The sequence below is a fragment of the Pseudomonas palmensis genome, assembly GCF_049942755.1.
Classification (GTDB): domain Bacteria; phylum Pseudomonadota; class Gammaproteobacteria; order Pseudomonadales; family Pseudomonadaceae; genus Aquipseudomonas; species Aquipseudomonas palmensis.
The window spans coordinates 3,722,005-3,833,274 of the sequence record NZ_CP187958.1; the positions used below are offsets into that span (position 1 = coordinate 3,722,005).

The following is a 111,270-nucleotide window of genomic DNA, read 5'->3' on the forward strand; positions in this document are numbered from 1 at the left end:
CGCCCGATTTGACCCAGGCCCTTGCCTGGCGGGCACGCCGAGCCTGAAAATGGCCTCTGTTCACAAGGTTATCCACAAATACTGTGGATAACCTTCCCGGCCCTGCCGTTGGAGGTGGTATGAAAGCACCCTGGAATTTTGCCCGTTTCCTGCCGCTGGCCGAGCGCCTGTTGAGCCGGGGGCGCCTGCCAGCGCTGATCTTCGCCGTGGCGCGCAAGGGCCCGAGCCTGGGCAAGCTCAAGGATGACGTACGCCTGCTGCAGGCGCTGTGCGTGGCGTGGTGGCGTGGCGAGTACCGTGCCATCAGCTCAATGGCACTACTGACCATCGTCGCCGGCCTGTTGTACTTTGTCAGCCCGCTGGACGCGATCCCGGACTGGCTGCCCGGCATCGGCCTGCTCGACGATCTCGCCGTACTGGCCTGGGTGCTGAAGACGTTCGACAGCGAGCTGGCGGCTTTTCGCGCCTGGCGCAATCGTCAGTCTCCCGAGAAACTGCGCGTGGTCGAGCGCCTGCCCGACACCCCAGAAGCGTTGCGCCTGGAGCAGGGAAAGCGCTAAATCCGGTTACACCCTGCAATACTGCGCCGGCTGGTACTATATTTGGCATAAGCGCTATACCGAGCGATTACATGCGCAGGTTCTTACAAGGGGGTTGTAATGGGTATTCAGGTTATCAGCCGAGACGGTCAACCCGAGTACGCGGTCGTGCCCTGGGAGCACTATCAAGCGTTGTTGAAGGCAGCAGGTCAACCGGCTGCCACGGCGCAGCCGGCAGGCGTCAACGCCAGCGCCGCTGCACCCACGCCGGCCAGCCTGCCCGCGTTGGGCGAGCTGGCCGCCTTGCGTGAGGCCAAGGGCCTGGCTGCCGAGCAGCTGGCGCGCAAGGTGGGCATCAGTCCGGTGTACCTGGCGCTGATTGAAAGCGGTGAGCGCGAGCCGGATGCCGCGATCCGCCGCAGCCTGGCCTGGGAGCTGGGCGTGGCAGGCTGGAGCGAGCCGTCGTGAGCGGCGTGCGGATCAGCCGTCAGCAATGGGAGGGGCTGCTGGGCGAGCTGGACGTGGCACGCCGGCAACGCCACCTGCTGACCTACCGCGCCTTGCTCGAACGCCTGGAGCTGCCAAGCCCGGCGATGCAGACCCTGACCGCCGCGCTTGAGTACCTGGCGGTGATCGATGCACGCGCCGAGCAGCCACTGCGCAGCTCGCTGGTGATCAGCCAGGGGGCCAGCCGATTGCCACGTACCGGCTTTTTCGAATGCGTCGAGCGCCTGGGGCGGTTTTCCGGGCCATCGGACGGCATGGCCGCAGCATCCTGGCATGCCTCGGAAGTGGTACGGGTGTTCGAGTACACCTATCCCGAACAGGCCTGAGGCGCCAGCGCCGTATCGATCAGGTACAGGCTGTGCCCGGGCACATCCTTGGCATGGTGCTTGGCCTGGGAGGCGAGGTCGGCCAGTTGGCCGGCATCCAGTTGCGCGCAGGTATGCGCATGCAGTTGCACCACACCTATCGAGAGTGACAGCAACGGGAATTCCTGGCGCTGGCCCAGGCGGTTGTGCGCGATGAAGCACCCGGCCTCCAGGTGCTCGGTGCGGTAGAAGCGCCGACAGGCATTCTGAAAGTCGTCCAGCAGCACGTTCAGGCGCTGCTCCCAATCCTTCGAACCCAGTACCAGCATGAAGTCGTCGCCACCGATATGGCCGACGAAGTCCCGGCTGGGGTCGACCCGTTCGCTCAGGCACTGGGCCAGGCTCAACAGCACTTCGTCGCCCTTGGCATAGCCATAGATGTCGTTGAAGGGCTTGAAGCTGTCGATGTCCACATAACAGATCGCCGCCTCGCGCTGTTGCTGCAGCAAGCGGGTCAGGCATTGCTGGATCGGCACGTTGCCCGGCAACAGGGTCAGCGGGTTGGCATAGCGGGCCTGCTGCAGCTTCTGTTCGGTGATCAGCTTGAGCACGTCGATCACCCGCCCCAGGCCCAGGTAGCGACCGTTCTGGGTAATGATGAAGTCTTCCTCGATGCGCTGGCGCGCGCGGCTGGTCAGCAGGCGGCTGACCTTCTGCAGCGACTGGTTGAGCTCCACCGCCAGAAAGTCCTCGTTCATCAGCCGGCTGATCGGCTTGCGCGCATACAGGTCGGTGGCGAACGGCTTGAGCAGCGCGTCGGACAGCGAATGGCGGTGCACGATGCCGCAGGGGCGCTGGGCATGGTCGAGAACAGCCAGCGAGTTGAGGTTGGCCTGGCGGCGAAACAGCGCCAGTACCTCCAGGGTCGCCGTATCGCCGCTCACGGCCGGTTGCTCGTTGAGCAGCGCACTCAGATCGCGGCCGTCCTCACCCAGCACCACCGCGCCACTGTGCGTCGCTGACGGCAGCATGGCGGTAGCGTCGCGGGGCGGTTGCTCCTGCGGCCGGCACAGCAGGTAGCCCTGTACCAGGTCGACCCCCATCTCGGTGAGCACCGCCAGCTCCTCGGCCAGCTCGATGCCCTCGGCAATCACCTTGGCCCGCGACGCCTTGGCGATCTGCAGGATCGAGCCGACGAACTCGCGCTTGACCGCATCCTGGTGAATGCCGTCGATGAAATGCCGGTCGATCTTGACGTAGTCCGGGCGCAGTTCCGACCACAGGCGCAGGCTGGAATAGCCGGCGCCCAGGTCGTCCAGGGCAATCGAAAAGCCCATGTCGCGGTAGTGGTGCAGGGCGTTGAACAGCAGCTGGAAGTCGTCGGTGGGGGTTTGTTCGGTCAACTCGATGACCACCCGGCTGGGTGGGATGCCCAGGCTCTGCAGCAGCTTGAGCGTGCGCCCGGACTGGTATTGCGGCTCGAGCAACGACTCGGGCGACACGTTGAGGAACAGCTTGCCTTCCAGTTGCTGCTGGCTGAAACGCCGGCACGCGCTTTCGCGGCAGGCCACCTCCAGTTCGGTCAGGCGGCCGGCATGGCGGGCCACGGCGAACAGGTTGATGGGGGAGTGCAGCGGGCTGTTGGACGGGCCGCGGCTGAGGGCTTCATAACCGAGGATGCGTCGCTCGGACAGGCAGACGATGGGTTGGAACAGGCTGTGCAAGCCGCTTTGAGCCAGGATGGAGCTCAACGCGCTGAGCTGTTCGGTCACGGTCATGGCAGGGCTACCTTGAAAAAAAGGGACTGGGGCCATCGGCGCCCAGTCCCTTATTTCACGACAGAATGATGACTGTTTGATGACCCGAAAAGGGCACCGTCACATTATTTTGCCATTATCGTTTCAGTGCTTGGCCACCGAGGAATTCAGCCCCAGGTAGTCCAGCAGGATGCGCCCGGTTTCGGCGAGGTACGCGTCATCTTCCGGCTTGGTGTCATCCGGCTCGACCGGCAGGGCGTCTTCGTCTTCCTTCTTCAGTTCCTTGAGCGGCTCTTCGCCCTTGGCCTTGCGCCGGATGTTTTCCAGCGCCAGCTGCTTGCCTTCGATGTCGGCATGGCGAGCGCGGCGTTCCACCTCGTTGAGGCTGACGGTCTTCTCGTTCATCAACTGCTGGGTCAGGGCCAGGCGATCGCGAATGTAGACGAACTCCGGGTCCTTGGCGCTGCGGTTTTCGTGGCGTGCCTTGAGTTGCGCAAGGAACGGCTTGAACGGGTCGACGGCCGGCTTGATGGCCGGGCGGATGGTGTCCCACGGCATGGCTTCAGGCAGGGCGCTCTCGCCGATCTCCTTGGTGTCGATGATCGACGGGTAGTCGATGTCCGGCAACACGCCCTGGTGCTGGGTGCTCTGCCCGGAAACCCGGTAGAACTTGGCCAGGGTCAGCTTGAGCTCGCCGTGGTTGAGCGGCTGGATGGTCTGCACGGTGCCTTTGCCGAAGGTCTGGCCACCGATGATCAGGGCACGGTGGTAGTCCTGCATGGCGCCGGCGAAAATCTCCGAGGCCGAGGCCGACAGGCGATTGACCAGCAGCGCCAGCGGGCCCTTGTAGAAGGCACCGGTGTTTTCGTCTTCGAGCACGTCGACACGGCCGTCGGCGTTGCGTACCAGCACGGTGGGGCCCTTGTCGATGAACAGGCTGGTCAGCTCGGTGGCTTCCTGCAGGGAGCCGCCGCCGTTGTTGCGCAGGTCGATGACCACGCCGTCGACCTTTTCCTTCTGCAGTTCGGTGAGCAGTTTCTTCACGTCACGGGTGGTGGACTTGTACTCCGGATCCCCGGCGCGGAACGCCTTGAAGTCGAGGTAGAAGGCCGGGATCTCGATGATGCCCAGCTTGTAGTCGCGTCCGTCCTGCTTGAGCTTGAGCACCGACTTCTTGGCGGCCTGTTCTTCGAGCTTGACCGCTTCGCGGGTGATCGAGACGATCTTGCTGGTCTGGTCGTTAGGCGCGTTGCTGGCCGGGATGACCTCCAGGCGCACCACGGAGCCCTTCGGGCCGCGGATCAGCTTGACCACTTCGTCCAGGCGCCAGCCGATCACGTCGACCATTTCCTTGTCGCCCTGGGCCACGCCGATGATCTTGTCGGCCGGGGCCACCTGCTTGGTCTTGGCGGCAGGGCCAGCCGGCACCAGGCGCACGATCTTGACCTGGTCGTTGTCGCTTTGCAGCACCGCGCCGATACCTTCGAGCGACAGGCTCATGTTGATGTCGAAGTTCTCGGCGTTGTCGGGCGACAGGTAGTTGGTGTGCGGGTCGTACGACTGGGCGAAGGTGTTGATGTAGGCCTGGAAGATATCTTCGGCGCGGGTCTGGTCCAGGCGCGCGAGCTGGTTCTTGTAGCGCTTGGTCAGCAGTTCCTGGATGGCCTTGGGTTCCTTGCCGGCGATCTTCAGGCGCAGCACCTCGTCCTTGACGCGTTTGCGCCACAGGTCGTCGAGCTCGGCCTGGTTCTGCAGCCACGGAGCGTCCTTGCGGTCGACCAGCAGGGTTTCCTGGGTGGTGAAGTCGATCTTGTCGACGCCCTTGTTCAGCTCGGCCAGGGCGAAGTCCAGGCGCGATTTCACGCGATCCAGATAACGTTTGTAGATGGTGAAGCCCGGGTCCAGGTTGCCGCTCTTGAGGAAGTCGTCGAACTGCGTCTTCCACTTGTCGAACTCGGCAATATCGCTGGCCATGAAGTAACTGCGCGAGGGATCGAGCAGTTTGATGTAACTGTCGTAGATGATGACCGAGCGCGCATCATTGAGTGGCGGCTTGCTGTAGTGGTGGCGCTTGAGCAACTCGACCACGTTCAGGCTGGCGACCACTTCATCGCGGTCTGGTTGCAACTTGTCCCAACTGTTGGCGGCCGAAGCGGCGCCGGCCAGCGGCAAGCTGCCAAGGCCGATCATCAGGGCGAGGGCAGTGCTGGGCAGGAGATGCTTCATGCTGATTCGACGTAGGGGCAATTGATCACGCATATTAGGCCGTCTTTGAATTCGCCGGTTCCATGGAGCCGGACGCATAATGCAAAAAGCCTGGTGCCAAGGCAGCCAGGCTCAGTCATGACTCAACTATGGAGGCACTGTGAAGGCATTGCAAGGCGTTGACGGACATGTGGAGTGGGTTGAGACGACAAGTCCAACTTGCGATGTAGGTCAAGTACGCATCCGCGTGGCAGCGGCCGGGCTCAATCGCGCCGACCTGTTGCAGCGTGCCGGATTGTACCCGCCGCCACCGGGCGCCAGCGAGTTCCTGGGCCTGGAATGTGCCGGGGTGATCAGCGAAGTGGGAGCCGGGGTGTCCTGGCAGGTGGGCGACCGGGTATGCGCACTGCTGGCCGGTGGCGGCATGGCCGAAGAGGTGGTGGTCGACGCGCGCCACGTGCTGCCGGTGCCCGAGGGCCTGAGCCTGCAGCAGGCGGCTGCGATCCCGGAGGTATACGCCACGGCCTGGCTCAACCTGTTCCAGCTGGGCGGCCTCAAGCCGGGCGAGAAGGTGTTGCTGCATGCCGGCGCCAGCGGCGTGGGGTCGGCGGCCATCCAGCTGTGCAAGGCCTTCGGCAGCCCCAGCTGGGTCAGCGTGGGCTCGGCCGAGCGGCTGGCCTATTGTCAGGCGCTGGGCGCCAGCGGTGGCGTGGTGCGCGGTGACGATATAGAGGCGCTGAACGACTTCGCCCCGTTCGATGTGATCCTGGACCCGGTGGGGGCCAACTATGCGGCGCTCAACCTCAAGCTGCTGGCCCGAGACGGGCGCTGGGTGATCATCGGCCTGATGGGCGGGCGCAAGGCCGAGCTGGACCTGGCCCAGGTACTGGCCAAGCGGGTGCAGGTGACCGGCTCGACCCTGCGCAATCGCGATGACCAGTTCAAGGCCGACCTGCTCAGTGACCTGGGCCAACAGGTGTGGCCGCTGTTCGCCGAAGGGCGCTTGAAGCCGCAACTGGTAGGCAGCTATGCGGTGAAGGACGCCGAGGCGGCGTATGCCGAACTGGCGGGCAACCAGGTATCGGGCAAGTTGGTGCTGGTGATCGACGACAGCCTGGTATAGGGCCCTGTTCGCCGGCAAGGCCGACTCCTGCAGGAGCCGACTTGGCCGGCGAACTTTTTTCAGGCCCAGGCCAGAATCGGCCAGCCATTCTTCTCGGCATGCTCGCGCAGCACCGGGTCCGGGTTTACCACATACGGGTGGTCAACCTTCAGCAGCAACGGCAGGTCATTGCGCGAATCGGAATAGAAGCTTGCGCCTTCCAGGTTCTCTTCCTGCTGGTCCAGCCACTCCAGCAAGCGGGTGATCTTGCCTTCGCGGTAGGTCAGGGTGCCCACGGTCTTGCCGGTGTAGAACCCTTTTTCCACTTCCAGCTCGATGCCCAGGTACTCGTCGATCCCCAGGCGCGCGGCAATCGGTCCCACCAGATGCACACCCGAGGCCGAGATCACCAGAATTCGATCCCCCGCCTTGCGGTGCTCGGCAATGGTGCGGGTGGCCTCACTGAAGATGATCGGCTCGATGAAGTCTTCCACCCACGGCTCGACCAGATGATCGACTTCCTCTGGTGTGCGCCCGATCAGCGGCTCCAGGCTGAACGCCATGTAGTCTTCCATCGCAAGGTGCCCCTTGCCGTAGGCCTCCATCAGCTCACGGTCCCTGCGCAGGAACGACTCACCGTCCACCCAGCCCAGGCGCACCATCTGCTCGCTCCACAGCGAGGCGCAGTCGCCGTGGATCAGGGTTTCATCCAGATCGAAAATCGCTAAAGCCATAACAACAAAACTCCTGTTCGGCCCTCAGGCAACTTCGCAGAGGGCGGTGGGATCGATGGACAAGGATACCCGCTCGCCGTCCGCATGCAGATCGGCGGCTGAACGATTGAGCACATCCACCACCAGCTCCACACCACGCGCTTCGATGCGGTAGCGGATCACGTTGCCCAGCAGGCTGTGACTGCGCACCAGGCCTTCGCGTTCGCCTTCCAGGCTCAGCGCGATGGCTTCGGGGCGGATTGCCAGGCGGCTGTTCACCGTACGTTGCAGCAGGCGGCTGGCACTCTGGGCATCGAGCAGGTTGTAGTTGCCGATGAAGCCGGCCGCGAAGGCATCCACGGGTGCGGTGTACAGCGATTCGGCATCGCCACTCTGCACGATGCGGCCCTGGTTCATCAGGAAGATGCGGTCGGACATGGTCAGCGCCTCTTCCTGGTCATGGGTGACGAAGATGGTGGTCAGGCCCAGCTCGCGCTGGATCTGGCGGATCTGTTCGCGCAGGTGCTTGCGGATGCGTGCATCCAGCGCCGACAGCGGCTCGTCCAGCAGCAACAGGCGCGGGCGGGTCACCAGCGAGCGGGCCAGGGCCACGCGCTGGCACTGGCCGCCGGAGAGCTGGTGCGGGTAGCGGCTGGCAAAGTCCTGCAACTCGACCATGCGCAGCGCCTCGAGTACCCGTGGGCGGCTGTCTTGGCCCTTGATCTTCTGCATGCGCAGGCCGAAGGCGACGTTCTGTTCCACGCTCATGTTGGGGAACAGCGCGTAGCTCTGGAACACCATGCCGATGCCGCGCTTTTGCGGGCTCTGCGGTACCAGGTCCTGCCCGTCGAGCAGGATCCTGCCGCTGTCTACAGCGGTCAGGCCGGCGATGCAGCGCAGCAGGGTGGACTTGCCGCAGCCGGAGGGGCCGAGCAGGGTGACGAACTCACCGCGGCCGATCTCGCAGTTGATGTCGTTGAACACCGCGCTGGCGCCGTAGCTTTTTTGCAGGTTCTGGATGCTGACGAAGCTCATTTCAGGTCTTGTCCTTGTTCAGGCGGTTGGCTGCCCAGGTCAGCACCAGCACGAAGAGGAAGTAGGAAATCACCAGCGCGCTGTTGAAGTGCCCGCTGCTGTTGCGCATGTTGTTCAGGTACACCTGCAGCGTCTCGTAGCGGGTGCCCACCAGCAGGTTGGCAAACACGAACTCGCCGAACAGGAACGAGAACGACAGCAGCAGCGCCACCATCAGGCCCTTGCGCAGGTTGGGCAGCACCACCAGAAACGCGGCCTGCCAGGTGTTGGCCCCCAGCAACTGGGCGGCATCCATCAGGTCGCGCAGGTTGATCGCCTGCAGGTTGTTGGTGATGGCGCGGTACATGAAGGGCAGGGCCACGGTGAAATAGCAGCCGATCAAAATCCACGGCGTGCCGACCATCGCCATCGGCCCCGAGCCATACAGCTGCAGCAGCCCCACCGACGACACCACCGGCGGCACCGCGAAGGGCAGCAGGATGAGGATGTTCATCAGTGCGTCGAGCCTGGGGAAGTGGTAGTGCACCACGAACAGCAGCGGCAGGATCAGCAGCACCGACAGTACCAGCGCGCCCACGCACACCAGCAGCGACTGGCCGAAGGCGGCCAGAAAACGCGGCTCGCTCCACAGCGCAAGGTACCACTTGAAGGTCAGCCCGCTGGGCAGCAGGCTCGCCGACCAGCTGGTGGACAACGAGTAGAGCAGGGTGCCGGCCAGCGGCAGCAGCAGGATCACGAACAGTACGTACACCACCACGCGGTGGTAGAGCCCGGCCGGGCCCGATTCAGCGCGAGACATGGTAGCTCCTCTTCAACAGCCACTGGTGCACCAGCGTGACCAGGGTCATCAGCCCCACCAGGATCATCGCCAGCGCGCTGGCCAGGTTCGGGTCCAGCGAGATGTCGCCGGACACCAGCGCGGCGATGCGGATCGGCAGCACGTTGAAGTTGCCGGTGGTCAGTGCGTACACCGTGGCGTAGGCGCCCAGTGCGTTGGCCAGCAGGATCACGAAGGTGCCCAGCAGCGCCGGGGTCAGCACCGGCAGGCCGATCAGGCGCCAGTAATCCCAGGCGCTGGCGCCCAGCAGGGCGGCCGATTCGCGCCAGTCTTCGCGCAGGGCGTCGAACGCCGGGTACAGCAGCAGTACGCCCAGCGGGATCTGGAAGTAGGTGTAGAGGATGATCAGCCCGGTCTTGGAGTAGAGGTTGAAGTCCTCGATGATCCCGGCCTGCTTGAGCAGCAGGGTCAGCGCGCCGTTGAAGCCAAGCAGGATGATGAAGGCGAAGGCCAGCGGCACGCCGGAGAAGTTGCTGGTCATGTTGGCGAAGGCGTTGACGAAGTCGCGCAGGCGCGAGTCCACCTTGCGCAGCGAATAGCTGCCCAGGATGGCGATCAGGATGCCGAACAGACTCGACCAGAAGCTGATCTCCAGGCTGTGCTGGATGGCCTGGCGGTAGAACTTCGAGCCCAGCACCTTGCTGAAATTGTCCAGGCCCCAACCACTTTCGGCCTGCAGGCTGTGCACGGCCACCCAGGTCAGCGGGGCGATCTGGAAGATGATGAAAAATACCGCGAAGGGCAGCAGGCACAACAGCGCCAGCCATTTGCCACGGGTGATCGAGTTCACGAGAGCAGCTCCCGGCATACCGGCTTGTCGTGGGGGATGCCGAGCAGTTCGCATACGGTGCCGCACAGTTCGGTCTGCAGGGGCTTGGCGGCCGGGTCGAGGCTGAATCGGTCGCCGAACACGAACAGCGGCACTTCGCGCTCCTCGGGCAACACGCCGTTGTGCGAGCGGTCGTTGTTCATGCCGTGGTCGGCGGTGATCAGCACCTGGTAGCCGTCCTGCAGCCAGGTGCTGAGGTAGTCGGCCAGCAGGATATCGGCGCTGCGTGCGCTGTTGCGGTACTGGCTGCTGTCCAGGCCGTGCTTGTGCCCGGCATCGTCGATGTTCATCGGATGCACCAGCAGGAAGTTCGGTGCGTGCTTGCGCCGCAGGTACTCGGCGTCGGCGAACAGGTGCGAGTCGGGGTAGTGGTCGGCGTAGTAGAACAGGCCATGCTGGATCGGCAGTTTCGGCGCATGGGTGTGGCGGTCACGCAGCGGTTCGAAAGGGGAGCGGTTGTACAGCTCGCTGACCCAGTGGTAGGCCGCGGCGGCGGTGCTCAGCCCGGCGTCGCGGGCGTAGTGGAAAATGCTGCGTTGGGTGGACAGGCGCGTGACGTTGTTGTGCACGATGCCGCTGTCGATCGGCGGCACACCGGTGAGGATGCATTCGTAGAGTGGTCGCGACAGTGCCGGCAGCTCGCATTCCAGGCGGTACAGGGCAGCGCGGTCTGCTTCTACATAGGCATGCAGGTGGCCCATGGCGTGGTGGGCCACCTGGTGGTTGAGGCCGTCGAGGATGACGAGGATGACGTTGTGGTTCATGGGTGGCTCCGGTGACAGCGATGACCACATCGCGGGTCAAGCCCGCTCCTTGTGGGAGCGTGCCTGACCCGCGATGGTTTCACTCCATCTCGATGATGACCTGCTCCTGCCACTTCTGCGGCAGGGCCTTGGAGGTGGCTTCCCATGCCGCTGCATCCTTGATCGGCTGCGCCGGCGCGTACTGCTCGTTGGGCAGCAGCTTGGCCTGCACGTCCGCCGGCAGCTTCAGGTGCTCGGCACGAATCGGCCGCGCATGGCCGATGGCCAGGTTGGTCTGCCCGGCATCGCTGAAGATGTATTCACGGGTCAGCTTGGCGGCGTTCGGGTGCTTGGCGTACTTGTTGATGATGGTGGTGTAGCCGGACATCACCGAGCCGTCGGACGGGATCAGCACCTCGAAGCGTTTCGAGTCGATCTGCTCGCGGTAGCTCAGGCCGTTGAAGTCCCACACCACGCCGACCTCGATCTCGCCCTTCTCAAGGGTCTGGATGGTCGGGTTGGCCAGCGACAGGCGCTTCTGCTGGGCCAGCTTGGTGAACAGTTGCAGGCCCGGCTCGATGTTGGACTCGTCGCCCTTGTAGGCAATGGCTGCAGCCAGTACGCCGTTGGCCGCCTGGGCAGCGGTGCCGACGTCACCGATGGCGACCTTGTACTTGCCCTTTTCCAGGTCGTGCCAGGTCTTGGGAATGTCTTCTTCCTTGACCAGCTGCTTGTTGATGATGAAGGCGATGGTGCCGGTATAGGCCAGTGCCCAGTGTCCGTCTTGGTCCTTGGCCCAGGTCGGTATCTGCTCCCAGGTGCTGGGCTTGTACGGCTGGGTCACGCCCTTGGCCAGCGCAATGGGGCCGAAGGCGGCGCCGACGTCGCCGATATCGGCGCTGGCGTTGTCTTTCTCGGCATCGAACTTGGCCACTTCCTGGGCCGAGCTCATGTCGGTGTCCATGTGCTTGAGGCCGTACTTGCTCGCCAGGTCCGCCCAGGTGCCCTTCCAGTTGGCCCAGGCATCGGGCATGCCGACGCTGTTGACGACGCCTTCCTTGCGGGCGGCGTCCTCGAGGGCCTTGAGGTCGGTGTCCGCGGCCATGGCCGAGGTGCACAGGGCAATACTGGTGCCTAACAGTGAGGCCAGAAAAAGCTGTTTCATCCGAAGCTCCTTGATGGGTGCCGTGCAAAACGCTGAGAGGGTTTCGATTCGGTTGGTCTAGGTCAGCAATACCCGAGCCAAGGTAGGCCGGTTGCATGACAGTTTGATGTCGAAGGCGCCGCGCCAGGTGTGTGCAGCGGCCCTGAAAATAGAGCGTAGACCAGTTTCAAGTGCTTGATCCGCAACGCCTTGACCGCACTCGACCGGGCCTGTGCGTGACCGTCCGGCGTGCTGTCATGTGCCGTTCATGTGGATTGCCTAGGCTTTGGTTACTCCGCCCGGCCATCGTCGCTGCGCCGTTCTGGCACACGCACCAGGCTGGACTAGTCCAGATAGGTAACCCTTGATGCATCGACTGCCCACGCGTGCAGTAACAGCCATATGCAATGCCCTGCAAGAGCAGATCGAGCATGGCCTGCTGGCGCCCGGCTGCAAGTTGCCGGCCGAACGCAAGCTCAGCGAGGTGTTCGATACCACGCGTATCACCCTGCGCGAGGCGCTGGTGCAACTGGAGGCCTGCGGGCTGATCTACCGCGAGGAACGCCGTGGCTGGTTCGTGGCGCCCCAGCGCCTGAGCTATGACCTGATCGAGCGCAGCCACTTCCATGCCATGGTGCGCGACCAGGGCCGACAGCCGGCCACCGAGCTGTTGTCGGCCCGCCTGCAGCCGGCGCCGGCGGCGATCTGTGCGCGCCTGCAATTGCCGGCGCTGTCCAGCGTGATCCAGATCTGCCGCCTGCGGCGTATCGATGGGCGCGCGGTGCTCTATGCCGAGCACTACCTCAACCCCGAGTACTTTGCCGGGATTCTGGATTTCGACCTGAGCCAGTCGCTGACCGAGCTGTACGCGCTGCACTACGGCATCGCCTATGGCCGGGTGCGTTTCGAGACGCTGCCCACCGCGTTGCCGGTAGCGGCGGCGATGGCGCTGAAGGTATCGGCCGGCAGTGCCGGCCTGCATATCACCCGGGTCAACAGCGACCAGCACGGGCGGCTGATCGACTGCGACCTGGAGTACTGGCGCCACGATGCGATTCGCATCGTGGCCGAGGCGGGCTAGGCGTTGCTGTCGGCGGGGGCGGTGTCCTGCGCGGGGCCACCGCCGGCGGTCACCACCTGCACCGAAAGACGCGGGGTAGCCAGGTCCAGCCCGGCTTCGTCGAGCTGGCGCTTGAGCGCCAGGTTGAATGCCCGCGACACCTCCCATTGCTTGATCGGCGCGGTCTTGAAGCGCGCGCGCAGCACCGCCGAGCCGGACTCGAAGCTCTCCACCCCCTGGAACTCCAGCGGCGACCAGATATTGCGCCGTTGCAGCGGATCGCTGCGCATCTTCTGGCCCACGTCGCGAACCAGGCCGATGGCCTTGTCGATGCTCATGTTGTAGGGGATGGCGATACGGAAGATCGCGTAGCCGAATTCGCGCGAGTAGTTCTTGATGCTCTTGATCTCGCTGAACGGGATGGTGTGCACGATGCCGTCGATGTCGCGCAGGCGCACGGTACGGATGGTCAGGCCTTCGACGGTCCCCAGGTGGCCGCCTACATCCACATAATCATCGATGGCCAGGGAGTCCTCGATGATGATGAACAGGCCGGTGATCAGGTCGGCCACCAGCGATTGCGCACCAAAGCCGATGGCCAGGCCGATCACACCGGCACCGGCCAGCAGCGGTGTGACGTTCATGCCCATGTTGGCCAGGGCCACGATCACCGCGATGATGAAGATGGCCACGAACAGCACGTTGCGGATCAGCGGCATCATGGTTTGCGCACGGGCATTGGCCAGGCCCTTGCGCGAGCGGGTCAGTGCGTGGTGCACGGCGGTGTCGCTGAGGATCCACACCAGCCAGGCGGCGATCAGCGTACCGGCCAGGCCGAACACGCGCACCGCCACCTCGTGGCCTTCGCCCTCGGTGAAACCGATCAGCGAGAAGCCCCATACACGCAGGCCCAGCTCGATGAACACCAGCCAGATGAGCAGGTGCACCAGGGTGTAGCCAAAGCTCTTGAGACGTTCGGCGTAGACCGCCTGGCGCCGGTTGGCCCGCTGCGGCTTGAGCGCATGGCGGCGCACCAGGCCGTTGACCACCATGCACATCACCACCAGCACCGTGCACATCAGCGACTGGCGCAGGGCCGTGCTGGTGTCGCCGGCGGACACGAACGTGGCGAACAGCGAAATGCCCACCAGCACCAGGGCCGGCAGGTACCAGAAGGTGCCGAGGATCTCGATGGTGTCGCTCAGGGCGCGGCGCGTCAGGCGCCGAGACAGCGGCTGGTTGCGAATGAGGTGCGCGATTGGGCGGCGAAAGCGCAGGATGAACAGCCCGGTGGACAGCGCCGCCAGAATGTTGGCCAGGGTCGCCAGGGTGTGCGCCAGGTGGTCGCCCAGGGCGGCGGCCATGCGTGGGTCGTTCATCGCCTCGCCGAAGGCGGCAAAGCTGCCGATCAGCCACAGCGGACGGAACGCGCGGTGGCGCAGGATGTACAGGGCGCGGTGGCGGTGCGGGCCATCGAGCAGCGAGAAGGCGATCACGCAGATGGCCGAGAAGCAGGTGCCGACCACCAGGGCGTAGGCCAGTACCATGGCCATCGACTTGCCCAGCGAAGAGGGCAGGGCAAAGCTCAGGTACACGGTGATGATCAGCGCCACCAGCCAAGGCCCGAGCTTGCGCAGGGCGAAGCGCACCAGGTCCCAGGTGCGCGGGTGTTGCGGCAGCTCTTCGGTGAGGCCGAAGCGCAGGCGCACCTGGTGGCTGACCCAGTTCAGCGCGTAGGCCAGCAGGCTCCAGAGCGCGATGATGGCGGCGAAACCGAACAGGATCGTCGGCCATTCATGCACCGGCACCACCCGCGCACTGAGCTCGATCTGGGCCAGTTCCAGTTCGCGGCTCCAGCGGTTGAACGGGCTGGCCTCGCCGCTGAACTGCTTTTCCAGTTCGTTGAAGGTGGTGCCGATCAGGCCCAGCACACCTTGCTCGGCACTGGGCTGGGCTTGCCTGGTGGCGTCGCGCAGCTTCTTCAGGTCGGCCAGCAGCTTGCTGCGTTGCTGGTCGTTCTCGAGGTTCTTGATGACATCGTCGAGCGATTGCGCGAGGGGTTCAGTCGCCTCGGGCTGGGGTTTGCTCGAACCGCCAAGCAGGCCCGGAAGGCCGGCCGCGTGTGCGTGGCCCAGGGGCAGGAACAGAATCAGCAGCAGGGACAGGAAACGCAGGAAGGCAGGCACCGGACGATCAACCTCGAACACTCAATCGCCCGAGTGTAGAGCATTTGTCAGGTGAGTTTCTCGAGGATCTTCCACACCATGATGCCCAGGATGCCCAGCATGCCGATCCACATCATCAGCACCCCGCTGTTGCGCTCGCGCATGCTGAAGCCGACGGTGAGCAGGATCAACCCGGCGATCACCGGGAGGAACATCGTTTGAAACTCGGACATGCGCAAGGTCCTTATGCTGTAGGAGGTGTAATGATGGGCAAGCATAGCGCCAAATGTTTGCGCGCGGGTTGATGGGGGTCAGTCGTGGCCTCTTCGCTGGCAAGCCAGCGCCCACAGGTACGGCGCCTGTTTGGCGATCACCGCAGTGCTGTGGGCGCAGGCCTGTCAGGTCAGGGCAGATCGCGGCTCAGGTAGAACGCGGTCAGCACCTTGACCAGGTGCGCCAGGTCCTGGCTGCCGCACAGCTCGCGGATCGAGTGCATGGCAAACGTCGGCAGGCCGATGTCCACCGTGCGCACACCCAGGTGGCTGGCGGTGATCGGGCCGATGGTCGAGCCGCAGCCCATGTCGCTGCGCACCACGAAGCTCTGCACAGGCACTTCCTCGGCCATGCACAGGTGGCGGAAGAAACCGGCGGTTTCGCTGTTGGTGGCGTAGCGCTGGTTGTTGTTGACCTTGATCACCGGGCCGGCGTTGAGCTTGGGCCCGTGGTTGCCGTCGTGCCGGTCGGCGTAGTTGGGGTGCACGCCGTGGGCATTGTCGGCCGACACCAGCAGCGAGCGCTGGATGGCCCGGACGAAATCGTCACCGTCGGGCAGCAGGCGGCGCAGGGTCTGTTCCAGCATCGGGCCGTCGGCGCCGCAGGCGGAGCTGGAGCCGACCTCTTCGTGGTCGTTGCACACCAGTACGCAGGTCTCGTCGCTGTCGGCGGCCAGCAGGGCCTGCAGGCCGGCGTAGCACGACAGCAGGTTGTCCAGCCGCGCGCCGGCGATGAAGTCGCCATGCAGGCCGACCACGGCGGCGTCCTGGGTGTCGTAGAAGCTCAGCTCGTAGTCCAGCACCACGTCGGCGTTCAGGCCATGTTCGCGGGCCAGTTGCTCGGTGAGCAGGGCGCGAAAGTCGACGCGCTCGTCACCGGCCACCTGGGCCAGGATCGGTGGCAGCTCGGTCTGCGGGTTGATCGCCCAGCCTTCGTTGGCGCTGCGGTTGAGGTGGATCGCCAGGTTGGGGATCACCGCGATGGGCTGCTTGAAGTCGATCAGCTGGCTTTCGACCTTGCCGTCACGGCGGAAGGTCACGCGCCCGGCCAGCGACAGGTCGCGGTCGAACCAGGGGGCCAGCAGGGCGCCACCGTAGACTTCCACGCCCAGCTGCCAGAAGCCCTGGCGCTGCAGTTCGGGCTGTGGCTTGACGCGCAGGCAGGGGCTGTCGGTGTGGGCGCCGACCAGGCGAATGCCGTCGAGCAGCGGCGAATGGCGGCCGAGCTTGATGGCGATGATCGAGGAGTCGTTGCGGGTCAGGTAGTAGCGTCCGCCGGGCGTGGTGGCCCAGCTGTCACGTTCGTCCAGGCGCTGGTAGCCGGCGGCCTCGAGGCGCTGCGACAGGCTGGCGGTGGCGTGGAACGGCGTGGGGGAGGCCTTGAGAAAGTCGATCAGGCCTTGGTTCAGTGCATCGCGCATAGGTCACTCCAGACAGCAGTGGCGCGAGTTTAACGTATTGATCACGGATTTGCGTGGGCCCTATCGCGGGGCAAGCCCGCTCCCACAGCGTTCAGGGTGATCGTTGTGGGAGCGGGCTGACCCGCGATGGCCGCGCCGCGGTGTATCAGAACGGCGCCGGGCATTCGAAGCGCAGTCGCTCGCCGCTCACCGGGTGGGTGAAGCTCAGCATGCTGGCATGCAGGCACAACCGCTCATGCGCCGCCAGGGCCTCGGGGTAGGCGTACAGTCGATCCCCCAGCAGTGGATGCCCGATCGACAGCATGTGCACGCGTAACTGGTGCGAACGCCCGGTAATCGGCGTGAGCTCCACCCGGCAATGATCGCCACAGCGCTCGACGATGCGCCAGAAGGTCAGCGCATGCTTGCCCTGCTCGTGGTCCACCACGTGCCGTGGCTTGGTGGGCGGGTCGTAGCGCAACGGCAGGTCGATGCTGCCGCTGTCCAGCGCAGGCTGGCCCCAGCACAGTGCGGTGTAGGCCTTCTCGGTTTCACGGTCATGGAACTGGCGCGACAGCTCGCGGTGGCTGTCGGCGTCGCGCGCCAGCAGGATGATCCCCGAGGTTTCCCAATCCAGACGGTGCACGATCAGGGCGTCGGGGTAGCCGTTTTCCTGCAGGCGGGTGATCAGGCAATCCTTGTTGTCGTCGGCGCGCCCCGGCACGGACAGCAGCAGGGTCGGCTTGTTGACCACCAGGATGGCGGCATCCTGGTGAAGGATGTGAACGTTGGACAGCGGCATTGCGTGTTCTCTGCAAACGCCAACGGCGGCGGCCGGGCCCGGGCTGTATGAGCCCGGGCCCGGCCGCCGCCGTGGCAGGTTACCCCTGTGCGCCGATCAACGATCGGGCAGGGTGATATTGAGTTCCAGGATGGAGCAGCTGCCCTGGTTCTCCAGAGCGACGTGCACATCATCCGAGCCGATGTTGACGTACTTGCGGATCACCTCGACCAGTTCCTTCTGCAAGGCTGGCAGGTAGTCCGGAGTACTGCGCTGGCCGCGCTCGTGCGCCACGATGATCTGTAGACGCTCTTTCGCGACCGACGCGGTGCTTACTTTTTTGTTGGCACGAAAGAAGTCAAAAAGGTTCATTGGTCAGTTGCCTCCAAACAGGCGCTCGAAGAATCCCTTCTTCTGTACATCGAGGAACCGGTGTTCCACGGTTTTGCCCAGCAGGCGGTCGACGGTGTCGCTGTAGGCCTGGCCGGCATCGCTCTGGTCGTCGAGGATCACCGGCACACCCTGGTTGGATGCCTTGAGCACCGCCTGGGATTCGGGGATCACGCCCAGCAGCGCGACGGCGAGGATTTCCTTGACGTCCTCGACACCGAGCATTTCGCCCTTGCTCACGCGCTCTGGATGGTAGCGGGTGATCAGCAGGTGTTCCTTGATCGGGTCTTCGTTGCGTTCGGAACGGCGCGACTTGCTGGCCAGCAGGCCCAGCATGCGGTCCGAGTCACGTACCGAGGAGACTTCCGGGTTGGTCACCACGATGGCTTCGTCGGCGAAGTACATGGCCAGGTGGGCGCCTTTCTCGATACCGGCCGGCGAGTCGCAGACCACGTATTCGAATTGCTCCTTGAGCTCCATCAGGACCCGCTCCACGCCTTCGAGCGTGAGGGCATCCTTGTCACGGGTCTGGCTGGCGGCCAGCACGTACAGGTTCTCGAGGCGCTTGTCCTTGATCAGGGCCTGCTGCAGGTTGGCTTCGCCGTTGACCACGTTGACGAAGTCGTACACCACGCGGCGTTCGCAGCCCATGATCAGATCGAGGTTACGCAGGCCGACGTCGAAGTCGACGATGACCGTCTTGTGGCCGCGCAGTGCGAGGCCGGTACCGATAGCGGCGCTGGTGGTGGTCTTACCCACACCACCCTTGCCGGATGTAACCACTAGAATCTTGGCCAAGGTGTATCACCCCTAAAGAAAAAGGACGTTGAGGTCCCAGAAATATCCAAACCGGCAACATATGGAAAAGTTGCGCTGAAAATGGCGGCAAGTATCCGTTAAAGACGGGTGATGTTCAACACGTCACCAGACAGGCTGACCTGCACGTTGGCCCCCCACAACGGGTCGCGACGCAGGTCTTCGGCCACCTTGTACTGCCCGGCGATCGAGACCATTTCGGCGGTCAGCTGCTGGCAGAAAATACGTGCCCTGGTGTTGCCCTTGATACCGGCGAGGGCGCGACCGCGCATCGCGCCGTAAACATGGATGTTGCCATCGGCCAGAAGTTCCGCACCGGGGCTGACCGAAGCCAGTACCACCAGGTCGCCGCCCTGAGCATAGATCTGTTGGCCGCCACGCACCGGCGAGGTGATGATTTTTGTCGGTTTTACCGCAGGCTCCGGCGGCGGGGCCGGGGCCGGCTCGGGCTTGGGCGCCGGTGGCACCTCCACCGCAGGCTCCAGCGCACGTTCGCGGGCACCGGACGGCGGCAGCACCGGCAGGTCGATGGCAATGGCGGCGGCGATGTCCTCGATACGGCTGGCGCGAATGGCCAGGGTACGCAGGCCATGGTGGCGGCATACGCGCATCAGCCCGGGCAGGTCGACCGCGCCTTCGCCGGCCGGCAGCTTGTCCAGCGCCAGCACCAGCGGGGTGTTGCTGAAGAAGTTGGGGGCCTGGGCGACTTTGGCCGCCAGTTGCCGATCGAGGCCTTCGAGGTCGTTCTGCGCAAGCTCGAGCACCGTGATGGCGAGCATGCTGCCCTTGAGCTGGAACACGGGGGCTTGGTCTGGCGTCTGGGTTTGGCTCATGGTTGGCATAAGGCAGCTTGTTACGAAAAAGTGCTCAGACTTATAACGAGAACGCCGGTTAGCCGCAACCCGCAGCGAACCGTTGTAGAATGCCCGGCCATCGTCTTTGCGGAATGTTTAATGGATCGCCCGCGTTTTCGCCTTTATTTTCTTCATCCACGCTTCTGGCCGCTGTGGCTGGGCCTGGCCCTGCTGTGGCTGATCGTGCAGCTGCCCTACCGGGCTTTGCTGGTGCTGGGCCGCCTGCTGGGCGCGCTGATGTACCGTGTTGCCGGTGACCGTCGACGCATTGCTGCGCGCAACCTGGAACTGTGTTTCCCCGAATTACCGTCTGTCGAACGAACCCGTCTGCTCAAGGAAAACTTCGCTTCCACCGGCATCGCCTTCTTCGAAATGGCCATGAGCTGGTGGTGGCCAAAGGCCCGGTTGGCGCGCCTGGCGCACATCGAGGGGCTGGAGCACCTGCAGGCGGCGCAGCGTGACGGGCAGGGGGCCATCCTGATGGCCCTGCACTTCACCACGCTGGAGATCGGTGCGGCGCTGCTGGGCCAGGAACACACCATCGACGGCATGTACCGCGAGCACAAGAACCCGTTGTTCGACTTCGTGCAGCGCCGCGGGCGCGAGCGGCACAACCTCGACTCGCTGGCCGTGGAGCGCGAGGACGTGCGCGGCATGCTCAAGTTGCTGCGCTCGGGGCGCGCCATCTGGTATGCGCCCGACCAGGACTACGGCGCCAAGCAGAGCGTGTTCGTGCCGCTGTTCGGGATCGAGGCGGCTACCGTGACCGCCACCACCAAGTTCGCCCGCCTGGGGCGGGCGCGGGTGATCCCGTTCACCCAGCAGCGCCTGGCGGACGGCAGTGGCTACCGGCTGGTGATCCATGCGCCGCTGCAGGATTTTCCGGGGGAGAGCGAAGAGGCCGACTGCCTGCGCATCAACCAGTGGATCGAGTCGGTGCTGCGCGAATGCCCCGAGCAGTACCTGTGGGCACACCGACGCTTCAAGTCGCGCCCGCCGGGGGCGCCCAAGCTGTATTAGGACGAATCGCGGTGTGGCTTTCGCCGGCAATGCCGGCTCCTACATAGGTGTGCGGTACCGGTAGGAGCCGGCCTTGCCGGCGAAGGCGGCGACACAGAATTCAGGGAGTACCCCATGCCAGCACCCCAACCGGTCACCGGCCTGATCCTCTCGGGCGGTGGCGCTCGTGCCGCCTACCAGGTCGGCGTGCTCGCCGGCATCGCCGACCTGCTGCCCGCCGGCGCCGGCAACCCGTTCCCGGTGATCGTCGGCACCTCGGCCGGGGCCATCAATGCGGTGACCCTGGCCAGCGGTGCGATGCATTTTGCCGACGCCATCCGCCGCCTCACCGGCTTCTGGCAGGGCTTTCGCAGCCACCAGGTACTGCGCAGCGACTGGCCCGGGGTGATCCGCCAGGCCAGCCGTTTCGTCGGCCACAGCCTGCTGGGCCTGGGGGCCCAGGTACCGGTGGCGCTGCTCGACAGCTCGCCGCTGCGCAAACTGCTCAACCAGCACCTGGACCTGGACGGCATCGGCCATGCCATCGACCAGCAGCACCTGCGCGCGGTGGCGGTGACCGCGTTCGGCTACGAGTCGGGCCAGGCGGTGACCTTCTACCAGGGCAAGGGCGCCATCGACCCGTGGCTGCGCCATCGACGCATCGGCATGCCGACCCGCCTGAGCGTCGAGCACCTGCTGGCCAGTTCGGCCATCCCGTTGCTGTTTGCGCCGATCAGGCTGGGCCACGAATTCTATGGTGACGGTGCGGTGCGCCAGTCGGCGCCGATCAGCCCGGCGCTGCACCTGGGCGCCAACCGCGTGCTGGTGGTGGGGGTCAGCGGCAACCCCCAGGGGCCGACGCCGGGTGATCCACGCGAGCGGGTGTTCAGCGGCAAGCAGCCGAGCCTGGCGCAGATCGGCGGGCATCTGCTCAACAGCACGTTCATCGACAGCCTGGAAGACGACCTGGAGCTGTTGCAGCGGCTCAACCACCTGAGCCACCTGCTGCCCAGCGACGTGCAGCCCCGGCGCCTGGGCCTGGCCCCGGTGGAGGTGCTGGTGGTTGCGCCCAGCCAGCCGCTGGACGAGATCGCCGCCCGCCATCGGCGTGAACTGCCCGCCGCGCTGCGCATGTTCCTGCGCGGCCCGGGGGCGACCAAGACCAGCGGCGCCGGGGTGCTCAGCTACCTGTTGTTCGAAGCCGGCTATTGCAGCGAGCTGATCGAACTGGGCCGGCGCGACGCGCTGACCAAGCAGGGCGAGCTGTGCCGCTTTCTCGGCCTGCCTCTGCCCCGGCCCTGAGCGCTACTCGGCGATCTGCAGGCGGCGTGCCTCGGTGTACACGTAGCGCACCTTTTCATACTCGAACGGCGAGTTCAGCTGGCCGTAGCGAAAGCTGGTGGTATAGCGCTTGTCGATGGCGCGCAGTACCCAGACCTCCGGGTTGTCGCTGCTGACCTCGGCCATGTTGAGGAAGTTGATCCAGTTCTCGGCGCTGTAGTCCACCACCAGCCCGCCGGTGTCGCGCAGGTTCGACGGGCCCAGGATCGGCAGCATCAGGTACGGGCCGTCCGGCACGCCATAGAAGCCCAGGGTCTGGCCGAAGTCTTCGCTCTGGTGCGGTAGCCCCATCTTGGTCGCCGGGTCCCACAGGCCGGCGACGCCCAGGGTGGTGTTGAACAGCAGGCGCGCGGTGATCTCCATCGAGCGCTTGCCCTTGAACTGCAGCAGGCTGTTGAGCAGGTTGGGCACATCGCCCAGGTTGCTGAAGAAGTTGCTGACCCCGGTGCGCACGAAGCTTGGGGTGATGTAGCGGTAGCCATTGACCACCGGCAGGAACACCCACTGGTCGAAGCGGTAGTTGAAGTGGTACAGCCGGCGGTTCACCGACTCGAACGGGTCGTAGACGTTCAGCGCGGTCAGGGTCGAACGCTCGAACTCGCGCTGGTCCAGGCCGGGGTTGAACTTGAGTTCCTTGAGCGGATCGGTGAAGCCGTCGGCTTCGATCACGCTGGCTCGCGCCGGGATCTCATCGGCCTGTACCAGGCCTGCGGCGAGCAACGCCGTCACGATCAGAAGTTTTTTAACCACGGAAAAACTCCAGCATCGCGTCGCTGTTGACGCGGTAATTGATATTGCCGCAGTGCCCGCCATGCGGGTACAGGGTCAGGCGGTCGCCAAAGGTGCTGCGCAGAAAGCCGATGTCGCCGGGGCCCAGGATCACATCGTCGGCGTTGTGCATCACGGCGATTTTCGGGCTGTTTTGCAGGTAGTCCTTGAGGGCATACAGGCTCACCTGGTCGATCAGTTGCAGCAGGCTGCCGCCATCGGTGCGCGCGCGCCACATGGGGATGACCTGCTCGGTCAGGTAGCAGTCGAAGTCGCATTGCAGCGCACGCTTGAAGAACGGCGTGAGGCTGCTGCCTTCGGTGATCGGGTACTTGGGCGGGGTGATCAGGCCGCGGCGGTTGATCAGGTCGGAGGTAAAGGCGATATCGGCGGACGAGAAGCGGAACGAGGTGCCGATCAGCATCGCCATCTGCTCGTTGCTCAGGTGCTGGCGCGACTGCTGGAAGTCGTAGAGCAGTGCGTCGTTGAGGTCGATGTAGCCTTTTTGCTGGAAGTAGCGCGTGAGCTTGGTCAGCACCAGTTCATAGAAGGTGGTGCTGTTGTTCACGCCCTTGACCTCGGTCTGCACCAGCTTGTCGAGGTTGCTGATCGAGGTGTAGAGGTTGACCGGCGGGTTGAGCAGCAGCACGCGCTTGAAGTTGAAGCTGCGCCGGGTTTCGTCCAGGTGGCTGACGAAGGCTGCGTCGAGGGCACCGAGGCTGTAGCCGGTGAGGTAGTACTCGCTGACAGGCAGGCGCGGGTGCTGGGCGCGCACGCCCTGCATCACCCGGTACAGGTCTTCGGCGTCTTCGGCGCTCACGCCCGGGGTGGCGAAGCGCGAGGCGGCGCTGATGAAGTCGAAGCTGGTGGGCGATGACAGCTGCACCACGTGGTAGCCGGCCTTGTAGTAGAGGCGCTTGAGGTACTCGTTGAGGCTGCTGGTGTAGGGCGCGCCGGTACCGGCGATCAGGAAGATCAGCGGCGCCTCGTGGTCCTGTCGGGCCAGGCGATAGCGCAGCTTCTTGACCGCCCAGAAGTTGTCCGGAAGGGTGAACTCGCGTTCGGGGCGCAGGTTGAGGCTGTAGTCGGACTGATCGATGTCATCGTCGGTCGGCAGTTCGGGGCGCAGGTCGGGCGGTGTGGAGGCGATCGTCGCCTCGAAGGGATTGGTCAGCGGGTAGCCATAGGTGGCCGCATCGACATCCACCGCAGACGCGGCCGCACTCATCAAGAGGCCACCCAGCAGGGCAGCAAGGCGCAGTGATCGAAGCATGACGGATCCCCAGGAAAGGCAAGGCAAAGTGTGTACTGCAGGCTAGGACACTCGTGCTATCGGCAAAGTTGCCTTGTGCCCCGGCATTTACCGTCCCCGATGTTGCCGTGCGGGCCAGTGCCAGGGCAACAGCGGGTTTTGTTTCTTTGCTGATAAAAGTAGCTCAGGCCGCCGCTTTTGCCTTGCACAGGCCCGGTGGGGGATTATGCTGGGCGCCGTTTTCCTGTTTCCGGAGTTGTCATGTCCCGCCGTTTGCCGCTGATTGCCTTGCTTGTGTGCCTGTCGCTGTGGGCTGCGGCCTGCTATGGGGTGCGTTACGGCTTCATGGAGGATGTCAGGTGGGTCGGTGTGTGCAGCTCGCCCCAGGTGAGCTGGGAGTGCCAGTTGCGCGCCACGCTGGGCCTGATGATCCACTTGCGGGTGCTGGGCTGGGTCGCCCTGGGGTTGGCCGTGGTGGCGACGCTGGTGCCGCGTCGGGCCGGCTGGTGGCTGGCGGTGCTGTCCCTGGTGTTCGGGCTGCCGGCACTGGCGCTGTACACCGTGAGCCTGGCGGCGTTCGCGCTGGTGCTGGCGGGGTTGCGGCTGGTGCGGCGCACGGCCTGAGGCTCACGCTGTATCGTTCGCCGGCAAGGCCGGCGCCTACCGGGTTCAACGTCTCCCTGCAGAGCCGGCCTTGCCGGCGAAGAGCCGACGCTCAGCCCTGCCTGATCCGCAGGCAGCGCCACAGCGCCGCGGTCATCAGCGCGCTCACCAGGGCCCACACCAGCGCCTGCTGGCTGCTCAAGCCCTCGATGAACAGCTGCGGCGCAATCCCGGCGCCCACGATGAAGGTCAGCAAGGCCACCTCGGCGCGTGCTACCCGCACCGGTCGCAGCAGGTACACCACCGCCGGCAGCACCAGCGCCGGGCTCGGGAAGCTGCGGTAGCGCGGGTCGAACACCAGCGCCAGCATGCTCACCGCCGCCGCGAAGCCGGCCGCCATCACCCACCAGCCGGCACGCGCCTGCAGCCAGGCGAACAGGCGCTCACGCCAGCCACTGCGCTGTGCCAGCGCCAGCGCGCCATGGGCCAGTACCACCAGGTTGAGCCCCGCCAGCAGCACGGCCCACAACCACTCGCCAACGAAGCGGCTGTTGACCCGTACCAGCTCGCCCCACAACCCCAGGCTGGCGGCCCCCAGTGCGGCCAGCAAGGGCAGCGCCAGGGCGCCACGCACGCCGCGCACCGGCCCGGCCAGGGCCAGGGTGGCGGCGAACAGCAGCACGCCGATGCCCAGCCACTGCGGCCAGAACGGCAGGTTACTCACCGGGCCTTCGAGTATGCCCTTGTCCTGCCGGTCGGCATCGTACAGCCCCCAGTAACCGCCCACCGCGCCTTCGCTGGCGCGCTTCCACGGCTGGTCGAAGGCTTCGATCAGGTTGTAATGCCAGCCATTCTGCTCGGCCATGGCGACGAACCCGCGAATGAAGCGCGCTTCGTTGACCCGGCTGGGCAGGGCGGTTTCGCGCTGGCGCCCTTCGCTGGGCCAGCCGGTTTCGCCGATCATCACGTCCTTGGGCGCGAAGCGGTTGCCGAACACCTGGCGGATCTCGCCTACGTGGGCCAGCGCATCGTCGATGCCCTTGGGATCATCTTCCCAGTAGGGCAGCAGGTGAATGGTCACGAAGTCCACCTGCGGCGCGATCTGTGGGTGCTGCAGCCAGAACTCCCACACGTCGGCGTAGGTCACCGGTACCTGCACCTGGCTTTTCACCTGGTGGATCAGATCGGCCAGGTGATCGCCCGTCACTTCCTTGCGCAGCAGCACCTCGTTGCCCACGATCACGGCGCGGGTGATGTCCGGGTTGGCATTGGCGGTGGCGATCAGGACCTTGATCTCCTTGGCCGTGACCAGCGGGTCGGCACTCACCCAGGCCCCGAACATCACCTTCAGGCCGTACTTGCGCGCCAGCTGCGGGATCGCTTCCAGGCCCGTCATCGAGTAGGTGCGGATGCATTCGAAGCGCTGTGCAAGCAGGGCGAGGTCAGCCTCCACGCGCTCCGGACGCAGGCTGAAGGGCTGGTCGAACGGCGACTGGTCCTTGTCGAAGGGCGTGTAGGAGACACATTGCAGCTTGTGCGTGGGGCTGGCGGCGTCCGGCAGCGATACCGGCTTGCCGAGCCCGTACCAGAGCCCGCCCAACGCGAACAGGCCAAGCAGGCAGGCAAACAGGTAGGGCAGCAGCGGGAAGCGGGCAGTCGAGGGCATGGCGCGGACCGGTCAGGAAACAAAGCCGCCAATACTACCTGCAAATGCCGGCCGGTAGCGGGCCTGGCTGGCGTTGTGATGTCGTTTCTCGATGTTTCGACGTCGCTGACAGAGCAGGTTGGCCGCCAGTGGCGGTTGATGATGCAGGTTCCGTGACGTGACGAGGGGATGCCTTGATGAAAATGCGACGACTCCTGGGGGCGGGCACTGCCCTGATACTGGCCATGGGCACCAGCCTGGCCATGGCCAAGGAAGTAAGCATCGGCTACGTCGATGGGTGGTCCGACAGCGTGGCGACCACCCATGTGGCGGCCGAGGTGATCAAGCAGAAGCTCGGTTATGACGTCAAGCTGATGCCGGTGGCCACCGGCATCATGTGGCAGGGGGTGGCCACCGGAAAGCTCGATGCGATGCTGTCGGCCTGGCTGCCGGTGACCCATGGCGAATACTGGGCCAAGAACAAGGACAACGTGGTCGACTACGGCCCCAACTTCAAGGACGCCAGGATTGGCCTGATCGTGCCCGAATACGTCAAGGCGCAGTCGATCGCCGACCTCGGAAGCGATGCCGGCTTCAAGAAGAAGATCGTCGGCATCGACGCCGGGTCCGGGGTGATGCTCAAGACCGACCAGGCCATCAAGGACTACGACCTTGCCGGCTACAAGCTGCAGGCCAGCTCCGGCGCTGCCATGACCTCTGAACTGGGGCGCGCCTACGCCAAGCAGCAGCCCATCGTGGTCACCGGCTGGGTGCCGCACTGGATGTTCGCCAAGTGGAAGCTGCGCTTTCTCGAAGACCCCAAAGGCGTGTACGGCGCCGCCGAGACGGTCAACAGCATCGGCAGCAAGGAACTCGATACGAAGGCGCCGGAAGTCGCAGCGTTCCTGAAGAAGTTCTCGTGGCAATCCAAGGACGAGATCGGCGAAGTCATGCTGGCCATTCAGGAAGGCGCAAAGCCGGACGCTGCGGCGAAGGAGTGGGTCGCCAAGCACCCCGAGCGGGTCGCCGAGTGGACCGCAAAATAATGGCCTAAGGCCTCTATCTGGCACCTTCCAGGGCCGCGCGGTGTTTTGCCACCGCGCGGCCCTTTGCATGGGCGGCTGTTACGTAGCCGGTAAAAGAGTTTTACATCTAAGACTAAGGTCGTCTGGAGTGCGTCCCAAGGCAGCATAAAGTGGCGTGGTACTACCCAATCTGTGCTGCGAGGACAAAAACAATGAACGACAGCATTTATCTCTCGATACAAAACAGCCCGCGGTTCAAGGAGCTGGTTTCAAAACGTGAACGCTTCGCCTGGATTCTCTCGGCGATCATGCTCGGCCTCTACGCCGCCTTTATCCTGTTGATTGCCTACGGCCCGCAGATTCTGGGTGCCAAGCTCAGCCCCGGCTCCTCGATTACCTGGGGTATCCCGCTGGGTGTGGGTCTGATCGTTTCGGCTTTCGTGCTGACCGGCATCTACGTACGTCGTGCCAATGGTGAGTTCGACGAGCTGAACAACGCGATCCTGAAGGAGGCTCAGCAATGATCCGGCGTCTACTGGCAACACTGGCCTTTGGCGCTTTCGCGCCTGCCGTCTGGGCCGCCGACGCCCTGACCGGCGAGGTGCACAAACAACCCCTGAACGTCTCGGCGATCCTGATGTTCGTCGCCTTCGTCGGTGCCACCCTGTGCATCACCTACTGGGCTTCAAAGCGTAACAAGTCGGCCTCTGACTACTACGCCGCAGGCGGGCGAATCACGGGCTTCCAGAACGGCCTGGCGATTGCCGGCGACTACATGTCGGCAGCCTCCTTCCTGGGTATTTCCGCACTGGTATACACCTCCGGTTACGACGGCCTGATCTACTCGATCGGCTTCCTGGTGGGCTGGCCGATCATTCTGTTCCTGATCGCCGAACGCCTGCGCAACCTGGGCAAGTACACCTTTGCCGACGTGGCCTCGTATCGCCTCGGGCAAAAGCAGATCCGCACCCTGTCAGCCTCCGGCTCGCTGGTGGTGGTGGCGTTCTACCTGATCGCGCAGATGGTCGGCGCCGGCAAGCTGATCCAGCTGCTGTTCGGCCTGGACTACCACGTGGCGGTCATCCTGGTGGGTATCCTGATGTGCATGTACGTGCTGTTCGGCGGCATGCTCGCAACCACCTGGGTACAGATCATCAAGGCGGTGCTGCTGCTGTCCGGTGCCAGCTTCATGGCGCTGATGGTGATGAAGCACGTCAACTTCGACTTCAATGCGCTGTTCTCCGAGGCGATCAAGGTTCACCCCAAGGGTGAGGCGATCATGAGCCCGGGCGGCCTGGTCAAAGACCCGATCTCCGCGTTCTCGCTGGGCCTGGCGCTGATGTTCGGTACCGCTGGCCTGCCGCACATCCTGATGCGCTTCTTCACCGTGAGCGACGCCAAGGAAGCGCGCAAGAGCGTGCTGTATGCAACCGGCTTCATCGGCTACTTCTACATCCTGACCTTCATCATCGGCTTCGGCGCGATCCTGCTGGTCAGCACCAACCCGGACTTCAAGGACGCAGCAGGCGCCTTGCTGGGCGGCAACAACATGGCTGCGGTGCACCTGGCCGACGCCGTGGGCGGCAGCATCTTCCTGGGCTTCATCTCGGCAGTGGCCTTCGCCACCATCCTGGCAGTGGTTGCCGGCCTGACCCTGGCCGGTGCCTCGGCGGTGTCCCATGACCTGTATGCCAGCGTATGGCGCAAGGGCAAGGTCAACGACAAGGACGAGATCCGCGTGTCGAAGATCACCACCGTCGCACTGGGTGTGCTGGCCATCGGCCTGGGTATCCTGTTCGAAAGCCAGAACATCGCGTTCATGGTCGGCCTGGCGTTCTCGATCGCGGCCAGCTGCAACTTCCCGGTACTGCTGCTTTCGATGTACTGGAAGAAGCTGACCACCCGTGGCGCCATGATCGGCGGCTGGATGGGGCTGGTAAGTGCGGTGGGCCTGATGGTGCTCGGTCCGACCATCTGGGTGCAGATCCTGGGTCACGAGAAAGCCATCTACCCGTATGAGTACCCGGCGCTGTTCTCGATGCTGATTGCCTTTGCCGGTATCTGGTTCTTCTCGGTTACCGACAAGTCCAAGGCAGCGGATGACGAGCGTGCGCTGTTCTTCCCGCAGTTTGTCCGGTCGCAAACCGGCCTGGGGGCAAGCGGTGCTGTTTCGCACTGAGTCCTGAGCAATAAAAAAACGGCCTTCGGGCCGTTTTTTTATGTGGGGGCCATTGCACCCCCGGGTTTCTATATCTTGCCGAGCAACAACAGGATCAACAGGATGATCAGCACGGTACCAATGATGCCGGACGGGCCGTAGCCCCAACTTCTGGAGTGCGGGAAAACGGGTAAGCCACCGATCAACAGCAAAATCAGGATGATGATAAGTATGGTGCCCATGGCAGAGTCCTTTTGTTGAGTACGGTAATCAGCGTGTGCAGTTGCGATCCATCTCTTCGGTCATGACGTTCATGTCCGCCTGTTAAATCGGACTCCCACAGGCAACTAAAAGTTTAGTTCGATATGTGTTTGCCCGCGCCATTCAGCATCCTGATACAGCGTGGGCGTCGCTGCACCCTTCGCTACACTGGCCTTCAACTTCAGGAACAAGGCATCCGGCTATGCAAAACCGCATGATGATCACTGGCGCCGGGTCCGGCCTTGGCCGCGAGATTGCCCTGCGCTGGGCCCGCGAGGGTTGGCAACTGGCCCTGAGCGACATCGGCGAGGCCGGCCTGCAGCAGACCCTCACGCTGGTGCGCGAGGCGGGCGGCGAGGGCTTCGTCCAGCGTTGCGACGTGCGCGACTACAGCCAGCTCACCGCCCTGGCCCAGGCCTGCGAAGAAAAGCTCGGCGGCATCGATGTGATCGTCAACAACGCCGGGGTGGCGTCGGGCGGTTTTTTTGCCGAGCTGTCGCTGGAAGACTGGGACTGGCAGATCGCGATCAACCTGATGGGCGTGGTCAAGGGCTGCAAGGCGTTCCTGCCGCTGCTCGAACGCAGCAAGGGCCGCATCATCAACATCGCGTCCATGGCGGCGCTGATGCAGGGGCCGGCCATGAGCAACTACAACGTGGCCAAGGCCGGGGTGGTGGCGCTGTCCGAAAGCCTGCTGGTGGAGCTGCGCCAGCAACAGGTGGCGGTGCATGTGGTGTGCCCGTCGTTCTTCCAGACCAACCTGCTGGATTCGTTCCGCGGCCCCACCCCGGCAATGAAGGCCCAGGTGGGCAAACTGCTGGAAAGCTCGCCGATCAGCGCCAGCGACATTGCCGGCTATATCTACGAGGGGGTGGCGCGCGGTGACTTCATGATTCTGCCCCACGAGCAGGGGCGCCTGGCCTGGCAGCTCAAGCAGCGCGACCCGCAGGCGCTGTATGACGAAATGGCCGAGATGGCCGTGCGAATGCGTGCCAAGGGGCGTCAGACGCAGGCGTAGGCTGTTCGCTACGGTATGCTAGGCGCTTTTGCGCGGGTAGCAGCGGACGTGATGAATTATGTGTGGTTCTTTCTGGCGGCGGTGTTCGAGATCGCCGGCTGTTATGCCTTCTACATGTGGCTGCGGCTGGGCAAGAGCGGCTGGTGGATTGCCCCCGCGCTGCTCAGCCTGACCCTGTTCGGCCTGCTGCTGACCCGCGTCGAGGCGGCCTACGCCGGGCGCGCCTACGCCGCCTATGGCGGCATCTATATCGTCACTTCGCTGCTGTGGCTGGCGGTGGTGGAGCGTGCCCGGCCGATGGGCAGCGACTGGCTCGGTGCGTTGCTGTGCGTGATCGGCGCCACCATCATCGTGATCGGACCACGTCTGCAAAACAGCTGAGCGGGTAGGATCTTGTAGGCAAATTCCCGCAAAGTTGTGGGAATTGTCTATTTGCCTGTCAGAGCGTTGAACCGTTTCAGCACCCGGTTCAGTCTTCACTCTCCCCTGATGTGGAGGATTGGAGAATGCTGGTCATAGGGCGCGAAGTCGGCGAGGTCATCACCATCGATGACGACATCAAGATCAAGGTGCTGTCGGTAGACGGCAACACGGTGCGTTTCGGCATCTGCGCACCACGCGATGTGGAGGTGCACCGTGCAGAAATCTATCGGCGTATCGCCGAGCAACTGGGCAAGGGCGGCCTGGGCGCCTGATCACTGATCGTCGAGCAGCTCGCGGGGCACTTCATGCCTGGCGAGCAGTTGGCACTGCTGGCTGTCCAGGTCGAACAGGATCACCGCCTGCCCCTTGGCCAGCGCCTGGCGCACGCGCAGTACACGGGTTTCCAGCGGGGTGTCGTCGCCATTGTCGGTACCGTCGCGGGTGACGAAGTCTTCGATCAGGCGGGTGAGGGTGTCGGCTTCGAGCTGGTCGTAGGGTATCAACATAAAAAAGCTACAGAATCAGGAAAGGTTTCGCACATGCTACGCGAAACCTTTCCTGCATGTGGCCTGCATGTGGCTAGCCTTTTTGGCCAACCAGGCTGTCCACCGCCGGTACGCGGGTATCACTTTCCATTTGTGCGTCGTGTTCCAGCTGGTGGCTGAAGCTTTCCAGCGAACTGCCGGTGGGCTTGGAATCGCTGGCGAACACCGGCGGGCTGAGCAGGTAGGCGCTGAGCAGGCGGCTGAGGGCAGCCAGGCTGTCGATATGGGTGCGCTCGTAGCCGTGGGTGGCGTCGCAGCCGAACGCCAGCAGCGCGGTACGGATGTCATGCCCGGCGGTGATCGCCGAATGCGCGTCGCTGAAGTAGTAGCGGAACAGGTCGCGGCGCACCGGCAGGTTGTGCTCGCGGCCCAGGCTCAGCAGGTGGCGCGACAGGTGGTAGTCGTAGGGGCCGGCAGAGTCCTGCATGGCCACGCTGACCGCGTGTTCGCTGGAGTGCTGGCCGGGGGCGACCGGGGCGATGTCGATGCCGACGAATTCGCTGACGTCCCACGGCAATGCGGCGGCGGCCCCCGAGCCGGTTTCTTCGGTGATGGTGAACAGCGGATGGCAGTCGATCTGTGGCTGGATGCCGCTTTCGACGATGGCCTTGAGCGAGGCCAGCAGCGCCGCGACGCCGGCCTTGTCGTCCAGGTGACGGGCGCTGATATGGCCGCTTTCGGTGAACTCGGGCAACGGGTCGAAGGCCACGAAGTCACCGATGCCGATGCCCAGGGTTTCACAGTCGGCGCGGGTGGTGCAGTAGGCATCCAGGCGCAGCTCGACGTGCTCCCAGCTCACCGGCATCTGGTCGACCGCGGTATTGAAGGCGTGCCCGCTTGCCATCAGCGGCAACACGCTGCCGCGAAACACGCCGGTGTCGGTGAACACGCTGACCCGGCTGCCCTCGGCGAAACGGCTCGACCAGCAGCCGACCGGGGCCAGGCCCAGGCGGCCGTTGTCCTGCAAGGTGCGCACGCTGGCGCCGATGGTGTCCAGGTGCGCCGAAACGGCGCGGTCGGGCGAGCTCTTGCGGCCCTTGAGGGTGGCGCGGATGGTGCCGCGCCGGGTCAGCTCGAAGGGGATACCCAGTTCTTCCAGGCGCTCGGCCACGTAGCGCACGATGGTGTCGGTGAAGCCGGTGGGGCTGGGGATGGCGAGCATTTCCAGCAGGACCTTCTGCAGATAGGTCAGGTCCGGTTCGGGCAATTGATCAGGCATGCGGACTCCTCGTGGGGCGTTGTCACGGCACCGGCCGGCTGTGCGGGAACAGCAGGTCGACGAAGCGTTCGGCAGTGGGTTGGGGTTCGTGGTTGGCCAGACCGACCCGTTCATTGGCTTCGATGAACACGTAGTCGGGCTGGTCGGCGGCCTTGACCATCAGGTCCAGTCCGACCACCGGAATGTCCAGGGCGCGGGCGGCCCGCACGGCGGCATCCACCAGGGTCGGGTGCAGGCGTGCGGTGACGTCTTCCAGGCAGCCGCCGGTGTGCAGGTTGGCGGTACGCCGCACGGCCAGGCGCTGGCCGGCGGGCAGAATGGTGTCGTAGTCGACCCCGGCGGCGTGCAGGGTGCGCTGGGTTTCGGCGTCGAGCGGGATCTTGCTTTCGCCACCGGTGGCGGCCTGGCGCCTGCGGCTCTGGGCTTCGATCAGCGCACCGATGGCGTGCTGGCCGTCGCCGACGATCGAGGCCGGGTGACGAATCGCTGCGGCCACCACCTCGTAGCCGATGACCACGATGCGCAGGTCCAGCCCTTCATGAAAGCTTTCCAGCAGCACGCGGCTGTCGTATTGGCGCGCGTGCTCGATGGCGGCGTCCAGGTCTTGCAGGCAGGTCAGGTTGACCGCCACGCCGTTGCCCTGTTCGCCATCCAGCGGCTTGACCACCACCGCGCCGTGGTCTTCCAGAAAGGCCAGGTTGTCGGCGGCGTTGCCCGCCAGCTGTTGCGCCGGCAGGCTCAGGCCGGCGGCTTCGAGCACCTTGTGGGTCAGGCTCTTGTCCTGGCACAGGGTCATGCTCACGGCGGTGGTCAGGTCGCTGAGCGACTCGCGGCAGCGCACCCGGCGTCCGCCGTGGTTGAGGGTGAACAGCCCGGCGGTGGCATCGTCCACCTGCACATCAATGCCGCGCTTGTAGGCTTCCTCGACGATGATCCGCGCATAGGGGTTGAGCCCGGCCTCCGGCCCCGGCCCCAGGAACAGCGGCTGGTTGATGCCGTTCTTGCGCTTGACCGCGAAGGTGGGCAGGGTGCGAAAGCCCAGCTTGGCGTACAGCCGCTTGGCCTGGCGATTGTCGTGCAGCACCGACAGGTCGAGGTGGCTCAGCCCGCGGCTCATGAAGTGTTCGATCAGGTGGCGTACCAGTACCTCGCCGACCCCGGGCCGGGTGCAGTTGGGGTCCACGGCCAGGCACCACAGGCTGCTGCCGTGCTCCGGGTCGTCGAAGGCCTTTTGATGATTCAGGCCCATCACGCTGCCGATCACCGCACCGTTGTCCTCGTCTTCGGCCAGCCAGTACACCGGGCCGCCCTGGTGGCGCGGAGTGATCAGCGCCGGGTCGACCGGCAGCATGCCACGGGCCACGTACAGCTCGTTGATGGCTGCCCAGTCGCTGTCGCTCTGTGCGCGGCGGATACGAAAGCCGCGAAACACTCGCTGCGCCTGGCGGTAGTCGCTGAACCACAGGCGCAAGGTGTCGGAGGGGTCTAGAAACAGCTGTTGCGGCGCCTGGGCCAGTACCTGCTGGGGGGCGGCCACGTACAGCGCGATATCGCGCTCGCCGGGCTGCTCCTTGGCCAGGGCCGCCGCCAGGCTGGCCGGGTCGGGGTAAGTATGGCCGATCAGCAGCCGGCCCCAACCGCAATGCAGCCAGCGCGGCTGGTCGTGCGGGTCGCTGCCGTCGCCGGCCAGTTGCGCCTGCAGGCGTTCATAGGACGGCACCTGGCCGCGCAGCAGGCGCTGGCCATAGGGTGAGGCATGGGCTTTCATCGATCAGATTCCTTGTTCGCTGAGCCACAGGTTCAGCGCGGCCAGTTGCCACAGCTTGGAGCCGCGCAGCGGCGTCAGTTGCCCATGCGGGTCGCTGAGCAGGCGGTCGAGCATGGCCGGGTTGAACAGGCCGCGGTCCTGGCTCGGGTCCAGCAGCAGCTCGCGTACCCAGTCCAGGGTGGCGCCTTGCAGGTGCTTGAGGCCCGGTACCGGGAAGTAGCCCTTCTTGCGGTCGATGACTTCACTGGGGATGACCAGTCGCGCGGCTTCCTTGAGCACCTGCTTGCCGCCATCGGGCAACTTGAACTGGGCCGGCACCCGCGCCGACAGCTCCACCAGCCGGTAGTCGAGGAACGGCGTGCGAGCCTCCAGGCCCCAGGCCATGGTCATGTTGTCGACCCGTTTGACCGGGTCGTCGACCAGCATCACCGTGCTGTCCAGGCGCAGGGCCTTGTCGACTGCCGCGCTGGCGCCGGGCTGGGCGAAGTGCTGGCGCACGAAGTCGCCGGCGGCGTCATTGCCCAGCAGCCAGGCCGGCTGCACGGTGTCGCGGTACTCGTCGTAGCTGCGGTCGAAGAAGGCCTCGCGGTAGGCCGCGTACGGGTCCTTGGCGCCGTCCACCTGCGGGTACCAGTGGTAGCCGGCGAACAGCTCGTCGGCACCCTGGCCGCTCTGCACCACCTTGCAGTGCTTGGCCACTTCCCGCGAGAGCAGGTAGAAGGCGATGCAGTCGTGGCTGACCATCGGCTCGCTCATGGCGCGGAACGCGGCCGGCAGTTGCTCGATGATTTCGCGCTCGTCGATGCGCAACTGGTGGTGGCGTGTGCCGTAGTGCTTGGCGATCAGGTCCGAATACTGGAACTCGTCGCCACGTTCGCCGCCGGCATCTTCAAAGCCTATGGAAAAGGTCGACAGGTCCTCGTCCCCGACTTCGCGCAGCAGGCCGACCAGCAGGCTGGAGTCGACGCCGCCCGAGAGCAGCACGCCGACATCCACGGCCGCGCGCTGACGGATTGCAACGGCTTCGCGGGTGCTGTCGAGCACGCGGTCGCGCCAGTCTTCCAGGGTCAGGTGCTGTTCATCGGTGCGTGGGCCGTAGTGCAGGTTCCACCACACGTGCTGCTCGGCGCGGCCCTGGGCGTCGATGCGCATCCAGGTGGCCGGTGGCAGCTTTTCGATGTTCGCCAGCAGGGTCCGCGGGGCGGGTACCACGGCGTGGAAGTTCAGGTAGTGGTTGAGTGCCACCGGGTCGAGCACCGGGTTGATGTCGCCGCCCTTGAGCAGGGCCGGCAGGCTCGATGCGAAGCGCAGGCGTTCGCCGGTGCGCGACAGGTACAGCGGCTTGACCCCCAGGCGGTCGCGGGCGAGGAACAGCTGCTGGCTGTCACGTTCCCAGATCGCCAGGGCGAACATGCCGTTCAGGCGCGGCAGCAGATCGGCGCCCCAGGCGTGGTAGCCCTTGAGCAGCACTTCGGTGTCGCCGTCCGAGTAGAAGGCATAGCCCAGGCTTTCGAGTTCGGCGCGCAGTTCGGGGAAGTTGTAGATGGCGCCGTTGAATGCCAGCGACAGGCCCAGCTGGCTGTCGATCATGGGCTGGGCCGAGCCGTCGGACAGGTCCATGATCTTCAGGCGTCGGTGGCCCAGGGCGATAGGCCCCTGGCTATGGAAGCCCCAGGCATCCGGGCCGCGGGGCGCCAGGTGATGGGTCATCCGTTCGACCGCGGCCAGGTCCGCCGGGCGTGGTGTGTTGGCTACAGGGGTGAAACGAAACTCTCCAGCTAATCCGCACATAAGTCCTTACCGGTTTTTCCGTTGGGGAAGGTGCCCTGAATTCGGGCACATAGGAACTGACCGGTGCGGATCCTGTGAGTTTTAGATCAATCTGTTATAAGCCTTCAGCCTTGCTTGCCCTTGCCGCGTATCAGTTCGCGCAACATGAAACGATTCGGGTGGCAGGCCTCGGCCACGTCGCGCGGCACCGGCAAGGGTGCGTTGTCGACCCAGGCGGCGATCAGTTCACCCGCCAGAGGCGCGGTGATCAGGCCGCGCGAACCATGGCCGCTGTTCACATACAGGCCCTCCAGCCAGGGGCACGGAGTGTCCGGCAGCTGTCGCGCGTCCTTGCCGAGCACGGCATACGCCTGGTTGAACGCCGCCTTGTCGGCCAGCGGGCCGACGATCGGCAGGTAGTCGGGGCTGGTGCAGCGAAACGCCGCGCGGCCCTGCAGGCTGGCCGGTTCCAGCTCGGCAGCGCCAAGGCGTTCTGCCAGGTCGCCGGAGATTTCCCGCAGCAGCTCCAGGTTGCTCGCATGTTCGGCAGCGGTGGGGGCGAGGTCGGTGCTGTGGAAGTCGAAGCTCGCCCCCAGGGTGTGTTCGCCCAGGCGCGGCGGCGCGACGTAACCGTCGGCGCACACCACGGTGCCCAGCGCGCGGCTGGCGTTGGTGGCCGGCAGGCGGGTGATCTGCCCGCGGATGCGCTTGAGCGGCAGCTCGGTGCACGGCTCGAAACGATGGATGTCCGCTGCGCTGGCCAGCACCACCAGCGGCGCGCTGGCCAGCAGGCGCTCGCCGTCCCATGCCTGCCACAAGCCGTCGACCTTGCGCAGCTGTACCACGTCATGGTGGGGCAGCAGGGTGATGTTCGGTTGCCCGGCCTGCCATTGGCACAGCGCGGGCGGATGCACCCAGCCGCCCTCGGGGTAGTACAGACCGCCACTGGGCAGGCCGACCCCGGCCACGGCTTCGGCCTGCGGCTGGTCGAGGCGCTGTAGCAGGGTGTCGCTGAACGCCTGGTCGAGCTTGATCTGGCGCTGGTCTTCCTTGTCGTCGAAGGCCAGTTGCAGCACCCCGCAGGCGTCCCAGTCGGTGCCGCGCTGCAACTGTTCGAGCAGGCGGCGGGTGTAGCCGAAGCCGGCGACGATCAGCCGCGACAGTGCGGTGCCGTGGGCCGACAGCTTCAGGTACAGCACGCCCTGGGGGTTGCCCGAGGCTTCACCGGCAGGGGCGGCGTGGCGCTCCAGCAGGCGTACCTGCCAGCCGCGCGCCGCCAGGCTGGCGGCGGTGGCGCAACCGGCCAGGCCGGCGCCGATCACCAGCGCCTCGCGGGGGCCGGCCAGCGGCGCGGGGCGCGCGAACCATGGGGCAACCGGCGCGAGCGGCGCTTGCTCGGCGGGCCAGCCGGTGAATGCGCCGCGCAGCACTTCCCATTTTTTGCCGATACCCGGAATGCGCTTCATCTTGAAGCCCACCGCAATCAGCCCGCGACGCACCCAGCCGGTGCTGGTGAAGGTGCCAAGGGTGGCACCCGGCGCCGACAGGCGTCCGAGCTGGGCGAACAGCTCGGGGGTCCACATGTCGGGGTTCTTGGCCGGGGCAAAGCCATCGAGAAACCAGGCGTCGATGGGGGCGTCCAACTGCGGCAGCTGTTCCCGCGCATCGCCGATCATCAGGGTCAGGGTCACCCGACCCTGGTCGAAGACGAACTGCTGGAAACCTTCGTGCACCGCCACGTACTGCGCCAGCAGTGGCTGGCTGAACGGCGTCAGCTCGGGCCACAGGGCCAGGGCCTTGGCCAGGTCGGCATGGCTGAGGGGGTATTTTTCGACGCTGACGAAATGCAGGCGTGCCCCGGCCGGTGCACAGTCGGCGAACACCTGCCAGGCGCAGAAGAAATTCAGGCCGGTGCCGAAGCCGGTTTCCCCGATCACCAGGCAACTGCCGTCGGCCATCGCGGCGAAGCGCTGGCGCAGGTCGTTCTGCTCGATGAACACATGACGGGTTTCCTCCAGGCTCTGCTCCTTGGAGAAATAGATGTCGTCGTACTGGCGTGAATACGGGCGGCCCTGTTCATCCCACTCGATCTGGGCGTACTGGGTCGGGGTGGCGGGGGTGTCGTTCATGTTCGGCTCGGCAACAGCGAAGCGTGCATTCTAGCCGATCGCCTTGCGACAAAGGGCTGCGTGATCCGCTAGTCTTGCTTATCCAAGAAGGGAGCCTGGTATGTTCGAATCCGCCGAAATTGGTCACGCCATCGACAAAGAAACCTATGACGCCGAAGTGCCGGCGTTGCGCGAAGCCTTGCTCGAAGCCCAGTTCGAGCTCAAGCAGCAGTCTCGCTTTCCGGTCATCGTGCTGATCAATGGCATCGAGGGGGCCGGCAAGGGCGAAACCGTCAAGCTGCTCAACGAGTGGATGGACCCGCGCCTGATCGAGGTGCGCACCTTCGACCAGCAGACCGACGAGGAGCTGGCCCGGCCGCCGGCCTGGCGCTACTGGCGGGCCTTGCCGAGCAAGGGGCGCATGGGCGTCTTCTTCGGCAACTGGTACAGCCAGATGCTGCAGGGGCGGGTGCATGGCCAGTTCAAGGACGCGGTGCTCGACCAGGCCATCAACGGTGCCGAACGGCTGGAAAAGATGCTGTGCGACGAAGGCGCGCTGATCTTCAAGTTCTGGTTTCACCTGTCCAAGAAACAGATGAAGGCGCGGCTCAAGTCGCTCAAGGATGACCCGCTGCACAGCTGGAAGATCAGCCCGCTGGACTGGCAGCAATCGCAGACCTATGACCGGTTCGTGCGCTTCGGCGAACGGGTGCTGCGCCGCACCAGCCGTGACTATGCGCCCTGGCACATCATCGAGGGCGTGGACCCGAACTACCGTAGCCTGGCAGTGGGCAAGATCCTGCTCGAGGGCCTGCAGAACGCCTTGAAGGCCAAGGCCCTGGGGCGCCAGACCAACATCGCGCCGCTGGGCGAATCCATCGACGGACGCAGCCTGCTGGGCAGCCTGGACATGACCCTGCGTCTGGACAAGAACGACTACCAGGAGCAACTGATTGTCGAGCAGGCCCGTCTGGCGGGCCTGCTGCGTGACAAGCGCATGCGTCGCCACGCGCTGGTGGCGGTGTTCGAGGGCAACGACGCGGCGGGCAAGGGCGGTGCCATTCGGCGCGTGGCCGCCGCGCTGGACCCGCGTCAGTACCGCATCGTGCCGATTGCCGCCCCTACCGAGGAGGAGCGGGCGCAGCCCTACCTGTGGCGGTTCTGGCGGCACATTCCGGCGCGCGGCAAGTTCACGGTGTTCGACCGCTCGTGGTACGGGCGGGTGCTGGTGGAGCGTATCGAGGGCTTTTGCAGCCAGGCCGACTGGATGCGCGCCTATGGCGAGATCAACGATTTCGAGGAGCAACTGCACGACGCTGGCGTGGTGGTGGTCAAGTTCTGGCTGTCGATCGACGAGCAGACCCAGCTGGAGCGTTTTCAGGAGCGCGAGCAGATACCGTTCAAACGCTTCAAGATCACCGAGGAAGACTGGCGCAACCGCGACAAGTGGGACGCGTACTCCGAGGCGGTGGGCGACATGGTCGACCGCACCAGCACCGAAGTGGCGCCCTGGACGCTGGTGGAGGCCAATGACAAGCGTTGGGCGCGAGTGAAGGTGCTGCGCACCATCAACGAGGCGCTGGAGGCGGCGTTCAAGAAAGACAAGAAGTGATCATTGGCCGCATCGCGGGGCAAGCCCGCTCCCACAGGAACTCCATCAGCCTTGTGGGAGCGGCTTGACCCGCGACGGGCTGCGTAGCAGACCTTTTTTCAGCCTTTGCCGCCGGCCTCGAGCATCTGCTCCGGCCTTACCCATTCATCGAACTGCGCATCGGTCAGATACCCCAGTTCCAGCGCCGCCTCGCGCAGGGTGGTGCCTTCGGCGTAGGCCTTCTTGGCGATCTGCGCCGACTTGTCGTAACCGATATGCGGGTTGAGTGCCGTCACCAGCATCAGCCCGCGCTCCAGGTGCTCGGCCATCTGCTGCGGGTCTGGCTCGATGCCCGCCACGCAGTGCTGCTGGAAGTTGCGGCAGCCATCGGCCAGCAGTTCGATCGACTGCAGCAGGTTGTGGATGATCACCGGCTTGAACACGTTGAGCTGCAGGTGGCCCTGGCTGGCGGCAAAGCCGATGGTGGTGTCGTTGCCCAGCACCTGGCAGGCCAGCATCGACAGTGCCTCGCACTGGGTCGGGTTGACCTTGCCGGGCATGATCGAGCTGCCCGGCTCGTTGGCCGGCAGGCGCACCTCGGCCAGCCCCGCGCGCGGCCCGGAGCCGAGCAGGCGCAGGTCGTTGGCCAGCTTCATCAGGGCCACGGCCAGGGTTTTCAGCGCACCGGCCAGGGTGATCAGCGGCTCGTGCCCGGCCAGCGCGGCAAACTTGTTGGGCGCGGTGACGAACGGCAGCCCCGACAAGGCGGCAAGCTCGGCGGCGATCGCCTCGGCAAACCCGTGCGGTGCGTTCAGCCCGGTACCCACGGCGGTACCGCCCTGGGCCAGTTCGCACACCGCCGGCAGCGCCGCGCGGATGGCGCGCTGGGCGTAGTCCAGCTGGGCCACGTAGGCCGAGACCTCCTGGCCGAAGGTGATCGGGGTGGCGTCCATCATGTGGGTTCGCCCGGTCTTGACCAGTTGCATGTGGCGTGCGGCCAGTTCGGCCAACCCGCCCGACAGCTCGGCGATGGCCGGCAGCAGTTGCTGGTTGACCGCCTGTGCGGCGGCAATGTGCATGGCGGTCGGGAAGCAGTCGTTGGAGCTCTGCGAGCGGTTGACGTGGTCGTTGGGGTGCACCGGCACCTTGCCGCCGCGGCCCTTGCCAGCCAGCTCGTTGGCGCGCCCGGCCAACACTTCGTTGGCGTTCATGTTGCTCTGGGTACCGCTGCCGGTCTGCCACACCACCAGCGGGAACTGGTCGTCATGCTCGCCGGCCAACACCTCGTCGGCGGCCTGTTCGATCAGGCGGGCGATGTCGGCCGGCAGGTCGCCGTTGCGGTCATTGACCCGCGCTGCGGCTTTCTTGATCAGCACCAGCGCGTGCAGTACCGCCAGCGGCATGCGTTCCTTGCCGATGGCAAAGTTGATCAGCGAGCGCTGGGTCTGGGCACCCCAGTAGGCCTCGTCAGGAACTTCAACCGGGCCCAGGCTGTCAGTTTCGATACGGCTCATGCGGTACGCACTCCTTTAATGGCTTGTTTGCGCAGTTTAGGCCCTGATTCGGCATGGCGGTTCCATTGCCTGTCGTCCCTCTTGAGCAGGCTGCCCCAGTCGGCGCAGAATGCTCTACTCTGGGTACGCCCTCTTTTTATTTTAAGGAATTTCGATGACCCGTCTTCGCGCCCTCTGCACGGCTGTCGCGCTGGTCTGCGCCAGCGGCCAGGCACTCGCCGATACCGCCAGCCACAACGCCAGCGCTGAAAAATTCCTGGTGATGGCGCACGCCGACAAACTGGGTACCCCGGTCTACATGCAGGTGCAGCAGATGTTTGCCCAGCGCTTCGAGCAGACCAAGGCGCCGGCGTCCAAAAAGGCCGTGCTTGAAACCTACCAGGCCAAGGCCAACGCCGCCCTGGACCAGGCCATCGGCTGGAACAAGCTCAAGCCGGACATGATCAAGCTGTACACCAGCACCTTCAGCGAATCCGAGCTCAAGGACCTGGTCGCCTTCTACCAGTCGCCACTGGGCAAGAAAGTCCTGGAAAAGATGCCTGCCGTTACACAGCAGTCGGCCCAGCTGACCCAGCAGAAGCTTGAAAGCGCCGTGCCGGTGGTCAACAAGCTGTTGGCCGACATGACCAACGAGCTGGACCCGTCCGCCGGCAAGGCGGCCGCACCGGCCAAGAAACCTTAAGCGGAGCCCAGCATGTCGATGCAGCAGAAGATCGAACAGAGCCTGGCGGCGCTCGCCCCGCAACACCTCGAGGTGCTGGACGAGAGCCACATGCACAGCCGGGGCCAGCAGACCCACTACAAGGCCGTGCTGGTCAGCGAACAGTTCGATGGCTTGAACAGCGTCAAGCGCCACCAGAAGGTCTACGCCACCCTGGGTGACCTGATGGGGCAGTTCCATGCCCTGGCGTTGCATACCTACACCCCGCAGGAATGGCAGAAAGTCGGCAGCGCGCCGGCTTCGCCCACCTGCGCCGGAGGCAGCAAACACTGAAATCCCTTTCAGGTTTTTGCTAGAATCCGCAACGCGCCGCCTGTCGGCGCGTTTTTTATTGTCGACCCGGTCCGCCCTTTGCGAGGGTGACCACCTGGAGAATCAAGGCATGACCCAAGCTATCGTCGTGGCGGCGCTGTACAAGTTCGTCACCCTGAAAGATTACGTCGAGCTGCGCGAGCCGCTGCTCGAGACCATGGAGCGCAACGGGGTCAAGGGCACCCTGCTGCTGGCCGAAGAGGGTATCAACGGCACCGTGTCGGGTACCCGCGAAGGCATCGATGGCCTGCTGGCCTGGCTGCGCAGCGATGCACGCCTGGTGGACATCGATCACAAGGAATCGTACTGCGACGAACAGCCGTTCTACCGCACCAAGGTCAAGCTCAAGAAAGAGATCGTGACCCTCGGCGTGCCGGGCGTGGACCCGAACCGGACGGTCGGTACCTATGTCGAGCCCAAGGACTGGAACGCGCTGATCAGCGACCCCGAAGTGCTGCTGATCGACACCCGCAACGACTATGAAGTGGCGATTGGTACCTTCGAGGGCGCCATCGACCCAAAGACCACCACCTTTCGCGAGTTTCCCGAGTACATCAAGGCCAACTTCGACCCTGCCCGGCACAAGAAGGTGGCGATGTTCTGCACCGGTGGCATCCGCTGCGAAAAAGCCTCCAGCTATATGCTCGGCGAGGGTTTCGAAGCGGTCTATCATCTTAAGGGTGGCATCCTGAAGTACCTCGAGGAGGTTCCCCAGGAAGAAACGCGCTGGCAGGGCGACTGCTTTGTCTTCGACAACCGCGTGACCGTGCGTCACGACCTCAGCGAAGGCGACTACGACCAGTGCCACGCCTGTCGTACCCCGATCAGCGTGGAGGAACGGGCCTCCGAGCATTATTCGCCAGGCATCAGCTGCCCGCATTGCTGGGACAGCCTGAGCGAGAAGACCCGGCGCAGCGCCATCGATCGGCAGAAGCAGATCGAGTTGGCCAAGGCCCGCAACATGCCGCACCCGATCGGCCACAACTATCGCAAAGCCGAGGTGTGATGGATGACCGCTCGCCTGCTGTATGTAATGGACCCGATGTGCTCCTGGTGCTGGGGTTTCGCACCCGTGGCCGAGGCCCTGATACGGCAGGCGCGCGAGGCCGGCGTGGACACCCACCTGGTGCCCGGCGGCCTGCGCTCGGGCAGCAGTGCGCTGGATGCCTCCACCCGGCGCTACATTCTTGAACACTGGCAGGCGGTCAACCAGGCCACCGGCCAGCCGTTCCAGCTCGAGGGCGCGATGCCCGAAGGCTTTGTCTACGACACCGAACCTGCCTGCCGCGCGCTGGTGGCTGCACGCAGCCTCGACCCGCAGCGGGCCTGGACGCTGCTGGGGATGATCCAGCAGGCGTTCTACCAGCGCAGCGAAGACGTGACCCTGCCGGTCAAGCTGGTGGAGCTGGCCGAGCAGGCCGGTTTCGACCGCGCCGCCTTCGCCGAGGCCTTCAGCAGCGGCGACACCCGCAGCGCCACCGCCGCCGACTTCACCTGGGTGCAGGACCTGGGCATCGCGGGCTTCCCGACCCTGCTCGCCGAGCGCAATGGCCAACTGGCCCTGCTGACCAACGGCTACCAGGCCCTGGGGGCGCTGCAGCCGCTGCTGGGGCGCTGGCTGGAGCATGCGGTCAATGCTTGACCTGCCTGGCTCCCCCGACCCGGTGCCCGGGCCGACGCCGGCACCTGTCGATCGCTTGAGCTGGGCCGAGATCCGGCGCCTGGCGCAACACCACAAGAAAGCCCTGTGGACTGCCAACGGCGTGGCCGTGCTGGCGGCCCTGTGCAGTGTGCCGATTCCGCTGCTGCTGCCGTTGCTGGTCGACGAAGTGCTGCTGGGGCACGGCGATGCGGCGCTCAAGTGGATGAACAACCTGCTGCCCGTCAGCTGGCAGGTGGCGGCCGGCTACATCGGCCTGATGCTGGTCTTCACCCTGACGCTGCGCTGTGCGGCACTGGCCTTCAACGTGGTGCAGGCCAAGCTGTTCGCCGGGCTGGCCAAGGACATCGTCTACCGGCTGCGCATCCGCCTGATCGAGCGGCTCAAGCGCATCTCGCTGAGCGAGTACGAGAGCCTGGGCAGCGGTACGGTGACCACGCACCTGGTCACCGATCTGGACACCGTGGACAAGTTCGTCGGTGAAACCCTCAGCCGCTTTCTGGTGGCCATGCTCACGCTGGCCGGCACCTCGGCGATCCTGTTGTGGATGCACTGGCAGCTGGCGCTGTTGATCCTGCTGTTCAACCCGCTGGTGATCTTTGCCACGGTGCAGTTGGGCAAGCGGGTCAAGCACCTGAAGAAACTCGAGAACGACAGCACCTCGCGCTTCACCCAGGCACTGACCGAAACCCTGGATGCGATCCAGGAAATCCGTGCCGGCAACCGCCAGGGCTACTTTCTCGGGCGCCTGGGCATGCGTGCCCAGGAGGTGCGCAACTATGCGGTGTCCTCGCAATGGAAGAGCGATGCCAGCAGCCGCGCCAGTGGCTTGCTGTTCCAGTTCGGCATCGACATCTTTCGCGCCGCGGCCATGCTCACGGTGCTGTTTTCCGACCTCAGCATCGGCCAGATGCTGGCGGTGTTCAGCTACCTGTGGTTCATGATCGGCCCGGTGGAGCAGTTGCTCAACCTGCAGTACGCCTACTACGCGGCAGGTGGTGCGCTGAGCCGGATCAACGAGCTGCTGGCGCGCAGCGACGAGCCGCAGTATCCCGGCGGCATCGACCCTTTCGCGGGGCAGACCACCGTGGGCATCGAGGTGCGCGGGCTGCGTTTCGGCTATGGCGAGGAGCCGGTGCTGGACCAGTTGAACCTGTCCATCGCACCCGGCGAGAAGGTGGCCATCGTCGGCGCCAGCGGCGGCGGCAAGAGCACCCTGGTGCAGCTGTTGCTGGGCCTGTACAGCGCCCAGGCCGGCAGCATCCGCTTCGGCGGTTCGACCTTGCAGGAGATCGGCCTGGAAACCCTGCGCGAGCAGGTGGCGGTGGTGTTGCAGCACCCGTCGCTGTTCAACGACACCGTGCGCGCCAACCTGACCATGGGCCGCGAGAGTACCGATGAGGCCTGCTGGCAGGCGCTGCGCATTGCCCAGCTCGACGCCACCATCGCCGCGCTGCCGCAGGGCCTGGACAGTGTGGTGGGACGTTCGGGCGTGCGTCTGTCCGGCGGGCAGCGCCAGCGTCTGGCGATAGCGCGCATGGTGCTGGCCGAGCCCAAGGTCGTCATTCTCGATGAGGCCACCTCGGCACTGGACGCGGCCACCGAGTACAACCTGCACCAGGCGCTGAGCCGCTTCCTCAGCGCCCGTACCACCCTGATCATCGCTCACCGCCTGTCGGCAGTGAAGCAGGCCGACCGCGTGCTGGTGTTCGACGGCGGGCATGTCGCCGAGGATGGCGGTCACCAGCAGCTGATCGCCGAGGGCGGGTTGTACGCCAAGCTCTATGGGCATTTGCAACAGAGCTGAGGGCCTTCTACTGTACAACTGTTGTACAGGTGAAAAAGGGCCTGATGGCAGGTGGCAAATGGCCTAGGCTGTGTCTGTGCAGGATGAGACTCATCGGGCTGCGCATTGCTGCAAGGGACCTCATGAAGCAGAAACGGACTCTCGAAGCGCCCAGGTTGTTGGGCATCATCTGGCCTTTTGTGGCGGTCGTACTGTTCCAGGCCTTGCTGGGGGGCATCAGCCTCTATGCCTTGTCGGCCGTGCGCGGTTATGTGGCGGGCGAGAGCCTGTGGTCCAAGGGGCAGAAGGACGCCATCTACTTCCTGAGCCTGTATACCGACAGCCGCGACGAGGCGGCCTACCAGAAGTACCGGCAGGCCATCGCCATCCCCCAGGGTGGGCACCAGCTGCGCACCGCGCTGGACGCCAAGCCCCTGGACCTGGCCGCTGCGCGCCAGGGCATTCTCAGGGGCGGCAACCACCCGGATGACATCGACAGCGTCATCTGGCTCTACCTGAATTTCCGTCATGTCAGCTACATGGAACGCGCCATCGAACGCTGGTCGGTGGGAGACGATTACCTGCAGCAGCTGGATGCGCTGGCCAACCGGATCCACCAGGGTATCGTCACCGGGAATGTCACTGCGCAGCGGGTTGCAGCCTGGAAGGGTGAGATCGCCGCGATCAACGAGGCGGTAACCCCCGCCGCCATGGCGTTCAGCGATGCCCTGGGCGAAGGATCGCGCATGCTGTTGCGCCTGCTGCTGGTGGTCAACCTGGCCACGGCACTGTTTCTGATTGCGCTGGCCTGCCTGCGCACGCACAAGCTGCTGGCGCAGCGTCAGGCCTTTGCCAGTGCCCTGCAGGTGGAGAAGGATCGGGCGCAGATCACCTTGCAGTCGATTGGCGATGGGGTGATCACCACCGATGTCGAGGGCTGTATCGCCTACATGAACCCTGCCGCCGAGCAGTTGACCCACTGGAGCGCCGGACAGGCCCAGGGCCTGCCGCTGGCGGCGCTGTTCAGCCTGTTGGACGACAACGCCGAAAAAGACAGCCTGTCCCTTACCGAGCGCATTCTGAGCGGTACCCTCAAGGGCGGCAGCGAGCACGCCAAGCTGATCCAGCGGCTGGACGGCAGCACGGTGTCGGTGGCCCTGGTGGGCTCGCCGATCATCAGTGACGGTCAGGTCAGTGGCATCGTGCTGGTGCTGCACGACATGACCCAGGAGCGCCAGTACATCGCCAACCTGTCGTGGCAGGCTACCCATGATGCCCTCACCGGGCTGGCCAACCGGCGCGAATTCGAATACCGGCTGGAGCTGGCGCTGGGCGACCTGGGCCGCCAGGCGGCGCGCCACACCCTGCTGTTTCTGGACCTGGATCAGTTCAAGCTGGTCAACGACACCTGTGGCCATGCGGCGGGCGACGAATTGCTGCGTCACATTTGCGCGGTGCTGCAGGCGGGCGTTCGCGAGGGCGATACCCTGGCGCGCCTGGGCGGCGACGAGTTCGGTATCCTGCTCGAGAACTGCCTGCCCGAGCAGGCCGAGCGCATTGCCGAGAATCTGCGCCAGACCGTGCAGAGCCTGCACTTCGTGTGGAAGGGGCGCCCGTTCATGACCACCGTGAGCGTGGGGCTGGTCCACCTGCAACTGGCACCCCATACGCTGGAGGCCTCGCTGCGTGCGGCCGACATGGCGTGCTACATGGCCAAGGAGAAGGGGCGCAACCGGGTGCAGGTGTACCACCCCGACGACACCGAGCTGTCCATGCGCTTTGGCGAGATGGCCTGGATCCAGCGCCTGCACATCGCCCTGGAGGAAGACCGCTTCTGCCTGTATGCCCAGGAAATCGCACCACTGGCGGCCGGTGAGTCGGATGCCGGTCATCTGGAAATACTGCTGCGCCTGCATGATGAGAGCGGGCGCATCATCCTGCCCGACAGCTTCATCCCGGCCGCCGAACGCTATGGGCTCATGACGGCCCTGGATCGCTGGGTGGTGAACAGAGTGTTCAAGGTGATTCGCCAGGCGCTGGACGAGGGGCGAAAGGGACCATTGGCAATGTGCGCCATCAACCTGTCGGGCAGCAGCATCGGCGATGACAAGTTTCTGGATTATCTGCAGCGCCAGTTCGTCGAGTACGCCATACCGCCTGAAATGATCTGTTTCGAGATCACCGAAACCAGTGCGATTGCCAACCTGGGCAGCGCCATCCGTTTCATCAACGAATTGAAAGGGCTGGGTTGCCACTTTTCGCTGGACGACTTCTGCGCCGGGATGTCGTCGTTTGCCTACCTCAAACACCTGCCCGTGGACTTCCTGAAAATCGACGGGAGTTTCGTCAAGGACATGCTTGACGATCCGATTAACCGGGCTATGGTCGAAGTGATCAACCATATTGGCCACGTCATGGGCAAGCGCACCATTGCCGAGTTTGTCGAGACGCCCCTGATCGAACAGGCGCTGCATGAAATTGGTGTCGATTACGCCCAGGGCTACCTGATCGAGCGGCCGCAGGTGTTCACCTGTGAAAGCTTGCAACGCCGGCGTATCCGTTCGCGACCCTTGCTGTTCAGGACGCCGGGGACGTTTCGCTGAGCGTTCACTTCAAATCACAAGGATGTAGGGATATGACAGTGATTGATGCATTTGAGCGAGTGGGTCCATTGATGGACGCGCAAAGTTACCCACGCTGGGCTCAGAAACTGATCGAGGATTGCAGTGCGAGCAAGCAGCGGGTGGTAGAGCATGAAATCTATCACCGCCTGCGCGACGGCAAGCTGAGCCAGCGCACCCTGCGCCAGTATCTGATCGGCGGCTGGCCGGTAGTCGAACAGTTTTCGGTGTACATGGCGCAGAACCTGGCCAAGACCAGTTTTGCCCGCCACCCGGGGGAAGACATGGCGCGTCGCTGGCTGATGCGCAATATCCGTGTCGAGCTCAACCATGCCGACTACTGGGTGCACTGGGCCCAGGCGCACGGGGTCAGCCTGGACGATCTGAACGAGCAGAACGTGCCGACCGAGTTGCAGGCGCTGAGTGACTGGTGCTGGCATACCTGTGCGGCCGATTCGCTGATCGTGGCCATGGCCGCGACCAACTATGCGATCGAAGGCGCGGTGGGGGAATGGTCGGCGCTGGTGTGTTCGACGGATACCTACGCCAACGGCTTTCCCGAAAGCGGGCGCAAGCGCGCCATGAAATGGCTGAGGATGCACGCGCAGTATGACGACGAGCACCCTTGGGAGGCGTTGGAGATCATCTGCACGCTGGCGGGCAACAACCCACCACAGGCGCTGCAGACCCAGCTGCGTCGTGCGATCTGCAAGAGCTACGACTACATGTACCTGTTTCTGGAGCGCTGTCTGCAGCTGGAGCAGTCCCCACAGGCCGAGCCGGGCTCCACTGCCCGGTCGCGCTCGGCCCTGGTCGGCGCCTGAGGGCTACTGTGCGTTGAGCGCCTGGCCGTTGATGCCCTTGCTGTCCGGGCCCATCAGGTAGAGGTAGACCGGCATGATCTGCTCGGGCAGCGGGTTGTTCTCCGGTGCCTCGGCAGGGTAGGCCTGGGCGCGCATGCTGGTGCGTGTGGCGCCCGGGTTGACGCTGTTGGCGCGCACGGGGGCAACGTTCTCCAGCTCGTCGGCGAGGGTCTGCATCAGGCCTTCGGTGGCGAATTTCGATACGCCATAGGCACCCCAGTAGGCCCGGCCCTTGCGCCCGACGCTGCTGGAGGTGAACACCACCGAGGCATCCTCAGACAGCTTGAGTAGCGGCAGCAGGGTGCTGGTGAGCATGAACATGGCGTTGACGTTGATGTGCATGACGCGCATGAAGTTCTCGCCCGACAACTGCTCCAGCGGGGTACGCGGGCCGATGATGGAGGCGTTGTGCAGCAGCCCGTCGAGACGACCGAATTCGTTTTCCACCATCACTGCCAGCTCATCGTACTGATGGGGCAGGGCGGTTTCGAGGTTGAAGGGCACGACCACCGGTGCCGGATGGCCGGCTGCGGTGATCTGGTCGTGCACCTCGTTGAGGTTGGCTTCGGTCTTGCCCAGCAGCAGTACCGTGGCGCCATGGGCGGCGTAGGCCTTGGCAGCAGCGGCGCCGATGCCGCGACCGGCGCCGGTGACCAGGATGACCCGGCCGTTGAGTAGGCCGGGGCGGGCGGTGTAGTCGAACATGGGATTCCCTCGAGATCGTGGTGAGGCATTCGCCGGCACGGCCGGCTCCTACAAATCGATGCGGTGTTGCAGGAGCCGGCCGTGCCGGCGAAGCTTTTGGCGGGTGTCGGCGATCAGCAGCCGCACAGGGCGCTGTCGAGCACCTTGCGCAGGTCCAGCGGATGATCGACCACCACGTCCGCGCCCCAGTTGTTGGGGTTGTCCTCTGGATGAATATAGCCGTAGCGCACCGCTGCGGTGCGGGTACCGGCGTCGCGGCCCGACTCGATGTCGCGCAGGTCGTCACCCACGAACAGCACGCTGGCCGGGTCCAGGTTCAGGGTCTTGCAGGCCAGGATCAGCGGCTCGGGGTCGGGCTTGCTGTTCTTCACGTGATCCGGACAGATCAGCAGCGACGAACGCTCGGCCAGGCCCAGCTGCTGCATGATCGGCTCGGCGAAGCATACCGGCTTGTTGGTGACCACGCCCCACAGCAGGTTGCCTTTTTCGATGTCGGCCAGCAGCTCGGCCATGCCGTCGAACAGCTTGCTGTGCACCGCGCAATCCTTCTGGTAGCGCTCGAGGAATTCCAGGCGCAGCGCCTCGAACTCGGGGGCTTCGGGGCTCATCGCGAACGCGGCGGCGACCATGGCTCGGGCGCCACCGGAAATCACCTCGCGAATCCGTTCGTCGTCGATTGCCGGCAGGCTGCGGTCGGCCAGCATGGCCTGGCAGATGGCGATGAAATCCGGCGCCGTGTCGAGCAGGGTGCCGTCCATGTCGAAAAGTACTGCTCGCAAACGCATGCTCATTCCTCGCGCAGGGTCTGGATCATGTAGTTGACGTCGACGTCGCTGGCCAGTTTGTAGTGCTTGGTCAGCGGGTTGTAGGTCAGGCCGATGATGTCCTTGACGCTCAGGCCCGCTTCGCGGCTCCAGGCGCCCAGTTCGGACGGTCGGATGAATTTCTTGAAGTCATGGGTGCCGCGCGGCAGCAGCTTCATGATGTATTCCGCACCGATGATGGCGAACAGGTAGGCCTTGGGGTTGCGGTTGATGGTGGAGAAGAATACCTGGCCGCCGGGCTTGACCATGCGGTAGCAGGCGCGGATCACCGAGGAGGGGTCGGGTACGTGCTCGAGCATCTCCAGGCAGGTGACCACGTCGAACTGCTCGGGCATTTCCTCGGCCAGGGCTTCGGCGGTGATCTGCCGGTATTCCACCTCGACGCCGGACTCCAGCTGGTGCAGGCGGGCGACGGCCAGCGGCGCTTCACCCATGTCGATGCCGGTGACGGTGGCACCCCGCAGGGCCATGGCCTCGCTGAGAATGCCGCCGCCGCAACCGACGTCGAGCACTTTCTTGCCGGCCAGCTTGACCCGCTCGTCGACCCAGTTGACCCGTAGCGGATTGATGTCGTGCAGTGGCTTGAATTCGCTCTCGCGGTCCCACCAGCGGTGGGCCAGGGCTTCGAATTTGGCGATTTCGGCGTGGTCGACGTTGCTCATGGAACGGTCCTCAGAAACTTTGATAATTCGCTACAGGTCGGCAGCCGTGGCTGCCGACGGGTTATTCGTGCTGGCCGCCGATACGCTGGCCCCAGCCACAGGCGCTGGCATGCAGGGCCTGTTCGTCGAGCCGGGTGAGGCGGCGCTCATCGAGCAGTTGCCGGCCGGCCACCCAGACATGTCTTGCGCAGTCCCGCCCGCTGGCATACACCAGTTGCGAGACCGGGTCGTAGATCGGCTGCTGGGCCAGGCCCGACAGGTCGAATGCCACCAGGTCGGCAGCCTTGCCCAGCTCCAGCGAGCCGGTTACGGCCTCCAGGCCCAGCGCGCGGGCGCCGTTGAGGGTTGCCATGCGCAATGCGCGATGGGCATCCAGGGCGCTGGCCGAACCTGACACGGCCTTGGCCAGCAGGGCCGAGGTACGGGTTTCGCCCAGCAGGTCGAGGTCGTTGTTGCTGGCGGCGCCATCGGTGCCGATGGCTACGTTGACGCCAGCCTGCCACAGGCGTTCCACCGGGCAGAAGCCGCTGGCCAGCTTGAGGTTGGATTCAGGGCAGTGCACCACGCTGGTGTTGCTTTCTACCAGCAGGGCCAGGTCGTCGTCGCTGACCTGGGTCATGTGCACGGCCTGCAGGCGCGGGCCCAACAGGCCGATGCGTGCCAGGCGCGCCAATGGCCGCTCGCCGCACTGGTCGATGGACTGCTGCACCTCGAAGGCGGTCTCGTGCAGGTGCATGTGCACCGGCGCGTCCAGCTCTTCGGCGATCACCCGGACCTTTTCCAGGTTGGCGTCGCTGACCGTGTACGGTGCGTGCGGGCCCAGGGCCACGGTGATGCGCGGATGGTGGCGCAGGTCGCCGAACAGCTCCACGCCCAGGTGCAGGCCTTCGTCGAAGGTGCGGGCGCCGGGAATCGGGAAGTCCAGCAACGGCACTGCGATCTGCGCGCGCATGCCGCTGTCGTGCACGCATTCGCTGGCGATCTTGGGGAAGAAGTACATGTCCGAGAAGCAGGTGATGCCACCCTTGAGCTGTTCGGCAATGGCCAGGTTGGTGCCGTCACGCACGAAGGCTTCATCGACCCAGCGGGCTTCGGCGGGCCAGATGTGCTCCTGCAGCCAGGTCATCAGCGGCAGGTCGTCGGCCAGGCCGCGAAACAGCGTCATCGCGGCGTGGCCGTGGGTGTTGATCAGGCCGGGGGCGAGCAGGCAGCCGGGCAGCTCGCGCACCTCGGTGGCCTGCAGGCGCAAGGCGTCTTCGCGCGGGCCGATGAAGGCGATCAGGCCGTCGCGGATACCGATGCCGTGGCCCTTGAGTACCACCCCGGCCGGTTCGACGGGCACCAGCCACGAGGGCAGGAGCAACAGGTCGAGGGGAGGGGCAGGCTTGGGCATGTGCGAAAATCCCGGTATCGCGGAAGGTGGGGGCGAAGTATACCCGAGCGTCCGCGGCTGGGGCTCGTTATAATCGTGCGCTTTTGATGTCCGAATGACGGGGTGAGGCATGCGCGATCGACTGTTGGCTGCGGAGAAGGTGACGGCCATCGATTGGCGGGATGGTGCCCTGTATCTGCTCGACCAGCGTGCGCTGCCGTTCGAGCAGCGCTGGCTGGCGTATAACGACGCCGTCGGGGTGGCCGAGGCCATCCGCACCATGGTGGTGCGCGGCGCCCCGGCCATCGGCATCAGTGCGGCCTATGGCCTGGTGCTGGCGCTGCGCCAGCGCCTGGCGGATGGCGATGACTGGGAAATGGCTCTGGAAGAGGACTTCGAGCTGCTGGGCGAAGCCCGTCCCACAGCCGTCAACCTGTTCTGGGCACTGAACCGCATGCGCGAGCGGCTGTTGCGGATCAAGGCCGGGGATGACGTGCTGGCGATCATGCTGGCCGAAGCCGAGGCCATCCACGAAAGCGACCGTGAAGCCAACCTGACCATGGCCCAACTGGGCGCCGAGCTGATTCGCAGGCACCAGGGCAGCGAGCAGGCCATCCTCACCCACTGCAATGCCGGCGCGCTGGCCACGGGCGGGTTCGGCACTGCGCTGGGGGTGATTCGCGCCGCGTACCTGGAAGGCATGGTGGAGCGGGTGTATGTGGCCGAGACCCGGCCCTGGCTGCAAGGGTCGCGGCTGACCGCCTGGGAGCTTGCCGGCGAAGGGGTGCCGGTGACCATCGGCGTCGATTCCGCCGCCGCGCACCTGATGAAGACCAAGGGCATCACCTGGGTGATCGTCGGCGCCGACCGCATCACTGCCAATGGCGACGTGGTCAGCAAGATCGGCACCTACCAGCTGGCGGTCAATGCCATGCACCATGGGGTTCGCTTCATGGTGGTGGCGCCCAGTTCGAGCATCGACCTCAATCTGGCCAGTGGCGAGGAGGTGATGCTCGAGGAGCGGGATGCCAGCGAGCTGCTGGAGGTGGGCGGCGAACGGGTCGGGGCCGGGGTAGAGGCCTTCAACCCGGTGTTCGATGTGACGCCGGCAGACCTGATCGACGTGATCGTGACCGAAAAGGGCATCGTCGAGCGTCCGGACACGGCCAAAATGGCGCAGTTGATGTGCCGCAAGCGGTTGCATTGAGGTCCGCGCCGCGCCCTTTGCCGGCAAGCCGGCCTCAGATCGGGCGGCGGTTTGCCATACTCCCAAGCCTATCGGGACTGTGGTAACATCCGACGGTTTCCAAGACCGCCTCCCGAGGCGGTCTTTACTGCGCAGATCCATGGCATAACTCGTTGATTTGTCGTAAGTCGCTGCCGGTCATATGCTTGCAGCGGCGAGCTTCGTTCGTCCCATATGGATGTGACGAGGTTTCACCAGAAAAAGGAATCAGGCTTCTCATGGGCGAACTGGCCAAAGAAATCCTACCGGTCAATATCGAAGACGAACTGAGACAGTCCTACCTCGACTACGCGATGAGCGTCATTGTCGGGCGTGCACTGCCCGATGCGCGTGATGGCTTGAAGCCCGTGCATCGCCGCGTTCTGTTTGCGATGAGTGAACTGGGTAACGACTGGAACAAACCGTACAAGAAATCCGCCCGTGTGGTCGGTGACGTGATCGGTAAGTATCACCCCCACGGTGATACCGCGGTCTACGACACCATCGTCCGTATGGCCCAGCCGTTCTCGCTGCGCTACCTGCTAGTGGACGGCCAGGGCAACTTCGGTTCGGTGGACGGCGACAATGCCGCGGCCATGCGATACACCGAAGTGCGCATGACCAAGCTGGCGCACGAGCTGCTGGCAGACCTGCACAAGGAAACCGTCGACTGGGTGCCCAACTACGACGGCACCGAGCAGATTCCGGCGGTCATGCCGACCAAGATCCCGAACCTGCTGGTCAACGGCTCCAGCGGTATCGCCGTGGGCATGGCGACCAACATTCCGCCGCACAACCTCGGTGAAGTCATCGACGGTTGCCTGGCGCTGATCGACAACGCCGACATCACGGTCGATGAGCTGATGCAGTTCATCCCGGGGCCGGACTTCCCGACTGCCGCGATCATCAACGGTCGCCAGGGCATCATCGAGGCCTACCGCACCGGTCGCGGGCGCATCTACATGCGTGCCCGCTCGACGGTCGAGGACATCGACAAGGTCGGTGGCCGCCAGCAGATCGTGATCACCGAGCTGCCGTACCAGCTGAACAAGGCGCGGCTGATCGAGAAGATCGCCGAGCTGGTCAAGGAAAAGAAACTCGAGGGCATCACCGAGCTGCGCGACGAGTCCGACAAGGACGGCATGCGCATCGTCATCGAGCTGCGCCGTGGCGAAGTGCCGGAGGTGATCCTCAACAACCTCTATGCCCAGACCCAGCTGCAGGCCGTGTTCGGCATCAACATCGTGGCGCTGATCGACGGCCGTCCGCGGGTGCTGAACCTCAAGGACCTGCTCGAGGCGTTCGTGCGTCACCGCCGCGAGGTGGTCACCCGCCGTACCGTGTTCGAGCTGCGCAAGGCCCGTGAACGCGGTCATATCCTCGAGGGCCAGGCGGTCGCACTGTCCAACATCGACCCGGTCATCGCCCTGATCAAGGCTTCGCCGACGCCGTCCGAGGCCAAGGAAGCGCTGATCGGCACGCCGTGGGAGTCCAGTGCCGTGCAGGTGATGGTCGAGCGCGCCGGCGCCGATTCCTGCCGCCCGGAAACCCTCGACGAGCAGTACGGCCTGCGTGATGGCAAGTACTACCTTTCGCCCGAACAGGCCCAGGCCATTCTGGACCTGCGCCTGCACCGCCTGACCGGCCTGGAGCACGAGAAGCTGCTGGCCGAGTACCAGGAGATTCTCAAGCAGATCGGCGAGCTGATTCGCATCCTGAACAACGCCGAGCGCTTGATGGAAGTGATCCGCGAAGAGCTGGAGCTGATCCGCGCCGAGTATGGCGACGTGCGCCGCACCGAGATTCTCGATGCACGCCTGGACCTGACCCTGGGTGACATGATCCCGGAAGAAGACCGCGTGGTGACCATCTCCCACGGCGGCTACGCCAAGACCCAGCCGCTGGCGGCCTACCAGGCCCAGCGCCGTGGCGGCAAGGGCAAGTCGGCCACCGGCGTCAAGGACGAGGACTACATCTCCCACCTGCTGGTCGCCAACAGCCACACCACGCTGCTGCTGTTCTCCAGCAAGGGCAAGGTGTACTGGCTCAAGACCTACGAAATCCCCGAGGCGTCGCGTGCCGCACGTGGCCGTCCGCTGGTGAACCTGCTGCCGCTGGGCGAGGGCGAGGTCATCACCACCATGCTGCCGGTGGAGGAATACACCGAAGGCCACTTCATCTTCATGGCCACCGCCAACGGCACCGTGAAGAAGACCCCGCTGGAGCAGTTCAGTCGTCAGCGCAGTGTCGGCCTGATCGCGCTGGAGCTGGACGAAGGCGACATCCTGATTTCCGCCTCCATCACCGATGGTGAGCGCGAGGTCATGCTGTTCTCCGATGCCGGCAAGGTCACCCGCTTCAAGGAGTCCGACGTGCGTGCCATGGGGCGTACCGCCCGCGGTGTGCGCGGCATGCGCCTGGCCGAGGGGCAGAAGCTGATTTCGATGATCATCCCCGAAGAAGGCAGCCAGATCCTCACCGCTTCCGAGCGTGGTTTCGGCAAGCGTACCGCCATCGCCGAGTTCCCCGAGTACAAGCGTGGTGGCCAGGGCGTCATCGCCATGGTCAGCAACGATCGCAACGGCCGTCTGGTCGGTGCGGTACAGGTGCAGGAAGGCGAGGAGATCATGCTGATTTCCGACCAGGGCACCCTGGTGCGTACCCGTGTCGGCGAAGTCTCCAGCCTGGGCCGCAATACCCAGGGCGTGACGCTCATCAAGCTGGCCAGCGACGAGACCCTGGTGGGTCTGGAGCGAGTGCAGGAGCCGTCCGACGAGGAAGACGACGAAGACTTCGTAGCGGATGCCGAGGCTGACGTGGACGCCGGCGAAGGGTCGTCACTGGACGCTGCAGCTGACGAAGAGACGCCGCAGGAATAAATTGTAGTAGCGCAACCTATGGGAGCGGCTGTGGGGGCGGGCAGGCCCGCCACTGCGGTGTCTGCTCCCACAGACATCAAGAGCAGAGCGAGAGTGGATGTGAGCAAACGAGCCTTTAACTTCTGCGCAGGCCCTGCTGCGCTTCCTGAAGCTGTGCTGCAGCGTGCCCAGGCAGAAATGCTGAACTGGCGCGGCAAAGGCCTGTCGGTCATGGAGATGAGCCACCGTAGCGACGACTACGTGGCCATTGCCGAGAAGGCCGAGCAGGACCTGCGCGACCTGATGTCCATTCCCTCCAACTACAAGGTGCTGTTCCTGCAGGGCGGCGCCAGCCAGCAGTTTGCCGAGATCCCGTTGAACCTGCTGCCCGAGGGCGGTACGGCCGACTACATCGAGACCGGCATCTGGTCGAAAAAGGCGATCGAGGAAGCGCGTCGCTACGGCAACATCAATGTCGCCGCCAGCGCCAAGCCTTACGATTACCTGGCCATCCCGGGTCAGAACGAGTGGAGCCTGACCAAGGACGCCGCCTACCTGCATTACGCCTCGAACGAGACCATCGGTGGTCTGGAGTTCGACTGGGTGCCGCAGACCGGTGACGTGCCGCTGGTGGTGGACATGTCCTCGGACATCCTCTCGCGTCCGGTCGACGTGTCGCAGTTCGGTCTGATCTACGCCGGTGCGCAGAAGAACATCGGCCCCAGCGGCCTGGTGGTGGTGATCGTGCGTGAAGACCTGCTGGGCCGTGCCCGCAGCAGCTGCCCGACCATGCTCGACTACAAGGTCGCGGCCGACAACGGCTCGATGTACAACACCCCGGCAACCTATTCCTGGTACCTCTCGGGCCTGGTGTTCGAGTGGCTCAAGGAGCAGGGCGGTGTCGCTGCCATGGAGCAGCGCAACCGCGCCAAGAAGGACCGCCTGTACGGCTTCATCGACAAGAGCGACTTCTATACCAACCCGATCAGCAGCAATGCCCGTTCCTGGATGAACGTGCCGTTCCGCCTGGCCGACGAGCGCCTGGACAAGGCGTTCCTGGCGGGCGCCGACGAGCGTGGCCTGCTCAACCTCAAGGGTCACCGTTCGGTGGGCGGCATGCGTGCCTCGATCTACAACGCCCTGGGCCTGGATGCCGTGGAGGCACTGGTGGCCTACATGGGTGAATTCGAGAAGGAACACGCCTGATGTCCGAACAGGAACTCAAGGCCCTGCGCGTGCGCATCGACAGCCTCGACGAGAAGATCCTCGAGTTGATCAGCGACCGTGCGCGCTGCGCCCAGGAAGTCGCCCGGGTCAAGACTGCGACCCTGGCAGAAGGCGAGGTGCCGGTGTTCTACCGGCCCGAGCGCGAGGCGCAGGTGCTCAAGCGCGTGATGGAGCGCAACAAGGGCCCGCTGGGCAACGAGGAAATGGCCCGGCTGTTCCGTGAAATCATGTCGTCGTGCCTGGCGCTGGAGCAACCGCTCAAGGTCGCCTACCTGGGGCCTGAGGGCACCTTTACCCAGGCCGCAGCCATGAAGCACTTCGGCCATGCCGTGATCAGCAAGCCGATGGCGGCCATCGACGAGGTATTCCGCGAAGTGGTCGCCGGCGCGGTCAATTTCGGCGTGGTGCCTGTGGAAAACTCCACCGAAGGTGCGGTCAACCACACCCTGGACAGCTTCCTCGAGCACGACATGGTGATCTGCGGCGAAGTCGAGCTGCGCATTCACCACCACCTGCTGGTGGGCGAGAATACCAAGACCGACAGCATCAGCCGTATCTACTCCCACGCCCAGTCGCTGGCCCAGTGCCGCAAGTGGCTGGATGCTCATTATCCGAACGTCGAGCGGGTGGCGGTATCGAGCAATGCCGAAGCTGCCAAGCGGGTCAAGGGCGAGTGGAATTCGGCGGCGATCGCCGGTGACATGGCGGCCGGCCTGTACGGTCTGACACGCCTGGCGGAGAAAATCGAAGACCGTCCGGACAATGCCACGCGCTTCCTGATGATCGGCAACCAGGAAGTGCCACCGACCGGTGATGACAAGACCTCGATCATCGTTTCGATGAGCAACAAGCCGGGTGCGCTGCACGAACTGCTGGTACCGTTCCACGAGAACGGCATCGACCTGACCCGCATCGAGACCCGTCCGTCGCGCAGCGGCAAGTGGACCTACGTGTTCTTCATCGACTTCGTCGGCCACCATCGTGACCCGTTGATCAAGGCGGTGCTGGAGCAGATCAGCCAGGAGGCGGTGGCCCTGAAGGTACTGGGCTCGTATCCGAAGGCGGTGCTCTGAGGTATGCCAATGCGTGATGTTCTGAACAGGGTCCTGCTCCGTGGTTGAAGTCGTAAAGCAAGGCGGGCCCGTCATTGGCCGGCTGGTGGTGGTGGGCCTGGGCCTGATTGGCGGCTCGTTCGCCAAGGGCCTGCGCGAAAGTGGCCTGTGCCGCGAGGTGGTCGGTGTCGACCTGGACCCGCAGTCGCGCAAGCTGGCGGTCGAGCTGGGTGTGGTCGACCGTTGTGAAGAGGACCTGGCTGCGGCCTGTGTCGGGGCTGACGTGATCCAGCTGGCGGTGCCGATCCTGGCCATGGAAAAGCTCCTGGCGCGCCTGGCGCAGCTGGACCTGGGTGCGGCGGTGCTGACTGATGTGGGCAGCGCCAAGGGCAACGTGGTGCGTGCTGCGCGCGAAGCCTTTGCCGAGAAACTGCCGCGTTTCGTACCTGGCCATCCGATCGCGGGCTCCGAGCAGAGTGGGGTGGAGGCCTCCAATGCCGCCCTGTTCCGTCGTCACAAGGTGATTCTCACGCCGCTGGCAGAAACCGACCCGGCCGCCCTGGCGCTGGTCGATCGCCTGTGGCGTGCGCTGGATGCCGATGTCGAGCACATGCAGGTGGAGCGCCACGACGAAGTGCTGGCGGCAACCAGTCATCTGCCGCATCTGCTGGCTTTCGGCCTGGTCGATTCGCTGGCCAAGCGCAATGAAAACCTCGATATCTTCCGTTACGCTGCCGGTGGGTTCCGCGATTTCACAAGAATCGCCGGAAGCGACCCGGTCATGTGGCATGACATCTTCCTCGCCAATCGCGAGGCTGTCCTGCGCACACTGGATACATTTCGCAGCGACCTCGACGCCTTGCGCGACGCGGTCGATGCAGGGGATGGGCACCAGCTGCTGGGCGTTTTCACCCGCGCCCGGGTTGCCCGCGAGCATTTCAGTAAAATCCTGGCCCGTCGGGCCTATGTGGACGCTATGAACTCCAACGACCTGATTTTCCTGGCACAACCTGGTGGCCGCCTGTCCGGCCGTATTCGCGTACCAGGCGACAAATCGATTTCCCACCGCTCGATCATGCTCGGCTCCCTGGCCGAAGGCACCACCGAGGTGGAAGGCTTCCTCGAGGGTGAGGATGCGCTGGCGACCCTGCAGGCGTTCCGCGACATGGGCGTGGTCATCGAAGGCCCGCACCATGGTCGCGTGACCATTCACGGGGTGGGGCTCAATGGCCTCAAGCCGCCGCCTGGCCCGATCTACCTGGGCAACTCGGGTACCTCGATGCGCCTGCTGTCCGGCCTGCTGGCCGCGCAGCCGTTCGACACCGTGCTGACCGGCGATGCTTCGCTGTCCAAGCGCCCGATGAACCGTGTGGCCAACCCGCTGCGCGAAATGGGTGCGGTCATCGAGACCGCCGCCGAGGGCCGCCCGCCGATGACCATCCGCGGTGGCCATACGCTCAAGGCGCTGGATTACAAACTGCCGATGGCCAGTGCCCAGGTCAAATCCTGCCTGTTGCTGGCCGGCCTGTATGCCCAGGGCAAGACTACCGTCACCGAGCCTGCGCCTACCCGTGACCATACCGAGCGCATGCTGCGCGGTTTTGGCTACAGCGTGAGCGTCGATGGCCCTACCGCCTCGCTGGAGTCCGGTGGCAAGCTGACCGCCACCCACATCGAGGTGCCGGCCGATATCTCCTCGGCGGCCTTCTTCCTGGTCGCGGCCTCGATTGCCGAGGGTTCGGAGCTGGTACTGGAGCACGTCGGCATCAACCCGACCCGCACTGGTGTCATCGACATTCTGCAGCTGATGGGCGGCGATATCACCCTGGAAAACCAGCGTGAAGTCGGCGGCGAGCCGGTGGCCGACCTGCGAGTGCGCGGCGCCAGGCTCAAGGGTATCGAGATTCCGGAGCACCTGGTGCCCCTGGCGATCGACGAGTTCCCGGTGCTGTTCGTGGCTGCGGCCTGTGCCGAAGGGCGTACCGTGCTGCGCGGCGCCGAAGAGCTGCGGGTGAAGGAGTCGGATCGCATCCAGGTCATGGCCGACGGCCTGCTGGCGCTGGGCGTGAAGTGCGAACCTACCCCGGACGGCATCATCATCGACGGCGGCAGCATCGGTGGTGGCGAAGTGCATGGGCATGGCGATCACCGTATCTCCATGGCCTTCAGCGTCGCCTCGCTGCGCGCTTGCGCGCCGATTCGCATCCATGACTGTGCCAACGTCGCCACCTCGTTCCCCAACTTCCTCGCGCTGTGTGCCGAAGTCGGCATCCGCGTAGCTGAAGAGGGCAAGTCGTGAACGCGCTGGCACCGGTCATCACCATCGACGGGCCTAGCGGTTCTGGCAAGGGTACCGTTGCCGGCATGCTGGCCCGCGAGCTGGGCTGGAAGCTGCTGGATTCCGGGGCTCTGTACCGCCTCCTGGCATTCGCCGCCGGCAACCACGGTGTCGACCTGACCAATGAAGAACTGCTGGTCAAGCTGGCCGCCCATCTGGACGTGCAATTCATCGCCGCCGAGCCGGGCAAGTTGCAGCAGATCATCCTCGAGGGGGATGATGTGAGCAATGTGATCCGTACCGAAACCGTGGGCGCTGGCGCATCGATGGTGGCATCGCTGCCGGCGGTGCGTGATGCGCTGCTGCAGCGCCAGCGGGCGTTTCAGGAGTCTCCCGGCCTGATCGCCGATGGGCGCGACATGGGGACGGTGGTGTTTCCAGACGCGCCCTTGAAGATTTTCCTCACGGCCAGCGCCGAGGAGCGGGCGCGTCGTCGTTACTTGCAGTTGAAGGGCAAGGGCGATGATGTTAGTCTGTCGAGTCTGCTAGATGAGATACGTGCGCGTGATGAGCGCGACACCCAGCGCGCAGTGGCCCCGCTCAAGCCGGCGGCCGATGCAATCCAGCTGGATTCCACGGAATTGTCCATCGAACAGGTGTTGCAACGCATCAGAAGCGAGATCGCACTTCGCGATATCGCCTGATACAGGGCGGCATGCAGGGGCACCAGTCAACGTCCTGCAGGCTTTCCCTTTATATGAACGAAACCCACATTGTCTGGAATGTGGCTGATGGGCGTATGTCTCGCCCTAATCTACAGGAATTAAAATGAGCGAAAGCTTTGCAGAACTCTTTGAAGAAAGCCTGAAAACCCTCAACCTTCAACCAGGTGCGATCATCACCGGTATCGTTGTCGATATCGACGGTGACTGGGTTACTGTCCACGCCGGTCTGAAGTCCGAGGGCGTCATCCCGCTCGAGCAGTTCTACAACGAAGCTGGCGAGCTGACCATCAAGGTCGGTGACGAAGTTCACGTTGCGCTGGACGCGGTCGAAGACGGCTTTGGCGAAACCAAGCTGTCCCGTGAAAAAGCCAAGCGCGCCGAGTGCTGGATTGTTCTGGAAGCAGCTTTCGCCGCCGAAGAAGTGGTCAAGGGCGTTATCAACGGTAAGGTTAAAGGCGGCTTCACTGTCGACGTTAACGGTATCCGTGCGTTCCTGCCGGGCTCCCTGGTTGATGTCCGCCCAGTGCGCGACACCACCCACCTCGAAGGCAAAGAGCTGGAATTCAAGGTCATCAAGCTGGACCAGAAGCGCAACAACGTTGTCGTTTCCCGTCGCAGTGTCCTGGAAGCCGAAAACAGCGCCGAGCGCGAAGCTCTGCTGGAATCGCTGCAGGAAGGCCAGCAAGTCAAAGGTATCGTCAAGAACCTCACCGACTACGGCGCATTCGTTGACCTGGGCGGCGTTGATGGCCTGCTGCACATCACCGACATGGCCTGGAAGCGTATCAAGCACCCGTCGGAAATCGTCAACGTTGGCGACGAGATCGACGTCAAGGTACTGAAGTACGATCGTGAGCGTAACCGCGTTTCGCTGGGCCTGAAGCAACTGGGCGAAGACCCATGGGTTGCTATCAAGGCACGTTACCCAGAAAGCACCCGCGTCATGGCGCGCGTCACCAACCTGACCGACTACGGCTGCTTCGCAGAGCTGGAAGAAGGCGTGGAAGGCCTGGTACACGTTTCCGAAATGGACTGGACCAACAAGAACATCCACCCTTCGAAAGTCGTACAAGTCGGCGACGAAGTGGAAGTCATGGTTCTGGACATCGACGAAGAGCGTCGTCGTATCTCCCTGGGCATCAAGCAGTGCAAGTCGAACCCATGGGAAGACTTCTCTGGCCAGTTCAACAAGGGCGACAAGATCTCCGGCACCATCAAGTCGATCACCGATTTCGGTATCTTCATTGGTCTGGACGGCGGCATCGACGGTCTGGTTCACCTGTCCGACATCTCCTGGAACGAAGTGGGCGAAGAAGCCGTACGTCGCTTCAAGAAGGGCGACGAGCTGGACACCGTCATCCTGTCGGTTGACCCAGAGCGCGAGCGTATCTCCCTGGGTATCAAGCAGCTGGAAGACGATCCGTTCTCCAACTACGTTGCTGTCAACGACAAAGGCGCTATCGTAAAAGGTATCGTTAAAGAAGTTGACGCCAAGGGCGCTATCATCACCCTGGCCGACGATATCGAAGCCACTCTGAAAGCTTCCGAAATCAGCCGTGACCGCGTTGAAGACGCGCGTAACGTCCTGAAGGAAGGCGAAGAAGTTGAAGCCAAGATCATCAGCGTTGACCGCAAGAGCCGCGTAATCAACCTCTCCATCAAGTCGAAAGACGATGCTGAAGAGAAAGAAGCAATCCAGAGCCTGAAAGCCGCTCCGGAAGCTGCCGCCGATACCACCATGGCTGCACTGCTGCGCGAAGCAATGGCCAAACAGAACTGAGTTCTGCTTGATCATTAAAAAGGGCGACTTCGGTCGCCCTTTTTTGTGCCTGCGATTCATGTCTGTTTGCCGATGAGTCTGCAGGGGGTCCCATGCCTTCCTGTGTTCCGCCAGGGCGGATTCGTCCACGTCAGGGCGAAGTAAATGCGCCAATCCCTTGCCCCGCCTCACCTGCGGGCAGCGGCACTCAGTTGTCACCCTTGTGCGCAAATCTTGAAAATTTTATTAAGTCAAGAACCACCCTGTTCAAATCAGCTAGGGCGTGCTACAAACAGAGTAAGCAATGATCTAGCTGCTTGATAAAGAAGGGAAAAATATGACGAAGTCGGAGCTGATCGAACGTATTGTCACCCATCAAGGGCTGCTTTCATCGAAGGATGTGGAGCTGGCCATCAAGACCATGCTTGAGCAGATGTCCCAGTGCCTGGCTACAGGGGATCGAATCGAGATCCGCGGCTTTGGCAGCTTCTCGCTGCATTACCGGGCGCCGCGCCTGGGTCGTAACCCGAAGACGGGGCAGTCGGTGAGTCTGGACGGCAAGTTCGTGCCGCATTTCAAGCCCGGTAAAGAGTTGCGTGATCGGGTCAACGATGAGGAGGAGGGCGCATGATGGCCGCTGAGCAAGGAGCAAGTCATGCGTAACCTCAAGCGTGTAGTGCTGGCGCTGGTGGTGCTGGCCGTTGCGGCGGTGGTGCTGCTGTTTGTGCTGGAGAACCAGCAGTCGGTGGAATTGGTGCTGTTTGGGTGGGCTGCGCCGGCGTTGCCCGTTGCGGTGATTGTGCTGGTTGCGCTATTGATGGGGCTCGCTGTAGGCCCACTGTTGGGAATGTACATTGCCCTGCGCGTCAAAGGCCGTGTTCGCCGCTCCAGTGTCTGAGGTCAGCCCGATTTCAGCTAGCGGAGTAATGGAGAGCACTAAAAATAGGGCTTTTCCTACAACTGTCCCCTCAGATTCTGGCAACGTGCCCGCACGATTCTGTGGAGTAATAGCGCTCCATAAACACGCATGGAACGGGCTCGTATGGTTTTTCCCGCTATTACACACCGCGGCGCCACCCAAGGCGTAACCGGCTCCTGTCACCAGCTTCATCTTAATGTTGCCCACAGCCTGCTGATCCATTGCGACCTGTTTCAGGGTGACAAGCCGAGCCCTGCCGCCAGCCTTGAAGTCGACTTCCCGGTCGAGGGCATCGAGGCCCTGTTGATCAGCCATGTTCACATCGACCATGTAGGGTGTATTCCCTAACTGCTCGCCCCGGGTTTCAATGGCCCGATCATCTGCAGCCAGCCTTCTGCCAGGCAGTTGCCGCTGGTGTTGGAAGATACTTTCAAACTCGGCGTTACCCTTGACCAGAACACGGTAGACCACTACCTCAAGCACGTAGAGGAAGCCATCATTGCCGTGGCTTACGACCAATGGCATGCGCTCATCAGTTCCCCGGAGCTGCTCTGCAATATCTGCCTTCAGCGTGCGGGGCATGTGCAGGGGGCTGCTTGCATCGAGTGTGATATCGACACACCGTTGTTGCATCCGCCTAAATCGCCAGAGCGCGCCGACATCCTGGTGCTGGAAATTACCTACGGCGACCGCCTGCATGAAGACCACACTCACCGCCAGCAACGGCTCGAGCAGGCAACAGATCAGGCCTTGGCTGACCATGGCACCTTCCTCATTCCGGCATTCAGTGCCGGCCGTACCCAAGAACTGCTCTACGAAATCGAAGACATCCTCCATCGCAAGGCGCTACTGCCTGCCGAGCCTTGCACGGGCGAGCGGTAGCGCCGTAAGGGCTGTACATCGACTGGCCACATGCCCATCACCTTGACTCGCCGCTGGCCAGCCGATTCACCCAGGCCTACCGTGAACTCAACGACTTCTGGAACGATAAGGCCGAACAACGCCATAGCAAGGGGCGAAAACCTACGCGCTTCAGGCAACTGATCACCTTCGACAGCCATGTTCAGCACCAGAAAACCGTCAACTACCTGGCGAGCACCGGCAGGCCTGCTATCGTCATTGCAGGCAACGGTATTTGCTCAGGCGGGCGAATCAACAACTACCTCAAGGCCATACTCGGCGTCCCGCGGTATCAAGTGCTATTCGTGGGCTATCAGGCTGGGGGCGCTCCGGGCGCGAACATTCAGGCCAGCGAGGGCGTCGAAGGCTTTGCGATGATTGACCTTGATGGAGAGATGTACGAAATCAATTCGGCCCACGCCGACCAAAAAGGCCTAGTGGATTTCGTCACCGGAATACAACAGTGGCCTGAAAGGGTGCTGTTGGTTCACGGAGAGAAGGGGGCCAAGGCCGCATTGGCGTGCCATTACGAGCAAAGAAAGGCACTTTCGGTGGAAATACCCGCATAAAGTCCCAAGGTGACTAGCGTTACTGCTAGATATTATCATTAATGATATGCAGTTCTTTTGACGATCGGCAGCCAGTTGAAATGAACTTCACTTCATCTGGCGAGTCGTATTTATCTATATTTTTCTGACATGGAACAGTTGTAAATAGCGCGCAAAATAGCGGGGCCTTACTGTGGTACCAGGAGATAAAACCGAGCGCTAAGGTCAGAAACAAGCAAGGTAAAAGGCAGTTCTACAAGTCATGGCTTATTGCCATATTCCTGTCATTTTCAGCTCGCGAGTACCCTAAACGTTTTAGGAGTTGATATCACAACTCATTTACAATGTGGATCCAGGAAAAAAGAATAAATGGCCCAAGACTGCGAACGCTTGATCGCATCCGATGACATCGACCTAATTGAGCTGATCAAAGGCTTATGGCAGCAGAAAATGCTGATTATGGTCACGACCGCCGTGATTTTTCTGTCAGCCCTTGCCTATGCGCTTCTGGCAAGGCCTGCTTATGAGGCCAAGGTATTCGTCCAGCCCCCGACGCAGAATGACATCGCACACTTCAACTATGGGCGCGGCCCCGACACCGGGCTAGACACGCTTACGGTCAAGGATATCTACGATGTCTACGTGAAGCACCTGCAGTCCGAGTCGCTGCGCCGTAGCTTTTTCCAGACCGCCTACCTTCCTACGCTCACAGAGCAGGAGCGCAAAAGTTCTCAGGACCTCTTGTACAGTGATTTCAACAAGCTGCTGGTTGTGGCGGTCGCCGCCAAGGACACTCCGACGCGCTTTGCCATTACCGCGAACGTTTACAGCCCGCAGCAGGCTGCCGAATGGGTGACGAAGTATGCCCAGTTGGCAGGAGAGCGCGCCAAGCAGGAAGTGCTCAAGAACATCAAAAGCGATGCCACGGTGAAGGCCAACAACCTGCAGCGGCAAATCCTGACCGCGCAGGAAACCTCGCGCAAGCAACGCGAAGATGACATCGTGCAATTGAAAGAGGCGCTTCTGGTTGCAAAGTCCATTGGCCTGGAAAAGCCGCCGATCATTTTCGGTAACCTCTCTACTGAAGTATCTTCGGGTATGGAAGGTTCGCTGACCTACATGCGTGGCAGCAAGGCACTGGAGGCAGAAATTGAAAACCTGCAGAAGCGCCAGTCCGATGACCCGTTTATTCAGAATCTTCGCCAGCAACAGGCTGCCTTGACGTTTTATCGCAACCTGAGCATCGACCCTGCGTTGGTTGCGGCTTACCGGCAGGACGGTGTGGTAGAGCTGCCAGACAAGCCGGTAAAACCCAAGAAGCTACTGATTGTGCTGCTCGGCCTGGTTGCAGGTGTTGTGGTGGGTGTGGGGTTGGCCTTGATGCGCCACTTGTTCCGGCAAGCGCTCAGGCAGAGGCCCTCCTCATTGGCGGGAACCTGAACGAGAGTCGTTAGCGTTACTGGGTTTCAAGGGTGGTCCGCTTTTACAGAAGCTGTCACAATGCCGCCTTGCGTCGTCTGACGACAGGGAGTGTTCGAGAATCGTAGTCGGCAGCGATGACGATGGACGTTTTATGCCTGTCTTGGGCGAGTCAGTTCAACTCAATCAGACAGGCATTTGGCGTGAACAGTATTACCCGCGTACCTTCCGTTGTCGTCGATGATGAAATTGACCTTTTTGCAATGATGCAGTCCATCTGGAAGCAAAAAAAGCTGATTGCGGCTACGGCGTTGGTCATGGGTGCCATTGCTGGCGCATATGCGTTTTTGGCCACACCTGAATATGAAGTGAGCACGCTGCTGCGCCCTGCAGCCCTCAATGACCTGGATGCCTTGAACCGTACCGAGGTCTATTCCCTGCCGCCTGGCAAGGCCTTGGTGCGAGTAGGTGCAGCGCTGGACTCCTACGACACGCGCCTCAGCTACTTTCGCGCCAACCCCAAACTGTTTGACGCGTTTGGCAGGCCAGGGCAGTCGCCCGAGCAGGTGTTTGACGAGTTCAACCGCGACTCACTCAAGCTGGTACAGCCAGCCCCCCAAAAGGCCGACCTGCTGAGCGCCTATATCGGCTTGGAGATGCGCTACCCCAAAGGGGTAGAGGGTGATGAAATTCTCAATGGGTTTGTTCAATACGCCATTGAAAATGAACGTAAACAGATCGCTGACGACCTGAAGGTCATCATCAGTAACCGCTTGAGCGAAGTGGACACCAAGCTGAACGCCGCCCGTGCTGCCTATTATGCCGCGAAAGAAGGCAAGATTGCGACCTTGCTGGAGGCCGATAACCTCAAGCGTGCGCAGCTGCAGGACGAGCTCAAGGCGCTGCGCGTGCAGCTAAAAGTACGCCGTGAAGACCGCATCGCCCAATTGGATGAAGCCATCAGTATTGCGCGTTCGCTCGGCCTGAAAAAGCCGTCAACGCCATCGTCCATGGCCAGTGAAGGTGAGTTGGGCAGCAATATCATTCGAACCGAAGTCAACAACCAGCAAATCCCCCTGTACTTCATGGGCACCGACGCCCTCGAAGCAGAGCGTAAAGCTTTGCGTCAACGTACGTCTGACGATTTTGCCGACCCGCGGGTAGCGCAAATTCGCAAGGAACTCTTGTTGTTGAACACAAACCGCGAGGTTGAGGTGCTCAACCAGCGGACAAATGAAGAAGTGTTTTTGAGTGATATCGCGCCACTTAAAGCTGAGCGTGTGCGCTTGTCGAGTATCAGCACCGATATGCGTGGATTGAGTCTGGTTTATGTTGACCGGCTCGCAGTCGAGCCAGCCGATCCAGTCAAGCCCAAGAAAGCTCTGATCATTGCATTGGGGATGGTAGTGGGTTGCTTGCTAGGCGTTTTGATGGCTGTCCTCCGCCATTTGTTGGTGGTTCGCCATATGCACCTACTCCGTTCCAGCCCTGCAGCATTGTCTCAAATGACCGGGGCTGCCATCCAGCCAGATAGCCCGTTGCGATAATGCGCCGCATGGTTGAATTATTAGGAGTATGAGCGGCATCTTAGCGTGGTGATTTCAGATCAGACGCACCGGTTTGGTGGTATGGAGCTTTGTTTTCTGGTATGTCTTGGATGAAGTGACGCTGGCGTGAGGCAATAGGGCTTGGTCAGAGTAGCCACCGGCAGTCCAAGCGCGCTCACGCTTCTGTTATGCTGACATGTCTTTTTGATGGGTCGAGATGTGCCACGGTAAGGGATGAATGCCACCAATGCCGCAGAGGTTTGAGGCGGTTTGGTTGAGCCTTGCCTGAAGAAGCCTGTCGCGACGCTGTTATTTTGATGTCATACAGCATCATCCAACGAGCGTATGCAGCTTGAACGGGATCGAGTTTATCGGTGTTGATTCACTGCCTAAAAACGGTACTGCATGATTCCTCAAAAAAATTGGTATCTGGTGCATTGCAAGCCGCGCCAGGACGAAAGGGCAGAAGAAAATTTGGCACGTCAAGGCTATGTCTGTGCTCGCCCAATCTGTACCCGCGAACGTATTAGCCGTGGAAAGCGTCATACAGTGGCTGAGTCATTGTTCCCTGGCTATCTGTTCATTCAAATGGCGGATGAGTCTTCTTGGGCACCTTTGCGTTCAACGCGTGGTGTTAGCCGTGTTGTCAGTTTTGGAGGCCGGCCGCTGGCCGTTGGGGATGAACTGGTTGCCCGCCTTCAAGAGCAAGCAGGGGGTCATAGTTTTGCGAATGTCCAAATAGGCGAAAATGTTCGGATCATAGAAGGCAGTTTTTCAGCGCTTGATGCCATATTCATGGCAATGGATGGAGAAGAGCGTGTCGTGTTGTTGATTGACCTTTTGAGCCGCCAGCAGCAGGTGAGTTTACCGTTGGCGAGTGTTTCAGCGTATTGAGTTGCATCTGGCCAGAAGGCTGGAGCTAGAAATGGTGTGGCAACGTTTTCAGGAAACAGACGAAAAATCCTGGGGCGGTAGCGTGCCTAAATTATGGTTTCTGCATCGCGCATCTAGGTAGGCAGTGTCTCCAGCGTTCCAATCCTGATGAATATGATGATTTAGTGAGTATCTCGGATGACAACGGTTGCATTTATACCCGCCCGTGGCGGCTCTAAAGGGGTTCCTGGCAAGAATGTCAAATTGATAGCTGGCAAGCCGCTCCTCGCATGGAGTATTGAGCAGGCGAAAGGCGCTAGCTTGATTGACAAGATTGTTGTGTCTACCGATTGCCCTGAAATCGCCGCCTGTGCTCGTCAGTACGGTGCCGAAGTGCCATACATGAGGCCTGCTGACATCTCGGGTGATACTGCTACAACTGAAAGCGCAATGCTGCACTATTGCGAGTGGCTAAGTGCCCGTGGCGAGAAGTTTGATAATTTTTTGCTGGTGCAGGCAACATCGCCCATTCGAGCAGCGGGGCGTTTCGACGATGCCATCCGGTTTTTTGAAGCGGAGCATTTCAATAGCTTGTTGACGGTTACGCCGTCCCATCGTTTTTTCTGGAAAAATCCATCTGCGCCTGAAGCATCATACGATTTCATGAAACGTCCTCGTCGGCAGGATATTCCTGAGTCTGATAGAAGATACATGGAAACAGGGTCATTTTATATTACCCGCTGGGATGACCTGGTTAGCACGCGCAACCGGCTTTGTGGCAAGGTCGGCATGTACATAACACCAGAAGAGGAGTCCTATGAAATTGACTCCTTGGTAGATTTTAACGTTTGCGAAAGCATCATGTCCGCGTTGGAAGGGAATTAAATATGTATATTACAAAAAGCACTCAGAAATATATTGTTTTTTCTGAGGATTCCCTAGTTGATGTTTTAAAAAAAATTAATGAAAACAAGTCTAGAATTGCATTTGTTGTTTCAGAGCATGCAGTCCTAATGGGTAGTATTTCTGACGGAGACGTTCGTCGCTGGTTGACCAACAATACTGAAATTGACCTTAACGTGCCGGCACATAGCATCATGAACACCGCATGCAAGCGTGTTGTGCTAGGTGAAGAGAAGAGCACCTATAATTCTTTGTTTCACAGCGGTGTTGATTGCCTGCCTGTTGTTGATGAGGCAGGCCATCTGGTGCAGTTGGCATTTCAGAAGTCTGAAGGCTTCTATATTGGTTCTCGTGAAATCTCCGAGAAGTCGCCGTCTTTTATCATTGCCGAGATAGGGAACAACCATCAAGGCGATATTAAACTGGCTAAGCAACTAGTTGATCACGCTGTTGCTTCAGGCGTGGACTGCGCAAAATTCCAAATGCGTAACGTCAAGCAGCTTTACAAGAATGAAGGTAACAGCAACGATGCCTCGGTGGATTTGGGGGCACAGTATACGATGGATCTGCTGGAGAAATTCCAGCTGAGTAACGAAGCGCTCTACGAGGTTTTTGATTACTGTAAAGAAAAGAATGTACTTCCACTGTGCACACCGTGGGACCATGACTCACTGGCAGCACTGGAAGCCTATGGCATGCCTGCTTACAAGGTAGCCTCGGCGGACTTCACCAACTACGAGTTGCTGGAAGCAATTGCTAAAACGGGCAAACCATTTTTGTGCTCAACTGGCATGTCCAGCGAAAGTGAAATTAAAAGTACCGTTGCGTTTCTAGATCGCCTCGGTGCGGATTATGTACTGTTGCATTGCAACTCTACGTACCCGACACCGTACAAAGACGTAAACCTGAAGTACCTGAGTCGGTTGAAGAAAATTACCGGAAAACTCGTTGGGTACTCTGGGCATGAGCGTGGAATATGCGTTCCTATCGCATCTATTGCATTAGGTGCTTGTGTTATTGAAAAACATTTGACGGTTGATCAGGGGTTGGAGGGAACTGACCATAAAGTCAGTCTTCTGCCTGATGAGTTTGCTGAGATGGTACGGCAGATTCGCAATGTCGAAGAGGGGCTGGGATCAGACGAGTTGCCAAGAGAAATTACACAAGGCGAACTCATGAACCGGGAAAACTTGGCGAAGAGCTTAGTTGCAAATACGCCCATCAAGCAGGGCGCTATCATCACGCGGTCAATGGTGGCTATCAAGAGCCCTGGCCAAGGTATTCAACCAAACCGTATTGATGAACTGGTCGGCAAGGTTGCCAACCGTGATATTGATGCCGGTGGTTTCTTTTACGACTCAGATATTAATGGCGTAGTGCAGAAACGCGCGGATTATAAATTTGATCGCCCGTTTGGTGTACCAGTTCGATACCACGATTATCGCAAAATCGTGACGGACTCTAACCTCGATTTTGTCGAGTTTCACTTGTCTTACAAAGACCTTGAAGTGAACCTGAGCGATTTCTTCGATGGCCAGGAGCCGCTTGGCTTTGCAGTACATAGCCCTGAGCTGTTTGCCGGTGACCATATTCTTGATCTATGCGCCGATGATGAGGAATATCGCCAGCACTCAATTCGAGAACTCGAGCGAGTGGTTGGCATTACCCGTGAACTAAAGAATATTTTCCCGAAAACTGATCGGCCGGTAATTGTAGTTAATGCGGGTGGTTGGGATAATAAAGGGTTTATTGATCCAGCGCTGAAGCCGGCAATGTATAAGAAGATTGCTGATGCGTTCAACTGTATGGACTTGAGCGGTGTTCAGATCGCTGTGCAGACCATGCCTCCTTATCCGTGGCATTTTGGCGGTCAGAGCTACCATAATCTGTTTGTCTGCGCTGAGGAAATAAGAGCATTCTGTGAAGAAAATCCTGAGATTAAGATTTGCTTGGACGTTTCTCACTCAATGATGTCCTGCAATTACTATGGTTGGGATCTCATGAAGTTCGTAGAAATCATAGCTCCATATAATGTCCACATGCATATTGTTGATGCCAAAGGCGTTGACGGTGAAGGCATTGAGATTGGTAAGGGTGATGTTGATTTTACTGCGCTGTCTAAATTGCTTGCAGAAAAGAACCCAGGTGTTCAGTTTATTCCTGAAGTTTGGCAGGGGCATAAAAACGGCGGTGAGGGTTTTTGGTTGGCATTGGATTTTTTGGAAAGTGTAACTCTCTAATCATGCCTAAGGTATCTATTAGGAAATATTCAGGGCTTGCATTTACATACATCGAAAACTTTTATCGATTGCTGTATAGCTTTGGATTTTTGGTCGCTGCGCAGCATTTGCTTAGTGTCGAGCAGTTCTCGAACTTTGCATTTTATGTTGTTGTGGCGGCATTTGTTTACGGTGTGTCTAAGTTTTCCATTGATGCCTACGCCATTAAAGAGTTTGTCGGTCGCCCAGAGCAAGCGATATTTGTTCTGCGGCGATTGTGTTTGTTACGAGCAGGTTGGACGGGGATAATTGTTTTACTTTCAATAGCTATTCTTTATTTTTCGGGGAGATTTTATCCCGTCCTTTCGCTCTTAGTGGTGCTTCAATTTTTTCGATCTATTGATATATTTGAACTTTTGCTGCGTGCTGAGGAACGGTTGTTATTTCAAGCTTTGGTTAGAATGTTTTCTATGATAGTTGTTACCGTGTTGGTTGCATTCTTTTTAATGTTTGAGGTTTCTGTAGATGTAGAGACTTTGGTTTTTGTTCAGGCGCTAGAGTGGGGGGTTGTAATACTAATATATAGTTTAAGTTTTTTTAAATGCTTTGGTTCTAAGTCGGCTGAAAGTCGTCGTGTTAAAGAAGCCGTTAAGAAAATAGTATCTGGTTCGTCTTTTGTTTTTTTTGCTTTTTTGCTTTTTCTTTGTTATAGCAAAATTGATCAGTTGCTGCTTAATTGGTTTGCTGAAGCTGCTGAGTATGGCGATTACATGATAGCTGCTAGGCTGGTTGAAGCGTCAGTTGTTGTTGTTATTTCCCTTAATATGTTTTTTTATCCAAGGCTTGTTCGGCTTTATGATGTCGATCGTCAAAATTTTTTTGTAATGATCAAAAAGATATCATACTCGTTTTTATTAGTTGCGGGGGTGGTGTTTTTAGTTGTGCTGGCTCTTAGGGTTTATTATCAGTTTTTGCCACATATTTTTACTGGATTATTTTCCCTTAGGTTGATTGAGTTGTTGTCTTGGTTAGCTGTCTCGCTATTTCCGGTTTTTCTATTTGGGCTTAGATCCTCGTTTTTTACTATTGTAGATGAGCCTGGTAATATCCTGTTGGGGTCTATTTTGGGTTTTGCTGTTAGTGTGCTATTTGGTGTGCCACTTATATATTTTTATGGCTTGTATGGTGGGGTTGCCTGTGTGTTATTGACTTCGGTTTCTTCATTGCTTGTTTCTAATTTTTTCTCTGCTTCTGGGCGTACTTATTTGAGGTTGATATTTCTTGGAAATAAATAACTACAGAGAAAAAAAAGTGCTGCCAGTCTGGCTTGTGGCTTTGATGTTAATTTTGCCTCAGGTTGGTATAAGTCTGAATGGCTTTTTTATTGACGCATATCGTCTCTTGCTAGCTCTATTGTTCCTTGATTTTTTTATATGTTTGACTTTAAGCAAGAAGCTTCTGATTAGCGGAAGGCTTTTGATTTTTTGGTCGAGTTTTTTTCTATCAGTTATGCTGCCTTTTTTTATACAAAGCCAATTGAATGAGGTTGGAGATTTTTTTGCGCACATAACTAATCTTGAAGGTCGTAGTGATCCTAACTTGACTTTTGGTGATGCGTCGTATGTGCGGCGAGATTTTTTTGGGATGCTAGGTTTAAAATTTTTCTCGGTTGTGGTTCTGGGGTTTCTTCTATCCTTTTATATATCAAAGTTGAGTGTATCAAGTGCTCTAAAATTTTCGCGATCAGTGGTGTTTTCAGCTGTGTGCTTTCAGGCTTTTTATATGGTACTTTATTTTTTCGGGGTGTTAGATTCTTTTGCCAATATTTTTATGATTGGGGCTACTGCGAGTCAATTTGATGGCGGAGTAAGCAATCGTTTAGGTTTTTATCGGTTTCCCGGAGGTTTTTCTGAGCCTTCATTTATGGCGGTTGTAATTTTTGGGGCTGTATTTTCGTACTATTATATTGCATCGAGGAACGATATTCGAGTTAGTTTTTTCTCTAGGGTTTCGTTGGCGCTGATGTGCTTTTTTTTATTTGCGACTACTATTTCCATGATGACAATGTTTGTTTTTGTTTTTTCGTTTTTCTTTATTTTTTGGTCTTCGATAAGAAAAAGTAGTATTGAGCTTAGTTGTTTTGTTTTTGTAGTTGTTGCCTTCCTTCTCCAGTTTTTTTCTTATGATGTTTAGTTATGATTTATACCCAGGGGTTAGAGTCGATAGCTGTTAGGCAGTTGATGGTTACAGCGCTTTCGGATCTTAGTGTGAATGCGCTTTTGTTTGGGTACGCTTTTTCGGAAGTTTACAACTTTCCGTTTGTTACAAACTTGATTTTACAGTTGGGGTGTGTCGGTACCTTGGGGATTTTGTTTTCTTTTTTTTGTTTTTCTGACGGCAAGTGGATTTTGCTAAGCTGCTTTGTTCTCATACTTTCAGTTTCTCCAAATCTTAGCTACAGTTATCTTTATGTTTTTCTTGGTTGTCTCGTTGGTAGTCTTTTAGTTAAGTCTAGTCATAGGTGAGTGGCGTTATGGTCTCTTTAAGAAAATTTGTGAAGAAAAATAAAGCGATTTTTATAACGCTCCGTGAATCTGTGATGTGGTTTAGGAAGAAGCGCTACGGATGGAGTAATGTTTCTGTTAGAAGTTGGGTTGTTCCTAAACAGCGCTATATAGCGAAAGATTTTGAGTTGGGTGATTTTGGTTTTGTCGGTGCGGGGTGTACGATTTATCCGAGAGTTCGTGCGGGGCGCTTTCTTTTGATGGCGCCGGGAGTTTCTATTATTGGGTCCGATCATGAGTTCAATTGTGTTGGTACTCCAATTTGCTTTTCCGGAAGACAGGTTTTAAAAGAAACTATTATTGAGGATGACGTTTGGATTGGGCAGGACGCACAAATCATGGCGGGGGTTACGATTGGGTTGGGTGCAATTGTCGCGTCAAAAAGTGTTGTGACTCATGATGTTCCCGCCTTTGCTATAGTCGCGGGAGTGCCCGCAAGAGTGATTAAGTATCGTTTTGGGGATGATGAGGATCGAACTGCTCATGTTAGGTCGATTTCAGAAATTAATAGCTATGGTCATCTGGTTGAAGACTTGGAGTGATAAATGAGTTTTCAGAAAAAAGTTTATTACATCATTCAGGCGTATGTGCCTTTGGCTTTTATTCCATTTGTTTTGAGATTAGCTGTTCGATTTAGGTTTTTTTTGAATGGCCAAAAGGCATTGTTGCAGCATAATAGTGCTTTGAAAAACTCTGCCTTGGGGAAGGATGCATTTATATTGGCAACAGGCCCTAGTTTGAAAGGCGTTGATTTGAGTTTTTTAGCAGGACAAGATTGTTTTAGTGTAAGCAATTTTTTTCTCCATTCTCAGGTAAATTTGCTGTCTCCGAAATTTCACTTTTTTGCTCCTTATCATGAACCTTTAATATTGCAAGAGTATATTTCATGGATGCAGCGAGCTGATAATGAATTGCCGGCGAGTACTGCGATAGTTTTAGGTCTTCAGACTAGATCGATGGTTGAGCAATATGGAATATTCAAGGGGCGAGAGATTTTTTATCTTTGTCTTGAAAAGTCACCTTTGTCTAACTCTGTTGTAGATATTACCTCTCCAGTATTGGCTCCTCAAACTAGCCCTGTAATGGTTTTGCCTGTTTTGTATTATATGGGGTACTCGAGGGTTTTTCTGCTTGGCTGTGATCATAATATTCTTAAAGATTATGGTGGTGTTGTTGAGAATTTCTATTCTCCAGATCAAGATCCTAGGAAGAATGCTACGTCAGGCGAAAATTGGAAAGATGGTATTATTAAGCATTTAGATAATGCAAAAAATGTATTTCTTCAGTATTCGTATTATGATGATTTGTTTCGTAAGGCGGGTAGGGTTATAAAGCATACCTCTAAATATGGTTGGCTTGATTTTATTGAGTATGTCCCACTCAATAAAAATGATATTTTTAAGGCGGAAAAATGAAAAAGGCACTTATTACCGGTGTTACAGGGCAAGATGGCTCTTACTTGGCTGAGTTTCTCTTGGAGAAAGGCTATGAAGTGCATGGTATTAAGCGCCGTGCTTCGTCTTTTAATACTCAGCGTGTTGACCATATTTATCAGGATCCGCACGTAGATAATCGCAATTTTGTTTTGCATTATGGCGATTTGAGTGACTCTTCTAACCTCACCCGTATTATTCAGGAAGTACAGCCTGATGAGGTATACAACTTGGGGGCACAGTCCCATGTTGCAGTGAGTTTTGAGTCCCCGGAGTACACCGCAGACGTTGATGCCATGGGGACACTGCGTATTCTTGAAGCTATTCGTTTGTTGGGCCTGGAAAGAAAAACACGTTTCTATCAAGCGTCGACGTCTGAGCTCTATGGACTGGTGCAAGAGACTCCTCAAAAGGAAACGACACCGTTCTACCCTCGCTCCCCTTATGCGGTAGCCAAGCTTTATGCCTACTGGATTACAGTAAACTATCGTGAAGCTTATGGTATGTATGCCTGCAACGGCATTTTGTTCAACCATGAGTCGCCACGTCGTGGTGAAACATTCGTAACACGTAAGATTACACGCGCCTTGGCGAACATCGCCCAAGGCCTGGAAAAGTGTTTGTTCCTCGGTAATATGGATGCCCTACGTGACTGGGGTCATGCCAAGGACTACGTCCGCATGCAATGGATGATGTTGCAGCAAGAACAACCTGAAGACTTCGTAATTGCAACCGGCGTGCAATATTCGGTGCGTGAGTTCGTGCGGTGGTCGGCTGCTGAGCTAGGTCTTACGCTGCGCTTTGAAGGTAAAGGCGTCGAAGAGCATGCGATTGTAGAACACATTGAAGGTGACAAGGCGCCGGCACTGAAGGTAGGTGATGTCGTTGTGCGTGTGGATGCACGTTATTTCCGGCCTGCAGAGGTGGAAACCTTGTTGGGCGATCCAACCAAGGCTAAAGAAAAATTGGGGTGGGTACCGGAAATTACCGTACAGCAAATGTGCGAAGAGATGGTGCGCGAGGACTTGAAAGCAGCTCAGCGCCATGCGCTTCTGAAGTCCCATGGTCATGACTTGCCTGTTTCTGTGGAGAACTGATTGTGGCCCGTAATCTGGAGCAGTCGATTTTTGTGGCCGGCCATCGTGGAATGGTTGGCTCAGCCATCGTTCGCAGGCTCAAGACGCTTGGCTACTCGAACATCCTCACCGCAACGCGCGATGAGTTGGATTTGCTCGACCAGGCGGCGGTTCGGCAATTTTTCCAAACTCATGCCATTGACCAGGTTTATCTTGCCGCAGCCAAAGTGGGTGGTATTCATGCGAATAACACCTATCCGGCCGATTTTATTTTTGACAACCTGATGCTTGAGGCCAACATCATCCAAGCTGCCCACCTGAGTGGTGTTCAAAGGCTGCTATTTCTCGGTTCTTCCTGCATCTATCCAAAGCTGGCAGTGCAGCCTATGACGGAGGCCGCGTTGCTGACAGGTGTGCTTGAACCAACGAACGAGCCTTATGCATTGGCCAAAATTGCTGGTATCAAGCTCTGTGAAAGCTACAACCGTCAACATGGCCGCGATTATCGTAGTGTGATGCCAACTAACCTCTATGGCCCGCACGATAATTATCACCCTGAAAACAGCCATGTTATTCCAGCGTTACTGCGTCGCTTCCACGAGGCTACTCAGCGAGGTGATACCGAGGTTGTGATCTGGGGCAGTGGCAAGCCAATGCGCGAATTTCTGCATGTCGACGATATGGCTGCTGCCTGCGTGCATGTCATGGAGCTCGAGCCCCAGCTACATCAGGCACACACACAGCCAATGCTTTCTCACATCAACGTTGGTACGGGCGTCGATTGCACGATTGCTGAGTTGGCGAACACGGTTGCCAAAGTAACCGGATTTCAGGGCAAGCTGAGGTTCGATGCGACGAAGCCTGACGGTGCTCCGCGCAAACTGATGGACGTTTCGCGTTTGGCCGCGTTGGGCTGGACAGCCAGTATTGGCCTTGAACAAGGCTTGCAGAGTGCCTATCAGTGGTACGTCGACAATGTGCAAAACGCTCGGGCTCACTGATGAAAATTCTGCTTTATGGCATCAATTACAGCCCAGAGCTGACTGGAATCGGTAAATACAGCGGAGAAATGGCCCGCTGGCTTGCTGAGCAAGGCCATGAGGTGCGGGTTGTTACCGCACCACCGTACTATCCGGATTGGAAAGTATGGCCTGCGTTTTCGTCCTGGCGTTTCAAATGTACTCAAGAGGAGGGCGTCAGTATTTACCGGTGCCCGCTCTATGTGCCGGCTAAACCGGCGGCACTAACGCGCTTGTTGCACCTGGCAAGTTTTTCTATCTCATCTTCGTTGGCAATGCTGGCACAGCTGAGGTGGAAGCCAGAGCTGGTCATTTTGGTGGTCCCGACGCTATTTTGTGCACCTCAGACGCTCCTGCTGGCTAAGCTGACGGGCGCTAAGTCCGTTCTGCACATTCAGGATTTTGAAGTCGATGCATTGTTTGGTCTGGGGATTGCCAACAGCGGCGTGTTAAAACGTATTGCTTATGGTGCAGAACGGCTCATTTTGCGTGCATTTGACCGTGTTTCAAGCATTTCTGCGGCCATGCTGCGGCGCGCCCAAAGCAAAGGTGTCAGCGTTGAGCAGTTGCGTTTTTTTCCGAACTGGTCTGAAACCGCACGGTTTGCCAATGTTGCGCGTAATGATGCATTGCTTGCGCGGCTGGGCATTGATCCAGCCAAGAAGGTGCTGCTTTACTCCGGTAACATAGGCGAAAAGCAGGGGCTGGAAAGTGTAATCGAAGCTGCGGATCGCCTTAAGGGCCGGGCAGAGCTTGTGTTCCTGATCGTTGGCGAAGGCGCAGGTAAGGCCCGATTGCAAGCGTTGGCAGCATCGAAGCAACTGTCGAATGTGGTCTTTGCACCTTTGCAACCCTATGAGGACTTGCCCGCGCTGCTCGCCAGCGCCGATTGCCATTTGGTCATTCAGAAACGCGGGGCTGCAGATGCGGTACTGCCATCAAAACTGACCAACATCCTTGCAGTAGGCGGCAATGCAGTAATAACCGCAGACCCTGAGACCAGTCTGGGCTTGTTGTGTCTGGACCATCCAGGCATTGCAGAACGGGTAGAGCCCGAGTCTGTCGAGGCATTGCTTAGGGGGATTGAGGGTTGCCTGACTATGCCCTTGCCTAACCTGATTGCTACAGCATACGCCCATGATTTTCTCGACAAGGATCGGATTCTGGCTCGGTTTATCGATGAGGTTTAATTTTCTTTCTTGTTGTAATGTGTTGGGCGTGCTGCACGGCATGCAGAATTCATTTTTTGGTAGTACGACTTCAAAGGACAAAAACACATGTTGCTTCCGGTAATCATGGCTGGCGGTTCCGGCTCGCGTCTCTGGCCGCTTTCGCGTCAACTTAACCCTAAGCAATTTTTGCCGATGGTCGACCAAAATCAGTCCATGCTGCAGGCAACGATTGAGCGCCTGCAGGGGCTGGACGCCCAAGCGCCGCGCTTGATTTGCAACGAGCAGCATCGGTTTCTTGCAGCAGAGCAGCTACGTCAGATTGGCCTGGAGCAGGCCAACATTCTGCTGGAGCCAATGGGGCGTAATACGGCACCTGCCATTGCTCTGGCGGCATTACAGGCCATAGAGGAAGGTCAGGATCCGTTGCTGCTGGTTTTGGCTGCCGATCACTTGATTCAAGACGTGCCTGCGTTCCATGCCAGTATTGAGGCTGCCATGGTGTTAGCCACAGCAGGCAAACTTGTGACCTTTGGCATCGTACCGGCCTACCCTGAAACCGGTTATGGCTACATCCAGAAGGGCGAAGTGCTTGGTAGTGAAGGGTTCAAGGTTAACCGTTTCGTGGAGAAGCCGGACTTGTCCACTGCCCAGCATTATGTTGCTTCTGGGGACTATTTTTGGAACAGTGGCATGTTCATGTTTCGTGCCAGCCGCTATTTGGCAGAGCTGGAGGCGTTCCAGCCCGACATTCTCAAGGCGTGCCAGCAGGCATTGGCAGGTGCAGAGCAGGACCTGTACTTCACCCGTATTGATGCAAAAGCATTTAGCGAGTGCCCGGACGACTCGATCGATTATGCGGTGATGGAAAAAACGGCCGATGCCGCCATGGTGCCGCTGGATGCTGGATGGAGTGACATCGGGTCATGGTCTGCACTGTGGGATGTCAGCGAAAAGGACATCAACGGGAATGTCTTGAAGGGGGATGTTCTTCAACACGGTACTCGTCATAGCTATGTGCATGCCGAGCATCGGCTGGTGACGACGGTAGGGGTCGAGGATCTTGTTATTGTCGAGACCAAGGACGCCGTCCTGGTTGCCCACAAGAGTCATGTGCAAGACGTCAAAAAGATTGTTGAGCAGCTCAAGCAGGATCAGCGCCATGAGCATGCCAATCACCGTGAAGTGTATCGTCCTTGGGGTGTGTACGATTCGATCGACAGTGGGCATCGTTATCAGGTCAAGCGTATCACCGTAAAACCCGGAGCCAAGCTATCCGTTCAGATGCACCATCACCGAGCCGAGCACTGGATTGTGGTGAGTGGTACGGCGAGTGTCACCAATGGCGACAAAACCTATCTGGTCACGGAGAACCAATCCACCTACATCCCTATCGGCCAGGTTCATGCATTGGAAAATCCAGGTGTTATCCCGTTGGAGCTCATCGAGGTTCAATCAGGTACGTACCTGGGTGAAGACGATATCGTTCGCTTTGAAGACAAGTACGGGCGTGTCAAACCAAAAAAAGTAAAGCATGACTGATAGTGACTCAGGCGGTGCTGGCGCCTCTGAGTTGCTGTGTAGGGTTAGGGGTTTGGCTGCGGGGCGGTGCCCGGCTGCATTGCATGCTAACCAGTGTTTTATAGAGATTGGGGCCTGTTCAAAGACATGCAAGTCACTCATCGGTATCAACCAACATTTGCAGAACGGTATCCCGTTCCTTTTTTTGTCGCGTTAACGGACATGGTCATCGTCTTGGTGGCGGGCTTGTTTGCCTTCCATTACCGTTTTCAGCACTTTGAAATGACGGGGCGTTACAACACCGCAACGATGATTACGGCCATTGTGGTCGTGATCTGCCTGGCGTTGGGCGGAGTTTATGGCTCGCAACGAGGTCAGTCCTTCTGGCGCCAACTCGGTGTCCTGGTGGTTTGCTGGCTGTCTGCTGCAGGCGTTCTTTTATCGTTGACGTTTTTCCTGAAGATTTCAGATAACTATTCCCGCATCTGGTTCAGCGTAATGTTGTTTACGGGAGGGGCACTGTGTTTGTTGCTACGCTTTTCCGTATTTTTGATATTACGTCGCATACGCGGCTCTGGACTGAACCTGAAGAGCGTACTGCTGGTTGATTCCGGAGGGCAGTCCGCCAGTCAGCTAAACAGTGGCCGCACCTTGGAAGAAGACGGTTTTCGTATTTCCACAAGCCTTGCGTTTAGTCAAAACGACGACTGGGTGGACAGCTTGGTCGCCAAAGTTGATGAGTTAGGCGTGCATGAAGTATGGCTGTGCCTACCGCTCAGTGAAGGGGGCGTCATTCGCTCTATCATGTATGCGCTTCGCCACCACACCGTTGCGGTTCGCTTCATTCCGGAATGGGGTGATATCCGCTTGCTGAACCACAAGGTGAGCCATATTGCTGGCTTGTATTCATTGGACCTTAGCTGCAGCCCGATGGATGGCTCGGCGTTGGTGGTCAAGCGCCTTGAGGACTTGATTATTGGAGGCTTGATCAGCCTAATGATACTCCCGGTTTGCCTGGTGATTGCTGTTGCAATCAGGGTGTCGTCCCCTGGGCCGATTCTGTTTAAACAGTATCGAACGGGCATCAACGGCAAACATTTCAAAGTGTACAAATTTCGCTCAATGGTAGTGCATAGCGAAGGTGGCGTTACCCAGGCCACGCGCGACGATGTGCGAGTGACCAAAGTCGGGGCGTTTTTACGGCGTACCAGCCTTGATGAACTACCGCAGTTTTTCAATGTGCTCCAAGGGCGTATGTCGATTGTTGGGCCTCGCCCCCATGCGTTGGCGCATAACGAGTACTACAAGGAATTGGTCGAGTCTTACATGCAGCGGCATAAGGTTAAGCCAGGTATTACCGGTTGGGCTCAGGTCAGTGGCTACCGCGGGGAGACTGATACGCTTGAAAAAATGCAAAAGCGTGTCGAGTACGATCTTTGGTACATCGATAACTGGTCACTCTGGGTTGATCTGAAAATTATATTTCTTACTGTTTTTAAAGGCTTCATTAATAAAAACGCATTTTGATTTTTTTGGGAAGTAGTAGTTATGAATGGAATAGAAGTGTTGCCAGGTCATTGCTCTAGAGGTCGAAGCTGGCAGCTTGTTTTGATCTGGATGCTGGCTGTCGGGTTATTCATTCAGTTGAGTGGTAAGGTTTGGATTCAGTCCGGTAGTGCGAGGAATGCTCAAGTATATATATGGCTTCTTTTGCCAGCGTTAATTTTTATTTTCTACAAATTGATCGTTCGGAATAAATGTGTACCGTCGGTTCACTATATTCCATGGTTTTTTTTTCTGCTTTGGGTCGGCTTGAGTACAGTATGGGCAACAGGATCTGAAAAGGATGCGTTCTCGCTTGCGAAACGAGGGTTGTTGATTGCCCTGTATCTTCAAGCGATCTACTTATTAATGTCCTACAATGAGGGTTTTCTGAAAAAAGCGTTGTTGGCAGGGGTGGTCATGGTGGCTGTAGGTGCCCTAGTCAGCATTGTTTATCAGTTTGGCATTCTGGATAAACCACTGGCCTATCGTGCCTACCGTATTGATCGCTCGGGTATTGGAAATTTTGCCAATTACGGCTGGCCTGTGGTCGCCGGTATTTTTCACGGTGCCATTGCTATTTGGGCGCTCGGTGTGGCACTGGATAAACGCACGGCGTTCAAGTCAGTGCTGTTTTGGCTCGCTATCTTCATGCTGTTGAGCCTCTATGTATTGTTGACCTATACCAGGGGGGCATGGTTTGCTTTGCTGGGTGGCATTGTGGCTGTCATAATTTTACAAAACTCCAGGCTCGGTTGGTGGTTGCTGGGGATTGGTACAGTGCTTGTTCTTGCACTGGTCATCAAGTTTTGGCCACAGTTGGTTGTCGAGTTTCAGGAAAAACAGTTATCTGGGCGCGGGCCTATTTGGGTCTACTATTTTAAAGTCATGTCAGGTCACTGGGCCGTTGGGCACGGGCTGGGTACACCATTCGAGTATCGCTGGCCTGATGGTGTTCAAGTTTCCCCTCATGCCCATAGCTTGTACCTCCAACAGGTCTACGATAGTGGTATCGTCTCGCTTGCCTTGCTCGGTGCGGGTCTGCTGGCGTTGGCACATAAAGCGTGGAAACTGCGCAGCAACTATTGGGTGCGCCTTGCATTTCCTGCACTGGTCTTTGCGCTGATCGCCATGCTGACGGATGTTGAGCGAGTCTTTACTCGACCTGGTGACTACTGGACGTTGTTCTGGTTGCCAGTGGCGATTTTGTTGGCGGTGCCGATGCGGTCTAAACAAGCTGATCAAGCAGCGCCGTCAAGCTAGTTTCCCGATAATGGTCAGCGAATCCCAGCGAAGCAGTCTTATCTTGCTGTTGTTGACCAATATATACCTGCAGTGTATAGGTTAGGCTCTGTACGATATGTCGAGAAATTTAATCACCACCCCTCGAAAACTGAGATTTTGTAGAGTTTCCAGCCATCTACGGAAAGTAGTTCTGTGATGTGAAAGCGTTATGAACTCTCGTATGAGGCCTGGGATGTAGTTGCCGATCTCTTTATCGAAAACCATGGCGGGGGCCGGCTCCCCTCCAGGCGACTGTTTGAGGCTTGATGGCTTGCTCTGGGGGCTGTTCGCGGGTGCCGCATGGCGAGATATGCCAGAGCACTTCGGTCCCTGGTCAACTGTGTAGGCCCGGTTTCGGTGAGGCACGTTCTATCTTTAGCTACTCAAGCAGATGCTTGCGAAGACGCAGTCACGGGTCGGTTTTCTCGAAGAGGAAAACGCGCTGCTGCGTCAGCGCTTGTTCGGGCGCAAGTCCGAGCAGACAGCTGACCCTGCTACACTCCAGCTAGCCCTTTTCGATAACGCAGAAAGCATTGCCGACGTTGCCGACGAAGACGCAGAAGCCGGTACGGGTAATCAAAAACGTTCGTAAAGTCTACAGTTGCCGCGACTGTGAGGCTGCACCGGCCACGGCGGACAAACCGACTCAGGTGATTGAAAAAACATATCTAGCCCCAGCGTACTGGCGATGATGCTGACCACCAAATATGTAGACGGTTTGCCGCCATACCGCTTTGAAACAGTGCTGGGTCGCCACGGCATTGATATCCCGCGCCAAACCTTGGCAAGGTGGGTTATCCAGTGCAGCGAGCACTTCCAGCCGCTGCTGAAGCTGATGCTCGACCGCCTGCTAGCCAGTCGAATCATCTACTGCGATGAAACGCAGGTGCAGGTGTTGAAAGAACCTGACCGCGAGCCAAACAACCAGTCGTGGATGTGGGTGCAAAGCGGCGGTCCACCGGATAAGCAGGTCATCCTTTTTGATTACTCCACCAGCCGAGCGCAGGAAGTGTCTACACGCCTTTTCGATGGCTATCGTGTCTACGTCATGAGCGATGATTATGCCGGTTACAACGCACTGGGCGCCCAAGCAAGAGTGAGCGCTAGGGATGCTGGGCGGACGCACGTCGCAAATTCGTGAAAGCACAAAAAGTGCAGCCCAAAAGCAAGACGGGTAATGCCGACATCGCGCTGAATTTGATCAACAAGCTTTATGGGATCGAACGCGACTTGAAGGGCGGCAGCGACGCTGAGCGTAAAACCGGTCCTCACGAACAAAGCCTGCCGATAGTTGCTCAATTGAAAAGCTGGAGCGAAAAGACACAACCACGAGTTAGCGCTCAGAACGCGTTCGGAAAGCCATTAGTTATCTGGCAAGCAACTGGAGCAGACTTGAACGGTAGGTGGAGAAAGGCTACCTACCGATCGACAACTACGTCGCAGAGCGCGCGATCCCCCCTTCGTGATGGGACGAAATAACCGGTTGTTTAGCGACACGCCTAACGGCGCGGTGGCCAGTGGTCAACTTTACAGATTGGTCGAAACCGCCAAAGCTAACGACCAAAAGCCCTATTGCGCACTGGAACGCCTGCCACAGGCGTCCTCAGTTGAGGCTTACGAAGCCCTGCTGCCGTGGAGGTGCGTGCCTCAAGTGTATCGGCAACGCACCGCACCATCTTTGACAAGGTGGGGTTTATGGAGTGCTTACGATCTATCAGGCCGTCAATGCCGAAGCGGCTGAACAGGCGCTGTATATCTTTGAGAGCGGGCCTTGGGGTTAACAGTATCCAGCTGTAACGACTGCCGGGCGGCGGATCTGGGAACGAGTCATTACATTTTTCGTGCCCCATATGCTTGGCCTGTCTGACGGCTAGCCGTTATCGGCCCTCACAAAAAAAACAGTGCCGCCCCATACGTTTCCTCTTGTCGTCACCCCAATACCACTCGCCCACTCAAAAAAATATCCCGTCGTTCCTTGCGACCAATATGATGGTGCTTGGCCATTTGGTACACAGCATGAAATCGTTCCCGATTAATCCCCTCGCAGGTTTCCAGGGCTCGCGCTACTAAAGCGTCGTACGCCGACTCCCCAACCAGCCCCCCTACCTCTCTGCGATAGAAGAACCCCAGTTGAAAGCCCAGGGTTTCACTCAAAAACCGTGGTGCGGTGGCAAAGCAATTCTCTAAATCGATCGCATGCGTTGCCCCCACCCCGTCGTTACACATCATCACATTCGCCGCCCATAGATCCATGTGATAGATCCCGCTGCTGTTCAGCGAAAGCAACAACTCGAACGCCGCACCGATCACCCGCTCCACTTCTTCAGGCTTGGCGAGTATCCACTGATAGCCGTCTGTGTAGTTCTGCAACAGTTCTGTGATGATGACGAAGTCATTCATCAACCCCATGCGTGACCTGGTATACCCATAGCCAACCACGCCGGGCACACTCGCGCCGCGGCGGTGCGCTTCCGCAGTGTTTATCAGCTCTTCGATTGGCCAGTCGAACATGCCACAGCTTTTGCGGGTACCGCGCGTAAAGCGGATCCTCTTTGGGAGGGTCTCAATCGCTTGGCGCTTGGCAAACAATGGGCTATCGCCTGTAGATAGTGGCGCGCTTGTCCGGTTTGACGGGCGTTCCTGGCCAAGCAACAGCGTAAGCGTTGCCGCCAGCGCAGTGCTCACAGGCGCGTTCAGATGAACTGTCGAGCGCTGATGCTTGAATGTAAACGGAAATCCATCAACCAGCTTGTTCTTCCCTTCGCGCACCGCTGCACATCCCGTGTAAGAGTTTTTGGACGGCCAAAACGGTAACATTTCCTACACATTTTTACATTTCTTTCACATCTTGTTTGAATCCTTTTGACCTTGACTGTGGATCTGTTGTTCTTGAGCCGCTAGGTTTTACAGGCAGCCAAGGAATCGCTGCCTTAGCAAGCTCACACACCAAGGAGTGCCACCGTTATGCGCAATACCTTTCTTGTTTCTCTGCTGCTCGCGCTGCTCAGCGCGTTCTCGCTGCCGTCGTTTGCGGCGGCCACCAAGGCCGCGGGCGACTTGCCAGTCACTACAGTCAGCGCAGCGCTCGCCTCAACCACCGTCAACCTGAACACTGCCGATGCGGCGACACTGCAGTCGTCGCTCGCAGGTATCGGCAAGGCCAAGGCTGAAGCGATCGTGGCCTACCGCGAAGCCAACGGCGCGTTCGAGTCAGTGGATGAGTTGCTGGAGGTGAAGGGGATCGGCCAGGCGCTGATCGAGCGCAACCGGGACAAACTGGCGGTCAAGTGACCTGAGGAGGGGCGGGTCGGGCAATGCTCGATCCGTTTTTATCATCAAATGGCATGGGCTCATCGCCGGCAATGCCGGCGCCTGCAGAAGGCGGGGAAGCGCCACGCTTATCGGTCTTGCGCGTCCTTGGCATCGGCTTCGGCATTGCGCTCATGCACGCGCTTGAGTTGCTCTTCGGTCAAGGGCAGCTTCTTCGCCGTATCACGCAGCATCATCAAGCCACCGACAATCGAGCCGATGGCAACCAGCAAGATCAACCAGGCATACCAGGGCATGAGCTTCTCCTTATCGACGGCGAATGGCGCCGCCTCTGTGATGTTGGACTCGACACGAGCGTCGATGGTTCAAGTATAAGAGGCCCACCACCTGGGGGCGAATTCGCGATCACCGGCCCCCATTGGCACTGCGCATCGGCTACAATGCGCGCCGATTTCGACTTGCCCAGAGAGCCTGCCCATGTCCGCCTGTCAGACGCCTATCATCGTCGCCCTGGATTTCCCTACCCGTGACGCCGCCCTGAAACTGGCCGATCAGCTGGACCCCGCGCTGTGTCGGGTCAAGGTCGGCAAGGAGCTGTTCACCAGCAGTGCGTCGGGCATCGTTGAAACCCTGTGTGAAAAGGGCTTCGAAGTGTTCCTGGACCTCAAGTTCCACGATATCCCCAACACCACCGCCATGGCCGTGAAGGCCGCAGCCGAAATGGGCGTGTGGATGGTCAACGTGCACTGCTCTGGCGGCCTGCGCATGATGGCGGCCTGTCGCGACGTGCTGGACCAGCGCAGCGGGCCACAGCCGCTGTTGATCGGTGTGACCGTGCTGACCAGCATGGAGCGTGAAGACCTCGCCGGTATTGGCCTGGACATCGAGCCGCAGGAGCAGGTGCTGCGACTGGCCGCCCTGGCCGAGAAGGCCGGCATGGACGGCCTGGTGTGCTCCGCCCTGGAAGCCCCGGCCCTGAAGGCCGCGCACCCGTCGTTGCAGCTGGTGACTCCGGGCATTCGTCCTGCCGGCAGCGCCCTGGACGATCAGCGTCGTATCCTTACCCCGCGCCAGGCGCTGGACGCCGGCTCCGACTACCTGGTAATCGGTCGCCCGATCAGTCAGGCGGCTGACCCTGCTCAAGCGCTGGCTGCAGTGGTAGCCGAAATTCGCGGCTAAGCGACCCGGTTTTTCGCCAGCAAGGCTGGCTCCTACAAGGAGGAGCCGGCCTTGCTGGCGAAGTCGTTCCTCTTATACCTTCAACACCAGCTTGCCAAAGTTTTCCCCGCTGAACAGCTTCAGCAGCGCTTCGGGAAAGGTCTCCAGCCCCTCGACAACATCCTCCTTGCTCTTGAGCTTGCCGCTGGCCAGCCAGCCGGCAATTTCGTTGCCTGCGGTGCCGTACTTGGCCACATGGTCCATCACCACGAAACCTTCCATGCGCGCGCGGTTTACCAGCAGCGAGAGGTAGTTGGCCGGGCCCTTGACCGCCTGCTTGTTGTTGTACTGGCTGATGGCACCACAGATCACCACCCGCGCCTTGAAATTCAGGCGACTGAGCACTGCATCGAGGATGTCCCCGCCGACGTTGTCGAAGTACACATCCACCCCTTTTGGGCACTCGCGCTTGAGTCCCTCCAGTACGTCTTCGGCTTTGTAGTCGATAACCCCGTCAAAGCCCAGTTCATCGACCAGGTAGCGGCATTTCTGCTCGCCGCCGGCAATCCCGACCACACGACAGCCCTTGAGCTTGGCGATCTGCCCGGCAATGCTGCCGACCGCTCCCGCTGCACCCGAGATCACCACGGTTTCGCCCGTCTTGGGCTCACCCACTTCCAGCAGGGCAAAGTAGGCCGTCATTCCGGTCATGCCCAGGGCGGAGAGATAGCGTGGCAACGGTACCAGCCTAGGGTCGACCTTATGCAGGCCCTTGGGCTCGCCAATGAAGTAATCCTGTACACCAAGGGCTCCGCTCACCGTATCACCCACGGCATAGTCAGGGTGCCTGGACGCCACCACTTCACCGACACCCAGTGCTCGCATGACCTCGCCGATACCTACAGGCGCAATGTAGGACTTGCCCTCGTTCATCCACCCGCGCATGGCCGGGTCCAGCGACAGGTACAGGTTCTTCACCACTACCTGTCCCTCGACAGGCTCGCTCACAGGCACGGTTTCAAAGGTAAAGTCATCACGTGTCACTGCCCCGGTGGGGCGCTTGGCAAGCAGGAATCGGCGGTTGGTCCTGTCAGTCATGGCAAGGTTCTCTCTGGAAGGCAAACCCTGTTGATAGGCCTGCATCGGCAAATCGGCAAGGTCCAGCCTTGTGGCGAATGGTGATTGATCCATCTGGATGATTGAGCCTAGCAGCTAAAATCACCCGGTTCGATGGTGTGTTCACTGCGTGCCTGATGATGCTGCCCAGGAGCCACCGCCGATGACTAGACTCCCGCCATTGTCCTCACTACGTTGCGGGAGTTATCGATGAGCATGACTTTTTCCGGCCAGGTTGCCCTGGTCACCGGGGCCGGCGCCGGCATCGGCCGGGCCACGGCGCTGGCATTCGCCGCACAAGGCCTGAAGGTCGTGGTGGCAGACCTGGACGTCGCCGGTGGCGAACACACGGTCGGGTTGATTCAGGCCGCCGGCGGCCAGGCACTGTTCGTACCTTGCAACGTTACCCGCGAGCAGGACGTGCAGCAGTTGATGGCGCGCACTGTCGAGGCATACGGTCGTCTGGACTACGCCTTCAACAATGCCGGTATAGAAATCGAGCAGGGGCGCCTGGCCGACGGCAGCGAAGCCCAATTCGATGCGATCATGGGCGTCAACGTCAAGGGCGTGTGGCTGTGCATGAAGCACCAGTTGCCACTGATGCTCGCCCAGGGCGGCGGTGCGATCGTCAACACCGCATCGGTCGCCGGCCTGGGGGCTGCGCCCAAGATGAGTATCTACAGCGCATCCAAGCATGCCGTGATCGGGCTCACCAAGTCGGCCGCCATCGAGTACGCCAAGAAACTGATCCGGGTGAATGCGGTGTGCCCGGCGGTGATCGACACCGACATGTTCCGCCGTGCCTACGAGGCCGATCCACGCAAGGCTGAATACGCCGCCGCCATGCACCCGGTCGGCCGCGTGGGCAAGGTCGAGGAAGTCGCTGCAGCGGTCCTGTACCTGTGCAGCGACGGTGCGGCATTCACCACTGGCCAGGCTCTGGCAATCGATGGTGGTGCCACCGCTATCTAGCGGGTGGGGCAGGGGAGGGCCAGGCCCTCCCGTACCGATCAGGCAGCCTTGCGCCAGTTCAGGATCATCAGCGTCAGTACCCCCGCCACAATCCCCCAGAACGCCGAGCCGATCGAGAACAGGGTAAAGCCCGAGGCCGTGACCATGAATGTGATCAAGGCTGCCTCGCGCTCCCTGGCCTCGCTCATCGCCACCGTCAGACCGTTCATGATCGAGCCGAACAGCGCCAGTGCGGCAATCGACAGCACCAGCTCCTTGGGCAACGCGGCGAACAGTGCCGCCAGGGTGGCGCCGAACACGCCGGCAATGCCATAGAAAATCCCGCACCAGACCGCCGCGGTGTACCGCTTGCTCGGGTCTTCATGGGCATGCGGCCCGGTACAGATCGCGGCGCTGATGGCCGCCAGGTTGATGCCGTGCGAGCCGAACGGGGCCAGCAGCAGCGAGGCCAGGCCCGTCACTGAAATCAGCGGCGAGGCAGGTACCTGGTACCCGTCCGCACGCAGCACCGCCACACCCGGCATGTTCTGTGAAGTCATCGCCACCACGAACAGGGGGATGCCGATGCTGATGGTCGCGGCCAGCGAGAACGACGGCGTGGTCCATACCGGTGTCGCCACCTCCAGGTGGAAGCCGCTGAAGTCCAGCAACCCCATCACTGCGGCGATCGCGGTGCCCACCACCAGCGCGGTCAGTACCGCATAGCGCGGCGACAACCGCTTGATCAGCAGGTAGCTGAAGAACATCCCCAGCACCAGGGCGGTCCGATGCTGGGCCGCAACAAAGATCTCGCTGCCGATCTTGAACAGAATGCCGGCCAGCAGGGCCGCGGCCAGCGATGCCGGAATGCGCCGTACCAGGCGTTCGAAACTGCCTGTGAGCCCGCAGATCACCACCAGTACGGCGCAGGTGATGTAGGCGCCGATTGCCTCGCCATAGCTCACGCCGCCCAGGCTGGTGATCAGCAAGGCTGCGCCGGGGGTCGACCAGGCGACCGTGATGGGCGTGCGATAACGCAGTGAAAGGCCAATGCTGCATACCGCCATGCCGATCGACAGCGCCCAGATCCACGAGGAAATCTGCGCGGTGGTCAGGCCGGCCGCCTGGCCCGCCTGGAACATCAGCACCAGCGAGCTGGTATAGCCCGTGAGCATGGCAATGAAACCGGCGACCACCGCCGAGGGGGAGGTGTCGGCCAGCGGACGCATTGGCGCAGAGGTGGCGTCAGGCATGCAGTAATCCTTGTGCGGGTGTAAGCGGGTTTTTCAGACTACGCTGCGATAGGGCGAGTTTTGCCATACAGCAACCATTGCATTTAACCGTACAGTCGCCAACTATGGACGGCGGTTTCGTTTCAGCTTTGGAGAGGGGGGAACAATGTACAAGGTCTACGGGGATTACCAGTCGGGCAACTGCTACAAGGTCAAGCTGATGTTGCACTTGCTTGATATTCCGTACATATGGTGTCCCGTGAACATCCTCAATGGCGAGACCGAGCGCCCTGAGTTTCTGGTCAAGAACCCTAACGGCAAAGTGCCGGTGCTGGAGTTGGAGGACGGCAGTTATCTGTGGGAGTCCAACGCCATTCTTAACTACCTCGCCGAAGGTAGCCTGTTCCTGCCGAGTGAACCGCGTTTACGTACGCAAGTGCTGCAGTGGCAGTTCTTCGAGCAGTACAGCCATGAGCCCTACATTGCCGTGGCACGTTTCATCCAGTTCTACCTGGGCATGCCCGAAGATCGCGTCGATGAATACAAGTCGTTGCAGAAGGGCGGGCACAAGGCGCTGAAGGTGATGGAGAAACAGTTGCAGGAAACGCCCTACCTGGTCGGTGACAAGTACTCGATTGCCGATGTGGCGTTGTATGCCTACACCCATGTGGCCCACGAAGCTGGCTTCCTGCTGGATGATTACCCGAAGATTCGCGCCTGGCTGGAACGCGTGGCCTCGCATGAGCGGCATGTGCCCATGATCGATTGATGGTGTTTTACCGGCAGGGAGCAGCCCTGCCGGCCAAGCGCTGTCAGACCGCCGAGAACCGCTGGTTCAGGTAGTCGATGATCACCTTGGACTCGTACATCCAGGTGGTCTTGCCGTCTTCCTCGATGCGCAGGCACGGCACCTTGATCTTGCCGCCTTGCTCCAGCAGGGCCTGGCGATCCTGTTCGTTGTTCTTCGCGTCACGCAGCGCCACCGGCACGTTCAGGCGGTGCAGTGTGCGGCGGGTCTTCACGCAGAAGGGGCAAGCGTGAAACTGATACAGGCTCAGCCCCTTGGCCTGCTGCTCGATATTCGCCTGGGCGGCCGCATCACGCTTGAGTTTGCTCGGGCGGCTGACCCAGTCGAGGAAGACGATCAGTTGGCCAAGGCCAACCCGCAGTGCTTTGACGATCATGGCAACTCCTCACAATGAAAAAAGCCGACCTGGGCAGGTCGGCTCGCAGAACCTCGGCCGATTACTTGATCAGGCTGAGGAACTCGCTGCGGGTGGCAGCATTGTCGCGGAAGGCGCCGAGCATCACCGAGGTGATCATCGACGAATTCTGTTTTTCCACACCGCGCATCATCATGCACATGTGCTTGGCTTCGATCACCACGGCCACGCCCAGCGCGCCGGTCACCTGCTGAACCGCCTCGGCGATCTCGCGGCTGAGGTTTTCCTGGATCTGCAGGCGGCGAGCGTACATGTCGACGATGCGCGCCACCTTGGACAGGCCCAGCACCTTGCCGCTCGGGATATAGGCGACATGCGCCTTGCCAATGAACGGCAGCATGTGGTGTTCGCACAGCGAGTACAGCTCGATGTCCTTGACCAGGACCATTTCACTGTTGTCGGAGCTGAACAAGGCGCCGTTGGTCACCTCTTCCAGGGTTTGGTCGTAGCCGCGGCAAAGGTACTTCATGGCCTTCGCAGCCCGCTTGGGCGTATCGAGCAGGCCCTCGCGGGAAACATCCTCGCCGAGTTGGCCGAGAATCGCGGTGTAGTGCTGTTCCAGGGACATGGATCTACCTGTGGGATTTATCGCAAAAGCGAAGGGTACGGCGGCTGTGACGGCGCTGCAAGCGCGGCGTTACTCGTCACGCCCTTCAAGCATGGTCCGCTTGAGCATGACATACACCGCGCCGGTGCCGCCGTGACGCGCCTGGCACGAGGTAAAACCCAGTACCTGGGCATGCTGGCGCAGCCAGGTGTTGACGTGGCTCTTGATCATCGGACGCTTGCCATCGAGCCGCACCGCCTTGCCGTGGGTGACTCGCACGCAGCGCACCTCGAAGCGCGTGGCCTCTGCCAGGAATGCCCAGAGGGTCTCGCGGGCTTTCTCCACGGTCATGCCGTGCAGGTCCAGGCTGCCTTCGAAACCGATCTGGCCAAGCTTGAGCTTGCGCATCTGGCTTTCCTGCACGCCATCGCGGCTCCAGTGCAGGTCGTCTTCCGGGCCCACGTCGATGACGAACTGATCGGACAGACCGTCGATCACCGTCTGGTCGCTGCGCACGGTCGCGGCCTGGCGCAGGCTGGCCAGCTGCTTGCGGTCGGCCTTGGGTTTGCCGGTGTCGGCGCGATCATGCCGGATCGGCTTGACGCCGTGCATCTGGCTCTTGAACAGGGAAAAATCGTCGTCTTGCATGTAAGCCTCCGCCTGGGCGGCGCAGTTTACGCGACTCCCCACAGGGTTGCAGTCAATCGTGTTTCTTCATCAGGTGCGGCGACAGGTTCAGCCCCCTGGCACGGCGCAGGCGCAGCCGGCTGCGGCGCCAGGACCAGACGCCCAGGTACAGCGACAGCAAGCCCAGGCCCAGCACCACGGCAGCGCCGGGGCGGTTGTTGTTGAGCTCGCCCAGCGCCTCGGCATGGCCCAGCAGGCCAGCGACGCCGGCCATGGTCAGGAGCACGCCGAGTATCGCCAGCAGTGCCGAGAACGCCGTGGCCAGGCGTGCGCCCCAATTGCGTTGTTCGCGGGGACGCAGGCGCCTGGCGTCGAAACTGGATAACTTCATTCCGACTTTCCTCAAAGGGTATCCGGGGTTGGACCCGAACGCCCCAGAGTGGTTCCACTTGCCTGTCGGGTGGTCAGATCAGGCTGTTGACGGGTGCGACACAGGCAAAGTTGTCGGCCATGATCGCCATTTCGCTCTGCTGGATCTGTGCGGCCGGAATCACGCCGTCCTTGAACGGCAGGTCGCGGGTGGCGCAGCCGTCTTCGACCAGGGTGCAGCGATAGCCGTAGTCCTTGGCGCGGCGCACGGTGGTGCTGACGCTGGAGTGGCTCATGAAGCCGCACACGATCAGGTCCAGGTGGCCGTACTTCTGCAGCGTCTCGTGCAGGGTGGTGTTCTTGAAAGCGTTGGGCATGCGTTTTTCGATGACGACTTCATCGCCCTGCGGCTCCAGGCCCGGAATCCACTCGCCGCGCGAGCCCTGTGGGTCGAACAGGCCACCCACGGTGCCCAGGTGGCGCACATGCACCACGGGCCGGCCGGCCTTGCGTGCAGCCTCGAGCAGTTTGCCGATGTTGGCCACCGCTTCGTCCATGCCCGACAGCGCCAGGGGCCCGCTCAGGTACTCCTTTTGCGCATCGATAATCACCAGGCTGGCGTTGCTCAGCTTGGCCGGCGGATAACCGCGACCGCTGAGGTGGAACATCGTCGTTGGAACGGACATCAGGGGCTCCTTTGGATAGGGCTTTTCACCTATTGTCCCCTGCTTGGCGACTTATGTGAATGGCTTAGCGTGCATGCGGCGTGGATAGCGGCCTGCAGGCATGAGCACAATTGCGGCCAGAGGCGTATTGGCGGGCCCATTTGTGTTCCAGGCTGTTAGAATTGCCGGTCGTCTTTAAAGGAGTCTGCCCGTGATCACTTCCCGCCTGCGCACCCTGCGCGACCACATCCGTTGGGCTGTCAGCCGTTTTCATGAGCAGGGGCTGTTTTTCGGGCATGGCGCCGACAACGCCTGGGACGAGGCACGCCTGCTGGTGCTGGGTTCGGTGCATCTGCCATGGGAAGTGGCCGACGCCTATCTCGATTGCCGTCTTGAAGACGACGAGCTGGTCAAGCTGCAGCGCCTGCTCAAGCGACGTATCGAAGAACGCGTGCCGACCGCGTACCTGCTTGGCGAGGCGTGGTTCTGTGGCATGTCGTTCATCGTCGACGAGCGCGTGCTGATCCCGCGCTCTCCTATCGGCGAACTGATCGAAAAACGCTTCGAGCCATGGCTGGCTGCCGAACCCGCGCGCATTCTCGACCTGTGTACCGGCTCCGGCTGCATCGGCATCGTCAGCGCCGACGTGTTCCCCGAGGCCGAGGTGGTGCTGGCCGACCTGTCGTTCGAGGCGTTGGAAGTGGCCAACCAGAACATCGAGCGCCATGGTCTTGAAGAACGTGTGTTCACCGTGCAGGGCGATGGGTTCGAGGGGTTGCCGGGGCAGCGTTTCGACCTGATCCTGTCGAACCCGCCGTATGTCGATGCCGAGGATTTCGCCGACATGCCCCAGGAGTACCACCACGAGCCGGAGCTGGGCCTGGCCTGCGGCAATGACGGGCTGGACCTGGTACGGCGCATGCTGGCCGAGGCGGCGGATCACCTGACCGAGAAGGGCCTGCTGATCGTCGAGGTCGGCAACAGCCAGGTGCATGTCGAGCAGTTGTACCCGGAGGTGGATTTCGCCTGGCTGGAGTTCGAACGTGGCGGGCACGGGGTGTTCATGCTCACGGCCGAACAATGCCGGCAGCATCAGGCGCTGTTTGCTTCGCGGGTGTAAGGGATACAGGTTTCAAGCCTGTCGCGGGTCAAGCCCGCCCCAACAGGGCCGCATTGCCGTGTTGGGGCGGGCTTGACCCGCAACGCTTTCAGCGGTTGGTGGCAATCCAGATCAGCAGCCCGGCCTGGAATACCGCAAAGGCCACCAGGCAGGTGATGGTGAAGCGCAACCCGCTGTCTTCGCGGCGGTACTTGTTGACCCGCTCATCGCGCTCGCGCAATTGTGCTTCCTTCTCCTGCAGGTTCTGCTCGGCCTGCTGCAGCATGCCCGCAGCATCCAGGATGTCTACCTTCTGCACCTTGTCGGTGTTCCAGCCACCCTTGAGCTGACCTGCCTGGACTTCCACGCAGCGCCCCTTCAGGTGCTGCGCATCGGCGTACTCGACCTCCAGGCCATGGCTGCGCAGCACCTGGTCGCGGCGCAGGCGTGTGTCTTCGTTGAGTGCGTCCTTGTTGGCCAGGGCCATGCCCTCGACCCGGTAGTGCGACCACTTGCGCTGTACCCAGTGCACCGCCTGCGACAACAGGAAGCGCCCCAGGCCACGGCTGACCGGCTCGATCTGCAAGCCACTGTCGGGGCCGATCTTGATCTGGTGCAACTCATGGTCCACCCAGATATCCAGGCGATTCTGCTCCTTGCGCACCTTCTGCCCAGGCAGGCGCACTTCCATGCGCAGCAGGCTGTGGGTCTTGTTGTGCCGTTCGGCATAACCGTACTGCACGAAGCGCAGCGGCCGCGCGCCGGTGTTGCGGTCGGTGGGCTGCGGGGACAGGCGCAGCATCTGGAAATGCTCGGGCACAACGTCCGCCCAGGGCAGCGGGGCCGCTTCCGGGGCTGGCGATTCGTCGGTCGCGTCTGGGGCGTCCTGGGGGGTGGCTTCAGTCATCACGGCGGTCCTTTTGTGCACAGCAGGCGGGTCGCAAGGGCGACGCCTGCACCGGCTTATCGGCCGCTTTGCGCAAGACTGGAGACACAATTTGCGCCAATTCGCTTCATGCCGCCGGCAATCGACGAATGAACTCGACGATCCGCTCGCCCAGGGCACTGGCCAGGGGCAGCTCGGGGTTGTTGTAGCTGTCGCGCTGCTGGCTCATGGCACGCGGGCTGATGCGCAGCATGTGGTTCATGCCGTCGATCAGTGCCAGTTCGGCGTCCGGCTTGGCAGCGTGCAGTCTCTCGGCATCCTTGACCTCGACCTGGACGTCGTTGCGCCCCTGCACGATCAACGCCGGCAAGTGGAGGCGGGCGAAGGCGGCGGCCGGGTCCTGGCGAAACAGCGAGATCAGGTACGGCTGCACGCTGGGGCGAAACACGTCGCGCAGGTGCAGCGGTACCTGGGTGCTGGGCTGGCCGGCCTTGAGCTGCTCGATCAGGCGTACGGCCTGGGCTCGCTCGGTCGCCGGCAGGCGTTCACCCAGTTGCTCGCGCAGTACCTGATCGACCGGGCGCCCGCTGCCTGCCACTGAGATTACCGCGCTGGCGCCGGCCTGTTCGGCCGCGAGGCTGGCGATCAGTGCGCCCTCGCTGTGACCCAGCACGATCAGCGGGCCAAAGCGCGGGTCGGCCTTGAGCAGATGGCCCCAGGCAACGGCATCGGCCACATAGCGCTCGACGCTGAGGTTGCGTTCGTCGGGGGTTGCCGCGCGGCTGGCGGCCACCCCGCGCTTGTCGTAGCGCACGCTGGCAATGCGGTTGTTGGCCAGCAGCAGGGCCAGGCGCTTGAGGTTGTCGATACGTCCGCCGGCGGGATTGTTGCCGTCACGGTCGGTGGGGCCGGAGCCGGCGATGATCAGCACCACCGGTGGCGGCGTGTCGCTGCGCGGCAACAGCAGGCTGCCGTGCAGGGTGCCGTCGTCGGTCACCAGGCTGATCGGTCGTTGCAGTACCGTGGGGGTCGCGGCCTGGGCCAGGCCGGTAAACAGGAGGAACAACAGGGCGAACGTGCGCAGCATCATCAGGCCATTAGCGAGGAGGTGGCGTTTTGACTCGTCCGGCGGCATTAGGTTCGCGCCCGGAGGTGATCTAAGGGTATACCCTGCGTATACTGGTTGGCCTTGTTACCATCCAGTTAAAAATCAGGCTGAACGCGGAGCGCCCTGCATGTCCGGCAATACCTACGGCAAGCTGTTCACTGTCACCACCGCTGGCGAAAGCCATGGTCCGGCGCTGGTCGCCATTGTCGATGGCTGCCCTCCGGGCCTGGAGCTTTCGCTGGCCGATCTTCAGCACGACCTGGACCGGCGCAAGCCCGGTACCAGCCGGCACACCACCCAGCGCCAGGAGCCCGACGAGGTCGAGATTCTCTCTGGCGTGTTCGAGGGCCGTACCACCGGCTGCGCCATCGGCCTGCTGATTCGCAACACCGACCAGAAGTCCAAGGACTACTCGGCGATCAAGGACCTGTTCCGCCCGGCCCACGCTGACTACACCTATCACCACAAGTACGGCGAGCGCGACTACCGTGGCGGCGGCCGCAGCTCGGCCCGCGAAACCGCGATGCGCGTGGCTGCCGGTGCCATCGCGAAGAAGTACCTGGCCACCCAGGGCATCCGCATCCGCGGCTACATGAGCCAGCTGGGCCCTATCGAAATCCCGTTCAAGACCTGGGAGTCGGTGGAGCACAACGCCTTCTTCAGCCCCGACCCGGACAAGGTGCCGGAGCTGGAGGCCTACATGGACCAGCTGCGCCGTGACCAGGACTCGGTGGGTGCCAAGATCACCGTGGTCGCCGAAGGCGTGATGCCCGGCCTGGGCGAGCCGATCTTCGACCGCCTCGACGCCGAGCTGGCCCATGCGCTGATGAGCATCAACGCGGTCAAGGGCGTGGAGATCGGTGCCGGCTTCGACAGCGTGGCCCAGCGCGGCACCGAACACCGTGACGAACTCACCCCCGAAGGGTTCCTCAGCAACAATGCCGGCGGCATCCTGGGGGGCATCTCCTCGGGGCAGCCGATCATTGCGCACCTGGCACTCAAGCCGACCTCCAGCATCACCACCCCGGGCCGTTCCATCGATGTGGATGGCAACCCGGTCGAGGTCATCACCAAGGGCCGTCACGACCCCTGCGTCGGCATCCGTGCCACCCCTATCGCCGAGGCGATGATGGCCATCGTGCTGATGGATCACCTGCTGCGCCACCGCGGCCAGAACGCCGATGTGCGGGTAGCCACCCCGGTACTGGGCCAGCTGTAGTGCACCTGCCCGACGTCGACGCCACGGCCCGCTGAGCCGTGGCGCCGATTCCCTACTGGCGGCTGTCCAGCTTCTACCTGTTCTATTTCGCCTTGCTGGGTTCGACAGCGCCGTTTCTGGCGCTGTATTTCGATCACCTGGGGTTTTCCAGCGCGCGCATCGGCGAGTTGGTGGCCATCCCCATGCTGATGCGCTGCGTGGCACCGAACCTGTGGGGCTGGTTGGGCGATCGCAGCGGCCAGCGCCTGCTGATCGTGCGTCTGGGGGCCTTGTGCACCCTGGCCAGCTTCTCGTTGATCTTCGTGGCCAAGAGCTACGCCTGGCTGGCGCTGGTAATGGCCCTGCACGCGTTCTTCTGGCATGCGGTACTGCCGCAGTTCGAGGTCATCACCCTGGCCCACCTGCAAGGTCAGACTGCCCGCTACAGCCAGGTGCGGCTGTGGGGGTCGATCGGTTTCATCCTCACCGTGGTGGCCCTGGGGCGATTGTTCGAATGGTTGAGCCTGGACATCTACCCGGTGGCGCTGGTGGCGATCATGGCCGGCATCGTGCTGGCCAGCCTGTGGGTGCCCAATGCCCAGCCGCCAGGCCAGCACGAGCGCAGCGGTGGTGGCGGCTTTCTCAGGCAACTGGCCAGCCCTGGCGTGGCCGCGTTCTACGTGTGCGTGGCATTGATGCAGTTGAGTCACGGCCCGTATTACACCTTTCTCACCCTGCACCTGGAGCGCCTGGGCTATGCCCGCGGCACCATCGGCATGTTGTGGGCGCTGGGGGTGGTGGCCGAGGTGCTGATGTTCCTGGCCATGAGCTGGATCCTGGCGCGGTTCTCGTTGCGTCGGGTGCTGTTGGCGAGCCTCTTACTGGCGGCCTTGCGCTGGTGGCTGCTGGGGACCTTTGCCGAGCATCCGGGCGTGCTGCTGTTCGCCCAGTTGCTGCACGCCGCCACGTTCGGCAGTTTTCACGCGGCCGCCATCGCCTTCGTGCAGCGCAGCTTCGGCGCTCGCCAGCAGGGCCAGGGGCAGGCGCTGTATGCGGCCCTGGCCGGTACCGGCGGTGCGCTGGGTGCCCTGTATTCGGGCTACAGCTGGAACGCCCTGGGCGCAACCATCACCTTTAGTATTGCCAGCGTCGCGGCACTGGTCGCAGCCGTTATCATTGCGTTTCGAATGAAAGAGGAAAGGCCCCATGAGCAGCCTGAGCGTGTTTCACCAGTCCACCCCGGACATTCCCAACAAGGTGCTGACCCACCTTGAAGACATCGCCGCGACACTGGCCGAGCAGGGAATAAGGTTCGAGCGCTGGACGGCGCAGTCGCCTGTGCAGGCCGATGCTGGCCAGGCCGGTGTTCTGGCCGCCTACCAGGTGCAGATCGACCGGCTGCAACACGAAGGCGGTTACCGCGCCGTCGACGTGATCAGCGCCAGTGGCGATCCGATGAGCGAACTGCTGGACGAACATGTGTATTCGGATGACCTGGTGCGTTTCTTCGCAGCCGGGCGCAGCCTGGTCAGCGTGCGGGCAGGGGATTACGTGCATGCGGTGGTGTGCGAGAAGGGGGATCTGATCGTGGTGCCGGCGGGGTTGCGGGTATGGATAGATGGCGGGGACAACCCGCACTTCGTGGCGGTGCGACTGTTCAATCGGCCTGAAGGGGTAGTGGCGCAGTTCACGGGGGAGAAGCTGGCCGAGCGTTACGCGCGATTGGACGATTGATCACGCCGAGGCCACTGGCTTGCAAGCCAGCGCTCACAGGAACCAAGGTGATCCTGTTGGCACTGGCTTGCCAGCAAATGCCGCTACGCGATTCAGCGATAGGTCGGTAGTGCGAACCGCTGTTGGCTTTGCAGCATCGAGATCACCGGCAGCTCGCTGGCCTGCTCGGCCAGGTCGCGGCGGATCGCGCTGATCGCCCACGACAGTTGCTCGGCACTGTGCAGCTGGCCATACGAAATCGAGCGCTTGACCTGTTTGCCGTCGGCGGCGCGCAACGTCAGCAGTACACCGCCATCAGGGCGAGCCTGGGTGGTGACGTCGTAGGCGGAAAATACCGAGGCGAATTTTTGCTGGATGAGGTCCATATCAGCTCCTGACTGTTGTGTGGCAGACATGAAGTGATAGGTGCAGCGACCGTGCCAGTTTTCCTTGATTAAAAAAGGCTTATAAAACAATGACTTAAAGTTGGCGTACAGAATGAGTGCCGTGCATTCTGCATGGTCGTGCAATTTGCACAGTGCATTTTGCAGTGCCTTGCGGCCAATAGATTTGCTCTGTCGTCCTCATGGGATTTGCGAGGTTGACCCAAAGCCTTCCCTGGCAAAGACTTGGGCTCTACCGCAGCCAGGAGGTTCCCGATGACCGACCACCCAACCCCCACCCCGATGAACGACGATGAAGCCGCAGCCTTTGCCGAAGAAGTGTTCGATCGGGCGCGCAAGGGGGATGCCGACATGCTTGGCCGTCTGCTGGAGAAGGGCCTGCCGGTCAACCTTCGCAATGGCAACGGCGACACGCTGCTGATGCTTGCCAGCTACCACGGCCACCTTGAAGCGGTGAGGGTGCTGCTTGAGCACGGCGCAGACCCGCAGATTGCCAATGACAAGGGCCAGTTGCCGATTGCCGGTGCCGCTTTCAAGGGCAACCAGGCGATGATCGAGCTGCTGGTGGAGAAGGGCGCGCTGATCGATGGAGCGTCTGCCGATGGCCGTACCGCGCTGATGCTGGCCGCGATGTTCAACCGCACCTCCATCGTCACCTACCTGCTCGGCAAGGGCGCGAACCCCAATCACCGCGACGCGCAGGGCGCCACCGCACTGGTTGCCGCGCAAACCATGGGCGCACCCGACACCGTCGCCCAGTTGCAGGCGCTGGCCGGCTAACTGCCAGGGGGCTTTTGCGGCTATCCTTGGCGACTTTTTTCGCCTCGCAGGGCCCCCGCATGAAAAACCAACTGGTCGAACTCATCGGCAAAATCAGCTCCGGCTGCCTTCCGGACGCCGAAATCGAGCGCATCGCCGACGAAGCGGCGCAGGCCTATGCCGACCCGCAGGCGTTCCTGGCGGCCAACCCCGACATCAACTACGACGACACCTTTCCGATCCCGCTGGGGGAGTGGGTGGTGATCGGCAGCCTGCCCGATACCGTGCTGTTCCAGGCCGACACCTACAGTGACCTGTTCCAGCAGATCACCGACTCGTTCGGCAAGGACGTTGCCTTCAACATCAAGCCCAAGCAACTGGTCAAGGTCGAGCCGCTCACGGCACTCAACCGCATCCAGGTGCAGATGGGCAGCATGAACAAGGAAAACGGCGGCTACACCCTGGTCAACATCAGCCAGTTGCTGGACGACGAATTGCAGATGGTGCTGGTGTACGGCAACGACGTGCCGCGGGTGCTGGAGCTGTGCGCCGAGGTCGGCATCGCCGCGGCGCCTGCCCTGGAGGCGCTGCGGGTCGCGGTACACGTCTAGCCCAGCGCGGTATCCAGGAACATCATCACCGCGAAGCCGCCCATCAGGCCCAGGGTGGCCGAGGTCTGGTGGCCATTGCGGTGGGTTTCGGGGATCACCTCGTGGGATACCACGAAAATCATCGCCCCGGCCGCCAGGCCCATGCTCACCGGGTAGGCGATGGCGAAACCGGTGGAAATGCCCAGGCCGATCACTGCCCCGATCGGCTCCATCAGCCCCGAGCCGACCGCCACCAGCGCAGCCTTGAGGTTGGACAGGCCGGTGGCGCGCAACGCCAGTGCCACGGCCAGGCCTTCGGGAATGTCCTGGATGGCGATGGCGGTGGTCAGCGGCAGGCCCACGTTGAGGTCGCCGTTGGCAAAGCCCACGCCGATGGCCATGCCCTCGGGCAGGTTGTGCAGGGTGATCGCCAGCACGAACAGCCACACCCGGTTGATGCGTTCCGACTGTGGGCCGCAGGGGCCGGTGCTTTCGTGCTCATGGGGCGTGAAGCGGTCCAGGCCCAGCATCAGCAGCACCCCCAGGCCCATGCCGACCACCACGGTCAAGGCCGCGAAAGGCCCGTTGCCGGTGATTTCACGCGCAGCCTCCAGGCCCGGCAGAATCAGCGAAAACGAACTGGCGGCGAGCATCATGCCGGCGGCGAAGCCGAGCATCACATCCTGCGAGCGGGCGCTGACGTCGCGCAGCACCACCGCCAGTACCGCGCCCAGCGCCGTGGCGCCAAACCCTGCCAGGCCGCCGAGCAGGGCCATGTGCAGGTTGTCCTTGTTGTCGCCGTGCACCGCGTTCCAGGCACTGGCAACCAGCAGGCCGAGCACGGCGAGCAGGCTCAGGGCCAGGCCGGCACTGAGCCATGGGGTGGCCTGAACCTGGTGCAGCCAGGCGCTGCGCAGGGAGGTCGGGTTGGCGTTGGCGGAGCTTTGGGCGGGTGGCATGGAGGCCTCTGTGGTACGGAGTCGATCAATCGAGTGTAATCACTGGGCGGCGTGCGCGACGAGCGGTTCGCCGCTATGGGGCCGATAGCCAGCTACGCTGAAGGCAGGTTCAATCATGGGAGTATCACCATGGGGTCGACGTTCAATGGGTTGGTGGGGCTGGTCATTCTGGCGCTGGATATCTGGGCGATCATCAACGTGATCAAGAGCGGCGCCAGTGGCGGGGCCAAGGTGCTGTGGATCCTGCTGATCCTGCTGCTGCCGGTGCTGGGCCTTATCATCTGGGCGATTGCCGGGCCACGGGGCAACGTAAGGCTGTAGCGCCAGTCCAGGCTCTTGTGGGCGTGGGCCTGCCCGGCGATGCGGCGGCTCAGATCAACCAGGCGCCCTCAAGCTGCAACAACTGCTGCTTGCGCTCCAGGCCACCTGAAAACCCGGTCAGGCTGCCGTCGCTGCCAATCACCCGGTGGCACGGCACGATCACCGCCACCGGGTTGGCGCCGTTGGCCGTGCCTACCGCGCGTATCGCCTTCGGCCGCCCGACGCGCTGCGCCAGTTGTGCATAGCTGGTGGTGGTGCCATACGGAATCTGCTGCAGCGCCCACCACACCGCACGTTGGAATTCGGTACCCCGTGGTGCCAGGGGTAGCTCGAAACGCTGGCGCCGGCCTTCGAAATACTCATCGAGCTGTCGCGCTACCGTATCCAGCTGCGCGCCCGCCGGCTGCCAGCTTTCGGCCAGTTGCCAGGGGTGGGCGCTGTCCATGTGCAGCAGGTGCAGACCTTGTTCATCACCGGCCAGCAGCAACTGGCCGATAGGGCTGGGGTGGTAGCGAAAGTACATGGTGAGTGGCTCCGGGCATGTCTGGCCCACACGATACCCGAACACTGAGCTATTGTTCGAGGCGCGGTTTTCAACATAATTTTCACATTCGATTGCTGACAATCCGCGCGCGAATTTCCGTTCGTCCAAGGGCCACGCAATGTCCCGGCCCTCATAAAAATCTGAACCCTAGGGATCTTCCTGTCCATGGCTAACACGGATGCCTTGAGTCATCAGCGAGCCGCTTCGCGCCCGTTGCTGCAACCAACGCTCAAATCACACCTCGCCTATACCTTGCTGTGCGGCCTGGTGATCATGCTGATGCTGAGCCTCGTGCGCCTGGCGCTGCTGCTCTACAACAGCGACATGATCGGTGACACCCCGCTCTCGACCGTCGCCGAAGGCTTCCTCAACGGCCTGCGCTTCGACCTGCGCGTGGTGGTGTACCTGAGCATTCCGCTGCTGCTGGCGATCCTCAGCGCTCGCGCCATGGCCGCCCGTGGCCTGTTTCGCGTATGGCTGACCCTGGCTTCCAGCGTGGTGATGTTCCTCGGCCTGATGGAGATGGACTTCTACCGCGAGTTTCACCAGCGCCTCAACGGCCTGGTGTTCCAGTATGTGAAGGAAGACCCCAAGACCGTTCTGAGCATGCTCTGGTACGGCTTTCCGGTGGTGCGCTACCTGCTGGCCTGGGCCTTTGGCACCTGGGTGCTGAGCCTGCTGTTCAAGGGCATCGACCGTCTTACCCGCCCGCGCGGCGAGTACTCCAGCAACGTCGCCGGCCTGCGCAGCGTGGCGCCCTGGTACCTGCGTGGCGCGGTATTCGTGGTGATCCTGCTGGTGGCCGTGATCGCCGCCCGTGGCACCTTGCGCCAGGGCCCGCCGATGCGTTGGGGTGACGCGTTCACTACCGACTCCAATTTCGTCAACCAGCTGGGCCTTAACGGCACCCTGACCCTGATCGACGCCGCCCACAGCCGTTTTGGCGAAGACCGCGGCAACATCTGGAAGGCCACCCTCGACCAGAGCCAGGCCCAGCAGACCGTGCGCGACATGATCCTGACCGAGCACGACCAGCTGGTGGATGCCGACAGCGCGGCGATCCGCCGTGACTTCACCCCGCCTGCGGCCAACAGCCTGCCGATCAAGAACGTCGTGGTAATCCTGATGGAGAGCTTCGCCGGCCACTCGGTGGGCGCGCTGGGCAGTACCACCAACATCACCCCGTACTTCGACAAGCTGGCCAAGGAAGGTCTGCTGTTCGACCGTTTCTTCTCCAACGGCACCCATACCCACCAGGGCATGTTCGCCACCATGGCCTGCTTCCCGAACCTGCCAGGCTTCGAATACCTGATGCAGACGCCGGAAGGCGGCCACAAGCTGTCCGGCCTGCCGGCGCTGCTCAGCGCCCGCGACTATGACGACGTGTACGTTTACAACGGCGACTTTGCCTGGGACAACCAGTCCGGGTTCTTCGGCAACCAGGGCATGACCACCTTCATCGGCCGCAATGACTTCGTCAACCCGGTGTTCTCCGACCCGACGTGGGGGGTGTCCGACCAGGACATGTTCGACCGCGGCGCACAGGAGCTTGCGCACAACTATGGCAAGAAGCCGTTCTATGCCCTGCTGCAGACCCTGTCCAACCACACTCCGTATGCGTTGCCCAAGGACCTGCCGGTGCAGCCGGTGACCGACCAGGGCCGCCTGAACGAGCACCTGACCGCCATGCGCTACTCGGACTGGGCGCTGGGCCAGTTCTTCGAGAAGGCGCGCAAGGAGCCGTACTTCAAGGAAACCCTGTTCGTGATCGTCGGCGACCACGGCTTCGGCAATGCCCAGCAGGTCACCGAACTGGACCTGGGCCGCTTCAACGTGCCGCTGCTGCTGATTGCGCCGGGCATCCAGGAAAAGTTCGGTGCGGTCAGCCACACCGTGGGCACCCAGGTCGACATCGTGCCGACCATCATGGGCCGACTGGGGGGCGAAACCCGTCATCAGTGCTGGGGGCGTGACCTGCTCAACCTGCCGGCCGGCGATGAAGGCATCGGCATGATTAAGCCATCGGGCAGTGAGCAGATCGTCGGCCTGGTGCAGGGCGATCGCATTCTGATCCAGTCCAAGGACATGTCGCCGCGCATGTACCGTTACCAGCTTGGGGCCAACTTCAAGGCCGAGGTGATCGAAAGCCCGGACCAGGCACAATTGAGCCGCAAGCTGGAGTCCTACATCCAGACCGCGACCAAGAGCCTGCTGGACAACACTGCCGGCGTGACCCACAGCACGCCGCAATGACGCACGGGCTGTTGCACTGACCAGGACCCCGGCTTGCCGGGGTCTTGGCTTTTCGGGCTGTGGGTGCTCAAATCACGCGCCTCAGCAAGAGGGGCCGACAGCGGTCCCGCAAAAAGGATGTTTGCGTGCGTGTGTTCGTGTTGCTGGTTTGCCTGTGCCATTCGATCCAGGCGGTGGCTGATGCCGTATCGCCTGCGCCCGAGATGGCTCAGGAATGTGTAGGGCGCTCGCACCTTGTGGTACCGGCCAGCCTGGAGTGGCAAATGAGCGGTCTTCGCCTGGGCGAGCCGTTCGCCCGCTTCATGCCTGGTGGCGATACGTGGCAGGCCGACTACGGCGCGCCGGAGTTCTCCGGGGAATCGCACCTGGTCACCATCGATGTGAGCCCGCTCACTACCCGTGAGCTGTACGACCGCCTCAAGGATCGTCTGGTCCTGAGCCGGGCCAATGCGCAGGGCGAGTACATCATGGCCGAGCAGACACGTATCGGGAACCTGATGACCCCGTACCTAAAGGCCCAGAAGCCGAGCGAGTACCACGCCTTGAACGAACGGTACAAGGCACTAGCGCGCACCTTCGAGCGCATCGACAAGATCCCCGGTGAACGGGCGTCGCTCGAGGCGATGATCGCCGACTTCGCGGGCAAGGGCTGGCCAGTGGACACGCTGCAGGCGCGGCTTGAGCGGCTCAACCGTGAAGACGCGGTGTACCCCGTCTCCGATCGCTTCAAGTGGCAAGTCCTGCCGGACTTTGCCCTGGAGGATGGCTATGCGGTGTACAACGAGCATGGGTTGACCGTGGTGCTGTGGCGCCAGTCGCGCGTCTACAAGCTCAACTTCGGTTACATCGAACGTGGAGTGAGCAACGAGCAGGTGCTGCAGCGGCTGGACCCGCATGTGCGCCGTGTGCTCGCCGCCTTGCGTCCACGCGCCGCCTTCGAAGTGCCTCGGCAACCGGGTATATGCCTGCCGTTCGGCTTTCTGGCCGATGACGGCACAGCCCCCTATGTGGTGCGCGCCGCGTGGTTCGGGCGGCACCAGGAGGCGGTCCGCTACGACATTCAGGTGGCCAGCCAGTCGCTGCGCGAGCAGTTCGAGGCCCGGCGGGCCGCCGACCTGTCGCTCGATCGCGCTGATTTCCCCGTACTTGAGCAACTGCCGGAACGCCAGTTCCGGCTGGGGCAGATGACCATCCTGCAAACCACCACGCTGACCAAGTGGTACCTCGAACACGAAACGGATCGCCGCGAAACATTCCAGCTGCGCGCAGCGCACCTGGGCGCCTCGCCCGTTCCTTCGATGATCCTGCAGGTGGACCAGTTGCACAGCCGCGACGGCCTGAGCCTGAAGCTGTTGGAGACAGAAGCCGTCGAGATACTGGGGCAGGTACAGGCCCTGCCGAACGCACCGCAAGTGGCACAGAAAAGGAAACGTACATGAAGTCGTTACACATGAGCTGGATGTGGCTGGCGTTGCTGGCAGCGCCCCTGTCGGCGCTGGGTGAGCCGGATTACCAGACGCCGCCGGGTTGGCGTACCGAGTGCATGGGACGGGTGCAGTTCGATGTGCCCAAGGAGATTGCCTGGCACCTTGCCGGGGGCTACTGGCAAAAGCCGGACTTCGACCCCGTGCGCCCAACCATCGCCCCGGGTGGCCAGCAGATCATGTATGGCGAGGGCGTGACACCCGAGCAGGCCTACCTGGTGAAGATCGAAGTCAGCCCCGTGACGGATCGCAATGTCTTCGATCGCCTGCAGCTTATCCACGGGCCTAATCGCGGTTCGGCGCAAACACGCGTGGTACGTGCGCAGATCGACGCGCTGCAAGCCCAGATCGATGCAAAAAAGGCTGACGACGAAGACTATTCCGCGTTGCTTGAACAGCATCGCGCCCTGGACGACACCATTACGCGAATCAACTGGGTGAGCACCGAGTTGTTCGTACTCAACGACATGATCCGCGAGTTCTCGGCCACGGGGCGCCCCACCGTCAAACTGGAGGCTGAACGCGCAGCTTATCTCGAGGAACAGGCCAAGTGGCCGACCGACGCATTGTTCGAGCAAGAGCGCTTTCTGGACCTGGGGATAGCAGATACGTTCGCTGACTGGGTGCCGGGTGAGATGACGGCCCATCTCTGGCGTAACCAGCGCATCTATCGCTTTGTATTTCATGCAGGGTCGGACGCTGCCGGCGTACCGGTCTCACTGGAACGTGTCGAGCCCAGGGCACGTGCCTTGCTGGCGGCCTTTCGAACCCGCGAGCAATACGAAATCCCGCAGCAGCGCGGCTTTTGCCTGCCGTTCGGGTTCATTGCCGACGATGGCGCCCCGCATCATTCGATAACGCTGGGCTTCAACCCCGTGGGCAACCCGAACCTGCTGCACCGCCTGAGCATGGGGCGCGAGATCAGGAAAGACGCCGATTTCATGCCGAAGCTGTTGGAGCAGGTGATCTCCAGGCGGTTTCCAACGCTCGTCCAGACCGACATCTTCGGCCCGCTGCGCGTGCTTGTCGGCGCCCTCGACGGCAACCTTCGCGGTGCGCGCTACAAGGCCTATGATGCGTACCACAAGCCGGTGGATTACGAAACGTTCACGCTCGACGGCGACGCTCCGCCCACTGGATACCAGCCTGGCGTGGGGCTGACAGTGCTCGATGATCATTCCCAGCCGCAGCTTGCGTTCGAGCGCACCCGCGTCGATATGCTGCAGACCCTGAAAAGCATCCGGGCGCTGCCGGGCGGCCATCGTTTTGCGCCGCAGGCCGACTGAACAACCGCCCAGGCGCGGGGTCAACGGAAGGTAAGGCTGATTCACCCTGAGTCGCGTTACTGAGGAGAATCCAATGAAAGCGTGGGTAATTACCTTTGTTGACCAGAAAGGCGAAAGGACCTCGCTGTCGTTTGACGCCGAGCAGCAGCCCAGTATCGAAGAGGCGGCTCGGGTGATTCGCGCCCACCTCTATCCTGTCGTGGACAAGGCGGACCTCAATGATTTCGAGGGCCGCGTGTCGATGCCCACTGCCGAATGGCTGAAGCAGGACAGCGGCGTGGAGATCAAGGAAATCAAAGAACAGCCCTGAGCGCTCGCGCTACTGGCATACCCTTATGATTGGCGCTAGTCTGCAGCCAGGGTCACGGGTTATTTACCCAGCCGGCCCTTTTCCCTTAAACCATCGCTGCATCCGCTACATCCGCTCGAGTTGCCCACCCACGTTTGGCAGGGTGGGTC

Annotated in this window: 105 protein-coding genes and 5 pseudogenes; 67 read left to right on the plus strand and 43 right to left on the minus strand. The window is 61.1% G+C overall.

Annotated features, from left to right (window positions below):
• Positions 1–119: 119 nt before the first annotated feature.
• The 3 genes from ACPRTJ_RS17220 (at position 120) to ACPRTJ_RS17230 (ending at position 1,372) form a co-directional block, all read left to right on the plus strand.
• Positions 120–560, plus strand: coding sequence for a YkvA family protein (locus ACPRTJ_RS17220; RefSeq protein WP_116055201.1), 441 nt, complete (start codon positions 120–122; stop codon positions 558–560).
• Positions 561–659: 99 nt separating this feature from the next.
• Positions 660–1,007, plus strand: a complete 348-nt coding sequence (locus tag ACPRTJ_RS17225; RefSeq protein ID WP_058541022.1) for a helix-turn-helix domain-containing protein — start codon at positions 660–662, stop codon at positions 1,005–1,007.
• Positions 1,004–1,372, plus strand: coding sequence for a hypothetical protein (locus tag ACPRTJ_RS17230; RefSeq protein WP_116055198.1), 369 nt, complete (start codon positions 1,004–1,006; stop codon positions 1,370–1,372). Before ACPRTJ_RS17225 ends, ACPRTJ_RS17230 begins: the two co-directional genes overlap by 4 nt.
• Here ACPRTJ_RS17230 and ACPRTJ_RS17235 read toward each other — a convergent pair.
• The gene (locus ACPRTJ_RS17235; protein WP_054914669.1) at positions 1,354–3,129 is read right to left on the minus strand and encodes a GGDEF domain-containing protein; all 1,776 of its coding nucleotides are present in this window, start codon (positions 3,127–3,129) and stop codon (positions 1,354–1,356) included. The two genes, ACPRTJ_RS17230 and ACPRTJ_RS17235, sit on opposite strands and share 19 nt — an antisense overlap.
• 123 nt (positions 3,130–3,252) lie before the next feature.
• Positions 3,253–5,334: a carboxy terminal-processing peptidase gene (locus ACPRTJ_RS17240; RefSeq protein WP_167400229.1), complete on the minus strand. Its 2,082-nt coding sequence runs from the start codon at positions 5,332–5,334 to the stop codon at positions 3,253–3,255.
• A gap of 139 nt (positions 5,335–5,473) precedes the next feature.
• Between ACPRTJ_RS17240 and ACPRTJ_RS17245 the strand changes: the two genes are divergently transcribed.
• A complete protein-coding gene (locus ACPRTJ_RS17245) occupies positions 5,474–6,436 on the plus strand; it encodes an NAD(P)H-quinone oxidoreductase (protein ID WP_043859978.1) in 963 nt (320 codons plus the stop codon).
• 59 nt (positions 6,437–6,495) lie between these two features.
• Here ACPRTJ_RS17245 and ACPRTJ_RS17250 read toward each other — a convergent pair whose 3' ends face one another.
• From ACPRTJ_RS17250 to ACPRTJ_RS17275, 6 genes are all read right to left on the minus strand, one after another.
• Entirely contained in the window at positions 6,496–7,149 is a 654-nt protein-coding gene (locus ACPRTJ_RS17250; protein ID WP_043859979.1) for an HAD family hydrolase, read from the minus strand.
• Positions 7,150–7,173: 24 nt separating this feature from the next.
• Positions 7,174–8,163 (minus strand): ABC transporter ATP-binding protein, encoded by a 990-nt coding sequence (locus tag ACPRTJ_RS17255; RefSeq protein WP_043859980.1) that lies wholly within the window; start codon positions 8,161–8,163, stop codon positions 7,174–7,176.
• 1 nt (position 8,164) lies between these two features.
• Positions 8,165–8,962, minus strand: coding sequence for an ABC transporter permease (locus ACPRTJ_RS17260; RefSeq protein ID WP_054914667.1), 798 nt, complete (start codon positions 8,960–8,962; stop codon positions 8,165–8,167).
• Positions 8,949–9,782 (minus strand): ABC transporter permease, encoded by an 834-nt coding sequence (locus ACPRTJ_RS17265; RefSeq protein WP_054914921.1) that lies wholly within the window; start codon positions 9,780–9,782, stop codon positions 8,949–8,951. The genes ACPRTJ_RS17260 and ACPRTJ_RS17265 overlap by 14 nt, the downstream gene beginning before the upstream one ends.
• Positions 9,783–9,787: 5 nt before the next feature.
• On the minus strand, positions 9,788–10,594 hold the full coding sequence (locus ACPRTJ_RS17270) for an alkaline phosphatase family protein (protein WP_054914666.1): 807 nt from the start codon (positions 10,592–10,594) through the stop codon (positions 9,788–9,790).
• 79 nt (positions 10,595–10,673) lie between these two features.
• Positions 10,674–11,738, minus strand: coding sequence for an ABC transporter substrate-binding protein (locus tag ACPRTJ_RS17275; RefSeq protein WP_116055196.1), 1,065 nt, complete (start codon positions 11,736–11,738; stop codon positions 10,674–10,676).
• 346 nt (positions 11,739–12,084) lie between these two features.
• On the opposite strand from ACPRTJ_RS17275, the gene ACPRTJ_RS17280 reads away from it, so the two are divergent.
• On the plus strand, positions 12,085–12,798 hold the full coding sequence (locus tag ACPRTJ_RS17280; RefSeq protein ID WP_043859984.1) for a UTRA domain-containing protein: 714 nt from the start codon (positions 12,085–12,087) through the stop codon (positions 12,796–12,798).
• Here the strand turns inward: ACPRTJ_RS17280 and ACPRTJ_RS17285 are convergent.
• From ACPRTJ_RS17285 to minC, 7 genes are all read right to left on the minus strand, one after another.
• Positions 12,795–14,963, minus strand: a complete 2,169-nt coding sequence (locus ACPRTJ_RS17285; RefSeq protein WP_054914665.1) for a mechanosensitive ion channel family protein — start codon at positions 14,961–14,963, stop codon at positions 12,795–12,797. The genes ACPRTJ_RS17280 and ACPRTJ_RS17285 overlap by 4 nt on opposite strands.
• Before the next feature lie 47 nt (positions 14,964–15,010).
• Complete coding sequence (locus tag ACPRTJ_RS17290) at positions 15,011–15,175, minus strand: hypothetical protein (RefSeq protein WP_167400231.1); 165 nt, start codon at positions 15,173–15,175, stop codon at positions 15,011–15,013.
• A 170-nt stretch (positions 15,176–15,345) separates the two neighbouring features.
• Positions 15,346–16,635: a M18 family aminopeptidase gene (locus ACPRTJ_RS17295; RefSeq protein ID WP_054914664.1), complete on the minus strand. Its 1,290-nt coding sequence runs from the start codon at positions 16,633–16,635 to the stop codon at positions 15,346–15,348.
• A 145-nt stretch (positions 16,636–16,780) separates the two neighbouring features.
• Positions 16,781–17,416 (minus strand): RluA family pseudouridine synthase, encoded by a 636-nt coding sequence (locus ACPRTJ_RS17300; protein WP_054914663.1) that lies wholly within the window; start codon positions 17,414–17,416, stop codon positions 16,781–16,783.
• Between the two features lie 96 nt (positions 17,417–17,512).
• Complete coding sequence (gene minE / locus ACPRTJ_RS17305) at positions 17,513–17,767, minus strand: cell division topological specificity factor MinE (RefSeq protein ID WP_019693048.1); 255 nt, start codon at positions 17,765–17,767, stop codon at positions 17,513–17,515.
• A gap of 3 nt (positions 17,768–17,770) precedes the next feature.
• Positions 17,771–18,583 carry a septum site-determining protein MinD gene (gene minD / locus ACPRTJ_RS17310; protein ID WP_043862644.1) on the minus strand — a complete coding sequence of 271 codons (813 nt, stop codon included), beginning with the start codon at positions 18,581–18,583 and terminating at the stop codon, positions 17,771–17,773.
• 98 nt (positions 18,584–18,681) lie between these two features.
• Positions 18,682–19,434 (minus strand): septum site-determining protein MinC, encoded by a 753-nt coding sequence (minC, locus tag ACPRTJ_RS17315; RefSeq protein WP_370409160.1) that lies wholly within the window; start codon positions 19,432–19,434, stop codon positions 18,682–18,684.
• Positions 19,435–19,554: 120 nt separating this feature from the next.
• On the opposite strand from minC, the gene ACPRTJ_RS17320 reads away from it, so the two are divergent.
• Complete coding sequence (locus ACPRTJ_RS17320) at positions 19,555–20,475, plus strand: lipid A biosynthesis lauroyl acyltransferase (protein ID WP_043862646.1); 921 nt, start codon at positions 19,555–19,557, stop codon at positions 20,473–20,475.
• A gap of 114 nt (positions 20,476–20,589) precedes the next feature.
• Positions 20,590–21,756, plus strand: coding sequence for a patatin-like phospholipase family protein (locus ACPRTJ_RS17325; RefSeq protein ID WP_043862647.1), 1,167 nt, complete (start codon positions 20,590–20,592; stop codon positions 21,754–21,756).
• A gap of 3 nt (positions 21,757–21,759) precedes the next feature.
• Here the strand turns inward: ACPRTJ_RS17325 and ACPRTJ_RS17330 are convergent, their stop codons facing one another.
• Positions 21,760–22,545 carry an MlaA family lipoprotein gene (locus tag ACPRTJ_RS17330; RefSeq protein ID WP_054915870.1) on the minus strand — a complete coding sequence of 262 codons (786 nt, stop codon included), beginning with the start codon at positions 22,543–22,545 and terminating at the stop codon, positions 21,760–21,762.
• The gene (locus ACPRTJ_RS17335) at positions 22,538–23,836 is read right to left on the minus strand and encodes a serine/threonine protein kinase (protein WP_043862649.1); all 1,299 of its coding nucleotides are present in this window, start codon (positions 23,834–23,836) and stop codon (positions 22,538–22,540) included. Before ACPRTJ_RS17335 ends, ACPRTJ_RS17330 begins: the two co-directional genes overlap by 8 nt.
• Positions 23,837–24,076: 240 nt before the next feature.
• Here ACPRTJ_RS17335 and ACPRTJ_RS17340 point away from each other — a divergent pair, with 240 nt between their 5' ends.
• A complete protein-coding gene (locus ACPRTJ_RS17340) occupies positions 24,077–24,439 on the plus strand; it encodes a hypothetical protein (protein ID WP_043862650.1) in 363 nt (120 codons plus the stop codon).
• Between the two features lie 91 nt (positions 24,440–24,530).
• Here ACPRTJ_RS17340 and ACPRTJ_RS17345 read toward each other — a convergent pair whose 3' ends face one another.
• The gene (locus ACPRTJ_RS17345) at positions 24,531–26,084 is read right to left on the minus strand and encodes a beta (1-6) glucans synthase (protein WP_116055193.1); all 1,554 of its coding nucleotides are present in this window, start codon (positions 26,082–26,084) and stop codon (positions 24,531–24,533) included.
• Positions 26,085–26,260: 176 nt separating this feature from the next.
• On the opposite strand from ACPRTJ_RS17345, the gene ACPRTJ_RS17350 reads away from it, so the two are divergent.
• The 3 genes from ACPRTJ_RS17350 to ACPRTJ_RS17360 all read left to right on the plus strand — a co-directional run bounded on the left by ACPRTJ_RS17350 (position 26,261) and on the right by ACPRTJ_RS17360 (position 29,267).
• Entirely contained in the window at positions 26,261–27,109 is an 849-nt protein-coding gene (locus tag ACPRTJ_RS17350) for a glycine betaine ABC transporter substrate-binding protein (RefSeq protein ID WP_054915868.1), read from the plus strand.
• A gap of 191 nt (positions 27,110–27,300) precedes the next feature.
• Positions 27,301–27,612, plus strand: a complete 312-nt coding sequence (locus ACPRTJ_RS17355) for a DUF485 domain-containing protein (RefSeq protein WP_043862653.1) — start codon at positions 27,301–27,303, stop codon at positions 27,610–27,612.
• Entirely contained in the window at positions 27,609–29,267 is a 1,659-nt protein-coding gene (locus ACPRTJ_RS17360; protein WP_043862654.1) for a cation acetate symporter, read from the plus strand. The genes ACPRTJ_RS17355 and ACPRTJ_RS17360 overlap by 4 nt, the downstream gene beginning before the upstream one ends.
• A 68-nt stretch (positions 29,268–29,335) precedes the next feature.
• Here the strand turns inward: ACPRTJ_RS17360 and ACPRTJ_RS17365 are convergent, their stop codons facing one another.
• A complete protein-coding gene (locus tag ACPRTJ_RS17365; RefSeq protein ID WP_010224169.1) occupies positions 29,336–29,488 on the minus strand; it encodes a DUF3309 family protein in 153 nt (50 codons plus the stop codon).
• Between the two features lie 221 nt (positions 29,489–29,709).
• Here ACPRTJ_RS17365 and ACPRTJ_RS17370 point away from each other — a divergent pair, with 221 nt between their 5' ends.
• The 3 genes from ACPRTJ_RS17370 (at position 29,710) to csrA (ending at position 31,220) form a co-directional block, all read left to right on the plus strand.
• The gene (locus ACPRTJ_RS17370; protein ID WP_054915867.1) at positions 29,710–30,525 is read left to right on the plus strand and encodes an SDR family oxidoreductase; all 816 of its coding nucleotides are present in this window, start codon (positions 29,710–29,712) and stop codon (positions 30,523–30,525) included.
• Between the two features lie 48 nt (positions 30,526–30,573).
• Positions 30,574–30,906 carry a YnfA family protein gene (locus ACPRTJ_RS17375; RefSeq protein WP_054915866.1) on the plus strand — a complete coding sequence of 111 codons (333 nt, stop codon included), beginning with the start codon at positions 30,574–30,576 and terminating at the stop codon, positions 30,904–30,906.
• A 125-nt stretch (positions 30,907–31,031) separates the two neighbouring features.
• Positions 31,032–31,220: a carbon storage regulator CsrA gene (gene csrA / locus ACPRTJ_RS17380; RefSeq protein ID WP_043862657.1), complete on the plus strand. Its 189-nt coding sequence runs from the start codon at positions 31,032–31,034 to the stop codon at positions 31,218–31,220.
• Here the strand turns inward: csrA and ACPRTJ_RS17385 are convergent, their stop codons facing one another.
• From ACPRTJ_RS17385 to mnmC, 5 genes are all read right to left on the minus strand, one after another.
• Positions 31,221–31,454, minus strand: a complete 234-nt coding sequence (locus tag ACPRTJ_RS17385; RefSeq protein ID WP_043862658.1) for a YheU family protein — start codon at positions 31,452–31,454, stop codon at positions 31,221–31,223.
• A gap of 73 nt (positions 31,455–31,527) precedes the next feature.
• The gene (locus tag ACPRTJ_RS17390) at positions 31,528–32,712 is read right to left on the minus strand and encodes an osmoprotectant NAGGN system M42 family peptidase (RefSeq protein ID WP_043862659.1); all 1,185 of its coding nucleotides are present in this window, start codon (positions 32,710–32,712) and stop codon (positions 31,528–31,530) included.
• Positions 32,713–32,734: 22 nt separating this feature from the next.
• Entirely contained in the window at positions 32,735–34,480 is a 1,746-nt protein-coding gene (gene ngg / locus ACPRTJ_RS17395; protein WP_058541030.1) for an N-acetylglutaminylglutamine synthetase, read from the minus strand.
• A gap of 3 nt (positions 34,481–34,483) precedes the next feature.
• Positions 34,484–36,271, minus strand: a complete 1,788-nt coding sequence (locus ACPRTJ_RS17400) for an N-acetylglutaminylglutamine amidotransferase (RefSeq protein WP_426427141.1) — start codon at positions 36,269–36,271, stop codon at positions 34,484–34,486.
• Positions 36,272–36,375: 104 nt separating this feature from the next.
• A complete protein-coding gene (gene mnmC / locus ACPRTJ_RS17405) occupies positions 36,376–38,379 on the minus strand; it encodes a bifunctional tRNA (5-methylaminomethyl-2-thiouridine)(34)-methyltransferase MnmD/FAD-dependent 5-carboxymethylaminomethyl-2-thiouridine(34) oxidoreductase MnmC (protein ID WP_426427142.1) in 2,004 nt (667 codons plus the stop codon).
• 100 nt (positions 38,380–38,479) lie between these two features.
• On the opposite strand from mnmC, the gene pap reads away from it, so the two are divergent.
• Positions 38,480–39,970 carry a polyphosphate:AMP phosphotransferase gene (gene pap / locus ACPRTJ_RS17410; RefSeq protein WP_088514041.1) on the plus strand — a complete coding sequence of 497 codons (1,491 nt, stop codon included), beginning with the start codon at positions 38,480–38,482 and terminating at the stop codon, positions 39,968–39,970.
• 98 nt (positions 39,971–40,068) lie between these two features.
• Here pap and ACPRTJ_RS17415 read toward each other — a convergent pair whose 3' ends face one another.
• Positions 40,069–41,463: a class II fumarate hydratase gene (locus ACPRTJ_RS17415; protein WP_043862664.1), complete on the minus strand. Its 1,395-nt coding sequence runs from the start codon at positions 41,461–41,463 to the stop codon at positions 40,069–40,071.
• A gap of 154 nt (positions 41,464–41,617) precedes the next feature.
• On the opposite strand from ACPRTJ_RS17415, the gene ACPRTJ_RS17420 reads away from it, so the two are divergent.
• The 7 genes from ACPRTJ_RS17420 (at position 41,618) to ACPRTJ_RS17450 (ending at position 49,387) form a co-directional block, all read left to right on the plus strand.
• Entirely contained in the window at positions 41,618–42,145 is a 528-nt protein-coding gene (locus ACPRTJ_RS17420) for a DUF2059 domain-containing protein (RefSeq protein WP_043862665.1), read from the plus strand.
• A gap of 12 nt (positions 42,146–42,157) precedes the next feature.
• A complete protein-coding gene (locus ACPRTJ_RS17425) occupies positions 42,158–42,457 on the plus strand; it encodes a BolA family protein (protein WP_043862666.1) in 300 nt (99 codons plus the stop codon).
• Between the two features lie 109 nt (positions 42,458–42,566).
• A complete protein-coding gene (locus ACPRTJ_RS17430) occupies positions 42,567–43,502 on the plus strand; it encodes a rhodanese-related sulfurtransferase (protein WP_043862667.1) in 936 nt (311 codons plus the stop codon).
• A 3-nt stretch (positions 43,503–43,505) separates the two neighbouring features.
• Positions 43,506–44,138, plus strand: a complete 633-nt coding sequence (locus ACPRTJ_RS17435; RefSeq protein ID WP_043862668.1) for a DsbA family protein — start codon at positions 43,506–43,508, stop codon at positions 44,136–44,138.
• The gene (locus tag ACPRTJ_RS17440; protein WP_426427143.1) at positions 44,131–45,963 is read left to right on the plus strand and encodes an ABC transporter ATP-binding protein; all 1,833 of its coding nucleotides are present in this window, start codon (positions 44,131–44,133) and stop codon (positions 45,961–45,963) included. Before ACPRTJ_RS17435 ends, ACPRTJ_RS17440 begins: the two co-directional genes overlap by 8 nt.
• A gap of 122 nt (positions 45,964–46,085) precedes the next feature.
• On the plus strand, positions 46,086–48,545 hold the full coding sequence (locus ACPRTJ_RS17445) for an EAL domain-containing protein (protein WP_043862670.1): 2,460 nt from the start codon (positions 46,086–46,088) through the stop codon (positions 48,543–48,545).
• A gap of 38 nt (positions 48,546–48,583) precedes the next feature.
• Positions 48,584–49,387 (plus strand): TenA family transcriptional regulator, encoded by an 804-nt coding sequence (locus ACPRTJ_RS17450; RefSeq protein ID WP_123752888.1) that lies wholly within the window; start codon positions 48,584–48,586, stop codon positions 49,385–49,387.
• Positions 49,388–49,390: 3 nt separating this feature from the next.
• Here ACPRTJ_RS17450 and ACPRTJ_RS17455 read toward each other — a convergent pair whose 3' ends face one another.
• The 4 genes from ACPRTJ_RS17455 to ACPRTJ_RS17470 form a co-directional block, all read right to left on the minus strand.
• A complete protein-coding gene (locus tag ACPRTJ_RS17455) occupies positions 49,391–50,131 on the minus strand; it encodes a YciK family oxidoreductase (protein WP_054915860.1) in 741 nt (246 codons plus the stop codon).
• A 113-nt stretch (positions 50,132–50,244) separates the two neighbouring features.
• The gene (gene mupP / locus ACPRTJ_RS17460) at positions 50,245–50,916 is read right to left on the minus strand and encodes an N-acetylmuramic acid 6-phosphate phosphatase MupP (protein ID WP_426427144.1); all 672 of its coding nucleotides are present in this window, start codon (positions 50,914–50,916) and stop codon (positions 50,245–50,247) included.
• A 2-nt stretch (positions 50,917–50,918) separates the two neighbouring features.
• Positions 50,919–51,617 carry a bifunctional 2-polyprenyl-6-hydroxyphenol methylase/3-demethylubiquinol 3-O-methyltransferase UbiG gene (gene ubiG / locus ACPRTJ_RS17465; protein WP_043862673.1) on the minus strand — a complete coding sequence of 233 codons (699 nt, stop codon included), beginning with the start codon at positions 51,615–51,617 and terminating at the stop codon, positions 50,919–50,921.
• 61 nt (positions 51,618–51,678) lie between these two features.
• On the minus strand, positions 51,679–53,010 hold the full coding sequence (locus tag ACPRTJ_RS17470; RefSeq protein ID WP_426427145.1) for a TRZ/ATZ family hydrolase: 1,332 nt from the start codon (positions 53,008–53,010) through the stop codon (positions 51,679–51,681).
• A 109-nt stretch (positions 53,011–53,119) separates the two neighbouring features.
• Here ACPRTJ_RS17470 and mtnA point away from each other — a divergent pair, with 109 nt between their 5' ends.
• The 30 genes and pseudogenes from mtnA to ACPRTJ_RS17620 all read left to right on the plus strand — a co-directional run.
• Entirely contained in the window at positions 53,120–54,196 is a 1,077-nt protein-coding gene (gene mtnA, locus ACPRTJ_RS17475) for an S-methyl-5-thioribose-1-phosphate isomerase (protein WP_210014290.1), read from the plus strand.
• A gap of 257 nt (positions 54,197–54,453) precedes the next feature.
• Positions 54,454–57,093 (plus strand): DNA gyrase subunit A, encoded by a 2,640-nt coding sequence (gene gyrA, locus ACPRTJ_RS17480; protein ID WP_043862676.1) that lies wholly within the window; start codon positions 54,454–54,456, stop codon positions 57,091–57,093.
• 99 nt (positions 57,094–57,192) lie between these two features.
• Positions 57,193–58,278 carry a 3-phosphoserine/phosphohydroxythreonine transaminase gene (gene serC / locus ACPRTJ_RS17485; protein ID WP_415377563.1) on the plus strand — a complete coding sequence of 362 codons (1,086 nt, stop codon included), beginning with the start codon at positions 57,193–57,195 and terminating at the stop codon, positions 58,276–58,278.
• Positions 58,278–59,372 (plus strand): prephenate dehydratase, encoded by a 1,095-nt coding sequence (pheA, locus tag ACPRTJ_RS17490; RefSeq protein WP_043862677.1) that lies wholly within the window; start codon positions 58,278–58,280, stop codon positions 59,370–59,372. The genes serC and pheA overlap by 1 nt, the downstream gene beginning before the upstream one ends.
• Before the next feature lie 40 nt (positions 59,373–59,412).
• Complete coding sequence (locus ACPRTJ_RS17495) at positions 59,413–61,650, plus strand: bifunctional prephenate dehydrogenase/3-phosphoshikimate 1-carboxyvinyltransferase (protein WP_043862678.1); 2,238 nt, start codon at positions 59,413–59,415, stop codon at positions 61,648–61,650.
• 65 nt (positions 61,651–61,715) lie between these two features.
• Entirely contained in the window at positions 61,716–62,333 is a 618-nt protein-coding gene (gene cmk / locus ACPRTJ_RS17500) for a (d)CMP kinase (protein ID WP_231390748.1), read from the plus strand.
• Positions 62,334–62,457: 124 nt separating this feature from the next.
• Entirely contained in the window at positions 62,458–64,134 is a 1,677-nt protein-coding gene (rpsA, locus tag ACPRTJ_RS17505) for a 30S ribosomal protein S1 (RefSeq protein WP_043862680.1), read from the plus strand.
• A gap of 316 nt (positions 64,135–64,450) precedes the next feature.
• Complete coding sequence (gene ihfB, locus ACPRTJ_RS17510; protein WP_043862681.1) at positions 64,451–64,744, plus strand: integration host factor subunit beta; 294 nt, start codon at positions 64,451–64,453, stop codon at positions 64,742–64,744.
• A 24-nt stretch (positions 64,745–64,768) separates the two neighbouring features.
• Complete coding sequence (locus tag ACPRTJ_RS17515; RefSeq protein WP_426427146.1) at positions 64,769–65,011, plus strand: lipopolysaccharide assembly protein LapA domain-containing protein; 243 nt, start codon at positions 64,769–64,771, stop codon at positions 65,009–65,011.
• A 144-nt stretch (positions 65,012–65,155) separates the two neighbouring features.
• Complete coding sequence (locus ACPRTJ_RS17520; protein WP_338053197.1) at positions 65,156–65,380, plus strand: hypothetical protein; 225 nt, start codon at positions 65,156–65,158, stop codon at positions 65,378–65,380.
• A 66-nt stretch (positions 65,381–65,446) separates the two neighbouring features.
• Positions 65,447–65,914, plus strand: coding sequence for a hypothetical protein (locus ACPRTJ_RS17525; RefSeq protein ID WP_338053196.1), 468 nt, complete (start codon positions 65,447–65,449; stop codon positions 65,912–65,914).
• A gap of 53 nt (positions 65,915–65,967) precedes the next feature.
• Positions 65,968–66,216, plus strand: a pseudogene (locus ACPRTJ_RS17530) (MBL fold metallo-hydrolase); the annotation flags it as partial.
• Positions 66,217–66,237: 21 nt separating this feature from the next.
• Positions 66,238–66,501 carry an MBL fold metallo-hydrolase RNA specificity domain-containing protein gene (locus tag ACPRTJ_RS17535; protein WP_229590026.1) on the plus strand — a complete coding sequence of 88 codons (264 nt, stop codon included), beginning with the start codon at positions 66,238–66,240 and terminating at the stop codon, positions 66,499–66,501.
• 348 nt (positions 66,502–66,849) lie between these two features.
• Positions 66,850–67,920, plus strand: a complete 1,071-nt coding sequence (locus ACPRTJ_RS17540) for an LPS O-antigen chain length determinant protein WzzB (protein ID WP_100634474.1) — start codon at positions 66,850–66,852, stop codon at positions 67,918–67,920.
• Positions 67,921–68,102: 182 nt separating this feature from the next.
• The gene (locus ACPRTJ_RS17545) at positions 68,103–69,446 is read left to right on the plus strand and encodes a Wzz/FepE/Etk N-terminal domain-containing protein (RefSeq protein WP_229590027.1); all 1,344 of its coding nucleotides are present in this window, start codon (positions 68,103–68,105) and stop codon (positions 69,444–69,446) included.
• A 405-nt stretch (positions 69,447–69,851) separates the two neighbouring features.
• A complete protein-coding gene (gene rfaH, locus ACPRTJ_RS17550) occupies positions 69,852–70,340 on the plus strand; it encodes a transcription/translation regulatory transformer protein RfaH (protein ID WP_081315143.1) in 489 nt (162 codons plus the stop codon).
• Positions 70,341–70,517: 177 nt separating this feature from the next.
• The gene (locus tag ACPRTJ_RS17555; protein WP_058541040.1) at positions 70,518–71,204 is read left to right on the plus strand and encodes a cytidylyltransferase domain-containing protein; all 687 of its coding nucleotides are present in this window, start codon (positions 70,518–70,520) and stop codon (positions 71,202–71,204) included.
• A gap of 2 nt (positions 71,205–71,206) precedes the next feature.
• Positions 71,207–73,462, plus strand: a complete 2,256-nt coding sequence (locus ACPRTJ_RS17560; RefSeq protein WP_426427147.1) for an N-acetylneuraminate synthase family protein — start codon at positions 71,207–71,209, stop codon at positions 73,460–73,462.
• Positions 73,463–73,464: 2 nt separating this feature from the next.
• The gene (locus ACPRTJ_RS17565; protein WP_213606098.1) at positions 73,465–74,736 is read left to right on the plus strand and encodes an oligosaccharide flippase family protein; all 1,272 of its coding nucleotides are present in this window, start codon (positions 73,465–73,467) and stop codon (positions 74,734–74,736) included.
• Positions 74,723–75,634, plus strand: coding sequence for a hypothetical protein (locus ACPRTJ_RS17570; RefSeq protein ID WP_426427148.1), 912 nt, complete (start codon positions 74,723–74,725; stop codon positions 75,632–75,634). The genes ACPRTJ_RS17565 and ACPRTJ_RS17570 overlap by 14 nt, the downstream gene beginning before the upstream one ends.
• A gap of 361 nt (positions 75,635–75,995) precedes the next feature.
• Positions 75,996–76,460 (plus strand): annotated as a pseudogene (locus ACPRTJ_RS17575) (acyltransferase); the annotation flags it as partial.
• A gap of 90 nt (positions 76,461–76,550) precedes the next feature.
• On the plus strand, positions 76,551–77,420 hold the full coding sequence (locus ACPRTJ_RS17580) for a hypothetical protein (protein ID WP_153002480.1): 870 nt from the start codon (positions 76,551–76,553) through the stop codon (positions 77,418–77,420).
• Positions 77,417–78,535 (plus strand): GDP-mannose 4,6-dehydratase, encoded by a 1,119-nt coding sequence (gmd, locus tag ACPRTJ_RS17585; protein ID WP_213606094.1) that lies wholly within the window; start codon positions 77,417–77,419, stop codon positions 78,533–78,535. The genes ACPRTJ_RS17580 and gmd overlap by 4 nt, the downstream gene beginning before the upstream one ends.
• Before the next feature lie 2 nt (positions 78,536–78,537).
• On the plus strand, positions 78,538–79,515 hold the full coding sequence (fcl, locus tag ACPRTJ_RS17590) for a GDP-L-fucose synthase (RefSeq protein ID WP_426427149.1): 978 nt from the start codon (positions 78,538–78,540) through the stop codon (positions 79,513–79,515).
• Entirely contained in the window at positions 79,515–80,723 is a 1,209-nt protein-coding gene (locus ACPRTJ_RS17595) for a glycosyltransferase WbuB (RefSeq protein ID WP_426427150.1), read from the plus strand. The genes fcl and ACPRTJ_RS17595 overlap by 1 nt, the downstream gene beginning before the upstream one ends.
• 87 nt (positions 80,724–80,810) lie before the next feature.
• Entirely contained in the window at positions 80,811–82,244 is a 1,434-nt protein-coding gene (locus ACPRTJ_RS17600) for a mannose-1-phosphate guanylyltransferase/mannose-6-phosphate isomerase (protein WP_426427151.1), read from the plus strand.
• A 126-nt stretch (positions 82,245–82,370) separates the two neighbouring features.
• The gene (locus tag ACPRTJ_RS17605; protein ID WP_058541099.1) at positions 82,371–83,750 is read left to right on the plus strand and encodes an undecaprenyl-phosphate glucose phosphotransferase; all 1,380 of its coding nucleotides are present in this window, start codon (positions 82,371–82,373) and stop codon (positions 83,748–83,750) included.
• A gap of 21 nt (positions 83,751–83,771) precedes the next feature.
• On the plus strand, positions 83,772–85,028 hold the full coding sequence (locus tag ACPRTJ_RS17610) for an O-antigen ligase family protein (RefSeq protein WP_213606086.1): 1,257 nt from the start codon (positions 83,772–83,774) through the stop codon (positions 85,026–85,028).
• A gap of 412 nt (positions 85,029–85,440) precedes the next feature.
• A pseudogene (gene tnpC / locus ACPRTJ_RS17615) lies at positions 85,441–86,790 on the plus strand (IS66 family transposase).
• Positions 86,759–86,893: pseudogene (locus tag ACPRTJ_RS17620) on the plus strand (IS256 family transposase); the annotation flags it as partial. The pseudogenes tnpC and ACPRTJ_RS17620, both read left to right, overlap by 32 nt.
• Before the next feature lie 85 nt (positions 86,894–86,978).
• Here the strand turns inward: ACPRTJ_RS17620 and ACPRTJ_RS17625 are convergent.
• The gene (locus ACPRTJ_RS17625) at positions 86,979–87,818 is read right to left on the minus strand and encodes a lipopolysaccharide kinase InaA family protein (protein ID WP_426427152.1); all 840 of its coding nucleotides are present in this window, start codon (positions 87,816–87,818) and stop codon (positions 86,979–86,981) included.
• Positions 87,819–88,013: 195 nt separating this feature from the next.
• Between ACPRTJ_RS17625 and ACPRTJ_RS17630 the strand changes: the two genes are divergently transcribed.
• Positions 88,014–88,340, plus strand: coding sequence for a ComEA family DNA-binding protein (locus ACPRTJ_RS17630; RefSeq protein ID WP_043862694.1), 327 nt, complete (start codon positions 88,014–88,016; stop codon positions 88,338–88,340).
• A gap of 107 nt (positions 88,341–88,447) precedes the next feature.
• Here ACPRTJ_RS17630 and ACPRTJ_RS17635 read toward each other — a convergent pair whose 3' ends face one another.
• Positions 88,448–88,615, minus strand: coding sequence for a DUF2897 family protein (locus ACPRTJ_RS17635; RefSeq protein ID WP_078479756.1), 168 nt, complete (start codon positions 88,613–88,615; stop codon positions 88,448–88,450).
• A gap of 181 nt (positions 88,616–88,796) precedes the next feature.
• On the opposite strand from ACPRTJ_RS17635, the gene pyrF reads away from it, so the two are divergent.
• Positions 88,797–89,498 (plus strand): orotidine-5'-phosphate decarboxylase, encoded by a 702-nt coding sequence (gene pyrF / locus ACPRTJ_RS17640; RefSeq protein WP_054915847.1) that lies wholly within the window; start codon positions 88,797–88,799, stop codon positions 89,496–89,498.
• A 72-nt stretch (positions 89,499–89,570) separates the two neighbouring features.
• Here the strand turns inward: pyrF and ACPRTJ_RS17645 are convergent, their stop codons facing one another.
• On the minus strand, positions 89,571–90,575 hold the full coding sequence (locus ACPRTJ_RS17645; protein ID WP_054915846.1) for an NADP-dependent oxidoreductase: 1,005 nt from the start codon (positions 90,573–90,575) through the stop codon (positions 89,571–89,573).
• A gap of 228 nt (positions 90,576–90,803) precedes the next feature.
• Here ACPRTJ_RS17645 and ACPRTJ_RS17650 point away from each other — a divergent pair, with 228 nt between their 5' ends.
• Positions 90,804–91,565, plus strand: coding sequence for an SDR family oxidoreductase (locus ACPRTJ_RS17650; protein WP_426427153.1), 762 nt, complete (start codon positions 90,804–90,806; stop codon positions 91,563–91,565).
• A gap of 38 nt (positions 91,566–91,603) precedes the next feature.
• Here ACPRTJ_RS17650 and ACPRTJ_RS17655 read toward each other — a convergent pair whose 3' ends face one another.
• The gene (locus ACPRTJ_RS17655) at positions 91,604–92,797 is read right to left on the minus strand and encodes a benzoate/H(+) symporter BenE family transporter (protein ID WP_043862698.1); all 1,194 of its coding nucleotides are present in this window, start codon (positions 92,795–92,797) and stop codon (positions 91,604–91,606) included.
• A 145-nt stretch (positions 92,798–92,942) separates the two neighbouring features.
• Here ACPRTJ_RS17655 and ACPRTJ_RS17660 point away from each other — a divergent pair, with 145 nt between their 5' ends.
• Entirely contained in the window at positions 92,943–93,545 is a 603-nt protein-coding gene (locus ACPRTJ_RS17660; protein ID WP_100634492.1) for a glutathione S-transferase family protein, read from the plus strand.
• 43 nt (positions 93,546–93,588) lie between these two features.
• On the opposite strand, the gene ACPRTJ_RS17665 is transcribed toward ACPRTJ_RS17660, so the two are convergent.
• The 5 genes from ACPRTJ_RS17665 to ACPRTJ_RS17685 form a co-directional block, all read right to left on the minus strand.
• Entirely contained in the window at positions 93,589–93,960 is a 372-nt protein-coding gene (locus tag ACPRTJ_RS17665; RefSeq protein WP_426427154.1) for a glutathione S-transferase N-terminal domain-containing protein, read from the minus strand.
• Positions 93,961–94,021: 61 nt separating this feature from the next.
• The gene (gene folE / locus ACPRTJ_RS17670) at positions 94,022–94,567 is read right to left on the minus strand and encodes a GTP cyclohydrolase I FolE (protein ID WP_054915843.1); all 546 of its coding nucleotides are present in this window, start codon (positions 94,565–94,567) and stop codon (positions 94,022–94,024) included.
• 69 nt (positions 94,568–94,636) lie between these two features.
• Positions 94,637–95,194 carry a Smr/MutS family protein gene (locus ACPRTJ_RS17675; RefSeq protein ID WP_043862702.1) on the minus strand — a complete coding sequence of 186 codons (558 nt, stop codon included), beginning with the start codon at positions 95,192–95,194 and terminating at the stop codon, positions 94,637–94,639.
• Positions 95,195–95,246: 52 nt separating this feature from the next.
• Positions 95,247–95,564 carry a hypothetical protein gene (locus ACPRTJ_RS17680; RefSeq protein WP_043862703.1) on the minus strand — a complete coding sequence of 106 codons (318 nt, stop codon included), beginning with the start codon at positions 95,562–95,564 and terminating at the stop codon, positions 95,247–95,249.
• A 73-nt stretch (positions 95,565–95,637) separates the two neighbouring features.
• Positions 95,638–96,228, minus strand: a complete 591-nt coding sequence (locus tag ACPRTJ_RS17685; protein WP_054915842.1) for a cysteine hydrolase family protein — start codon at positions 96,226–96,228, stop codon at positions 95,638–95,640.
• A 190-nt stretch (positions 96,229–96,418) separates the two neighbouring features.
• Here ACPRTJ_RS17685 and prmB point away from each other — a divergent pair, with 190 nt between their 5' ends.
• Positions 96,419–97,327, plus strand: a complete 909-nt coding sequence (gene prmB, locus ACPRTJ_RS17690) for a 50S ribosomal protein L3 N(5)-glutamine methyltransferase (protein WP_054915841.1) — start codon at positions 96,419–96,421, stop codon at positions 97,325–97,327.
• A gap of 88 nt (positions 97,328–97,415) precedes the next feature.
• On the opposite strand, the gene ACPRTJ_RS17695 is transcribed toward prmB, so the two are convergent.
• Complete coding sequence (locus ACPRTJ_RS17695; RefSeq protein ID WP_054915840.1) at positions 97,416–98,213, minus strand: hypothetical protein; 798 nt, start codon at positions 98,211–98,213, stop codon at positions 97,416–97,418.
• 106 nt (positions 98,214–98,319) lie between these two features.
• Positions 98,320–99,282: an alpha/beta hydrolase gene (locus ACPRTJ_RS17700; RefSeq protein ID WP_426427155.1), complete on the minus strand. Its 963-nt coding sequence runs from the start codon at positions 99,280–99,282 to the stop codon at positions 98,320–98,322.
• Between the two features lie 145 nt (positions 99,283–99,427).
• Between ACPRTJ_RS17700 and aroC the strand changes: the two genes are divergently transcribed.
• From aroC to ACPRTJ_RS17715, 3 genes and pseudogenes are all read left to right on the plus strand, one after another.
• Positions 99,428–100,519, plus strand: coding sequence for a chorismate synthase (aroC, locus tag ACPRTJ_RS17705; RefSeq protein ID WP_043862708.1), 1,092 nt, complete (start codon positions 99,428–99,430; stop codon positions 100,517–100,519).
• A gap of 38 nt (positions 100,520–100,557) precedes the next feature.
• Positions 100,558–101,700: pseudogene (locus tag ACPRTJ_RS17710) on the plus strand (MFS transporter); the annotation flags it as partial.
• A gap of 4 nt (positions 101,701–101,704) precedes the next feature.
• Positions 101,705–102,232, plus strand: coding sequence for an acireductone dioxygenase (locus ACPRTJ_RS17715; protein ID WP_327781670.1), 528 nt, complete (start codon positions 101,705–101,707; stop codon positions 102,230–102,232).
• 92 nt (positions 102,233–102,324) lie between these two features.
• Here ACPRTJ_RS17715 and ACPRTJ_RS17720 read toward each other — a convergent pair whose 3' ends face one another.
• Complete coding sequence (locus tag ACPRTJ_RS17720) at positions 102,325–102,597, minus strand: DUF3509 domain-containing protein (RefSeq protein WP_043862711.1); 273 nt, start codon at positions 102,595–102,597, stop codon at positions 102,325–102,327.
• Positions 102,598–102,870: 273 nt separating this feature from the next.
• Here ACPRTJ_RS17720 and ACPRTJ_RS17725 point away from each other — a divergent pair, with 273 nt between their 5' ends.
• Together ACPRTJ_RS17725 and ACPRTJ_RS17730 are read left to right on the plus strand one after the other, a co-directional pair.
• Positions 102,871–103,395, plus strand: coding sequence for an ankyrin repeat domain-containing protein (locus ACPRTJ_RS17725; RefSeq protein WP_054915837.1), 525 nt, complete (start codon positions 102,871–102,873; stop codon positions 103,393–103,395).
• Positions 103,396–103,454: 59 nt separating this feature from the next.
• On the plus strand, positions 103,455–103,985 hold the full coding sequence (locus tag ACPRTJ_RS17730; RefSeq protein ID WP_043862713.1) for a hypothetical protein: 531 nt from the start codon (positions 103,455–103,457) through the stop codon (positions 103,983–103,985).
• Here the strand turns inward: ACPRTJ_RS17730 and ACPRTJ_RS17735 are convergent.
• A complete protein-coding gene (locus tag ACPRTJ_RS17735; protein WP_043862714.1) occupies positions 103,982–104,923 on the minus strand; it encodes a ZIP family metal transporter in 942 nt (313 codons plus the stop codon). The genes ACPRTJ_RS17730 and ACPRTJ_RS17735 overlap by 4 nt on opposite strands.
• Positions 104,924–105,052: 129 nt before the next feature.
• Here ACPRTJ_RS17735 and ACPRTJ_RS17740 point away from each other — a divergent pair, with 129 nt between their 5' ends.
• Entirely contained in the window at positions 105,053–105,244 is a 192-nt protein-coding gene (locus ACPRTJ_RS17740) for a PLDc N-terminal domain-containing protein (RefSeq protein ID WP_043862715.1), read from the plus strand.
• Positions 105,245–105,293: 49 nt separating this feature from the next.
• Here the strand turns inward: ACPRTJ_RS17740 and ACPRTJ_RS17745 are convergent, their stop codons facing one another.
• Complete coding sequence (locus ACPRTJ_RS17745; RefSeq protein WP_054915836.1) at positions 105,294–105,767, minus strand: methylated-DNA--[protein]-cysteine S-methyltransferase; 474 nt, start codon at positions 105,765–105,767, stop codon at positions 105,294–105,296.
• Between the two features lie 186 nt (positions 105,768–105,953).
• On the opposite strand from ACPRTJ_RS17745, the gene ACPRTJ_RS17750 reads away from it, so the two are divergent.
• From ACPRTJ_RS17750 to ACPRTJ_RS17765, 4 genes are all read left to right on the plus strand, one after another.
• Complete coding sequence (locus tag ACPRTJ_RS17750; protein ID WP_043862717.1) at positions 105,954–108,041, plus strand: LTA synthase family protein; 2,088 nt, start codon at positions 105,954–105,956, stop codon at positions 108,039–108,041.
• A 263-nt stretch (positions 108,042–108,304) separates the two neighbouring features.
• Positions 108,305–109,480: a hypothetical protein gene (locus ACPRTJ_RS17755; RefSeq protein WP_426427156.1), complete on the plus strand. Its 1,176-nt coding sequence runs from the start codon at positions 108,305–108,307 to the stop codon at positions 109,478–109,480.
• Positions 109,477–110,811: a T6SS immunity protein Tli4 family protein gene (locus ACPRTJ_RS17760; RefSeq protein WP_116055135.1), complete on the plus strand. Its 1,335-nt coding sequence runs from the start codon at positions 109,477–109,479 to the stop codon at positions 110,809–110,811. The genes ACPRTJ_RS17755 and ACPRTJ_RS17760 overlap by 4 nt, the downstream gene beginning before the upstream one ends.
• A gap of 73 nt (positions 110,812–110,884) precedes the next feature.
• Complete coding sequence (locus ACPRTJ_RS17765) at positions 110,885–111,121, plus strand: hypothetical protein (RefSeq protein ID WP_043862719.1); 237 nt, start codon at positions 110,885–110,887, stop codon at positions 111,119–111,121.
• Positions 111,122–111,270 lie beyond the last annotated feature (149 nt).

What these genes read in the sequence shown, in the direction of transcription:
- ACPRTJ_RS17220 (WP_116055201.1), top strand. Translation starts at nt 120, where the DNA reads ATGAAAGCACCCTGGAATTTTGCCCGTTTCCTGCCGCTGGCCGAGCGC.
- ACPRTJ_RS17225 (WP_058541022.1), top strand. Translation starts at nt 660, where the DNA reads ATGGGTATTCAGGTTATCAGCCGAGACGGTCAACCCGAGTACGCGGTC.
- ACPRTJ_RS17235 (WP_054914669.1), bottom strand. Translation starts at nt 3,129, where the DNA reads ATGACCGTGACCGAACAGCTCAGCGCGTTGAGCTCCATCCTGGCTCAA.
- ACPRTJ_RS17240 (WP_167400229.1), bottom strand. Translation starts at nt 5,334, where the DNA reads ATGAAGCATCTCCTGCCCAGCACTGCCCTCGCCCTGATGATCGGCCTT.
- ACPRTJ_RS17250 (WP_043859979.1), bottom strand. Translation starts at nt 7,149, where the DNA reads ATGGCTTTAGCGATTTTCGATCTGGATGAAACCCTGATCCACGGCGAC.
- ACPRTJ_RS17255 (WP_043859980.1), bottom strand. Translation starts at nt 8,163, where the DNA reads ATGAGCTTCGTCAGCATCCAGAACCTGCAAAAAAGCTACGGCGCCAGC.
- ACPRTJ_RS17260 (WP_054914667.1), bottom strand. Translation starts at nt 8,962, where the DNA reads ATGTCTCGCGCTGAATCGGGCCCGGCCGGGCTCTACCACCGCGTGGTG.
- ACPRTJ_RS17270 (WP_054914666.1), bottom strand. Translation starts at nt 10,594, where the DNA reads ATGAACCACAACGTCATCCTCGTCATCCTCGACGGCCTCAACCACCAG.
- ACPRTJ_RS17275 (WP_116055196.1), bottom strand. Translation starts at nt 11,738, where the DNA reads ATGAAACAGCTTTTTCTGGCCTCACTGTTAGGCACCAGTATTGCCCTG.
- ACPRTJ_RS17280 (WP_043859984.1), top strand. Translation starts at nt 12,085, where the DNA reads ATGCATCGACTGCCCACGCGTGCAGTAACAGCCATATGCAATGCCCTG.
- ACPRTJ_RS17290 (WP_167400231.1), bottom strand. Translation starts at nt 15,175, where the DNA reads ATGTCCGAGTTTCAAACGATGTTCCTCCCGGTGATCGCCGGGTTGATC.
- ACPRTJ_RS17295 (WP_054914664.1), bottom strand. Translation starts at nt 16,635, where the DNA reads ATGCGCGATGCACTGAACCAAGGCCTGATCGACTTTCTCAAGGCCTCC.
- ACPRTJ_RS17300 (WP_054914663.1), bottom strand. Translation starts at nt 17,416, where the DNA reads ATGCCGCTGTCCAACGTTCACATCCTTCACCAGGATGCCGCCATCCTG.
- minE (WP_019693048.1), bottom strand. Translation starts at nt 17,767, where the DNA reads ATGAACCTTTTTGACTTCTTTCGTGCCAACAAAAAAGTAAGCACCGCG.
- minC (WP_370409160.1), bottom strand. Translation starts at nt 19,434, where the DNA reads ATGAGCCAAACCCAGACGCCAGACCAAGCCCCCGTGTTCCAGCTCAAG.
- ACPRTJ_RS17320 (WP_043862646.1), top strand. Translation starts at nt 19,555, where the DNA reads ATGGATCGCCCGCGTTTTCGCCTTTATTTTCTTCATCCACGCTTCTGG.
- ACPRTJ_RS17325 (WP_043862647.1), top strand. Translation starts at nt 20,590, where the DNA reads ATGCCAGCACCCCAACCGGTCACCGGCCTGATCCTCTCGGGCGGTGGC.
- ACPRTJ_RS17335 (WP_043862649.1), bottom strand. Translation starts at nt 23,836, where the DNA reads ATGCTTCGATCACTGCGCCTTGCTGCCCTGCTGGGTGGCCTCTTGATG.
- ACPRTJ_RS17340 (WP_043862650.1), top strand. Translation starts at nt 24,077, where the DNA reads ATGTCCCGCCGTTTGCCGCTGATTGCCTTGCTTGTGTGCCTGTCGCTG.
- ACPRTJ_RS17345 (WP_116055193.1), bottom strand. Translation starts at nt 26,084, where the DNA reads ATGCCCTCGACTGCCCGCTTCCCGCTGCTGCCCTACCTGTTTGCCTGC.
- ACPRTJ_RS17350 (WP_054915868.1), top strand. Translation starts at nt 26,261, where the DNA reads ATGAAAATGCGACGACTCCTGGGGGCGGGCACTGCCCTGATACTGGCC.
- ACPRTJ_RS17355 (WP_043862653.1), top strand. Translation starts at nt 27,301, where the DNA reads ATGAACGACAGCATTTATCTCTCGATACAAAACAGCCCGCGGTTCAAG.
- ACPRTJ_RS17360 (WP_043862654.1), top strand. Translation starts at nt 27,609, where the DNA reads ATGATCCGGCGTCTACTGGCAACACTGGCCTTTGGCGCTTTCGCGCCT.
- ACPRTJ_RS17365 (WP_010224169.1), bottom strand. Translation starts at nt 29,488, where the DNA reads ATGGGCACCATACTTATCATCATCCTGATTTTGCTGTTGATCGGTGGC.
- ACPRTJ_RS17370 (WP_054915867.1), top strand. Translation starts at nt 29,710, where the DNA reads ATGCAAAACCGCATGATGATCACTGGCGCCGGGTCCGGCCTTGGCCGC.
- csrA (WP_043862657.1), top strand. Translation starts at nt 31,032, where the DNA reads ATGCTGGTCATAGGGCGCGAAGTCGGCGAGGTCATCACCATCGATGAC.
- ACPRTJ_RS17385 (WP_043862658.1), bottom strand. Translation starts at nt 31,454, where the DNA reads ATGTTGATACCCTACGACCAGCTCGAAGCCGACACCCTCACCCGCCTG.
- ACPRTJ_RS17390 (WP_043862659.1), bottom strand. Translation starts at nt 32,712, where the DNA reads ATGCCTGATCAATTGCCCGAACCGGACCTGACCTATCTGCAGAAGGTC.
- ngg (WP_058541030.1), bottom strand. Translation starts at nt 34,480, where the DNA reads ATGAAAGCCCATGCCTCACCCTATGGCCAGCGCCTGCTGCGCGGCCAG.
- ACPRTJ_RS17400 (WP_426427141.1), bottom strand. Translation starts at nt 36,271, where the DNA reads ATGTGCGGATTAGCTGGAGAGTTTCGTTTCACCCCTGTAGCCAACACA.
- mnmC (WP_426427142.1), bottom strand. Translation starts at nt 38,379, where the DNA reads ATGAACGACACCCCCGCCACCCCGACCCAGTACGCCCAGATCGAGTGG.
- pap (WP_088514041.1), top strand. Translation starts at nt 38,480, where the DNA reads ATGTTCGAATCCGCCGAAATTGGTCACGCCATCGACAAAGAAACCTAT.
- ACPRTJ_RS17415 (WP_043862664.1), bottom strand. Translation starts at nt 41,463, where the DNA reads ATGAGCCGTATCGAAACTGACAGCCTGGGCCCGGTTGAAGTTCCTGAC.
- ACPRTJ_RS17420 (WP_043862665.1), top strand. Translation starts at nt 41,618, where the DNA reads ATGACCCGTCTTCGCGCCCTCTGCACGGCTGTCGCGCTGGTCTGCGCC.
- ACPRTJ_RS17425 (WP_043862666.1), top strand. Translation starts at nt 42,158, where the DNA reads ATGTCGATGCAGCAGAAGATCGAACAGAGCCTGGCGGCGCTCGCCCCG.
- ACPRTJ_RS17430 (WP_043862667.1), top strand. Translation starts at nt 42,567, where the DNA reads ATGACCCAAGCTATCGTCGTGGCGGCGCTGTACAAGTTCGTCACCCTG.
- ACPRTJ_RS17435 (WP_043862668.1), top strand. Translation starts at nt 43,506, where the DNA reads ATGACCGCTCGCCTGCTGTATGTAATGGACCCGATGTGCTCCTGGTGC.
- ACPRTJ_RS17440 (WP_426427143.1), top strand. Translation starts at nt 44,131, where the DNA reads ATGCTTGACCTGCCTGGCTCCCCCGACCCGGTGCCCGGGCCGACGCCG.
- ACPRTJ_RS17445 (WP_043862670.1), top strand. Translation starts at nt 46,086, where the DNA reads ATGAAGCAGAAACGGACTCTCGAAGCGCCCAGGTTGTTGGGCATCATC.
- ACPRTJ_RS17455 (WP_054915860.1), bottom strand. Translation starts at nt 50,131, where the DNA reads ATGTTCGACTACACCGCCCGCCCCGGCCTACTCAACGGCCGGGTCATC.
- mupP (WP_426427144.1), bottom strand. Translation starts at nt 50,916, where the DNA reads ATGCGTTTGCGAGCAGTACTTTTCGACATGGACGGCACCCTGCTCGAC.
- ubiG (WP_043862673.1), bottom strand. Translation starts at nt 51,617, where the DNA reads ATGAGCAACGTCGACCACGCCGAAATCGCCAAATTCGAAGCCCTGGCC.
- ACPRTJ_RS17470 (WP_426427145.1), bottom strand. Translation starts at nt 53,010, where the DNA reads ATGCCCAAGCCTGCCCCTCCCCTCGACCTGTTGCTCCTGCCCTCGTGG.
- mtnA (WP_210014290.1), top strand. Translation starts at nt 53,120, where the DNA reads ATGCGCGATCGACTGTTGGCTGCGGAGAAGGTGACGGCCATCGATTGG.
- gyrA (WP_043862676.1), top strand. Translation starts at nt 54,454, where the DNA reads ATGGGCGAACTGGCCAAAGAAATCCTACCGGTCAATATCGAAGACGAA.
- pheA (WP_043862677.1), top strand. Translation starts at nt 58,278, where the DNA reads ATGTCCGAACAGGAACTCAAGGCCCTGCGCGTGCGCATCGACAGCCTC.
- cmk (WP_231390748.1), top strand. Translation starts at nt 61,716, where the DNA reads ATGCTGGCCCGCGAGCTGGGCTGGAAGCTGCTGGATTCCGGGGCTCTG.
- rpsA (WP_043862680.1), top strand. Translation starts at nt 62,458, where the DNA reads ATGAGCGAAAGCTTTGCAGAACTCTTTGAAGAAAGCCTGAAAACCCTC.
- ihfB (WP_043862681.1), top strand. Translation starts at nt 64,451, where the DNA reads ATGACGAAGTCGGAGCTGATCGAACGTATTGTCACCCATCAAGGGCTG.
- ACPRTJ_RS17515 (WP_426427146.1), top strand. Translation starts at nt 64,769, where the DNA reads ATGCGTAACCTCAAGCGTGTAGTGCTGGCGCTGGTGGTGCTGGCCGTT.
- ACPRTJ_RS17520 (WP_338053197.1), top strand. Translation starts at nt 65,156, where the DNA reads ATGGTTTTTCCCGCTATTACACACCGCGGCGCCACCCAAGGCGTAACC.
- ACPRTJ_RS17540 (WP_100634474.1), top strand. Translation starts at nt 66,850, where the DNA reads ATGGCCCAAGACTGCGAACGCTTGATCGCATCCGATGACATCGACCTA.
- rfaH (WP_081315143.1), top strand. Translation starts at nt 69,852, where the DNA reads ATGATTCCTCAAAAAAATTGGTATCTGGTGCATTGCAAGCCGCGCCAG.
- ACPRTJ_RS17555 (WP_058541040.1), top strand. Translation starts at nt 70,518, where the DNA reads ATGACAACGGTTGCATTTATACCCGCCCGTGGCGGCTCTAAAGGGGTT.
- ACPRTJ_RS17560 (WP_426427147.1), top strand. Translation starts at nt 71,207, where the DNA reads ATGTATATTACAAAAAGCACTCAGAAATATATTGTTTTTTCTGAGGAT.
- ACPRTJ_RS17565 (WP_213606098.1), top strand. Translation starts at nt 73,465, where the DNA reads ATGCCTAAGGTATCTATTAGGAAATATTCAGGGCTTGCATTTACATAC.
- ACPRTJ_RS17580 (WP_153002480.1), top strand. Translation starts at nt 76,551, where the DNA reads ATGAGTTTTCAGAAAAAAGTTTATTACATCATTCAGGCGTATGTGCCT.
- gmd (WP_213606094.1), top strand. Translation starts at nt 77,417, where the DNA reads ATGAAAAAGGCACTTATTACCGGTGTTACAGGGCAAGATGGCTCTTAC.
- ACPRTJ_RS17595 (WP_426427150.1), top strand. Translation starts at nt 79,515, where the DNA reads ATGAAAATTCTGCTTTATGGCATCAATTACAGCCCAGAGCTGACTGGA.
- ACPRTJ_RS17600 (WP_426427151.1), top strand. Translation starts at nt 80,811, where the DNA reads ATGTTGCTTCCGGTAATCATGGCTGGCGGTTCCGGCTCGCGTCTCTGG.
- ACPRTJ_RS17605 (WP_058541099.1), top strand. Translation starts at nt 82,371, where the DNA reads ATGCAAGTCACTCATCGGTATCAACCAACATTTGCAGAACGGTATCCC.
- ACPRTJ_RS17610 (WP_213606086.1), top strand. Translation starts at nt 83,772, where the DNA reads ATGAATGGAATAGAAGTGTTGCCAGGTCATTGCTCTAGAGGTCGAAGC.
- ACPRTJ_RS17630 (WP_043862694.1), top strand. Translation starts at nt 88,014, where the DNA reads ATGCGCAATACCTTTCTTGTTTCTCTGCTGCTCGCGCTGCTCAGCGCG.
- ACPRTJ_RS17635 (WP_078479756.1), bottom strand. Translation starts at nt 88,615, where the DNA reads ATGCCCTGGTATGCCTGGTTGATCTTGCTGGTTGCCATCGGCTCGATT.
- pyrF (WP_054915847.1), top strand. Translation starts at nt 88,797, where the DNA reads ATGTCCGCCTGTCAGACGCCTATCATCGTCGCCCTGGATTTCCCTACC.
- ACPRTJ_RS17645 (WP_054915846.1), bottom strand. Translation starts at nt 90,575, where the DNA reads ATGACTGACAGGACCAACCGCCGATTCCTGCTTGCCAAGCGCCCCACC.
- ACPRTJ_RS17650 (WP_426427153.1), top strand. Translation starts at nt 90,804, where the DNA reads ATGAGCATGACTTTTTCCGGCCAGGTTGCCCTGGTCACCGGGGCCGGC.
- ACPRTJ_RS17655 (WP_043862698.1), bottom strand. Translation starts at nt 92,797, where the DNA reads ATGCCTGACGCCACCTCTGCGCCAATGCGTCCGCTGGCCGACACCTCC.
- ACPRTJ_RS17660 (WP_100634492.1), top strand. Translation starts at nt 92,943, where the DNA reads ATGTACAAGGTCTACGGGGATTACCAGTCGGGCAACTGCTACAAGGTC.
- ACPRTJ_RS17665 (WP_426427154.1), bottom strand. Translation starts at nt 93,960, where the DNA reads ATGATCGTCAAAGCACTGCGGGTTGGCCTTGGCCAACTGATCGTCTTC.
- folE (WP_054915843.1), bottom strand. Translation starts at nt 94,567, where the DNA reads ATGTCCCTGGAACAGCACTACACCGCGATTCTCGGCCAACTCGGCGAG.
- ACPRTJ_RS17675 (WP_043862702.1), bottom strand. Translation starts at nt 95,194, where the DNA reads ATGCAAGACGACGATTTTTCCCTGTTCAAGAGCCAGATGCACGGCGTC.
- ACPRTJ_RS17680 (WP_043862703.1), bottom strand. Translation starts at nt 95,564, where the DNA reads ATGAAGTTATCCAGTTTCGACGCCAGGCGCCTGCGTCCCCGCGAACAA.
- ACPRTJ_RS17685 (WP_054915842.1), bottom strand. Translation starts at nt 96,228, where the DNA reads ATGTCCGTTCCAACGACGATGTTCCACCTCAGCGGTCGCGGTTATCCG.
- ACPRTJ_RS17695 (WP_054915840.1), bottom strand. Translation starts at nt 98,213, where the DNA reads ATGACTGAAGCCACCCCCCAGGACGCCCCAGACGCGACCGACGAATCG.
- ACPRTJ_RS17700 (WP_426427155.1), bottom strand. Translation starts at nt 99,282, where the DNA reads ATGATGCTGCGCACGTTCGCCCTGTTGTTCCTCCTGTTTACCGGCCTG.
- aroC (WP_043862708.1), top strand. Translation starts at nt 99,428, where the DNA reads ATGTCCGGCAATACCTACGGCAAGCTGTTCACTGTCACCACCGCTGGC.
- ACPRTJ_RS17715 (WP_327781670.1), top strand. Translation starts at nt 101,705, where the DNA reads ATGAGCAGCCTGAGCGTGTTTCACCAGTCCACCCCGGACATTCCCAAC.
- ACPRTJ_RS17720 (WP_043862711.1), bottom strand. Translation starts at nt 102,597, where the DNA reads ATGGACCTCATCCAGCAAAAATTCGCCTCGGTATTTTCCGCCTACGAC.
- ACPRTJ_RS17725 (WP_054915837.1), top strand. Translation starts at nt 102,871, where the DNA reads ATGACCGACCACCCAACCCCCACCCCGATGAACGACGATGAAGCCGCA.
- ACPRTJ_RS17730 (WP_043862713.1), top strand. Translation starts at nt 103,455, where the DNA reads ATGAAAAACCAACTGGTCGAACTCATCGGCAAAATCAGCTCCGGCTGC.
- ACPRTJ_RS17735 (WP_043862714.1), bottom strand. Translation starts at nt 104,923, where the DNA reads ATGCCACCCGCCCAAAGCTCCGCCAACGCCAACCCGACCTCCCTGCGC.
- ACPRTJ_RS17740 (WP_043862715.1), top strand. Translation starts at nt 105,053, where the DNA reads ATGGGGTCGACGTTCAATGGGTTGGTGGGGCTGGTCATTCTGGCGCTG.
- ACPRTJ_RS17745 (WP_054915836.1), bottom strand. Translation starts at nt 105,767, where the DNA reads ATGTACTTTCGCTACCACCCCAGCCCTATCGGCCAGTTGCTGCTGGCC.
- ACPRTJ_RS17750 (WP_043862717.1), top strand. Translation starts at nt 105,954, where the DNA reads ATGGCTAACACGGATGCCTTGAGTCATCAGCGAGCCGCTTCGCGCCCG.
- ACPRTJ_RS17755 (WP_426427156.1), top strand. Translation starts at nt 108,305, where the DNA reads ATGAGCGGTCTTCGCCTGGGCGAGCCGTTCGCCCGCTTCATGCCTGGT.
- ACPRTJ_RS17760 (WP_116055135.1), top strand. Translation starts at nt 109,477, where the DNA reads ATGAAGTCGTTACACATGAGCTGGATGTGGCTGGCGTTGCTGGCAGCG.
- ACPRTJ_RS17765 (WP_043862719.1), top strand. Translation starts at nt 110,885, where the DNA reads ATGAAAGCGTGGGTAATTACCTTTGTTGACCAGAAAGGCGAAAGGACC.